We start from the raw sequence: 115,343 nt of genomic DNA on the forward strand, positions 1-115,343 counted from the left end.
CGCCCGATTCCAGGCTGTGCAGGTCAGCCACTTTCAGGGCCTTGTCGGACAGGTCGATGCCCGTCACGTCGGCACCCTTGCGGGCCATCGATTCGGCCAGGATACCGCCGCCGCAGCCGATGTCGATCACGCGCTTGCCGGCCAGCGGCACTTTCGCGTTGATCCATTCCAGGCGCAGGGGGTTAATTTCGTGCAGGGGACGAAACTCGGAAGTGGGGTCCCACCAGCGGTGGGCCAGCTCACTGAATTTTTGGATTTCGAGAGGGTCGGCGTTCATAGGTCGAATAATAGCGGCAATTTTACAATTGGGCAGCCACGGACGAAAAAAAACCCCGCCGTGGCGGGGTTTTTCATGCTGTTCTTGACTTGCGCGATGACTTGCAGCAAGTCCAGGGGTTCAGCTATTACTTGTTGCGGGTACCAACAACTTCGATTTCCACGCGACGGTTTTTCGCACGGCCTTCGGCAGTTTTGTTATCAGCAACAGGTTGTTTCTCGCCTTTGCCTTCGGTGTACACGCGGTTGCTTTCAACGCCTTTGGTGACCAGGTAGGCTTTGACAGCATCAGCACGACGTACCGACAGTTTTTGGTTGTAAGCATCGGTGCCGACGGAGTCGGTGTGACCCACAGCGATGATGACTTCCAGGTTGATGCCGCCCAGTTGTGCGGACAGCTCGTCCAGCTTGGCTTTGCCTTCTGGCTTCAGCGTAGCTTTGTCGAAATCGAAGAATGCATCAGCAGCGAAGCTGACTTTTTCCGAGGTAGGAGCAACTACGACTGGTACTGGTACGACAACGACTGGTGCCGGTGCTGGTACGACTGGTGCTGGAGGAGCCACGCATTTGCCGTCTTGCAGGGTTTCTGGCTCTACGCACAGTGGCACGTCGCAACCTGGCACTGCGTCAGCAGGTGTCCAGTAGCCGGTACGCCAGCACAGGCCGAATGGGTCACGCACGATCACGCCGCGGGCATCTTGCACGTAAGCGCTTTTTGGGCTTGGTGCTTTGATGTCAGTGGTAACTGGCGCGAATGGTGGGGAGGTTGGGGTTTGGGCCGAAGCCGAGCCAGCAATCACTGCGGATGCAGCGAAAAACAGCGTTACAAATTTATTCATTCTTTTTTCCTTTCGGGGGGTGATATCCGCAGAACAACACTGCGCTACTGGTGCTACGTGCCAAGATTTTATCATGTAGACCATATGCGCTCGTTTCAGATTGCGAAACTAGCAATTAACTTCCCAGTCATTTTGCCACACGCATCAGGGGCGCACGACCGTGGTTAAATCAAAGCTTGCCCGATTTTAGACCGCGCGTTGTTTTTGCGCAACGAAAATGCCCATTTGTAACGCGTCTGTAACAATTGATCGCTTTTTTTGCCTCTTTTAAGGGCAGGTATCTTGAACTGGTATTGCCATTGTGCATTATCGAGAGGTCAGGCTGCACGGCTCCGGTGCAAACTGCCAATCTTGTTGGTATGGCCAATTTGTACAGGTAGCTGGGCGCGCATGCTAAAATCGTGCGCTTGACTGTTAAGAGTGTCGGGCAAATGCCCACGGCGGCACTGCATGGCCAGCTCGTACCACTGCGGTACACGTACTGGCCGTGCCGCCAGCCCGCCGATTTGTTCCGGCACTCTGCGACATGGAAGCCGGGCCGCGCCAGCAGCGCGCGGCGCGGCGTCCACGACGACAGCCACCCAGGATATGCAGTATTGCGTCATACATTGCGTAACAGATAAGTTAACCACAGCCTGAGATCAGTCGAACCGCCAATGGATCAATTCGCAAAAGAAACAATTCCTATTTCCCTCGAAGAAGAGATGCGCAAGAGCTACCTCGATTACGCCATGAGCGTGATCGTCGGTCGCGCCTTGCCCGATGCGCGCGATGGCTTGAAGCCAGTGCACCGCCGCGTCTTGTTCGCGATGCATGAAATGAACAACGTGTGGAACCGCCCTTACGTCAAGTGCGCCCGCGTGGTCGGCGAAACCATGGGTAAATACCATCCCCACGGCGATGCCTCGATCTACGACACGCTGGTGCGCATGGCGCAGGATTTCTCGCTGCGCTACATGCTCGTCGATGGCCAGGGCAACTTCGGTTCTGTCGACGGCGACGGCGCCGCGGCGATGCGTTACACCGAGTGCCGCCTGGACAAGATCGCCAGCGAACTGCTGGCCGATATCGACAAGGACACCGTCGACTTCCAGCCCAACTACGATGGCAAGGAAAAGGAACCGACGGTCTTGCCGACGCGTATCCCGAACCTGCTGATCAATGGCTCGTCCGGTATCGCGGTCGGCATGGCGACGAACATTCCGCCACACAACATTACCGAAGTCATCGACGGCGCGCTGCACGTGCTGCGCAACCCCGAGTGCACGATCGATGAATTGATCGAGCTGATTCCGGCGCCGGACTTCCCGACGGCCGGCATCATCTATGGCGTGTCCGGCGTGCGCGACGGCTACCGCACGGGCCGCGGCCGTGTCGTTATGCGCGCCAAGACCCACTTCGAAGAATACGGCAAGGATGGCGGCCGCATCGCCATCATCGTCGATGAGCTGCCATTCCAGGTCAACAAGAAATCCTTGCTGGAACGCATCGCTGAAAACGTGCGCGACAAGAAGCTCGACGGCATTTCCGACATCCGCGACGAATCCGACAAGTCGGGCATGCGCGTGGTGATCGAGCTGAAACGGGGCGAAGTGCCGGAAGTGGTGCTGAACAACCTGTACAAGCAGACCCAGTTGCAAGACACCTTCGGCATGAACATGGTGGCCCTGGTCGATGGCCAGCCGAAGCTGCTGAACCTCAAGCAGATGCTGCAATGCTTCCTGTCGCACCGCCGCGAAGTGGTGACGCGCCGCACCGTGTTCGAACTGCGCAAGGCGCGCGAACGCGGTCACGTATTGGAAGGCCTGGCTGTCGCGCTGGCCAACATCGATGACTTCATCGCCATCATCAAGGCCGCGCCGACGCCGCCGATCGCCAAGGTCGAACTGATGGCCAAGGCCTGGGATTCGTCCGTCGTGCGCGAAATGCTGGCCCGCACGGGCGACGGCTCGACGCCAGGCGGCATCGACGCCTACCGTCCGGAAAACCTGCCGAAGCACTATGGCATGCAGGGCGATGGCCTGTACAAGCTGTCGGACGACCAGGCGCAGGAAATTCTGCAAATGCGCCTGCAGCGCCTGACCGGCCTGGAACAGGACAAGATCGTCAACGAGTACAAGGACGTGATGGAACACATCGCCGACTTGCTCGACATCCTGGCCAAGCCGGAACGCGTCACCGTCATCATCACCGACGAAATGACGGCGGCGAAGAACGAATACGGCGCCGGCAACAAGGACGTGCGCCGCTCGCAGATCGAGTTGAATGCGACCGACCTGGAAACGGAAGATTTGATCACCCCGCAGGACATGGTCGTGACCCTGTCGCACACGGGCTACATGAAGGCCCAGCCGATCACCGAATACCGCGCGCAGAAGCGCGGCGGCCGCGGCAAGCAGGCCATGGCGACGAAAGAGGAAGACTGGATCGACCAGCTGTTCATCGCCAACACGCACGACTACATCCTGTGCTTCTCGGATCGTGGCCGCATGTACTGGCTGAAGGTGTGGGAAGTGCCGCAAGGCTCGCGCAATTCGCGCGGCAAGCCGATCGTCAACATGTTCCCGCTGCAGGACAACGAAAAGATCACCGTGATCCTGCCGCTGTCGGGCGAGAACCGCACGTTCCCGGAAGACCATTACGTGTTCATGTCGACCAGCCTCGGTACCGTCAAGAAGACGCCGCTGAAGGACTTCAGCAATCCACGCAAGGCCGGCATCATCGCGGTCGACCTGGACGACGGCGACTTCCTGATCGGCGCGGCGCTGACCGACGGCCAGCACGACGTGATGCTGTTCTCCGATTCGGGCAAGGCAGTGCGCTTCGACGAAAACGACGTGCGTCCGATGGGCCGTACGGCGCGCGGCGTGCGCGGCATGAACCTGGAAGAAGGCCAGCACGTGATCGCCCTGCTGGTGGCCGAGAACGAGCAGCAGTCGGTGCTGACGGCCACGGAAAACGGCTACGGCAAGCGTACGCCGATCACCGAGTACACGCGCCATGGCCGTGGCACGAAAGGCATGATCGCCATCCAGACCAGCGAGCGCAACGGTAAAGTGGTTGCCGCGACCCTGGTCGATACCAGCGATGAAATCATGCTGATCACCACCGGTGGCGTATTGATCCGCACCCGCGTGTCGGAAATCCGCGAGATGGGCCGCGCGACGCAGGGCGTGACCCTGATCGCCGTGGAAGACGGCACCAAGCTGTCCGGCCTGCAGCGCGTGGTGGAGACGGATATCGACGAAGTCGAGCTGACGACGGAGGCGGGCCAGGAGGCTGCGGCCGCGCCGGCAGCGGCTGAACCGGCCGATCCTGTCGACCCGGCGCAGCCGGAGTAAGATGATTGGGGCTCTTTCGGGAGCCCCAATTGCTGTTGGCGTGCCAGTTGCGGCGCCAGCCTGCGTACCCCCAGATAGTTCCCCGCTTTTGTAAAGTCCCGCATGCCATGAGAAAAATCGTCGCCACCTTCTTCGCCGCGTTTTCGCTGGCCTTCCTTGCGACCCTGCCGGCCCTGGCCCAGAGCACGCAAGCCACGCCCGCCCGCCAGGCGGCGCCCAGCCCCGCCATGAAGGTGGCCGTGCGGCGCATGCTCGACGCGATGCAGTTTCCGCAACTGACGCGCAACATCTTCGACCAGATGCTGCAATCGGTGCCGGCCATGATCCGCCAGTCGGCGCAGCAGCAAATCAGCAGCAACCCGAACCTGGACGAGCAGCGCAAGGCGCGCGCGCTGGCCAGCGCCGAGGAAGAAATCCCCCTGGCCATCGCCACCCTGACACAGGTGCTGGCCGATCCGACCCTGATCGACGAGCTGGCCGCCGAAATGGTTCCCCTGTACGCGCGCTTCTACACGGTGCCCGAAGTCGAGCAGCTGACGACCTTCTACAAGACGCCGCTGGGCCGCAAGATGCTGGCCACCATGCCGCAACTGTCTGCCGAATCGATGGCCATCAGCCAGCGCGTGCTGATCCCGCGCGTGAATGCGGTGCTGGACCAGGTCATGCGGGCGGCCACGCAGTCGCCCCAATAAGATTTCCATTTTGCCAAGGACCGTATCGTGACCCATATCTACAATTTTTCCGCCGGCCCCGCCGTCCTGCCCAAGGAAGTGCTGGCGCAAGCAGCTGCCGAGATGCAGGACTGGCATGGTAGTGGCATGTCGGTGATGGAAATGAGCCACCGTGGTCCCGAATTCATTTCCATCTACCAGCAGGCAGTGGCCGACCTGCGCGAGCTGCTGGCCGTGCCCGAGAACTACAAGATCCTGTTCCTGCAGGGCGGTGGCCTGGGCGAGAACGCCATCATTCCCATGAACCTGGTGGGCCTGGCCGCGCAGCAGCCGGCCACCGTGGACTTCGTGCACACGGGCTCGTGGTCCGGCAAGTCGATCCAGGAAGCGGCCAAGTACGCCAACGTCAACGTGGCCGCGTCGTCCAAGGCCGCCCGTTTCACGGGCGTGCCGCCGGTCGCCGAATGGCAGTTGACGCCAGGCGCCGCCTACCTGCACATCTGCACCAATGAAACCATCGACGGCGTGGAATTCCAGCAGGCGCCGAACGTGCCGTCCGGGACCACCATCGTGGCCGACATGTCGTCGCACATTTTGTCGCGTGTTATTGATGTATCGCAATATGGCGTCATCTTTGGCGGCGCGCAGAAAAATATCGGCCCGGCCGGCCTGACCCTGGTCATCGTGCGCGAAGACTTGCTGGGCAAGGCGCTGCCGATCTGCCCGTCGGCCTTCGACTGGAGCATCGTGGCCGAACATGAGTCGATGTACAACACGCCGCCTACCTACGGCATCTATATCGCCGGCCTGGTTTTCCAGTGGCTCAAACGCCAGGGTGGCGTTGCAGCCATGGAACAGCGTAATATTGAGAAAGCGGCGCTGCTGTACGCGGCGCTCGATGCGGACGACTTTTACCAGAACCGGGTCGCCCCAGAATATCGCTCGCGCATGACCATCCCGTTCTATCTGCGCGATGAAAGTCTGAACGACGCATTCCTGGCCGGCGCGAAACAGCGCGGCCTGCTGCAACTGAAGGGCCACAAGTCCGTCGGCGGCATGCGTGCATCGATTTATAACGCGATGCCGATCGAGGGCGTGCAAGCCCTGGTCAACTATTTGAACGAGTTTGCCGGACGCTGAGTCGCCTAGACGACCGCGCCGGCCCGCCGCCGGCGCAGGCCGCGCGGCCATGATTGAAGTACAGCTGACGAAACAAACCAACCATGACCGATAAATTGAAACCGCTGCGCGAACAGATCGATGCGATCGACGCGCAAATCCTCGAACTGCTGAACCGCCGCGCGCAAATCGCCCAGCAAGTGGGCCACGTGAAGGCTGAAACGCAGGCGCCCGTGTTCCGCCCCGAGCGCGAGGCGCAGGTGCTGCGCGGCGTGGCCGAACGCAATCCCGGCCCCATGGGCGACCGCGAAGTGCAGACCATCTTCCGCGAAATCATGTCGTCCTGCCGCTCGCTGGAAAAGCGGGTCACCGTGGCGTACCTTGGTCCGGCCGGCACTTTCAGCGAACAGGCCGTGTACCAGCAGTTCGGCAGCGCCGTGGAAGGCTTGCCATGCGCGTCCATCGACGAAGTATTCCGCTCCGCCGAGGCGGGAACGGCGGATTTCGGCGTGGTGCCGATTGAAAATTCCTCGGAAGGCGCCGTCAACCGCACCCTGGACATGATGCTGCAGACGAGTCTCATCATCAGCGGCGAGGTGGCGATCGCCGTGCACCACAGCCTGATGACGAAGAGCGGCAACATGGATGGCGTCACCGCCATCTGCGCCCATTCGCAGGCGCTGGCGCAGTGCCAGGTGTGGCTGAACCAGAATTACCCGCACATCGCGCGTCATGCCGTGGCCTCGAACGCCGAGGCGGCCCGCATGGCCGGCGAAGACGGCACGGTGGCGGCCATCGCCAGCGAATTGGCGGGCGCGCAGTACAAGCTGGGCGTGGTCAAGGGCCATATCCAGGACGACCCGCACAACCGCACGCGCTTTGCCGTCGTTGGCACCTTGCAGACGGCGCCGTCGGGCAAGGACCAGACGTCGCTGGTGCTGGCCGTGCCGAACAAGGCGGGCGCCGTGTACCAGTTGCTGGCGCCCCTGGCGAAACACGGCGTGTCGATGACGCGCTTCGAGTCGCGCCCGGCGCGCATGGGCAGCTGGGAGTATTATTTCTATGTCGACGTGGAGGGCCACGTGCACGACGCAGCCGTCGCCCAGGCGCTGGCCGAGCTGCAAAGCAATGCGGCGTTTTTCAAGGTGCTGGGGTCATATCCTGTCAGCCTGTGAAGCTGTAGCTATTCTTACAATCACCCACTTTTTTAAAGAACACCATGTCTAAAAATATCGGTCCAGAATACGTCCGCGCCATCGCCCCTTACCAGAGCGGCAAACCGATCGCGGAAGTCGCGCGCGAGTTCGGCCTCGACGAGGCAGCCATCGTCAAGCTGGCGTCGAATGAAAACCCGTACGGCATGCCGGAATCGGCCAAGCAGGCGATGATCGCCGCCATCGATGACCTGGGCCGCTACCCGGACGCCAACGGCTTCGACTTGAAAGCCGTGCTGTCGAAGCGCTATGACGTGCCGGCCGACTGGATCACCCTGGGCAACGGCAGCAACGACATCCTGGAAATCGCCGCGCACGCGTTTGTGCAGCATGGCGAATCCGTCGTGTACTCGCAGTATTCGTTCGCCGTGTACGCGCTGGCCACGCAAGGCCTGGGCGCGCGCCACATCGTCGTCCCGGCGCAAGCCTATGGCCATGACCTGGACGCCATGGCGGCGGCGATTGCCGACGACACGCGTCTGATTTTCATCGCCAACCCGAACAACCCGACCGGCACCTTCCTGACGGCGGCGCAGCTCGAAGCCTTCCTGCAGAAAGTGCCGGCGCATGTCGTCGTCGTGCTGGACGAGGCCTACAACGAATTCCTGTCGGCCGACGACCAGTACGAATCGACGGCGTGGGTGCGCCAGTATCCGAACCTTGTGGTCTCGCGCACTCTGTCGAAGGCGTATGGCCTGGCCGGCCTGCGCATCGGCTTCGCCATCGCCCAGCCGGTGCTGACGGACCTGATGAACCGCATCCGCCAGCCATTCAACGTCAATTCGCTGGCGCAAGCGGCCGCGATTGCCGCCCTGAACGACAAGGCCTTCCTCGAGCAAAGCGCGCGCAACAACGCGGCCGGCTACCAGCAGTTTACGGAAGCGTTTGCGCAACTGGGCCTGGAATACGTGCCGTCGCACGGCAATTTCGTGCTGGTGAAGGTGGGCGACGATGATGAAGCGGGCGCGCGCGTGAACCTGGCGCTGCTGAAACAGGGCGTGATCGTGCGCCCCGTGGGCAGCTATGGCTTGCCGCAATGGCTGCGCATTTCCATCGGCCTGCCGCAGGAAAACGCCATCTTCATCGCCGCGCTGACGAAAGCGCTGGCCTGACGCCATGACGACGCCTGCACTGAAGAAGGTCGTCATTTTTGGCATAGGCCTGATCGGCGGCTCGTTCGCGCGCGCCTTGAAACACGCGGGCGCGGTTCAAACCGTAGTCGGCATGGGCCGCTCGCCCGCCTCGATGGTGCGCGCGCTCGAACTGGGTATCATCGATGAAATCGGCGGCGACATGGCGCAAGCCTTGCATGGCGCCGACCTGGTGCTGCTGGCTGCGCCCGTGGCGCAGACGGGTCCCATCCTGGCATCCATCGCGCCGCACCTGCAGCCCGGCACCATCGTCACCGATGGGGGCAGCACGAAGAGCGACGTGGTGGCGGCCGCGCGCGCGGCGCTTGGCGGCAAGGTGGGCCAGTTCGTGCCCGGCCACCCGATCGCGGGGCGCGAGACGAATGGTCCCGACGCCGCCATCATTGATCTGTATCAAGGCAAGAAAGTGGTGCTCACGCCGCTGGCGGAAAACGCCGCGGACGACGTCGAGCGCGTGGCGGCCGCCTGGCGTGCCTGCGGCGCCATCCTGCACACGTTGACGCCCGAAGAACATGACAAGGTGTTTGCCGCCGTCAGCCATCTGCCGCATTTGCTGGCCTTTGCGCTGGTCGACGACATCGCCAACAAACCGCACGCGGGCCTGCTGTTTCAATACGCGGCCAGCGGCTTTCGCGACTTTACGCGCATCGCCGGCTCATCGCCGGAAATGTGGCGCGACATCAGCCTGGCCAACCAGCCGGCGCTGCTGCACGAACTGGACGCCTACCTGGCGCAGTTGACGACCTTGCGCGCCCACCTGGCCGCGCACGACGGCGCCGCCATCGAGGGCGTGTACGCGAACGCCCAGCACGCGCGGCAGCAATGGATCGAGGCGATCGAGACGGCGGAAACTCCCCCGCCCGCACAATAAATATCAAGGATTCCAGCATGACCCAGACCAAGCACTACCCCCACCATATCGACTTGAAACCGGTGATGCACGCCGAGGGCACGGTGCGCTTGCCCGGCTCGAAAAGCATTTCCAACCGCGTGCTGCTGCTGGCCGCGCTGGCCAAGGGCACGACGAAGATCGTCGACCTGCTCGCCTCCGACGACACCTTCGTCATGCTGACGGCCCTGACGTCGCTGGGCGTCAAATGGACGCAGGACGAGTTGCAGGGCGACCCGGCCACCGCGCACCAGATCCACCACGTGGAAGGCTGCGGCGGCGTGTTCCCGCACCACGAGGCTGACCTCTTCATGGGCAATGCGGGCACGGCGATCCGCCCGCTGACGGCGGCGCTGGCCGTCATCGGCGGCGACTACACCTTGCACGGCGTGTCGCGCATGCACGAGCGCCCGATCGGCGACCTGGTCGACGCGCTGAACGCCGTCGGCACGCAGATCGAATACACGGGCGAGCAGGGCTTCCCGCCGCTGCGCATCCGCCGCGGCCACATCCACGCGCAGCGCATCGCCGTGCGCGGCAACGTGTCGAGCCAGTTCCTGACGGCCCTCTTGATGGTGGCGCCGTTGATGGCGCGCGACCATGCCGTCACCATCGATGTCACGGGCGAGCTGATTTCGAAGCCGTACATCGAGATCACCCTGAACCTGATGCGCCGTTTCGGCGTGACGGTCGAACATGACGGCTGGCAGTCGTTCACCGTGCAGCCGGGCCAGCAATACCAAAGCCCGGGCACCATCCACGTGGAAGGCGACGCTTCGTCGGCCTCGTATTTCCTGGCGGCCGGCGCCATCGGCGGCGGTCCCGTGCGCGTGGAAGGCGTGGGGCGCGACAGCATCCAGGGCGACGTGCGCTTCGTCGAAGCCTTGCAGCAGATGGGCGCGACCATCACCATGGGCGAGAACTGGATCGAAGCCCGTTCCAACGGCGTCCTGAAAGCCGTCGACATGGACTTTAACCATATCCCCGACGCGGCCATGACGATCGCCGTGGCCGCCCTGTACGCGGATGGCACGTCCACCTTGCGCAATATCGCCAGCTGGCGCGTAAAAGAGACGGACCGCCTGGCCGCCATGGCAACGGAGTTGCGCAAGCTGGGCGCGGAAGTGGAAGAGGGCGCCGATTACCTGCGCGTGACGCCGCCGGCGCAGATTCATGCCGCCACCATCGACACGTATGACGACCACCGCATGGCCATGTGCTTTTCGCTGGCCTCGCTGGACGGCGCCGCGCGCCGCGGCAACGAGATGCGCATCAAGGACCCGAAATGCGTGGCCAAGACCTTCCCCGAGTATTTCGCCGCCTTCGCGGGGATTGCCAAAGACACTTTGATTTAATTGATTGCCAACACTATGCCGACCTCCAACATCCCAGTCATCGCCATCGACGGCCCCACCGCTTCCGGCAAGGGCACGGTGGCGCACCGCGTGGCAGACAAGCTGGGCTTTCATTACCTGGACTCGGGCGCGCTGTACCGCCTGACGGCCTTGAGCGCGCTGCGCCGCGGCACGGACTTGCGCGACGAGCACGCGCTGGCCAAGCTGGCCGAACACTTGCCCTGTCATTTTGCGGGCGGCGAGATCCTGCTGGCGCATGAAAATGTCACCGAGCAGATCCGCGCCGAAGAAGTGGGGAATACGGCGTCGAAAATTGCCGTATTGCCAACGGTTCGCCATGCCTTGGTCGGTTTGCAGCTGGGCTTTCGCAAGACGCCGGGCCTGGTGGCCGACGGACGCGACATGGGCACGGTGATCTTCCCGCATGCCCCATTGAAGGTGTTCCTGACCGCCAGCGTCGAGGCGCGCGCGCAACGGCGCTACAAGCAATTGATAGACAAGGGTTTTTCTGCTAATATGGAAGACCTTCTGATGGATTTGCAGGCGCGGGACGAACGTGATACTCACCGTGCGATTGCGCCGCTGGTCCCCGCGGAAGGGGCGCATGTCCTCGATACCTCGGCCATGACGGCAGATGATGCTGTTGAAACCGTGTTGAAATGGTATGCCGCAGTTGCAAAATAAGCAGCAAAATAGCGTGTATTGATGTGTAGTGCGTGCTATGTGGTGCCCGTTGACGGCTCCTGGCCTGTCCGGGTGTGTCAAAAACCTAACCCAGTTTAAGTCGCATCGTGCGATCTCTGCTGGATAACCTGTGTGAACCCTATGTCTACTGTTACAACTAACGAATCTACCGGTATGGAAAGTTTTGCTGCGCTCTTCGAGGAATCGTTGTCGCGTCAAGATATGCGCTCCGGCGAAGTTATTTCCGCTGAAGTCGTGCGCCTCGACCACAATTTCGTGATCGTGAACGCTGGCCTCAAATCCGAAGCATTCATCCCTGTCGAAGAATTCAAGAACGACCACGGCGAACTGGAAGTCAAAGTTGGTGACTTCGTTTCCGTGGCGATCGAATCGCTGGAAAACGGTTTCGGCGATACCATCCTGTCGCGCGACAAAGCCAAGCGTCTGGCTTCGTGGCTGGCTCTGGAAAAAGCGATGGAATCGGGCGAAATCGTCGTCGGTACCGTCAATGGTAAAGTCAAAGGCGGTCTGACCGTGTTGACCAACGGCATCCGCGCATTCCTGCCGGGCTCGCTGGTTGATACCCGTCCTGTCAAAGACACCACCCCATTCGAAGGCAAAACCCTCGAATTCAAAGTGATCAAGCTGGATCGCAAGCGTAACAACGTGGTTCTGTCCCGCCGCGCCGTCATCGAAGCTTCGATGGGCGAAGAGCGTCAGAAACTGATGGAAACGCTGAAAGAAGGCACGGTCGTGACCGGCGTCGTCAAAAATATCACCGACTACGGCGCGTTCGTGGATCTGGGCGGTATCGATGGCCTGCTGCACATCACCGACCTGGCATGGCGCCGTGTACGTCACCCGTCGGAAGTTCTGACGGTTGGCCAGGAAATCACCGCCAAAGTCCTGAAATACGATCAAGAGAAAAACCGTGTTTCGCTGGGCGTGAAACAACTGGGCGACGATCCTTGGACCGGTCTGTCCCGTCGTTACCCACAAAGCACCCGTCTGTTCGGTAAAGTAACGAACCTGACCGACTACGGCGCGTTCGTTGAAGTGGAGCAGGGTATCGAAGGTCTGGTACACGTTTCCGAAATGGACTGGACGAACAAAAACGTTGCTCCTAACAAAGTTGTCCAACTGGGCGACGAAGTAGAAGTGATGGTTCTGGAAATCGACGAAGAGCGTCGTCGTATTTCGCTGGGCATGAAACAGTGCAAAGCCAATCCATGGGACGACTTCGGTGTTACCCATAAGAAAGGTGACAAAGTCCGCGGCGCGATCAAATCGATCACCGACTTCGGCGTGTTCATCGGCCTGGCCGGCAACATCGACGGTCTGGTGCACCTGTCCGACCTGTCCTGGACCGAAACCGGCGAAGAAGCCGTGCGTCGCTTCAAGAAAGGTGACGAACTGGAAGCCATCGTTCTGGCCATCGACGTTGAGCGCGAGCGCGTTTCCCTGGGCGTCAAGCAACTGGAAGGTGACCCATTCAACAACTTCGCAGCCATGAACGACAAAGGCTCGCTGGTAACCGGTACCGTTAAATCGGTTGAGCCTAAAGGCGCCGTGATCCAACTGTCCGAAGAAGTTGAAGGCTACCTGCGCGCTTCCGAAATCTCGCGCGACCGCGTTGAAGATGCTGGTACGCACCTGAAAGTCGGCGACACCGTCGAAGCAATGGTTCTGAACATCGACCGTAAAGCCCGTGGTATCCAACTGTCGATCAAAGCGAAAGACAACGTTGAAACCCAGGAAGCCATGCAGAAGATGGCAGCTACCGACAACAACGCAGCTTCGGGCACCACCAGCCTGGGCGCCTTGTTGAAAGCTAAGTTCGATAACAAGAACTAAGACTGCGGATACGGCAGATGACAAAGTCCGAGCTGATCAACCGCCTCGCTGAGCGTTATTCTCAGCTGGTGGCGAAAGATGCGGAGTATGCCGTCAAGACCATTCTCGATGCGATGACCAACGCCCTGGCGACTGGTCAGCGTATCGAGATCCGCGGTTTTGGCAGTTTTGCCCTGAACAGCAGGCCCCCGCGCATCGGCCGCAACCCGAAATCCGGCGACAAGGTGATGGTTCCCGAAAAACGGGTACCCCACTTCAAGCCGGGCAAACAGTTGCGCGAGCGGGTGGACGCGATGGTCGGACAACCGATCATCGAGGATTAATCGTCTGCTGGAAGGCGACACAAAGAGCGGCGTCCTTGGATGCCGCTTTTTTTTGTTAATATGTTCTAAGTTTATGCCCTGTCGGCATTCACACCACCTTGTGTAGCTTTCTTTGGACCTATCGATGAAAATCATCTCCACCATCGTTGGCTGTGTTCTCTTCGTCCTGTTCTTCAGTTTTGCGCTGAAGAATGCGCAGGTTGTCGACCTGCATGTTTTCCTCAATTATGAAATTCGCGGCCCCCTGGTCCTGATGCTGCTGGGCTTTTTTGTCGCCGGCGCCAGCCTGGGCGTACTGGCCCTGACGCCGACCGTGTTCCGTCACCGCCGCGAAGCGAGCAAGCAAAAAACCACCATTGCCGCGCTGCAAACCGTTGGCGTGGCCAGCAATGTCCAGCCGCAACCGGACAGCGTGAGCGCGCAGTAAGCGGCGCCATCGCTCCTATCTCTCTTACTCGAATAAAAACAATCGCATGGATTTTGAACTCTGGTGGCTCTTGGGTATCCCCGTGTTTTTCGCGCTGGGCTGGATTGCCGCGCGTGTTGACATTCATCAACTGGTGTCCGAATCGCGCAGCCTGCCGCGCAATTACTTCAAGGGCTTGAATTTCCTGCTCAATGAACAGCACGACAAGGCCATCGACGCCTTCATCGAAGTCGTCAAGCTGGACCCGGAATCGGCCGATATGCACTTTGCCCTGGGTAACCTGTTCCGCCGCCGCGGCGAGACGGAGCGCGCCATCCGCGTGCACCAGAACTTGCTGGCACGCCCGGACTTGCCGCTGGAGCAGCAGGGCCATGCTGCCTATGAGCTGGGCATGGATTACCTGAAGGCGGGTCTGCTGGACCGAGCCGAAGAAACCTTCAACAGCCTGGTCGACACGCAATATGCGGCCCAGGCGCGCCGCGCGCTGCTGGAAATCTACCAGCGCGAAAAGGAATGGCCACGCGCCATCGAAGCGGCCGTGGGCTTGCAGGAATCGGGCGCCGGCGCGCGCCAGAAGGAAATCGCCCAGTTCTATTGCGAACTGGCGCATGACGCGCTGGTGCACATGAAGCCGGACGAAGCCATGCCGCTGCTGGAAAAAGCCTTGCAGACGGACCGCAAGAGCGTGCGCGCCACCATCCTGACGGGCGACGTGCTGCTGGCGCGCGGCGACGTGGAAGGCGCGCTGACCACCTGGCGCCGCGTGGAGCAGCAAAGCGTGCCGCACGTGGCACTGGTGGCGCAGCGCCTGATGGATGGTTATACCAAGCTGGGCCGTCCACAGGAAGGCGTCAACCTGCTGCGCTCCTACCTGGAAGAGGCGTCGTCGATCGACTTGATCGAAGTCGTCTTCAAGGCCGTCATCGAGCTCGACGGCGTGGAAGCGGCGAAACAGCTGGTCAGCGCCGAGCTGCGCCGCACGCCGACCCTGCTGGGCCTGGATAAACTGCTGGAAGCGCGCATGATGGATGCGCCGGCCGCCATCTGGTCGGAGCTGTCGATGGTGAAAAACCTCGTGCACGGCTATACGCAGAAGCTGGCCCGCTACCAATGCAGCCACTGCGGGTTCAAGGCGCGCCAGTTCTATTGGCATTGCCCGGGCTGCAACAAGTGGGAAACCTATCCGCCGCGCCGCACGGAAGAGCTCAACGTCATGAATTAGTCGTGCGCAGCACAGGGCCCATGGCTGCGTTGCAGCGCCTCGCCGTACTATTCGTACTGTCTTCGGCGCCGCGCCTTGCCCTGAACCCTGTGCTGTGCACTTGCAGGTCAGATACCCATATTACAAATACGGCACAACCATGAAAATCACCATTATCGGCACGGGCTATGTGGGCCTCGTGACGGGCGCCTGCCTGGCGGAGCTGGGCAATGACGTCTTTTGCCTCGACCTCGACGTACAGAAGGTCGCCTTGCTCAACAGCGGCGGCATCCCCATCCATGAACCGGGCCTGGAAGAAGTCGTGGCGCGCAACCGCGCCGCCGGGCGCATGACCTTTTCCACCGACGTCGAGGCTGCCGCCGCGCACGGCGTGATGCAATTCATCGCCGTCGGCACGCCGCCCGATGAAGACGGCTCGGCCGACCTGCAATACGTGCTGGCCGCCGCGCGCGGCATCGGCAAGTACATGACGGACTTCAAGGTCATCGTCGACAAGTCCACCGTGCCCGTCGGCACGGCCGAAAAAGTGCGCGCCGCCATCCAGGGCGAACTCGATGCGCGCGGCGTGGCGGCCACGTTCTCGGTGGCGTCGAATCCGGAATTCCTCAAGGAAGGCGCGGCTGTCGAAGACTTCATGCGCCCGGACCGCATCGTCATCGGCGTCGACGCCACGCCGGACGGCGAACGCGCGCGCGAATTGCTGAAAAGCCTGTACGCGCCGTTCAACCGCAACCACGAGCGCACCTACTGGATGGACGTGCGCTCGGCCGAATTCACGAAATATGCGGCCAACGCCATGCTGGCCACGCGCATCTCGTTCATGAATGAGCTTGCGAACCTGGCCGACAAGGTGGGCGTCGATATCGAAGCCGTGCGCCACGGCATCGGTTCCGACCCGCGCATCGGCCACAGCTTCCTGTACGCCGGTTGCGGCTACGGCGGTTCCTGCTTCCCGAAAGACGTGCAGGCGCTCGAGCGCACGGCGCGCGGCCATGGCCAGGAATTGCTGATCCTGCGCGCCGTTGAAGCCGTCAACGACCAGCAAAAGCAGGTGCTGGGACGCAAAGTGGTCGCTCGCTTCGGCGAAGACTTGACGGGCCGGCATTTTGCCGTCTGGGGCCTGGCCTTCAAGCCGAATACGGACGACATGCGCGAAGCGTCGGCCCGCGTGCTGCTGGCCGACTTGCTGGGGCGCGGCGCCACCGTGGCCGTGTACGACCCCGTCGCCATGGCCGAGGCGCGCCGCGTGCTGCAACTGGACTTGACGCCGGAGCAACTGGCCAAGGTGCGCTTTGCCGACAGTCCGAAGGATGCGCTGCAGGACGCCGATGCGCTGGTCATCGTGACGGAATGGAAAGCCTTCCGCAGCCCCGACTTCGAGCAGGTCAAGGCGCGCCTGAAGCAGGCCGTCGTCTTTGATGGGCGCAACCTGTTCGAGCCGGCCGTCATGGCCGAGAATGGCATCGAATACCACGGGATCGGCCGCTCGATCCTGACGCGCGCATGAGCGCCCACGAGGTGGTCGCCTTGACGGCGCCGGCCGCGTTGGCCCAGGTACGCCTGCTGGTGGTGGGCGATGTGATGCTGGACCGCTACTGGTTCGGCGACGTCAGCCGCATCTCGCCGGAAGCGCCCGTGCCCATCGTGCGCATCGAAAAGCGCGAGGAACGCCTGGGCGGCGCGGCCAACGTGGCGCGCAACGCGGCCGCGCTGGGCGCGAAGACGAGCTTGCTCGGCGTGGTGGGCGACGACGAGGCCGGCAGCCAGGTCGAGCGCCTGCTCGAAGGCGGCGGCATCCACAGCTATCTGCAGCGCGATGCAGCCATTTCCACCATCATCAAGCTGCGCGTGATCGGCCGCCAGCAGCAGATGCTGCGCATCGACTTCGAGGATGCGCCCAGCGATACGGTGCTGCGCGACAAACTGGCGCAGTTCAACGCGCTGCTGCCCCATTATGACGTGGTGATCCTGTCCGACTACGCCAAGGGCAGCCTGGTGAACGTGGCCGAGATGATCAAGGCGGCCCGGGCCGCCGGCAAGATCGTCATGGTCGACCCGAAAGGCGATGATTTCAGCCGCTATTCAGGTGCGTCAGTGCTCACTCCGAACAAGTCCGAGCTGCGCCGCGTGATCGGCAGCTGGAATACGGAGGAGCAACTCACGGAGCGCGCGCAGCAGATGCGCGCGCAATTGGGCCTGGACGCCTTGCTGCTGACCCGTTCCGAAGAAGGCATGAGCTTGTACACGGCCGATGAGGTGCTGCACATGCCGACCGATGCGCGCGAAGTGTTCGACGTCTCGGGCGCCGGCGACACGGTGATCGCCACCATGGCAGCCATGCTGGGGGCCGGCATGGCCCTGGGCGACGCCGTGCGCACGGCCAACCGCGCCGGCGGCATCGTCGTCGGCAAGCTGGGCACTGCCACCGTCACCCGCGACGAGCTGTTTTCGCAGTAATATGTTGTATCGCCTGCGCCGGACCGTTTGATCTGGCGCAGGTTTTCCCGCAGTTCCGCAGTCCCATCTTGTCAACCGTATCACGCTACAGCCGTTAAGCCGTTAAGGCGCTGTTCCTCCCTTGCGTTCGAGTCATCTTGAAACCACATCACGGAGAGATACCCATGTTTAAAAAAATACTGCTGGCCATCGCCACCCTGATCGCGACGATGGGCTTTGCCTTTGCCCAGGTCGATGTCAACAAGGCGGACCAGGCGGCACTCGACAGCGTCAAGGGCATCGGCCCCGTCACGTCGAAAGCCATCGTCGATGAGCGCGCCAAGGGCGGTGCCTTCAAGGATTGGGCCGATTTCGAAAGCCGCGTAAAAGGTATCGGCCCGAAAAGTTCCGTGAAACTGTCGGAAGCGGGCTTGCAAGTGAATGGCCAGGCCAAGTCCGGCGCGCCAGCGGCACCCGCTCCGGCGGCGAAAGCTGCCCCGGCAAAAAAGGATGCTGCAGTGAAGGAAGTTGCAGCGAAAGAAGCCGCACCGAAGCCAGCTGCTGCGACCGACACCGCTGCGGCACCAGCCAAGTCGGCCGCTGAAGCGAAGAAGGAAGCTGCTGCCGCCAAGAAAGAAGCCAAGGCCGCTGCCGTTGCCGCCAAGAAAGAAGCCGCCGCCAAGGCAGTGCCTGCTGCTGCGCCGGCTCCCGCTGCTGCCGCGGCCGATGCCGCCCCTGTGAAAACGGCTGCCGAAATGAAGAAGGAAGCTGCTGCTGCGAAGAAAGCGGCAACGGCCGCCAAGAAAGAAGCCAAGGCTGCGGAAGCGGCTGCGAAGAAGGAAGCCAAACTGGCTGCTGCCGACGCGAAGAAGGCAGAAGCCGAGAAAAAGTAAGCGTGTTGCTGTAAAGCGTGTTGCGTGGTGGTGCCGCGCAGCACGAGAAGAAAACCCCGCGTGGTACCGGCCGCGCGGGGTTTTTTTTATTCCGCGGCCGGAACTTCCCGCTTGCCGGTGGGCCGGAATGGCGCCGCCAGTTGCCCTGGCAGCGTCTTCGGCATGTGCGCCTCGATGCCGCAGGCATCGGGCCATGTGCGCGGCAAGTGATGGGTGCCGAACACCCGGTCCAGCACGGGCAGGGTCGACGCATAGTTGCGGTTGATGTGTTCGAACTTGCTGTGGTGCCAGTGGTGGAAGGCGGGCGTGGCCACCAGCCATTCCAGCGGGCCGAAGCGCCAGCGCAGGTTGGCGTGGATGAAGAAACCCCAGACGGTGCCGATCAGCAGCAAGAGCACGGGTGCCGCGCTGCCTGCCGCGCCGGGGCCGGCCAGGCCCAGCAGATACAGCGGTGTCAGGCCGAACAGGCGCGTGATGACCATGTCGACGGGATGGGTGCGCGTATTGGCGAGGAAATACAGCTGTTCCGTGCTGTGGTGCACGGCATGGTAGCGCCACAGCCATGGAATTTCATGGCTGAGCCTATGCCCCCAGTAAGTGCCGACTTCGCCGATCAGCAAGCCCAGCAGAAGCTTGCCCCACAGGGGCAGGGTAGACAAGGTGGCGGGGATGGCGTCCGGCAACAGGTGCTGGCCGGCGACGGCGAGCAGGGCCAGCGGCGCGGCCAGCACGGCGGCCGGCAGCAGGCTGCTGATGAAATAAAAGCCCAGGTCGCTGAACAGTTCCGTGCGGGAGCGCCCCGCCTGGCGTTCGCCAAAGAAGCGCTCGAGCGGCACGAAGATCACGGCCAGCAGCACCAGCCACAGGCTCAGGCGCAGCACATCGACGGCGATGCCGGGCAGGTGGGTTTGCAGGGTGTGCAGCAGGCTCATTTCATTCCATCAGGTAAGAACCAAAAAATCCGGACAAAGCTGGGCTGGTCCGGATTCTGTCACGCGCGCTGGCGGCTCAGATTGCTACAGCAGCCTTGCGGCGGCGCGCCATGAACCCCAGAAGGCCCAGGCCGCCGATCAGCATGCCCCAGGTCGACGGTTCCGGCACGGCCGACACCAGCGAGACACCGTCGAGCAGCATGAATGGCGGCGCGCCGGACGGGCTGCCCTTGGCCATGAACGACAGCAATTCGCTGCTGTTTGCGGCCGTGAAGGTCATGCTGGCCTGGTGCCAGCCCGTGAAACCCTGGCTGACGTTGGCCAGGGATGCGGTCTGCTGTTTGCTGTTGCCCAGCGACACATCCCAGTAATTGACCAGGTTATCGCCACGGAAGCCCACCTGCTGGGCTGCGCCGTAGGAAAAGCTCAGGGTGTAGGCCTGGCCGGGGATCAGGCCGCTGACTTGCTGCGTGACGGGGCCGGGAAAGTAATCCCAGTCGGCCGCCAGTACATTGCCGCCCGTCGGGCTGGCGCCCAGGCCGTTTTGCGGGCCGTGGCCGCTGTATGAATTCGGACCCCACAAGGCCAGCGCCGTCGCGGCGTTGGTGTCGTCGATGTTGTTACCGTTCAAGACGAAGTTATAGCCTTTGCTGGACCAGTCGCTCAGGTAGGTGCGGTCCGCGCGGGCGTACGTGCCTTCGTTCAGCTGTTTCGAGGTACCGTTGCTGGTCAGTTCGAAATCGCCATTCTTGACCAGGTTGGTCGTGGCAGCCTGGGCGGCGGTGACGCACAGGGAAGCGACAGCCAGCACCAGCAAGGTAGATGTTTTACGCATGATAAAGCTCCAAAAGTGACAGGGTAGTGTTGCAGTCTGTCGGCGAGCTTTTGGCCAACGTTTATTCAATCGCGGAAGGGGCGAGAAAGGTACTTCAGGGACAGCGGTGGTGTCCCGTCGAAGCGATTATAGCAGCGTTTGGCAAAACGGCATCTAACATGTCTCGAAAACAACAAATATTTTTAGATGGTAATCTTGCCAGGATTAAAGTTTTTACATGCCGCGCACGCCTACAGCTGCGATTCGATCGGCAGCCAGCGCATCACGGACACCAGCATGCGGCGCCAGAAGCCTGCTTCGGGATCGTGCGTCCAAACCTTGGCGGGCTCTTCGGTAGCATCGGACCAGCGCAGGGCGCCGTTGTCGAGGAACACGCGGTAGCTGGTGTCGCTGGCCGTCGAATGCTGGAACAGCGCGCGCATGTCGGCCGCCAGTGCGGCATCGTCGAACAGCACGCCCATTTCCGTATTCAGCTGGGCCGAGCGCGGATCGAGGTTGAAGGAGCCGACGAAACCCCGCTGGCTATCCACCACGACGGCCTTGGTATGCAGGCTGGCGCGGCTCGACCCCATCAGGCTGATGCGCTTGCGGTGCAGGGTCTTCAATTCATACAGCTCGATGCCGCCGCCCAGCAGCGCCTGGCGGTAGCGTGCATAGCCTGCATGCACGAGGGCAACGTCGGTGGCGGCCAGCGAGTTGGTCAGCACCTGGACCTGGACGCCGGCGGCAACCTTTTTACCCAGGGTATGAGTCAGTTCCGCGCCGGGCACGAAGTATGGCGAGGTCAGCAGTGCTTCCTGGCGCGCGTCCGTCAGCAGCGGCAGCAAGCTGTGCATGAGCCAGTGCTCGCTACGCTGCAAACTGGCCACGGGCGCGGCTTTTTCCGGCGGGTCCGACAATACTTGCACGTGCGTGCTCCAGTGCAGGCGCAGCCGGCCATCGAGGTGGGCTTGCAGCTGGCCCGCATCGGTCAGCTGGCGCAGGTAGGGCGAGGCGCCCAGTTCACCGGTCAGCGCGTCGAGGCGGGTGCGCACGGCCTGTAGCTCCGATGCGCCCGTGTTCTTGCCAGCGTGCAAGGCGCTGATGGGAATGACGGCGCGGCTGTTCCAGAAGCGGTCGAAGATGTCGCTCGTCTGCTGCACGGCGGGTCCCACCAGCAGCAAGTCGGCATCCTGGAAATTGACTTGTTCTGCGGCATCGAAGTATTCGTCGCCGATATTGCGCCCGCCGACGAGGGCGACCCTGCCGTCGACGATCCAGGCCTTGTTGTGCATGCGCCGGTTCAGGCTGACGGCGCGCAAGGCCATTTCCATGGCGCGCAACCAGATGCCGTCGCGGTTGCGGCCCGGATTGAAGATGCGCACGTCGATCAGCGGGTGGCTGTCGAGCGCCAGGATGGCGGCGTCCTGGCCCCGCGCGTTGATATCGTCGAGCAACACGCGCACGCGCACGCCACGGTCGGCCGCGCGCAGCAGTTCGCGCACGAGCAGGCGTCCCGTGACGTCGTTATGCCAGATGTAGTATTGCAGGTCGATGCTGCGGCCCGCTTCGCGCGCGCTCAGGGCGCGCAGGGCGAACGCTTCCAGGTTGTCGTCGATCAACGCCGTTCCGCTGTGGCCCGGGCGTTGCGCCAGTTGCGGCGCCAGCACGCGGTCGAGCAGGGTGGCGTCCGCCGCCACGGGCAAGGCCATCCCTGGCGCACCCAGCGACCGCTCGGCGAAACGTCCGTAGCTGTACAGGGCGGCGATGCTGAGCACGACAAACAAGGTGGCCAGCAGCAACAGTTTGATGAGCATGCGGCGCACCGTCAGCGGACCGCGGGCATGTTGCGGCGCGAGGAAAGCTTGGCGGTGTGGGGCATGCGGACTCTTTCAGCTGGATGGCAACAGCCGATTGTAGCAGTTTCTACAATGCACGATTTTCAGGCGGAGCCAGCCGGCAACCGCGCCAGAAAGCCATGAATCTGCGACACCACGGCCGCCCCTTCACCGACGGCGGCGGCCACGCGCTTGGTGGAACCGGCCCGCACGTCGCCGATGGCGAACACGCCCGGCACGCTCGTTTCCAGGGCGGCCCGCTCCGGCAAGTCCGGCGGCGGGTAGGCTAAATGCGCAGCATGGCCGTGCGCGCGGCATTCGGCGCGCGTGACGTCGAAGCCCGTGCGGATGAAGCCCTGTTCATCGACGGCCACGGCGCAGTCGTGCAGCCAGTCCGTGTTCGGATCGGCGCCGACGAAGAGAAACACGCGGCGCACGGCGCAAGCGGCTTCCTCGCCCGTGCGGTTGTTGCGCCAGCGCACCTCCGTCAATCCATCGTCGTCGCCTTCGAGGGCGATGATTTCCGTGTGCGTGTGCAAGGTGATGTTGGGCGTGGCGGCGATGCGCTCGATCAAATAGCTCGACATGCTGGCCGCCAGCCCTTCGCCGCGGATCACCATGTGGACCTTGGAGGCGTGGCCGGAGAGAAATACGGCCGCCTGGCCGGCTGAATTGCCGCCACCGACCAGGATGATCTCTTCCTGCCGGCACAGCTTGGCTTCGATGGGCGAAGCCCAGTAATACACGCCCCGTCCCTCATACGTTTTCAGGTTCGCCAGCGAGGGGCGGCGATAGCGCGCGCCGCACGACAGCACCACCGTGCGGGCCCGCACCTGCGTGCCGTCGCACAGGTTGACGCGCAGGGGCCAGGTGTCGCACAGCAAGTTGGCCGCGCTGGCCGGCGTGGCGATTTCGACGCCGAATTTTTGCGCCTGCACATAGGCGCGCCCCGCCAGGGCGCGGCCAGAGATGCCGGTGGGAAAGCCCAAATAATTTTCGATGCGCGCGCTGGCGCCTGCCTGGCCGCCGTACGCGCGCTGCTCCAGCGCCAGCACGGTGAGACCTTCGGAAGCCGCATACACGGCCGTGGCCAGGCCGGCAGGGCCGGCGCCCACCACCAGCACGTCAAAAATCTTGTCGCCGGACAAATCGGGCAGCATGCCCAGGCAGCGCCCCAGTTCCGCATTGCCGGGATTCTTCATGATCTTGCCGTCCGGACAGACCACCAGCGGCCACTCCTGCGACGTGGGCTGGTAGCGCCCGGCCAGCGCGGCGGCGGCCGCATCCGTGGCCGGATCGAGCACCGTGTGCGGATGGCCATTGCTAGACAGAAAACTTTGCAGGTGGAACAGATTGCCATTGCCGCGCGGCCCCACCAGCACGGGGCCGCCCGAGTTGGATTCGATCAGCGCCACGCGGCGCAGGATCAGTGCGCGCACGATGCGTTCGCCCATCTCTGCCTCGGCCACGATCAGCGCGCGCAAGGATTCCGAGCTGATGTCGAGCAATTCCACGGCGCCCACGGCGCTGCCGTTGACGAGGGTGGGGCGGCCGGACAATTGCGCCACTTCGGCAATGAAGTGGCCGACGCCCACTTCGCGCAGCTGCGACGCCTGCCCCAGCACTTCGTGACGCTTGATGCTGACCCGCCCGGACAATATCACCAGCATGCCGAAGCTGCTGCTGCCCGCCTCGAACAGCGTATCGCCATCGGCAAAACGCCGCCGCGTGCCATAGCGCTGCAAGCGCTGCAGTTCGAGCGCGGTGAAGACGGGCGAGATCTGGTGGCTGCGGCCCTGCAAGTCGAGCGTGGCAAACTGGACGGGATCGTCCTGCGTCGTTTCGGGAATGAATTCGGGTGTGTTGCTGGCCATGGCGAGTCCGTTCGGAGGCTGAATAAGCAAATAACAAAAATAACTAACAGTGGCGAGTCTAGCGCATGCGGCGCGCGCCTGCCGCAATCACCCTTGTACACGCCCGGAAACGGCAGCGCGGCAGGCGCCGTGCGGGATGCGGCGGCGCAGCCGGACGCGCACGCAGGCCCGGATGCAGGCGCCGATGAGCGATACGCCACCCAGCATCTCATATTAGAATGGGTCTTTGTTGAATCTACTCAAACAGACACGATGGCTTACAAGACACTTGAAGATACGATAGGCAATACCCCGCTGGTGCAGCTGATGCGCTTGCCGGGTGCCGATGCGCTTGCGCGCAACAACGTCATCCTTGGCAAGCTGGAGGGCAATAATCCGGCCGGCTCCGTGAAGGATCGCGCCGCCATGTCCATGCTCAAGCGCGCTGAAGAGCGCGGCGTCATCAAGCCGGGCGATACCCTGATCGAGGCGACCAGCGGCAATACGGGCATCGCGCTGGCCATGGCCGCCGCCTTGCGCGGCTACAAGATGCTGCTCCTGATGCCGGATAATCTCAGCGTGGAGCGCCGCCAGAGCATGGCCGCCTACGGCGCCGACATCCTGTTGACGCCGAAGACGGGCGGCATGGAATATGCGCGCGACCTGGCCGAGCAGATGCAGAAGGATGGCCGTGGCGTGATCCTCGACCAGTTCGCCAACGAAGACAATTCGCGTGCCCACTATGAAAGCACGGGGCCGGAAATCTGGCGCGATACCAATGGCCAGGTCACGCATTTCGTCAGCGCCATGGGCACGACGGGCACCATCATGGGCGTGTCGCGCTATTTGAAGGAGCAGAATCCCGCCATCCAGATCATCGGCGCCCAGCCCGAGGAAGGTTCGCAGATTCCCGGCATCCGCAAGTGGCCGGAAGCGTACTTGCCGAAAATCTATGACAAGTCGCGCGTGGACCAGGTGGAATACGTGAGCCAGGGTGTGGCCGAACGCATGGCGCGCAGCCTGGCGGCGGAAGAGGGCTTGTTCTGCGGCATCTCGGCTGCCGGCGCGTGCGAGATCGCGCTGCGTATCTCGCAAACGGTGGAAAACGCGACGATCGTGTTCGTCGTCTGCGACCGTGGCGACCGCTATCTGTCGACCGGCGTGTTTCCTGCTTGATAGTTGATACGGGAAAATAATATCGGCCAGAACGGCCTGAGAACTGCTGGAAATACCCCCTCCCCATGGCGGGGAGGGAAAACCTGCGCAACTGGCAGGATCAGCCTTGTGGCGTTTCGCCTTCTTTTGGCTTGAATTGCTTGTCGCTGATGCGGAATTTGTTGCGGCGGTCACCCATCAGGTAACGCAGGTCGCGGATGCTCAGGTCGCTAACTTCGTGCATGCGAATCAGCAGCGATGCGCCGACCGGCAGGCGGTGGTGGCGGATTTTGCTGATGACTGGTGGCGCTACTTCCAGCGCGCGGGACAGGGCTGCGTCGTTTTTCAGGCGCAGGTTTTCGATCAGGGTATCGAGCAATCTGTTTGGGTTGTATTGAAGCAGATCGTCGGAGTCCGAATCGCTGTTCATATCAATGCCGACTTGGTTTGTCATGATGTTATTGTTCCTTCTGTAGTTGCACTGCAAAGTAAAAAACACTCGGAGCTCGCTCTTGCTGCGTTCATGTTCATTCTTTACTAAAAGGAACGAATTCACACACGGTACGATCCGGGATACAGTTTTTCGTAATATATACACAATTGTACAACAGGATTCAATTTCAGGCCGGAAAGCCCAGTAATCTTGCTTTGTACAAAATAGGTGTTGTCTTGTTGCAACACCTATTTATTCTTTATTATGCTCTATGATAGAACAAAAATTGTACTTTGACAAAAGTTAAGTATAAAACCATTTCCGTATTCCGTGCCGCACAAAGGCTGGCGAGCAAGGCTGGCACATGTTATCGGCCCTACCATAGACTTGTTTTCTGGTCGCTTCAACATCCCTTACGCTTTCTTACAAGTAATATTATAACTTTACACCGACTTTCAGTTAGCGTGCGCGCACTTGACTGATGGCCTTGCCCAAGTCGATCACTGACATGGCATAAAAATAACTTCTGTTGTACTGAGTTATAGCAAAGAAGTTATTGGTTGCCAAGTGATACTCAGTTGCTTCTGAACCATTTTGCAGATCGATCAGGCCGAACAACATGTTCTGCGGCGTGGACGGGGCGGCGCTCACGCCGGCCTCCTGCAATTCCGCCAGCCGGTACTTGGCTTGCAAGCCCTGGCCGATGAACTTTTCCCAGGCGCGGCTGGCCGAAACGGTGACGGGATAGGTGCTGATGGCCGGATCGTCGCGCCGCCAGCCGTGCTCGACGAGGAAATGCGCGACGCTGCCGATGGCATCGGACGTGGAATTGCGCAGGTCGATGTGACTATCGCCATCGAAGTCCACCGCATATTTCATGATGCTGCTAGGCATGAACTGGGGCAAGCCAATGGCGCCCGCATACGAGCCGAGCAGGGTCAAGGGATCGATGCCATCCTTGCGCGCGTACAGCAGCGCGTTTTCCAGTTCTCCCTTGAAAAACTCCATGCGCGCGGCGCGGGTCGGGCTTTCCGGATAGGAAAACGCCAGGGTGGTCAGCGCGTCGAGCACGCGGAAGCGGCCCGTGTTGCGTCCGTACACCGTTTCCACGCCGATGATGCCGACGATGATTTCGGCCGGCACGCCATACTCGCGTTCGGCGCGCGCCAGCGCTTCCGCATTTTCTTCCCAGAATTTCACGCCCGCATTGATGCGCACCGGTTCGATGAAGCGGGCGCTGTACGCTTGCCAGTTCTTCGGCTTGCCCGGCGGGGCCGGCTTCATCAGTTGCACGGTCGATTCGACATAGCGCACCTTGCCGATCAGGGTATCGAGTTCGGCGCGGTTAAAGCCATGCTTGGCGGACATGTCGTCGAGGAAGGCGCGTACTTCTTTCCAGTTGGCATAGTCGACAAATTCGCCCTCGAAGTCGAATTTCGCCGGTGCTTTCGTCGCCGCCGGCTTGCTGGCGACCTTCTTGACGGGCTGGGCCTTGGCCGCGCGCACGGCACGGGCGCGGTCGGCGTCGGAAATATTGCTGTTTTCGCCAGCGTGCGCGGTGGACAGGCACAGGGGAAGGGAGAGGAGCAGGGACAGGGCGGAGGTTTTGATCGGTAACAAGGAGCGTCTCATCGGCATTGGGTTAACAGGCGGCGCAAGCTGCGCCGCGCGCGGAGTTGTTCGTCTGGGTTGGCATTACCATACTTCATCGCGGCATAGATTGCCAGAAACTGTGCGATGGCGGCGTGCGCTTCGGGCGTGGCCTTGCCTGCGGCCAACCGGGCAGCATAACCGTGCGGGCCTTCATGCGGCGCACGGCTGTAGCCGCGCCGCGCCTGCCGCTGGCAAAACTGCGCGTACAGGGCGTCGAGCGGATCGCCTTGCCGCGCCTGCCGCCACCAGACCAGTGCGCCGGCCAGGGCGGACAGCAGGGCCAGCACGGCGCAAGCGGCTGCCAGTTTCTTTGCCGGCACGTTTTTCAAGCCATCGAGCATGGCGCGCCGGCGTTGCGGCGTGGTGTCGAGCACCCAGCGGCTCCAGGCTTGCTCGGCTTGCTGCCATTGCTGGCGCCACGCGGCAAGCGCTGCGTGCGCGCCGCCGTCGAGGCCGGCCAAGGCGCGCCATGCCGTCAGCGGCGACGGGGCCGGCGGCAGGGCGGCATCGAGGTTGCGCTCCGTGCGCAGGGGCGCGACGGCGCTGGTGGGATCGACGCGCACCCAGCCCTGGCCCGCCAGCCACACTTCGCTCCAAGCATGGGCGTCGGACTGGCGCACGCTCAGGCTGTTGTCTGTCGCGCCATGCAATCCGCCCTGGTAACCGGTGACGACGCGCGCGGGAATGCCCATGGCGCGCATCAGCACGACAAAGCTGCCCGCGTAATGTTCGCAAAAGCCCGCTTGCGTGGCAAACAGGAAGTCGTCGACGCCATGCTTGCCCAGCAGCGGCGGCTGCAGGGTGTAGCGGAAGGGCGCGCGGCGGAAGTGCTCGAGCACGGCGGCGATGGCGTCGGCGGGCGCCAGCGCCTGCGCGCCATGGCCGCGCAATGCGCGGGCCCAGGCCACGCTGCGCGGATTGCTGCCGGCAGGCAAGGCCAGCCAGGGCTGCTGTTGGGCAACAGTCAGGCTGGTCTGCAAGCGGTAGCGGGGCTGGGAACTGACGCGGTAACGGACGGTCGAAGTAATGGGCTGTATGGTCAGCACTTCCAGCGCGGACGACACGACATACGGATTGCCGGGCAAGCGTTCGATGCTGCGCGGCACGTCGAGCGCGAAGATGCGCCGCTGGCCGCTCGCTTGCAACGTCACTTCGTATTGGCTGGGCTGGCCTTCTAGGGCGATGTCTATGCGGCTGTCGCTGGCAGGCATGCGCTGGCCAGCGCCCCTGCGCGTCCAGCTGGCGCCGTCGAAGTCGCCCAGCACCACGCCGCGCCAATACAGCTGGTCTTGCGGCGGGAGCGGGGTGCTGAAACGGGCTGTGAAGACGGGTTCGTTTGACAGGGCCAGCGAGGCGATGGCGCCCGGCTGCATGCTGTCAGACAAGCCCGTGCGCGCCTGCGTGCCTTCTGGTGCCGCGCCCCACAGGGGGCCGTCGACGCGTGGCACGGCAAGAAACATCACGGCCGACAGGGGAAGGGCCAGCGCCAGCATGCGCCCCAGCAAGCCCAGCCTGTGCGCCAGGCGCGGTTGCACGGCGCCATACTGGGACGACAGCAGGCCGGCCAGCAGGACGATGACGGTGGCCAGCATCCAGGCGGCGCTGACGATGCCTTGCGCATGAAAGAAGTTCGCCAACAGGAGGAAAAAACTGAGGAAGACAAACACGAAGATGTCGCGCCGGCCATGCATTTCCAGCGATTTCAAGGCCAGCAGCAAGGCCAGCATGGCCACGCCCGCATCGCGTCCCAGTACGGTGCCGTAGCTGGCATAGACGGCGGCGATGCCGAGCAAGGCCAGCGGCGCGAGCACGGCCAGCTGCGGCTGGCGCCGGCCCCGCACGGTGATGAAGGCGCGCCACAGCAGGGGCGCGGCGGCGGCGGCCGACAGCCATGGGGGCAGGTGCAGCGCGTGCGGCGCCAGCACCATGGCGGCGGCCAGCAACAGCAGCAGGATGTCGGCCTTGTCGCGCGGCAAGTTGGCTAGCCATTGCCTCATGCCAGGGCCTCATCCTGTGGCAAATCGTGCAGGGCCAGCGCGCGCAGGCAGGCGTCGCGCTGGCGGGCGCCCAGGGCCGGCGCCACGGTCAGCGCGCCCAGGCGCAAGCCGTATGGCAGGCCCGTGCGTTCCGCCTGCAGCACCCAGGCGGCCAGGCGCGACAATCGCGCTTCCGGCGCCAGCGCGTGCAGGGCGGCGTGCTCGAGCGCGATGCTGTCAGGGGCGTCTCCCGTTGGCGCGTCGGCGGCTGGCTGGAATTGCTTGCTGAATAAATGCTCGCCGTCATGGCGGGCGATCTGGCGCCAGGCCAGGCGCCGCAGCGGGTCGCCCGCTTGGTAGGCGCGCACGCCCGCCAGTTCCACTGCCAGTTCCAGGGCGCCATCGGACGTGCGTGGCCGTGCTTTCTGCCGTGTCTGCTGTACTGTGCCGGCCGGCAAGGGCAGCGGCGGCGCGTTGTGCTCGGGCTGCGGATACACGAGCACGCGCGCCTCGGGCTGCCAATGGCACCAGGCGATAAACAGGCCCAGCGGGAAACTGCCGGACAGGCGCAGCGGCGGGGCAATCACCCATCCACGTTGCCGCGCCGCAACGACGATGGTGACGGCCGTTTCCCCGTGGGCGACGATGTCGACCGGGCCGGGTGCCGCCGCCGAATCGCGCATGGCCAGGTGGATCGCATGGCGCGGGCGCGTGCTGCGGTTGATCAGGCGCAAGGTGAACGTGGCCTGGCTGCCCGCGAACACGGGATTGCCCGGGGTGGCGGCCAACGCCAGGCCCGCCAGGTTACGGCTGGCAAACAACATGTCGGCGATGGCGCAGGCGGCCGCGAAACAGGTCAGCGCGTAGCCCAGGCCCAGGCGGTAGTTGACGGCGGCGATCCACAGCGCCAGCAGCAGCGCGGCAAACGCCAGCCCCGCGCGCGAGGGACGGATGTGCACGCGCTGCGCGCCCAGCCAGGGGCGCGCCGGCAGCCAGCGGATGGTGCGCAGGCGCACGGCTGTCAGACGGGTGTCGCCAGCAGCAATTGCTGCAGCAGCATGCGGCTGTCCGTGACCCCTTGCGCGGCGTGCAGGCGGTGGGCGCAGACGGGAATGAGTACGGCTTGCACATCGTCGGGCGTGACGTGGTCGCGTCCGGCCAGGGCGGCCCAGGCGCGCGCCGCCTGCAGCAAGGCCAGCGCGGCGCGCGGGCTCAGGCCATCGGCAAACACGCCCGGCACGCGGGTGGCATGCACGAGGGACAGCACGTAGTCGACGACGGCAGGTGAGGCGTGGATGGCGCGCAAGCCCGCTTGCGCCTGCAGCAACTCTTCCGCGTTCATGACGGCCGGCAAGGTTTGCAGCATGGCGCGGCGGTCGGCGCCCAGCAGCAGTTCCCGTTCGGCGGCCGCATCGGGGTAGCCCAGGGTGACGCACATGAGAAAACGGTCCAGCTGCGATTCGGGCAGGGGGAAGGTGCCCAGCTGGTGCGCGCAGTTTTGCGTGGCGATGACGAAAAACGGCTGCGGCAGCGCGCGCGTGACGCCATCGAGCGTCACTTGCCGCTCTTCCATCGCTTCCAGCAAGCCCGATTGCGTCTTTGGCGTGGCGCGGTTGATCTCGTCGGCCAGCAGCACCTGGGTAAACAGGGGGCCTGGATGAAAGATGAAACTGCCACTGCCCCGGTCATACACGCTCATGCCGGCCACGTCGGCGGGCAGCAGGTCGCTGGTAAATTGCTGGCGCTTCCATTGCAGGCCCAGCGAGATGGCCAGCGCATGCGCCAGGGTCGTCTTGCCCACGCCGGGCACGTCCTCGATCAGCAGGTGGCCGCCGGCCAGCACGCAGGCGAGGGTCTGGCGGATCTGTAACTGTTTGCCGACGAGAACTTCGCCGATCTGCTGTGCGGCCTGGTGTATTTTCGAAAACATGCTATTTCTATCACAGTAAGACGGATTATTTAATTTACAATCGCTTTGGCCAGGTCAAACCGCGCCGCCCGTCGCCTGCGCGCTCGTGGTAGATTAGCGTGACAGCAAAGGCGGCAAGGGCGGCACAGACCAGCCAGTGATTTTATGCGAGAACGGGCCAGGCAGGCAGGAATGCTCTGCAGTGATTCCGGCATGCGTTCCCGGTATGGATAGAGAGCAGAGACAGAGGTAACCAGTACAGCGCATGAGCACAGCCATTTATACCCATCCCGATTGCCAGCGCCACGAAATGGGCGACTGGCATCCCGAATCGCCGGCCCGCTTGCAGGCCATCAACGATCAATTGATCCTGGCGCACATCAGCGACCTGGTCGAGCACCGCGACGGCGTGCGCGCGCAATTGTCCGATATCGAGCGCAACCACAGCGCCACGGCCATCGGCCTCGTGCGCGACAACGTGCCCCCCGCAGGCGACTATTACCCGCTCGACGGCGACACCCTGCTCAACGCGCACAGCTACGACGCGGCGCTGGCCGCCGCTGGCTCGGCCGTGGCAGCCACGGACGCCGTCATCGACGGCGAGATCAGCAACGCCTTTTGCGCGATCCGCCCGCCCGGCCACCATGCGCGGCCCAGCGAGCCCATGGGTTTTTGCCTGTTCAATAACGTCGCCATCGCCGCCAAGCATGCGCTCGACGTGCGCGGGCTCGAACGGGTCGCCATCGTCGACTTTGACGTACATCATGGCAATGGCACGGCCGAATCCGTGGCGCACGATCCGCGCATCCTGATGGTCAGCTTTTTCCAGCACCCCTTCTATCCGTACAGCGACGTGGAATCGTACACGGACACGCGCGTCAACGTGCCCGTGCCGGCCCGCTCGAAAGGCGACGCCGTGCGCCAGCTGGTGCTCGATCACTGGCTGCCCGCGCTGCACCGGCAGCAGCCGCAGATGATTTTCATTTCCGCCGGTTTCGACGCCCACCGCGAAGACGACGTGGGCGGCATGGGCCTGGTGGAGGCCGACTACACGTGGATGACGCAGCAAATGATGGCCGTGGCCAATCAGTATGGCAAGGGCCGCATCGTCAGTTGCCTCGAAGGGGGCTACAACCTGTCGTCGCTGGGCCGCAGCGTGGCTGCGCACGTGAAGGCGCTGGCGGAGCTGTAAGGGGGAGCTTGAACTACAGCAGGCTGGGGCGGCTGCGGGAATTCGTGTGGCGGTGCGTCTGGTAGTCGAGCGCGTCGCCAGCCATGAAGCGGCGCCAGGCTTGCGTGTAGACGAGCGATGATTTATCCGCGTCAAAACTGTCGAGCTGCAACATGTCGCGGTGGTGCTTGATTTCATTGACCAATTGGTCATACAGCACTTGCAAGCCATAGCTGTCGGCGCTCTGGCGCTTCAGGCGCTCTTCCAGCTGCGCCACTTGCCCCTGCAATTGCCGGCATTCCTTCTTCCACTGCAACAGGCTGCCATTGCGCGGCACGCGCTTGGCCGCCGCCTTGGCCGGGCGCGCGCTGCCACGTTCGCATTCCACGTGTGCCGCTGGCGCCTTGCCAGTGTGTTCCATCACCATATCGAGCCATCCCTATCGCCTATCTCCCTGCACCCGGCGCTAGCCAGCCTGGAAAATAATTGCTTTTCATTTAAGAGGCGATATTAGAACATACTTCTTTATTTCTTTCAGTAAATATAAGAATCCATGTGGAAATATTTGACCTGGCTGCGCGGGCGGCGCCTTACTGGCGCTGCGCTGCCTGCGAGGGCGCTGCCGGGGCGGCTCCCGCCATTTTTCCGTCGTCGGCGTAGGTCAGGGTCAGCAGGGTATTGTCGTCCCAGTTCAGGTCATGCAGCGGCGGCACGAAGCGCTGCCGGTCTTGCGTGACGCGGATGTCCAGCGTGCGCTCGCCCGAGCGCGCCTGCACGGCAAGCAGCTTGCGCACCACGGGAAACGGCACGTGGATCAGCGACGAGTGGCACGGCCCGCCTGCCAGGCGGAACAGGTTGCGCCGGACAAAGGACAACTCATCCTGCTCGACGGCCCAGCGGATTTCGCATTCCAGGCGCAGGTCGCCCAGGCGGCGCACGTTCTGGGGCAGGCCCGGCGTATGGATGTCGGCGCGCCAGCGCAAGGTGTCGCGCTTCTTGTTGCTGACCAGGTCGGCATTCGCATCGTAGGCGGTCTTGTCGCGCGACAAGGTGAAGCTGCCGTCCGCCGCCAGCGGCACGGGGATGGACAGGTTGTCGGCCGACAAGTGCAAGGTCACGCCGTCGAGCCTGGCCTGCGGCGTGGCGGGAATCAGCATGAAGCGCAGCGGCGCGCCCGGCGCCAGGCGCTGGTGGTCGGCATACGCATCGAGTCCCTTGAGCATGGTGCGGTAGGGGCGCAGGTCGGGATCGCGCGTGCTTTGCACGTCGACAATCTGCTGCATTTCCTGGCTTGCCGCGTCGCCCCGCGCCGTCGCTTGTTCCTGGGCCATGGCGGGCAGCAGGCTGGCATAAAGGGAGGCGAGGAGGCAAAAGCGGGGAAAGTGCATGGATTGCGTGCCAGGTTAAGCTTGCGATGGGAAACCGTCCAGGCTGGACGGACTGCGAATCTTATCATTCATGTAACTGCCAAATTATCACCAATTGTCTCGTTCGTGTCGCACGGCTGGCGTTGGCGGCGGAAAATGGGACGTCGTGGCGGCAACCACGTAAAATAGCGGATTGACCGAACGATTTTGAAAGCAAGAGCATGGCGATACAATGGTACCCAGGACACATGAACGCGGCCCGCAAGAAAGCGGCCGAGACCATGGAAAACACCGATCTGGTGATTGAAGTGGTGGACGCGCGCCTGCCGGCAGCCAGCTGCAATCCCATGGTGGACGAGCTGCGCCTGTTCCGCCAGCGCCCTTGCCTGAAAATCCTCAACAAGACCGACCTGGCCGATCCTGCCGCCACCGCCGCCTGGGTGGCCTATTTCAACGCCCAGGAAGGCGTGACCGCGTATGCGATGACGACCAAGAAGCCGGGCGACGTGGCGCGCATCCCGGAACTGGCGAAATCGCTGGCGCCGCACCGCGGCGTGCCGACGAAACCGCTGCGCATCATGATCATGGGCATTCCCAACGTGGGCAAGTCGACTCTGATGAACGCGCTGCTGAAAAAGCGCGTGGCCAAGGTGGGCGACGAGCCGGCCGTCACCAAGATGCAGCAAAAGTTGTATCTGGACAAGAACACCATCCTCGTCGATACGCCCGGCATGCTGTGGCCGAAGATCGCCATCCCCAGCGACGGCCTGATGCTGGCGGCCAGCCACGCCATCGGCTCGAACGCGCTGATCGAAGAAGAAGTGGCCGTGTTCCTGGCCGAGGAATTGCTCAAGCGCTACCCGGACTTGCTGGCGGCCCGCTACGGCACCAAGGTCGATGAAGTCGACGCCATCGGCGTGGTCGAGGGCATCGCCGCCAAGCGCGGCTTCCGCATCAAGGGCGGCGACTACGATTTCGAGAAAGCCTCGCATACCCTGCTGCTCGACTACCGCAGCGGCATCCTGGGACGCATTTCGCTGGAAACGCCGGACACGCGCGCGGCCCTGCTGGCCCAGCACGCGGCCGAGATGGCGGAAAAAGCGGCCAAGGCGGCGGAAATCGCCGCCGAGAAGGCCAGGAATGCGGCGCGCGGCAAGCGCGGCACGTAAGTTACCGCTTCACCATGCAAAAAGCGCCGCGACAGCAATGTCGCGGCGCTTTTTTCATGCGCTGGCCGATTAGCCGAATTTGAAGCTGGTGACGGCCAGCGCGCCAAAGAAATCCTCCTCGTGGTACACCACGTGCGCCGCTTCCTGCTCGGCCGCGCCCAGCGCCACCATCAGCGGCAGCAGATGGTCTTCCTGCGGATGAGCCTGGCGCGCGCCCGGCGCCTGGTCCCAGGCCAGCAACTGCTCCAGCCTTTGTTCTGGCGGTAGGGCCATGGCTTGGCGCAGCCAGGCGTCGAACTGGTGCGAGGCGACGGCGCCCGCCTGGCCGAACTGGCGCAGGTTGTGATAACTGAGGCCGCTGCCGAGTATCAGCACGCCCTGGCGGCGCAGGCTGGCCAGCGCGCGGCCCACTTCGACGTGCGTGAGCGGGTCGTAGCCGTGTTTCAGCGACAGTTGCACTAGCGGCATGTCCGCCTGCGGGTAGATGGGGAACAGGGCGCTGAAGGTGCCGTGGTCGAAACCCCGCTCGTGGTCCAGGCGCGCCGGATGGCCAGCCGCGTCGAGCAACTGTTTCACCTGCGCCGCCAGTTCCGGCGCGCCCGGTGCCGGGTACTGGATCTGGTACGTATGCGGCGGAAAGCCCGAATAATCGTAGATCATGCCCGGACGGGGGCTGGCCGAAACGAGAAATTGCGGCCCTTCCCAGTGCGCCGTGACGACCAGCACGGCCTTGGGACGCGCGCCGACCTGGCGCGGGATAGCCTGCAACGACGCTTCCAGCACGTCGTAGCGGCCGCCGAACTGGTCTTTCATGAACGGCCACGGGCCGCCGCCGTGCGACAGGAAGTAGGTGGGGAAGGTGTGCTCTTGCATGGCGGCTCCTGGTGGGAATGGCTAACGATGGAACCATGATAGTCATGCGCAGTCAGTTGATCAAGATCGCTATTATTGATATATCATTTCCATTTTGTTGATGATTGGGTCGTCATGGATACCTTGCGCAGCATGCGCGTGTTTCGCGCCGTGGTGGAGCTGGACAGTTTTGTGCGCGCCAGCGAGCGCCTGGACCTGTCGCCGGCCATGGTCAGCAAGCATGTGATGCACCTGGAGCGCCACCTGGGGGCGCGCCTGCTGAACCGCAGCAGCCGCCACCTGAGCCTGACGGAAATCGGCAAGGTGTATTTCGAACAGTGCCGCGACATGCTCGACAATCTCGACGAGGTGGAAGCGACCGTCGGCCGCACGACGGTGGTGCCGCGCGGCATGCTGCGCCTGAGCGCGCCCGTCTGGTTCGCCAACGCCATCTTTACGCGCACCCTGGCCGCCTACCGCGAGCGCTTTCCGGAAGTGACCTTCGACATCGACCTCAGCGGCCGCGTGGTGAACCTGGTGGAAGAGGGCTTCGACCTGGCCCTGCGCGTGAGCCAGGCGCCATCGCCGACCCTGATCGCGCGGCCCATCGGCAGCATCGAATTCCACCTGGTGGCCGCGCCCTCCTATCTGGCGCGCGCGGGCCACCCGCACCTGCCGCAGGACCTGGCGCAGCACGCCATGATCAGCTATTCCTTGTTGGCAAACGGCAATGAACTGGCCTTCGACGGGGTACAGGGGCGCGAGACGGTGAAGTTTTCGCCCGTCCTGCAATGCAATAACGAAAGCCTGCTGCACGCGGCCGCGCTCGACGGCATGGGCATCGCGCTGTTGCCGTCGTGGCAGACGGATGCGGACCTGGCGGCGGGGCGGCTGGTGCGCCTCTTCGACGATTTCAAGCTGGCGGGCGGCAAGGTGTACGCCGTGTACACGAGCCGCCGCTACCTGTCGTCGAAAGTGCGCACCTTCATCGACTTCCTGGCCGATGAAGGGCGCCTGAGGGCGTGATTACGCGAGCGAGCGCTTGACGTCGATCAAGGCGAACAGGCGCGCGCTGCGCATCCACGCCAGCACCAGCGCCGCCAGCTGCGTCACCAGCAAGCCGGCCACGATGGCCAGCGGGCCGGGCGCGGCCAGGTTCAGGCGCGCCACGCCCAGCAGCGCATACAGCGCCAGTCCCAGCAAGGTGATGACGAGGTAGATGGCCAGGCTGGCCAGCGGACGCCGGCGCAGCATGCCCAGTCCCCGCCACCAGGCCTTGACGGCCGACGTGCGGCGGCGGTCGACGGCCAGCGCCGCGCGGCCCGCGTCGAGCGTGGCGCAGGCCAGCAGGAACAGCAAGCCAGTGAGCAGCAAGGCCAGGTGGCGGGCCAGGTCGGCATCGGCTTCCAGGATGGCCTTTGCCGCGTGCTTGTCGGCCAGTTTCAGCGCGCCGGCGCCGATCGCCAGCGCCACGCCCAGCGGCACGATGCTCCACAGCAGCATGCGCAGCATGCGGCCGTATTCGCTGAAGGCACCCGTCAGCAGGGGGCCGAAGCCGGGTGGCGCAGGCGCGCGCGCGGCCGTCACCACCAGGCCGCTCAGCAGCGGCGACAGCAGCAGGGCCAGCACGACGCCGGTGATGGCGGCCTGGCTGATGGCGGCGCCGTTGCGTCCCGTATTGGCCACCAGGTCGGCCAGGGTCATCAGGTCGAGCTTGTGCGCCAGGGCCGCTGCATGCACGGCGTTATCGAGGCTGGCGCTCAAGGTGCGCCAGAGGGGTATGACGGCAAGGATGGCGGGGATCAGCAACAGGCCCGCCCACAGCAGCAGCAAGCGCCATTGCAGGGCGGCGCGGCTGGCGCGCGTGGTCAGGGTCAGGCCGCTGGCCCGTGTCGTGGAAGTGGCGCTCATACGGTGGCAATCAGGGAAAGGAGGTATTGGAAGACGGCGGCAAGGTCGAAGCTCCAGCGCCGCGCGGCCGAGGTGTCGGCTTTCAGGGTGCGGCTGTCATCGAGCTTGTTGACGTCGAGGTAGTGCACGCGGTCGGGATCGAGTTCGGCCGAGACGGCCTTCACGGGCTTGCTCCAGGTGTAGCGCTGCCACAGCTGCTCGTTATCCCACACCACGCGTTCGGAGCTGCCGTCGGCGAATTTCACCAGCAGCACCTGCGGCACGGGCGCGCCGCGGCGGCGCAAGACCACGCTGGTGAGATAAGGATACGGTCCCGTGCCGGGCTTGGCGTCCGGATGCGCCTTGTCCCACGCCTCGCGCACCTTTTTCTCCTCTTTTTCCAGCGCTTCGGCCGTATGTTCCACGCGCTTGCCGTTCACCACCGCCATGCCGGCCAGCGGCGTCTGTTCTTCGCTGGTGAAGGTGCCGATGCGGTCGTCGATATTCGCGCTGGCATAGACTTGCTGCGCGAAGACCTGTTCCACGATGCGGCGCTGGCCCGTCGCCTCGGCCAGCGTTTCGCGCAGGTCGGCCACGCTCGGGTGGCGGAATTTCCACTGTTCGTAATAGGCCTTGAAGCCCCGTTCCATGGCTTCGCTGCCGATGCGCGCTTCCAGGTCGCGCATGGTGATGGCCGTGCGGCTGTAGACGGGGCCCACGCCCTGCAGGCGGTTCCACGCGTTCTGGCCCAGCGGGTCGGCCGCATCCTGGCGCGGCGCGGCCATGCGCTCGAATTCGAAGACCTTGAAGACGGGATCGAAGCCCAGGCGCTTGAGCAGGGGCGTGGTGGCGTGGATGTCCTGGCCGCGCGCGCGCAGCATGCGCTGGTCCCAGTACTCGTTCAAGCCTTCGTCGAGGAGGGGTTCCTCGAACTCGTTCGACGCCAGGATGCCATAGAAATAGCCATGACCGAATTCATGGATGGTGACGAAATCGAGGCCGAATTCGGGGATGGTCTTCGGCTGCAGGTTGGCGTAGCTCGAGGCCGTGATGAAGGTCGGATATTCCATGCCGCCCGCTTCGGCCGCGTTAAACGGCGGAATCACCACCGTCAGGGTCTTGTATGGATACGGGCCCAGGGTGCGCGAGAAATACGTGAGCGAATCCTTGGCCGCCTGCAGCGCGGGCGCCGCGTTCGACGCGTATTCGGGCGGGTACAGCACCTTGATGGCCACCGGCGGGCTGCCCGGACCGCTCCAGCTGCCCGTCAACGGTTGCGCGCTGCGCTTGTCTGCCGTCCAGGCGAAATCGTGCACGTCGCCCTGCACATAGTGATGCGTGAGCATGCCGTTCTTTTCCTGCGGCGCGCCCTGCAGTTCGCCCGTGGCGCCCACCGTGTACTCCTTGGGCACGGTCAGCTTCACGTCGTAGTTGCCGAAATCGGCGTAGAACTCCGAATTGAGGTGGAATTCATGCGCGTTCCAGCGCGGCGCGGTGGCGCCCCGTTCGCCGGGCAGTTCCAGCACGGCGATCTTGGGGAACCACTGGCCCACCAGGTGGAAGCTGCCGAAATAGCCGGTGCGCGCGATGACGCGCGGCAGCTGGTCGAAGAAGCGGATGTCGAGCGTCGTCTCGGCGCCCGGCGCGACGGCCTGCGGCAAGTCGACGCGCACGACCGTGCGGTCGGTGGCCGGGCCGTTGTCCGGCTGGACGAAATGCCAGGGTGCCTTGGCGCCGTTTTGCGTCATGCTGCGCAGTTCGATGTAGCCCCACTCGCCGTCGCGCGTGTCGACGCCCGAGCGGAAGCCCGTGTCGAGCTTGCGTTTTTCGGTGAAGAAGGTCGAATGTTCGCCTTCGAAGGCATTCAGGTACAGGTGCAGGTACACGCTGCTGACGGCTTGCGCGCTGCGGTTGCGCCAGCGCAGTTTCTGCTGGCCGTCGATCGTGTGCTTGACGGGATCGAGCGTCGCTTCGATCTGGTAATCGACGACGCGGTCCGACAGGGTCGCTTGCGCGCCCGTGCGCGCACCGCCCCAGGCATTGCTGGCGCTGGGCGTGCTGACGGCCGACGCATGCGGCGACGCCAGGGCGATGCCGTCGGCGGACGGCGCCAGCGGCGCGGGCGCGCCGGCCGGCTTGCCTTGGCCCGGCTGGGCGAACAGGTCGGCCTGCAAAGCAAGGCCGGCCAGCAGCATGACGGTGATGGAAAGGGCTTTGAGCTTGCCCGAGATGGGGAAAAAACCAATGCTGCGGCGCGTGCCGCGGGGACTTGGCGGCCCGCGGCGCGTTGTGCTACGACTTTCCATGCGTGACTCCCACAGTGACTTCTTATTGTTGATTTTTAAATGCAGTCGGCTGCGCCCAGGATCGCCGGGCGCACCTTAATATACCTACAAAAATGCCAAATAACCAATAAAATATTGGCATAAGGAAAGTACCGCCGGGCTGGCGCTTGCGGCGCCGTGCGCCGTGCGTATAATGATTCGCTTTTGCCATCCCTCCGTTCCACCAGCGCGCGTCCGCGCCGCGGTGACGCCTCAAGCCTGCCGCCATGATGCCTGCCCCTCCCATCCTGACCATCGCCACGCGCGCCTTGCTGCTGTGCGCCCTGGCCATGCCGGCGTGCGCGCAGGAAGGCGTGGATGCCGGCGCGGCCGGCGTCACGCATGGCGACGTGTCCGCCGAGCTGGCGCAGGGCGGCCAGCACAGCGTGCGCGGCGCCCTGTCGCGCGAACAGGACGGCATGACGCTCGATGTGGCCATGGATGGGCTGCGCAACGGCAATTACCGCGATGGCAGCGTGTTTCACCAGCGCGGCTTCAACGGCGGCGCGGAATGGAAGGCGCGCCAGGGCCGCTTCGGCTTCAGCGCCGACCAGCTGAAGCAGGACACCCGCTATCCCGCACCCGAGGCGCCGTTCCTGGCCTTGCTGTCGGCCCGTCCGGAAGACCTGTACTGCTATGAGGTGCGGCGCGCCAGCGCCTTCGTGCAGCGCTATGTGGGCAGTTTCGAGCTGGGCGTGGAACTGTCGCAGCGGGAAAAGCGCGCCACGGCCCACTATGCGGGCGAGGACGGCAGCAGCGAATCGAGGTACAGCAGCCGCCGCCGGCAACTGGCACCCCGCCTGCGCCATTACGGCAAGGTGGGCGGCGTGGGAACGGATACGGAAGTGGGTCTGGACCTGATGCAGTGGCAGCGGCGCTCGGACCGCGATGGCGACGGGCAGCGCCGCCAGTATTCGCGCGCGCTGCTGCTGCGCGAAGAGCTGGCCTTCGGCGGCCCGTATGCGCCGCGCCTGCTGCTGGGCCTGCGGCATGAGCAGTTCCAGCTCGATCCGGCCGACCTGCCCGCCGGCGGCAGCGACTGGGAAAACCAGAATGCCTGGGACTTGCAGGGCAGCCTGCAATTGCGCCCGCAACTGAGCGTCTACGCCAAGGCCGCGCGCAGCTACCGCATCGACGACGATGGCTATACCCGCGCCGGCTACCGCCCCCTGGCGGGTCAGTTGCGGCGCGAAATGGAAGTGGGCGCCACCTTTGGCGACGCGGCGCGCAGCGCTTCCGTGCGCGTATTCAGCGAGCGCCTGAGCAACCAGATCGTTTTCGACCAAAGCCTGGGCCAGCTGGGCTTTGCGGGAAACCTCGACCCCTCGCGCCGCGACGGCATCGCCATCGAGGCCAGCATGGCGCTGGCGCGCGACTGGCGCCTCGACGGGCAACTGCGGCAAGTGCATGCGCGCTACGACGATTACGCCTATGACGGCCCGGATATCGCCCTCGTGCCGAAAACCCTTGCCAGCCTGCGCCTGTACTGGACGGGGCAGGGCGGCGCCAGTGCCGACGTGGGCGTGCAATGGCTGCGCGCGCTGCGCTATGGCCCCGATTTCGCGGGCAGCTGCCTGGCGCAGGTGCCCGCGTTTGCCACCGTGGACGGGCGCTACGCGCACAAGCTGGGCGCCTGGGAGCTGGAACTGGCCGGCAGCAACCTGGCCAACCGCCGCCATTACGGCGATGCGCCCGGCTGCCGTTCCAGCATTTACCTCAAGGATGCGCGCCAGCTGCGCGTGTCGGCGCGCTACCATTTTTGAGGCGCGGGTGCAGCGGGGCTTAAATACGGCTTAAGCTGGCGCAAACCGGGGCGATAAACACGGCTTTTTTCCGCCCGGGCCTCATCGCCCGGCGCAAAAAGTGGTAATCTCGCCCCGTTCACGACCACTTTATGATGAAGGATTATTATGCGTTTTCTGCGTTTCTTGCGTCCCCTGCTTGCCGCCGTCACCCTGGTGGCGGCCACCGGCGGCGCCATGGCGGCCGATACCGGCTTTACCACGCTCCCGACGCCAGTGCGCACGGACACGGGCAAGAAGGTGGAAGTGGTGGAGTACTTCATGTATTCCTGCCCGCATTGCTATGCACTCGATCCGCTGATGCACGACTGGGTCAAGAAGCAGGGCGACAAGATCGCCTTCCGCCGCATCCACCTGGCCTTCAATGGCCCGAAAGATGCGCAGGCGCACGCCTACGCCACCCTGGAAGCGATGGGCCAGCTGGACCAGTTCCACGACAAGATCTTCCGCGCCATCCACGTCGAGCGCAACCGCCTGAACCGCGATGACGCCATCCTCGACCTGCTGGTCAAGAACGGCATCGACAAGGCGAAATACCTGGACATGTTCAATTCCTTCGGCGTGCAGACCAAGCTGAAACGCAATGAACAGCTGATCACCGCCAGCAAGATCGACAGCGCGCCGACCATCGTCATCGATGGCCGCTTCGTGACGTCGCCGGCGCAGCTGTCGCGTCCGGGGCAGTCCGAGCCGCAAACCCAGACAGCGACCCTGCGCGTGATGGATGAACTGGTGGCGCGCGTGCTGAAAGAGCGCGCCCCGGCGCCTGCGAAGAAGTAAACCGGAGAACGTCATGAAACAGCTGCCCTGGACCTTGTGCGCGCTGGCTCTTGCCCTCGTGGCCTGGCTGGCGATTGCCGTCGTCAATGTGGAAAACCAGCGCAATGCGCTGGCCACCAAGGCCTGCGTGGACCCCGCGTTCAAGAACGAGGTCGACGCGAAATGCCTGGCGTCCGTGCAGTCGCGCGAGCACTGGTGGCAGCATCTGACGTACGCCATGACGCATTTCAGGTCATAGAACACCGGATAAAATCTACTGCGCGTCGCGCTTTGCGGCCGGCGATGCTCACCGGCTCGGCGCCCCCGTACAGAGTACGGTTGCGCTTCTCGGCCACAAATCACTGCCGCTCGCTACGATTTTCTCCGGCGTTGTGACGATAAGGAACAGACAGACAAACTGCCCGCCTTGCGCGGGCTTTTTTACGCCCGCAGCTTACGGGTATCATGAGGCCACAACCATCCAGGAGGGGCGATGAAGGAAGTGATCTTGATTACTGGCAGCAGCCGCGGCATCGGTGCGGCGACGGCGCAGCTGGCGGCGCGCCAGGGCTATGCCGTTTGCGTCAACTATGTGCGCGATGCGCAGGCGGCCGAGGCGCTGTGCGCGCGCATCGTCGCCGGCGGAGGCGAGGCCATCGCCGTGCAGGCTGACGTCAGCGATGAAGCGGACGTGCAGCGCTTGTTTGCGGAAGTCGACGCGCGCCTGGGGACCTTGACGGCGCTGGTCAACAATGTGGGCGTGCTGGAGCAGAAATGCCGGCTGGCCGACATTTCCGTGCAGCGCCTCGAACGCGTGCTGCGCACCAACGTGATCAGTTATTTCCTCTGCTGCCAGCAAGCCGTGCGGCGCATGTCGACGGCTAACGGCGGGCAGGGCGGGCGCATCGTGAACGTCTCGTCGGCGGCTGCGCGCCTCGGCTCCCCGGGCGAATACATCGATTACGCGGCCTCGAAAGGCGCCGTCGATACCTTGACCCTGGGCCTGGCGAAGGAAGTGGCGGCCGAGGGCATCCGCGTCAACGGCGTGCGCCCCGGCATCATCTACACGGACATCCACGCGTCGGGCGGCGAACCGGGACGGGTGGCGCGCCTGGCGTCCGGCGTGCCCATGCAGCGGGGCGGCCAGCCGGAAGAAATCGCCGACGCCATCCTGTACCTGCTGGGACCGGGCGCCACGTATGTGACGGGCAGCATCCTCGACGTGGCCGGCGGCCGCTGATTTTCAACTAATGCAAGCAAGTGATTCAATCGCGGGGCCAATTATCAAATAAGGCAAGCGAGTCCAGAATGGCGGGGTGCCCTATGCAGCAGGCACGCCGATCAACCCACCTGGATTCCTTATGCCCGCACCTGTTCTTGCCCCCGTCATCCTGGCCCTTTCTCTGCTGGCCGCCGCGCCCGCCCAATCCGCCACGCACCTGCCCATGCCGGCCCACCTGTCCGGCGCCGCCGCCACCGACAAGGTGGCGCTGGCCGCGCGCCGCTACGCCGCGTTCTGGCAGAGCGGCGACCCGGCCCTGGCGCGCCAGGCGCTGGCCGACGATTTCACCGACCGCAGCTTGCCTGCCGGGCGTGCGCAGGGATTGGCCGGTCCGCTGCAGGCATCTGACGTGTTTCATGCGGCCGTGCCGGATTTGCAGGTGGCCATCGAAGACATGCTGGTGGCGGGCGACCGTGTCACCTTGCGTCTGCATTTCACGGGCCGCTTCACGGGCGTCTTCCCCACGCCGCAGGGCCCCTTGCAGGGGCAGGGCCAGGCCATCGACTTTTACGCGTTCGATCTGTACCGGGTGAATGCGCAGGGGCGCATCAGCGACAACTGGCACCTGGAAGATAATCTGACCCTGCTGCGCCAGCTGGGCGTGCTGGCGCCCTGACCGTGGCCCGCTAGCGCTGCGCCGGCAGGGTGGCGAATTGTTGCCGCAGGAATTCGGCCAGCAGGGCCACGCGCGGCGGCTGGAAGCGGCTGCGCCGGTACAGCAGGTTCAGGGGGACGCTGTCGGCAAAGTAATCGTCGAGCACCGTGTGCAGGCGTCCTGCGCGCAGGTCGTCGCCGATGTCGAGCAGGGATTTGTAGGCATAGCCATGGCCGGCCACGGCCCAGCGGCGGATGATTTCGCCATCGTTGCTGTGCCAGGCGCCTTGCGGGCGCAGGCTGTGGCGCTTGCCGTCTTCGCGGTAGCGCCACTCCTGCGGCGCGCCGTCGCCCGCCGTGAGCACGAGCGTCGGCAGCAGCGCCAGGTCGCGCGGCGTGGCCGGCACGCCCACCTTGGCGGCCAGCGCGGGCGCCACGCACACGACGCGCCGGCCCGGGTGCAACAGGCGCGCCACCATGTCGCTGTCGGGCAGCTCGCCGTAGCGGATGGCCAGGTCGATATCGTCCTGCACCAGCCTGGCCGTGGCGTCCGTCAGGGTCAGCGCATGGCGCACCTGCGGGTGCAGCGCGGCAAAGCGGTCGAGCATGGGCAGCAGCAGCTGGCGGCCGATGTCGGACGGCGCCGAGATGCGCACCACGCCGCGCACGGCGGCGCCGCCTGCAGGCAAGCCGTCTTCCGCCTGCGCCAGCAAGTCCAGCGCCTGCTCGCTGTAGTGGCGGTAGTGCACACCCTCTTCCGTCAGGCGCAGCTGGCGCGTGGTGCGCTCGAACAGGGTGACGCCCAGCGCCGTTTCCAGGCGCGCGATGGCGGCGCTGGCGGCGGCCGGCGACAGGCCGTGCTTGCGGCCGGCCGCGGAAAAGCTGCCCAGCGCCGCGGCGTCGAGGAACAGGGCGATTTCCGCCAGGCGCCCGGCGCCGCCGCTGCGGATCATGCCGGGTGCGCGGCCGCTGGCTTCGGCGCCGGTGCGGAATGCGCCGAGTGGGGCGTGATCACCACGGTGCAAGTGGTGCCGGCTACCAGCAATTGCCCCTTCGGCTGCTCGTCGATGTGGATGCGCACGGGCACGCGCTGCGCCAGGCGCACCCAGTTGAAGGTGGGATTGACGTCGGCCAGCAATTCGCGGCCCGTGGCGGCGTCGCGGTCGGTGATGCCGCGCGCGATGCTCTCGATATGGCCATGCAGGGTGCCGCCGCTCATCAGATTCATTTCCGCCTTGTCGTCCTGCGCCAGCATGCCCAGTTTGGTCTCTTCGAAGTAGCCGACGACGTAGTACGAGGCGCTGTCGATGACGGCCAGCTTGGCCGCGCCGACGGCGGCGAAATCGCCCTTGTGCACGTTCAGGTTGGTCACGTAGCCGCTGACGGGGGCGCGCACGGTGGTGCGCTCCAGGTTCAATTGCGCCAGCGCGCGGGCGGCCACGGCGGCCTGCACTTGCGACGAGGCCGAGCTGGCGGCAAAGGCCGCGCTTTCGCGGCTTTCCGTCGAGATGATGCTGGCGTCGAGGCCGGCGCGGCGCTGGGCTTCCTTGCCGCGGCGGCCTTGCTCCGTCCTCTGCGCGGCCAGCACGGCGTCGGCCTGCGCCAGCGCGCTCGCATAGCGTTCCTTGTCGACGACGAACAGCACGTCGCCTTTTTGCACCACCTGGTTGTCGCGCACCAGCACGTCCGTGACGGTACCGGCCACGTCGGCGCTGATGTTGACGATGTCGGCCTTGATGCGGCCGTCGCGCGTCCACGGCGACTCCATGTAGCGGTCCCAGACGGTCTTGCCTATCCACAGGGCTGCGGCCAATAGCAGCAGGGTGATTGCATAGCGGGTCAGTTTGCTTACCATGTCGGCAGCCTTTCCTTGATTGGATTGAACAGTTTTTTTTATTTGTAAAGCGATAAGGCCAGCGCGCCGAAGATGGCGATGAAGATGCACAGTCGCGCCAGCGACGGGTGCCACACCATGCGGTACACGCCCAGCCAGCCCAGCACGCGGTCGAGCAGGGTTTGCAGGCCGATGCTGAGGATGAACAGGGGCAGCAGGGTAGGAATCAGAATTCCGAACAGGGCGAATTCACGCGGCATGGTGGTCTCCGGCGCCAGGCGCCATGTGGTCGAGTAATGAGGTGTAGATCGAATGCAGGTCGGCCAGCGCCGTCTGCAGGCGCGCGCTGCGCTCGGGTGTGACGCCGGCTTCGTTCTGCGCCGCGCGCACCACGGCGCCCGCCTGCAGGGTGGCCGCCAGGGCCGCCTGCAGTGCCGTGTCGCCGCGCGTGCGCAGCCAGCCGGCGATGTGGTCGACGCACTGCTGCAGCGTGTGGCGCGTGGCGCCCGGCCGGGCGGTCGCGATCAGTTCGCGCAATTCGATCACCGAGTGGCCGATTTCCAGCAGCGTTAATGCCTGGCGCACGACGGCGCGCGTGGCCTCGCCAGGCGCCGGCCCGGCCGCCGCGTTGAGCTGGCTGAGCAGGTCGCGCACGCGGTTGTCGAAACGGTGTTTCACGCGTCGCGCCGGCGCCGTGCACGCATGCAGCGCTTCGCGCCACAGGGCGCGGCCGATATGGTCCTTGTGGCCCATCGTGTGCTCGGGCAGCAGCACGGCAAACACGAGGGCGGCCAGCATCAGGCCGACGATCAGCGCCATGCCCGTGTTGAGAAAAGCAGCGCCGTCGACATGCATCAGATTTGTCGGCGCCATCTGCGTGATGAAGGTCGACACGCCCAGGCCCACGCCCAGCTTGGCCGGATTCGTCATCAGATACAGGCCCACGGCGAGGAAGGGCGCAAAACTGAGCACCAGCATGGGGAAGCCGTCGCCGTGCACCAGCACGAAGTACACGCAGACGAGCGACAGCGGCATGGCGATCAAGAAGCCCGCCAGCACTTGCCGGACCATCATGATGGGGCGCGGCGAGGACGAGGCCAGCGCGCAGAACACGGCCGCCATCAGCATCGCCGTGCTGGCATAGGGCCAGGCGAGGAAGTAGGCGCCCAGCGCCAGCAGGGCCAGGCTGATGGCCGCGCGCGCGCCGCTGGCGATCACCAGCGCGGGCGGCGTCTTCGGCGCATACGCCTGCGGTGTGCTGATTTCCAGCGGCGTATCGTGCGCCAGGCTGAAATACACTTCGTGAAAGCGGCTCATGTCGCGCGCGAAGCGCTCGAGCAGCTCGCACACGGTGTCGAAATCGATGCGCTGCGCATGCGCGATGGGGGCGCCGTCGATGTCCGCGCGGGCCTGCCCCAGCGCCGTTTGCAGGTGCTGCTGCATGGTGTCGAGCGAGTCTTGCGACGGCGTCGTTTGCAGCGCTTCGGCGACGATGGCGTACAGGGGCGCGCAAGCCTGCATGACTTGCGTCTCGTCGTCGCGCTGCAGGCGGTCGAACAGGCGGTGGAAGGTATAGAAAGTGGTCAGCGCCGTCATGAAGGTGGCGTTGAAGGCGTGCAGCTTGCGGTTTTGCGCGCGCACGTGGCTCACTTTGCTGGTGACTTCGAACAGGGCGGCCGAGCGGCCCAGCTCCAGCGCCGCCACGTCGGCGGCAAACTGCAGATGCGTCAGTTCCACCTGCGCCGGCGTGAGTTTTTGCTGCAGCACGTCCTGGCAAAAGGTGAGGAATTTGCCGTAGCGCGCCTGCACCGTGCGCATCACCTGCGTGCCCTGGTGGCGCGGCAGCAGCACGCTGGACACGGCCGCCGAGCAGATGATGCCCAGGCTTACTTCGGCCACGCGCGTGACGGCCAGCGCGAACACCTGCATCGGCTGCTCGATGGCGGGCAGCACGATCATGCAAGCCGTGTAGCCGGCCAGCACGTACACATACGATTGGGCGTTGCGGTGCAGGGCCGAGCCGCTCGTGCACAGTCCCACCCACAGGGCCAGGCCGGCGAACAGCAGCACGGGTTGCTGCGGGAACAGGCCGATCAGGGTCAGCGCGGCCGTGCATCCGAGCAGGGTGCCGCACAGGCGGTAAAAGCTTTTTTCCAGCACCATGCCGCTGCTGGGCAGGGCCAGGATGATGGTGGTGGTCATCGCCGTGCTGGGCGAATCGAGGCCCAGGCGGTAGGCCAGCCACAGCGCGCAGAACGAGGCGATGAGGGTCTTGCCGACGTAGATCCAGCGTTCGCCTTCCGTCGAGCGCCAGTCCTGCAGCGCCAGCGCCAGCCAGTGGGCCGCCCGGGGCAGGGGACCGTATATAGGTTTTGTTGCTGTGGCTGGCGTCATCGATAGGCTATCAGTTCTGGTTGTTGAGATTGTTGAGGTTGCGCAACTGGCGCATGTACAGCTTGTCGAGCACTTGCAGCTCTTCGTCCGTGAAGCCTTCGTACAGGGCCGAGGTTTCCTGGTACACGTCGGGCAGCGCCGTCTCGATCAGGGCGCGGCCCTTGTCGGTCAGCGAGATCATCACGGAGCGGCGGTCGCCGGGGCGCGTGCCGCGGTGGATCAGGCCGCGCGTTTCCAGGTCGTTGCACACGCGCGTCAGGTTGGCCGGCTTTTCATGGCACGCCATGCCCAGGGTGCAGGCGTTCGAGGTTTCGTCGTCCGTGCCGTACAGCACGGCCAGCACCATGTAGCTGGCATCGACCAGGTCGTGCTTTTTCAGCGCGGCATTGGTCAGATCCTTCATGCCTTTTTGAATGTGGTACGTCATGCGCAACAGGCGCATCAGTTCCATGGGGAAGCCTGGCATGCGCGTGCGGATGTTTTGCAGCCGCTTGGAGGTGGCGTCAAAAGCGGTCATGTCATATTCCTTCATGTGTGAATAAAGTTCCGATTGTATCTTGTTGGGCTAGGGCAATGCCAGGATTGCAAGCTCAGATGCCGCCTCCCAGTGCATTCATCAAGGAAACGTACAGATCGAGCTCGCGCGCCCCATTTTGCGCCTGCTGCTGTTCTTCCGCCAGCAGCGCCACTTGCGTGTTGAGCATGTTGATCGCGTCGCTCATGCCCGCCTTGTAGGCCTTCTCCGCCAGGTCGCGCGCGCGCTGCGCCGTGGCCAGCGCCTGCACGGTCAGCTGGTGCTGTTTGGCCAGCGACTGGGCGCGGGTGACGGCGTTGGCCACGTCCGACATGGCGTTGATGACGGTGGCGTTGTATTGCTCCACGGCACCGTCGTACACGGCTGTCTGGCTGCCCAGCTGGGCGCGCAGGCGGGCGCCGGCGAAGATCGGCAGGCTCAGCGCGGGCGAGACGCCGCGGATGTCCGAGTTGGCATCGAGAAAATGGCTGAAGCCGAAGGCCTGGAAGCCGGCAAAGGCCACCAGGTTGACGTTCGGGTAGAACTCGGCCTTGGCGGCGTCGATGCGCTGCGCCGCCGCTTCCACGCGCCAGCGCTGGGCGGCGATGTCGGGGCGGCGGCCGATCAGGTCGGCCGGCAGGGCGGCGGGAATGGCCAGCGGCTGGTCCAGGCGCAGCACGGGCCGCGTGAGCGCCGCACCGGCTGCGGGGCCCTTGCCCGACAGGGCCGCCAGCTGGTTGCGCAGCAGGGCCAGCGACTCGGCCGACTGTTCCAGCTGGCGCCGGCCGGCGGGCAAGGTGGTTTCTATTTGCGCTACATCAATATCGGTGCCGATGCCGGCTTGCTTGCGCTGGCGCGTGATGTCGAGGATGCGGGCGCGCTGCGCCAGGCTGCGTTCGATCACGTCCTGCAGCTGGAATTCATACGACAGCTGGATGTAGGTGCGCACCAGCGCCGTTTCCAGCGCCAGGCGGGCCATCTGCGATTCGGCCGAGGCCATCTGCACGTCGCCCAGGGCGGCAGACAGGGCGGCGCGGTTGCGGCCCCACAGGTCCAGGTCGTACGAAGCCGTGACGGTGGCCTGGTTGCGCCAGGCGTAATTGCCGGCCAGGGGCGCCGGCGTGCTGCCATGCTGCGAATACAGTTCGCGGTTGATGGAGACGGCTGCGTCGGCTTGCGGGCGGGTCTTGTCTTCCGCCGCGCCGGCCAGCGCCTCGGCCTGGCGCACGCGCGCCTGGGCCCCGCGCAGGGTGGGGCTGTCGGCCAGCGCCTGCTCCATCAGGCGGTTCAATTGGGGGTCGTGCAAGTCTTGCCACCATTGCGTGCGCGGCCATTGTATGGCGGCGCTGGCGGCGGCATCCATGGCCTGGCTCGCCTGCAGCTTGTTGGCGTCGAGCATGGCCGATTGCGGCGCGATATGGCCCATGTCGGCACAGGCGCTCAAGGCAAGGATCAGGCTGGCGGCAAGCAAACGGCGGTGCAGGGACATGCAGGGACTCCGGGAAAGATCGTGTTGGGGGTGCTGCTGACAGCTCGCCGCGGTGAGCTTCGGGAGTGGCCCGAGTGCTGCGCCGCAACTGAGGTGTGTTACTGACTGAAACCGGCTGACTGGTTTCTTATTTCACGACGTGCTTGGTCGTTTGCGCGACGTCAAAGTCTGCTTCCGTTTGCGGGATCAGGCCAGCCTTGCGGGCGGCGTAGAACTCGGCCATGACTTCTTCGCGCGTCACTTTGCTGGCGGCGGTGGCCGGCGTTTTCGGGTAGTCGACTTCGCTGGTGGCGATTTCGCCGGCGTTGCGGGCACGGATGTATTCGGCCGTGACGTCAGCGCGCGTGAGTTGCTGGCTGGCAGCGGCAGGCGCGGCGCTCTGGGCGAAAGCCGACGTGGCGGCGGTGATGGCAAACAATGCTGCGATGAGTGATTTGGCTTGCATGATAAGACTCCAATATGTGCATGATGGCTGGGTGGATGGGCCGGCTCGCCACGTACCGGTCGGTTCGGCGGCATGACGCTGGTGGGCGCCGTGCCGCCGATGAAGCAGTTTCTGGATGAGAAGATGCTTACTTGAATTAACTATAGCAATGAATAGTACATTTGTGAAGTAATTTCTGAAAATAGTTGTGCGCCGCCGCATTTCTCCTGGGAAAATGCCGTGCAGGCGTGCGCCGCTGGCCAGGCCAGCGGAGTAAGCTGGTTTTTTATGAACGGGAGGCCGCCATGAGCAGCAGCACACTCGATCCGGACAATTTGCCCGTCACACCTGACCGCGTTCTGGGCAGCGGCCATGGCAAGGGGGCGCTCGGTCCCAGCGACAGTTCCGACAGCGGCAGCGACATGCAGGGCGTGCCGGGCCAGGATGCGGAAGCGCTGGACAACGACAGCGATGCGGCCGGCACGGGCGAGCGGGCCGGCGTGGAGCCGCGCAATATGGTGCCCGACGGCGGCGACATCGACGTCGATCATGTGGAAAGCGTGGCGCCCGTGCAGCCGGCGCAGGGTGGTGATGGCGAATTGCCCCCATGAATTACCGCCTCTCCTGCGCCATCGGCGTAAAATGCAGGCAAGGCGGCGTGCGCGCCGCCATGGCCAGCCGGCCGGCACAGGATAGGATGTCAGAGGATGCAAACGCAGATGTCGGAAGAGAAAGAAAAAGACTTGATGTCGATGTACCGCGAGACGCGGCCGCGCGAGTTTTTTGGCGAAAAAAGTAACACCAATCACATGGCCTGGAGTTCGCTGGTGGTCTTGCTGGCGCTGGCATTCTGGCTCGTCGTGGCCCTGGCGGCGGCGGAGAATCAGCGTTACGCGCTGGAAACGAAGGTGTGCCAGGATCGTGTCTTCCCCGCGGAAATCGACACGTCTTGCCTGAAACAGATCAAGTCGCGCGATCACTGGTGGCAGCACGTGGGCCATGCGCTGGTGCGGATGGGCGCCTGAGCGGCGCAAGCATATCCTGAAGGACGCGCCGCTGCAGCGATGACGCCGGCGCCCTTCCTGTTGCGGGAGGCGAGATGCCACGCGATACTGCACGGGAACAGCCGCAATGGCTGTTTACGCGCCACAGTGCCTTGACGGTGCGCCAGTTGCTGCGCGCCTATGGTGTACTGTGCCTGTTTTCCACCGCCATCGCCGCCGCCTTTGCGCTGCGCGGCTACTGGTACATCCCCGTCTTTTCATTTGCTGAACTGGTCTTGGTGGCCATTTCCCTGCTGTATTACCTGCGCCATGCCCGCGACTACGAGCATCTGGCCCTGCGCGACGGCGTGCTGGTCGTCGAGCAGGTGAGCGCCGGCCGGCGCCAGCGCAGCAGCTTTCGTCCCTGGTGCACGCATATCGTCGTGCCGGAGGGGCCGCGCCAGCTGATATGCATCAGCTGCGGCAGCACGCATGTGGAGGTGGGCGCCTTTGCCACGCCGGAACGGCGGCGGCAGGTGGCGCAGGAGTTGCTGGCCTGGCTGCCGCCGCCCTTGTAGCCGTCGTGATTGCGTTACACGGCCCGCGACGGACCTTCCCACAGATTGATATGGCCTTCGCGCGCCTGCACGTCGATGGCGGCCAGCTCGTCGGCCGTGAAAGACAATTGCTGCAGTGCGGCCACGTTTTCTCGGATTTGCGCGCTGCTGCTGGCGCCGATCAGGGTCGAGGTGACGCGCGGATCGCGCAGCACCCAGGCCAGCGCCATCTGCGCCAGGGTTTGTCCCCGCTGCGCGGCGATCTGGTTCAGCGCGCGCACGCGGGCCAGGTTTTCCGCGCTCAGGTGTTTTTGCAGCAGCGAGCCGCCGCCGGGGCGGTTGACGCGGGCATCCTGCGGCACGCCGTCCAGGTATTTGTCACTGAGCAAGCCCTGCGCCAGCGCCGTGAACGTGATGCAGCCCATGCCTTCTTGCTGCAGGGTATCGAGCAAGCCGTCTTCCTCGATCCAGCGGTTGAGCATATTGTAGGCAGGCTGGTGGATCAGACACGGTACTTTCCACTCTTTCAGCAGTTTGGCCGCCTCGGCTGTCTTTTGCGGCGAATACGACGACAGGCCCACGTACAGCGCCTTGCCCTGCTGCACGGCGGTGGCCAGCGCGCCCATGGTTTCTTCCAGCGGCGTGTCGGCGTCGTAGCGATGCGAGTAAAAGATGTCGACGTAGTCGAGGCCCAGGCGCTGCAAGCTCTGGTCCAGGCTGGCCAGCACGTATTTGCGCGAGCCGCCGCCCTGGCCGTACGGACCCGGCCACATGTCCCAGCCTGCCTTGGTGGAAATGATCAGTTCATCGCGGTACGGTAAGAAATCGTCGCGCAGCAGCTTGCCGAAATTGCTTTCCGCGCTGCCATACGGCGGGCCGTAGTTGTTTGCCAGGTCGAAATGCGTGATGCCCAGGTCGAAGGCCGTGCGCAGCATGTCGCGCTGCGAGGCCAGGCTGTTGCTGTCGCCAAAATTGTGCCACAGTCCCAGGGACAACAGCGGCAGTTTCAGCCCGCTGCGCCCGCACGTGCGGTATTGCATGGCGTCGTAGCGGTTTTCGGCGGCGTGGTAGGTCATGGCATCTCCTGGTTGAATGAAGCGCCTATTTTCGCGCAAAATCAAGGTCGGTGCGCGTGCTCCTTGTATGTGGCTGGACGCGCCTTACAATGGGCGTTCAGGAGTCTCGCAAGGAGCGGTCATGGAAATCGAATTGAAATTGTTGCTGGCGCAGCAAGATGTAGCGCGCCTGCGCGCGCACCCGTTGCTGGCGCAGCAGGCACAAGGAGAGGTGCAGCTGCTGCAGATGCACGATATCTATGTCGACACGCCCGATTTGCAGCTGTGCCGCCACCAGGCGGGCTTGCGCGTGCGCCAGGTGGACGGGCGCTGGGTGCAAACCCTGAAGGCCGGTGGCACCGTCAACAGCGGCTTGCACAGCCGCCACGAATGGGAAGGCGAAGTTTCCGGGCCGCAACCGGATCTCGCCGCGCTGGATTCGGCCATCGGCCGCAAGCAGCCCATCCGCGCGTTGCTGCGCCAGGACGCCGTCCGCGACGCCTTGCAGCCCGTGTTTACCACGCGCATGGAGCGCACCGTATGGCAGCTGCGCACGCCGCAGGGCGACGAGATCGAATGCGTGCTGGACCAGGGTGTCATCGAAAGCGGCACGGATGGGGCGAATGGCGCCGTCCGCAGCGTGCCCGTCAGCGAGATCGAACTGGAATTGAAGCAGGGGCAAGCGGCCAGCCTGTTCGACGTGGCGCTGGCCCTGCTGCAGGATGTGCCGCTGCAGCTGGGCCACATGAGCAAGGCGGAACGCGGTTACCGCCTCGCGGCATCGCAGCCTCTGCAGGCGGTCAAGGCGCAACCCCTGGCGCTGGACGCGGCGATGTCGGTGGAGCAAGTGTTCCTGGCCATCGCCGGCAATTGCCTGGAGCAAGTCAGCGGCAACCAGGATGGCGTGGCGGCGGGCGAGGATGTGGAAAGCGTGCACCAGATGCGCGTGGGCCTGCGCCGTCTGCGCTCGGCGCTGGGCATGTTCAAGTCCCTGCTGGCGCTGCCCGAGGCCTTGAAGGCCGAACTCGACTGGCTGGGCGGCGCGCTGGGCGAGGCGCGCGACTGGGATGTGTTGGCTGGCAATACCCTGGCGCAGCTCGATGGCGGGGCACAGGCGGATGCGGCGGCGCTGGCGGATGCGGCGCACGCGCAGGCGCGCCTCAAGCATGCGCAAGCGGCCCAGGCCGTCACGTCGGCGCGCTACACGGCTTGCATGCTGGGCTTGCAGCGCTGGCTGCAGGCGCGCGCCTGGCGCGACAGCTGTTCCGCGCGCCAGGTGCGGCGCCTGGATGCGCACGTCTCGCCGTTTGCCCGCGCCACCTTGCGCAAGGACCAGCGGCGCCTGGTGAAGCGCGGCAAGCGCCTGCTGCATGCCACGCCGCTGCAGCGCCACCGGGTGCGCATCGCGGCCAAGAAGACGCGCTATGCGACGGAATTTTTTGCCTCGCTGTTTGCCGCGCGCGCCGTGCAACCGTATGTGGGGCGGCTTTCGGTGCTGCAGGATGAACTGGGCTGGCTCAACGATGTGCAGGTGGCCGACCGGCTGCTGCAGCAATTGCCCGATGTTCAGACTGGCCAGGCTGACCAGTCCGCCCAGGACGGGCTGCGGCAGCACGCGGCCTTCGTGCGCGGCTACCTGGCGGCGCGCGCGCAGGCGCAGGGCAGCGATGGCCGCATGCACAAGGCATGGCGGCGCTTCAAGGCGGCCCGTTTGCCGGCCTGAGCGGGTTTGCCTGAGCCTGGCTTTGCCGGGGCGTAGTGCCTGGCCAGGCTAGGCCAGCGGTCGTTGCAACTGGCGCTCGAGGATGGCCAGCGGCGACTTGTCGGGGGCGGCCATGGCGCGCACGGGCAGCAGCCAGGTTTGCTCCAGCGCATGTTGTCCTCGCAGGGCCGCGTGCGATACGGCGTCGCTGAAGATTATCCACGTCTGGCCCGGCGCGAAGGCATGCGTGTGCTGTTCCACCTGCGCCTGGTAGGCCAGGTCGGCCTTCATGGCGTCGTGCAGCTGCAGCATGTAATGATCGTAGGCCGTGCGCCGCGACTTGGTGATGCGCAGCCATTGCAGCAGGGTCGCCAGCACGGGTTGCGGACGCTGCGCGACGGGTAAAAAATGCTGCGCCACCTGCTCGAAGGGCGGGCCCAGTTTCCACACGCGGGGCGCGTCACGCGGATGGATGTTGGTGAAGACGCGCAGGATGCGCCGGCCCTGCGTGGGCGAGGAGGGGAAACTGTCGATATGCAGGCGCGTATCGTCCTTGCGCCAGGACGTTACCCTGCCGGCGATTTCCACGGGGCGAAAGCTGCCCTTGCCTTGCTGCAGATGCGCCTGGTAGCTGGGCAGCAAGCCGGCCAGCAAGCTGCGCGTCTGGCGTGCGTAGCGCTGCATCAGCGCCGCCAGCAGGGCCGCATCGCAGGCGTCGCCCTGGCCGCGTACGCCGCGCGCGGGATCCCAGCTGATGTTCTTGGCGCCGCTGGCGCTACCCGCCGCGCCGTTCAGCAGCCCATGTTCTTCCGGGTATAGGACGAAACCCAGGCGGGGCAGCAGCAGTACGTGCCCATCTTCGAGGGCTTGCAGCGCCGCCGCCTGCTGCGCGGGGCTGCCGCTGGCGTCCCATTGATCCAGGGAAATATCGATGAGTTTGCTCATGGCATAAACGGAAAGACCTCCGAGTGGCCAGTATGGGTGATTACCGCCCGCTCGTGTTTGCGCTGGCGCAGCTTCAGCTCACAGTTTGCTGTTCTGGCAGCCGGCGCTCACGCATTCGCGCACGCGGTCCTGCAAAAATTGCGCGCGTTCGATGGTGGTCTGGGTGGCGCAATCGAGGTTCACATAGAAGCCCGAGGATTCGCGTTTCGAGCAGTTCTGGTTGCGTGCGCTGATCCACGCCAGCTGGCCCGCTTTCAGCTTTTGCTTGCCGCCGGCGTCGAGCTGGGAGCTCAGTTTCTTGTAGTTGGCGTTGAGTTCCTTGTCCGCTTCCTGGTACACCTTGTTGAGGCAATACAGGCCGTCGAAGTCGTTGCGCGGCGTGTCGCAGGCCGAGTTGGCGAAGGCGGAACCGGAGGCGCAGAGCAGCAGGGCGAGCATGAATCTTTTCATTTTTTTCTTTCAGCAAGGAAACGGGGACAGGGCACATGGAGGAGTGCAGCTCTTGCGCATCTTATAACATTCCCGTTGCCATACCGGTTCGCTTGACAGCGCGTGGCGGGTACGCGTGTTCTGCAGGGGCAAAAAAAAAGAAGCCCGGCTCGCAAGCACAGGCTTCTTTTCAAGACGGGTCACTGCGGCACATGCCGCGGGCGCGTCCGTTTTACGTTGTCAGGAACGCGCTTACGCGAAGTTCTTGGCAACGAAGTCCCAGTTGACCAGGCCCCAGAACGTTTCCACGTACTTGGCGCGCAGGTTGCGGTAGTCGATGTAGTAAGCGTGTTCCCACACGTCGCAGGTCAGCAGCGGCTTGTCGCCGGTGGTCAGCGGGCAGCCTGCGTTCGAGGTGTTGACGATGTCGACGGAGCCGTCGGCTTTTTGCACCAGCCAGGTCCAGCCCGAACCGAAGTTGCCCACGCACGACTTGGTGAATTCTTCCTTGAACTTGTCGAACGACGACCATTTGGCGTTGATCGCGTCAGCCACGGCACCCGCAGGCGCGCCGCCGCCGGCCGGCTTCATGCCGTTCCAGTAGAAGGTGTGGTTCCATACTTGCGCTGCATTGTTGAAGATGCCGCCCGACGATTTCTTGATGATCTCTTCCAGCGACAGGTTCTCGAACTCGGTACCCTTGATCAGGTTGTTCAAGTTGGTGACATACGCCTGGTGATGCTTGGCATAGTGGTATTCCAGGGTTTCTTTCGAAATATGCGGCGCCAGAGCGTCCATTTCATACGGCAGTGGTGGCAGAGTATGTTCCATGTGATGTCCCTTTGTGGTGAATGTTCGGAGTCTTCCAGCCTGCGGCCGGAGGGTTGAGCCAAGCTTGCTTGAAGCAGGCATTCTTGCTGAACGAGCCACTATTGTAAAGCGGATGCGCCATTGCTGCAGATTCCGGCACGCGTTGCGAATGCCGTTTGCGTAGTGATTCTCGTTCAGCCTAAATCGGGCGGAAAAGTTCCCAGCCGCAAGCCTCAGCGGATGCGTCGGGTGGTTTCCCTGACGATCAGTTCCAAAGGCGGAATGGCCGCCTGCACGGCTTCGCCATTGATCAGCCCCAGCAGCGCTTCGGTGGCGATGCGGCCGATGTCGTACAGGGGCTGGTGGATGGTGGTCAGCGGTGGCGTCGTGTAGGACGAGCCGGGCAAGTCATCGAAGCCGACGAGCGAGATATCGTCGGGCACGCGGATCCCCTTGCGGTACAGGCACAGGCGCACGCCATAGGCGGACAGGTCGTTGGCGGCGAAGACGGCGCTGAACTGCTGCTGCGTATCGAACAGGTGGTTCATGGCCAGCATTCCGCTTGCCTCGTGGAAATCACCTTCCACCATCAGCTTCGGGTCGATGGGTATGTCCGCTTCGCGCAGCGCGCGCTGGTAGCCCGTCAGGCGCTCGGCCGCATCCGTGTTGTTGGCGGGCCCGGCCACGAAGGCGATGCGCCGGTGGCCCAGTTCCACCAGGTGGCGCACGGCCAGGTAGGCGCCGTATTCGTTGTCGAGCTTGAAGCCGATGGCGCTTTTCGTGGCCAGCAGGCGGCCCGTCGAGACGATGGGCCGCTGCTGCGAGAAATCGAGCACGCTCTCGTCCGAAATGCGTCCCGACAGCAGGATGATGCCGTCGACCTTCCTTGCCAGCAGCAAACGGATGCGGTCGGCCTCTTCCTGCGCATTCCAGTGCCCGCTGACGATGACGGACGCATAGCCCGTGTCTTTCAAGCCGTCGTCCACGCCGCGCAGGCTTTCGTCGAAGAAGGGGCTGGAAATATCCTGCACCACGATGCCGATGGTCATCGAGCGGCCCTTTTTCAGCCCCTGCGCCATCTGGTTCGGCGCGAATTTCATCTGGGCGATCGCGGCCAGCACGGCGTCGCGCTTGTCGTCGGAGACCCTGGCCGTGCCATTCAGGATGCGCGAGACGGTGCTGGGCGACACACCGGCCTGGCGGGCCACGTCGAGCAGGGTGGAAGGGGGAGCAGCGTGGGCGCTATCGTTCAAGGTGATTCCTGGGTATCAAGATGGCTGGTTGTCAGTGCTCTGAAAACCTTTTCATCGAAAGATTACCATAAATGGCCATAGCTGATAGCGCAGCAGGTCGGGCGCGGGGCGGCTTGGCCCGCAGGGCGCAAGCAGACAGATTGTGGGCCGTGCACGGGGGATGATGCCGGCGCACCTGGGCGGGCCTGCTTATCGACTCAGCCTTGAAAACGTTTTCACAAAAAACAACAGCGCTAACGGCAGCCCGTATTTTCGCCTCTGTCATAGGGGAACACGTGCCGCGGCATGCCGCTTGCCACGCTTCCCTCAATAAAAATGACAACTTTTTCGGTTGACTTGATTTTCTTTGCGGTGTTAAATGGACACATGTTGTGAAAACGTTTTCAAGATAGAAGACGCTCAATAATCGGAGATGAAATAATGAAGTCAAGCATCCTTGGCGCCGCCCCGCTGGCAGCGCTGACCCTGGCCTGTGGCGTGGCCGCCGCGCCCGCAGTCGTCCCGCCGGCGCCGCCGTTGCCCGCGCTGGCCCCCGCCACGATTACCGTCGCCTCGTTCCCCGACCTGGATCGCGCCGTCAAGACGGCCTTGCCCCTGTGGGAAAAACTGTACCCGCAAGTGAAGGTCAAGCTGGTCAGCCTGCAGATCGACGACCACCATAACTCGATGACGACGGCGCTGGCGGCCGGCGCGCGCCTGCCCGACGTGATGGCCATCGACTTCCGCTATGTCGGCAGCTTCGCCGAATCGAAGGGCATGGAAGACCTCTTGCAGGCGCCGTACGGGGCAGGGCAGTACCGCGCCCAGTTCGTGCCGTTCACCTTCGTGCAGGCGACCAGCTCGCGCGGCACCCTGGGCGCCATGCCGGCCGACCTGGGGCCGGGCACCCTGTTCTACCGCAAGGACTTGATGGACAAGGCGGGCATCAAGGAAGCCGAGTTGACGCAATCGTGGGAGTCGTACATCGCCGCCGGCAAGAAGCTCAAGGCCGCCACGGGCACCTATCTGCTGGCCGGCGCCAGCGACCTGGCCGACATCGTCATTCGCGCCAATTTGAAAGATGGCGAAGGCATTTACTTTGGCGACAAGGGCCAGGTGCTGGTCGATTCGCCCCGCTTCGTCAAGGCGTTCGAGCTGGCCAAGGCGGCGCGGGTGGCCGGCATCGATGCGCGCACCGTGGCCTGGACGGGCGAGTGGGCCGAAGGCTTCAAACGTGACAAGGTGGCCAGCCAGATGATGGGTTCATGGCTCAGCGGCCACCTGGCCAAGTGGCTGGCGCCCGATTCGAAAGGCCAGTGGCGCGCGGCGAACCTGCCGGCCGGCGCGCTGGCGTCGTACGGCGGCTCCTTCTACGGCATCCCGAAAAAGGCGGCGAATAAAGCCCAGGCCTGGGAATTCATCAAGTTCATGACCGTCAACAAGGATATCCAGCTGCACTCGCTGAAGGAAATCGGCGCGTTTCCCGCCCTGAAGGCTGCCTATGCGGATCCCATGATGGACGAGCCGCAGCCGTACTTCGGCGGCCAGAAGACGCGCTTGCTGGCGCGCGACACGGCGGCGAAGATTCCCGTCATCCGCGTCGACAAGTTCGACGCCGTGGCGCGCGACATCGTCAACATGGAGCTGGAAAGCGTGCTGGCGCAAAACAAGGATATCAAGACGGCGCTGGCCGACGCCAAGGCCCTGATCACCCACCGCGCGCGGCGCTAGGAACAGCATGACTACCTCCATGCCTTGTACAGAGGGCGCGCCCGCTGCCGCTGCGGCGCGGCCCGCCAGGAAACGCTTCAACATGAAGAAATGGGCGCCGTACATTTTCATCAGCCCCTTCTTCATCCTGTTTGCCGTCTTCAGCCTGTTCCCGCTGCTGTTTTCCATCTATTTGTCGTTCAACCAGTGGGAAGCGGCCAGCGGCGTGGAAGCCATGCAGTGGGTGGGCCTGGATAACTACAAGTACGCCTTGAGCGACCCGTGGTTCTTGCGCTCGCTGGGCAATACGGTCTGGCTGGCGCTGGCTTCGGGCGTGCCGCAGCACCTGGTGGCCATTCCGCTGGCGGCCTTCATCCACAACAGCTTCAAGCGCTCGCGCAACCTGGTGATCGGCATTTACTTTTTACCGTTCATCACCTCCAGCGTGGCCATCGCCATGGTGTTCAACACCCTGTTTTCGCGCGACTATGGGCAGATCAATGTATTGATCGAATGGTGCGCCAGCCTGCCGCTGGTCGGTGGCTTGTTCCCTGCGGAGTCGATCGACTGGCTGGGCAGCTCGCTGTTCATCAAGCCGGCCGTCGCCTTCGTCATTTTCTGGCGCTACCTGGGCTGGAACCTGGTGCTGTACCTGTCCGCGCTGCAGGTGATTCCGAAGGATTTGTATGAAGCGGCCACCATCGATGGCGCCTCGAAACGCCAGCAATTCTGGTACATCACCCTACCGCAGCTGCGCCCCATGATCTACCTGGCCGTCACCTTGACCATCATGGGCAATCTGCAGCTGTTCGAGGAGCCGTTCGTGCTGGTGGCCGAATCGAGCGGCGTGAGCCAGTCCGTGATGACGACCGCCATCTTCGTCTACAAGACGGCGTTTTCCTCGGGCGACTTCGGCACGGCGTCGGCCATTTCCTGGCTGCTGTTCCTCATCATCGCCAGCACCACGTGGGTGAATAACCGCATCTTCAGCCGCAATGAACGCAAGGAGGTCCGATGAAAACCACCCGCTGGACGGCCTACGCCATGGTGGCCATCGGCGCCCTGATCATGGTCGCGCCGTTCTACTTCATGTTCGTCTTCGCCACGCACACGAGCGCCGAGATCTACAGCCTGCCGCCGCCGCGCTGGTTCGGCACGGCCCTGCTCAACAACATCGAACTGCTGCAGGAGCGCCTGCCATTCTGGCGCAATATCGGCATCAGCCTGTACGTGGCCCTGATGACGACGGCATTGACCCTGTTCTTTTGCTCGCTGGGCGGCTATGCCTTCGCCATGTACGAATTCCGCTTCAAGCGGCCCCTGTTTACGCTGGTGATGGCGTCGATGATCATCCCGTCCTTCATGAACATGATCCCCACCTTCATGCTGATGGATTTCCTCGGATGGCTGGACCAGCCGCGCGCCCTGTACGTGCCGGGAGCGGCAGGCGCGCTGGGGATATTCCTCATGCGCCAGTACATCGGCACGGCCATTCCGAAGGACCTGATCGAGGCGGCGCGCATCGACGGCTGCGGCGAGTTCGCCATCTACTGGCGGGTCGTGCTGCCGCTGATCGGCCCCGCCATGGGCACCCTGGGCCTGATCACCTTCATCAACTCGTGGAACAATTTCATCACGCCGCTGGTCGTCATGCGCTCGGTCGAGAACTACACGATCCCGCTGGCATTGCGCAGCATGCAGGCGCCGAACAACACGGAGTGGGGCGCGCTGATGACGGGCGCCGCCATCGCCGTGCTGCCGCTGCTGCTGATGTTTTTTGTCGCCTCCAAGCGCCTGATCGAAGGCCTTACGCAAGGCGCCGTCAAAGGCTAGCACTCTCTTTAATCCACTCACACTGACATGACCACCATGCATAACGACGACATTGACAGCAACTTCCCCGCCACCTTCACCTGGGGCGTGGCCACCAGCGCCTACCAGATCGAGGGCGCCGCCGCCATCGACGGCCGCGGCCCGTCCATCTGGGATACCTTCAGCCACACGGACGGCAAGATCATCGATGGCAGCAACGGCGACGTCGCCTGCGATCATTACCACCGCTACCTTGATGACGTGGAGCTGATCGCCGCCCTGGGCGTAAACGCCTACCGCTTTTCCATGTCCTGGTCGCGCGTGCAGCCGGCCGGTTCCGGCGCCTGGAACGAGGCCGGCTTCGACTTCTATGCGCGCCTGCTTGACGCCCTGGCTGCCAAGGGACTCGACGCCCATTTGACCCTGTATCACTGGGACTTGCCGCAAGCCTTGCAGGACGAGGGCGGCTGGCTCAATCGCGCCACCTGCTATCACTTCGCCGCCTATGCGGCCGAGGTGGCGCGCCGGTTCGGCCACAAGGTCGTCAGCATCGCCACGCATAACGAACCGTGGTGCACGGCCGTGCTGGGCCACGGCACGGGCCAGTTCGCTCCGGGCATGGCCGATCCGGCCGCCGCCGTGCAAGTGTCGCACCACTTGCTGCTGTCGCACGGCCTGGCCATGCAAGCCATGCGCACGGTGAATGCGCCGGCGAAGCTGGGCATCGTGCTCAATCAATGGACGGCAACGCCGGCCACCGACAGCGCCCAGGACCGCGAGCTGGCCGAACTCGAATATGCGCGCTCGGTGCAGTGGTATATGGACGCCATCTTCAAGGGCCGCTACCCGGCCCTGGCCCTGAAACACGCCGACGCTTCCGCTTTATCCATCTTTGAAAACGATTTCATAGATATCAAGCAGCCCATCGATTTCCTTGGCGTGAACTACTACACGCGCGCCTTCATGAGCGCCGAGACGCCGCCGCGCAAGCCCGAATGCACGCTTGGCGTCAACGACATGGGCTGGGAAACCTATCCGCAAGGCTTGACGGAGCTGCTGGTGGGGCTGCACCGCGAATACCGTCTGCCGCCCGTCTACATCACGGAAAACGGCATGGCCGTCGCCGATAAGCCCGTCGGCGGCAAGATCCACGACGAGGCGCGCATCGAATACGTGCAGCTGCACCTGGACGCCTTGCGCGCCGTGATCGCGCAGGGCATCGACGTGCGCGGTTATTTCTACTGGAGCCTGATGGACAACTTCGAGTGGAATTCGGGCTACGCCAAGCGCTTCGGCATGCTGTACGTCGATTACGCCACGCAGCAGCGCAGCTTCAAGGACAGCGCCCTGTGGTACCGCGATTTCATCGCCGCCCAGCGCGCCGCGCATGCCGACGCACCGGCCCTGGCAGGGGAGCACTGACATGGCCGCCATCTCCCTGCGCGGCATCCGCAAGACCTACGGCGACGGCCCGGAAATCGTCAAGGGCCTGGACCTCGATATCCACGACGGCGAATTCATGGTCTTCGTCGGGCCATCGGGTTGCGGCAAGTCGACCCTGCTGCGCATGATCGCGGGTTTGGAAGACATCAGCGCCGGCCAGCTGCGCATCGGCGACTTGCTGGCCAACGACGTGGCACCGGCAGAACGGGGCATCGCCATGGTCTTCCAGAGCTACGCCTTGTATCCGCACATGACGGCGCGCGACAACATGGGTTTTGCCCTGAAACTGGCGGGCAGGCCGGAAGCGGAGGTGCGCGCGGCAGTCGGCAAGGTGGCCGAGATTTTGCAGATCACGCACTTGCTCGACCGCAAACCCAAGGCCTTGTCGGGCGGCGAGCGCCAGCGCGTGGCCATCGGCCGCTCCATCGTGCGCCAGCCCAAGGTGTTCCTGTTCGACGAGCCGCTGTCGAACCTCGATGCCTCGCTGCGCGTGCAGACGCGCATCGAGCTGGCCAAGCTGCACCAGGAACTGGGCACCACCATGATCTATGTCACGCATGACCAGGTCGAAGCCATGACACTCGGCGACAGGGTCGCCGTCTTCCACGGCGGCCACCTGGAGCAGGTGGGCGCGCCCCTGGAGCTGTACCGCCACCCGGCCAGCCAGTTCGTGGCCGGCTTCATCGGCGCGCTGCGCATGAATTTTTTGCCGTGCGCCGCCGTTCCCGCGCTGGCCAGCCAGCTCGGTGGCGAGGCGGGCATGCTGGTCGGCATACGCCCCGAACACCTGCGGCTGGTGCCGCGCAATGAAGGCTACGGCGCCACGGTCACCCTGATCGAGCAGCTGGGCGATGCGCAAATTATCCACGCCACGCTGGACGCCAGCCCCCATGCGGTGGCCATCAAGCTGCATGGCGAGGCGCGCCACGCGCTGACGCAGGGCAGCGCTATCGGCTTCGCGCCGGAAGAAGGCCATGCCTTTCTATTCGACACGGCCGGGCGCGCCGTGGCTACCCATTGACCCCGCACGGAGGCGACATGACTTCAGATTGACACCCAAAAAATGTGCAGCAGTAGCCAAAGAGCTATGTGATTATCATTCAACCAGCGGTACAGGAGACAACAACAATGCAACAGCTCAAACGCAATACCATCGCCCTCAGCCTGGCGCATGCGACCTTCGCCCAGTTCATTTTGCTGGGCAGCGGCGCCGCCATGGCCCAGGAAGCGGCCAGCACCGCGGCAGCCACCGACGCGGCAAAACCGGCCGCCGAGCAGATGGACCGCATCGTCGTCACGGCCACGCGCCGCAATACCTTCGTGCAGGAGACGCCGCTGGCCGTCACCGCCTTCAACCAGGACACCCTGCAAAACAATCAAGTCAAGGACCTGGCGTCGCTGGCCACCATGGTGCCCAGTCTCGTCGTCGAGCAGCATGGCGATTCCGGCGGCGTGCACGTCTACATGCGCGGCGTCGGCTCGGCCAACCACACGGAGCTGGGCGACCCGGCCGTCGCCTTCTATGTCGACGGCGTGTATTCGCCGCGTCCGCAGGGCGCCACGGCGCTGATGTATGACTTGAGCCACGTGGAGGTGGCGCGCGGACCGCAGGGCACCCTGAACGGCCGCAATTCGACGGCCGGCGCCGTCAATCTCGTGTCGGCCGCGCCGAGCACGGCCAAGTTCATGGGCTCGGCCGGCATCACCGTGGGCGACAAGCGCCATCTGCAGACGCAGGGCATGATCAATATCCCGTTTTCCGACGACGTGGCGCTGCGCATCGCCGCCATCAAGGATAGCCATGACGGCACGGTGGACTTCCGCCGCGGCTCGAACGTCATGCCGGGCACGGCCAAGTATGGCGCCGGCGACCAGATGGGCGTGCGCGCCTCCCTGCTGTGGAAGTTCACGCCGCAGTTGCGCGGCACGTTCATCGCCGACTACTTCCTCGACCAGGGCGCCGGCAACGTCTACCTGGCGGCCGAGCCGAAAGCGGGAGAGAAGCTGCGTTCGGCCCTGATCGACACGCCGGGCACCCTGGACCAGTCGATCCTGACCTACAAGGGCAAGCTCAATTACAAGCCGACCGATGCGCTGGACTTCACTTACCTGGGCAGCTGGAGCCGCTACAAGCGCCAGAACAGCAACGATTCCGATGCGGGCCTGTTCCCCGGCTTCAAGTCGGAAAACCGTACCGACTGGGCGCAGTTCGATAGCTATTCGCACGAGCTGCAGGCGCGCTCGGACGACGATGCGCCGTTCCAGTGGGTGGCGGGCCTGTTCCTGTTCAATGAAAAGAACAAGGTGCGCTTCGATATCGACCGCAGCCAGATTTCGCAGGCGGCCGTGCAGCAGGATATCGCCAACGGCGCCGTGATCTTCGTGCAGCCCACCGTGGGCCAGTATGCCTCGGCCATGTCCTTCATCCAGGGCGACCGCCAGTTGAAGTCAAAAGCCGTGTTCGGCCAGGTCAGCCAGCAAGTGACGGACCAGATCAAGCTGACGGCCGGCGCGCGCTATACGAAAGACCATAAATTCGATATCGGCGGCAAGAACTGGGCTTGCCCGAACTGGCCCGCGAATACGCCGCTGGGCACCACCGTGCTCACTGCCGACCAGCTGCGCCAGCTGGTCACGCCCGGCACGGGCCTGGCCAACACGCACAATATCGGCCCCGGCGGCGCCATCACGGCCGCCAGCTGCGGCAATACGCCGGGCGACAACACGGCGGACCTGAAGTATGGCCAGGCCACCTGGCTGGGCCGCATCGAGTACAAGCTGCGCCCGGACATTTTGCTGTTCGGCTCCGTGACGACGGGCTTCCACTCGCCGGCCATCGGCGACGGCGGCGCCACCACCAAGCCGGAAAAGCTGACCAGCTATGAAATCGGCTTCAAGTCGGACTTGCTGAACCGCGAACTGACCCTGAACCTCGATGCCTTCCTGATGAAGTACAAGGACAAGCTCGAGTCGCAGGTGGTCAACAGCGTGCTGGCCAACTTCAATGCGGCCGGCGCCACCGTCAAGGGCCTGGAAGCGGAATGGGTCTGGCGGCCAACAAAGGTCGACCGCCTGACGGGCAACGCCACCTGGCTGAAGGCCGTGTATGACGACTTCATGTCGTGCGACGTCGATGCGGCGCGCGCGAATGGCCAGTCCTGCGGTTCGACGGCGCCATTGGTGAGCGTGGGCGGCAGCACCATGAAGCATGCGCCGAAGTTTTCCACGACCGTCCAGTACGAGCATGATTTCAATGTCGCCGGCGGCCAGCTCACGCCGCGCGCCTCGGTGCACTACGAAACCATGTCGTATGTCGGTGCGGGCGCGTTCAACGGCGACGTGCCGGGCCATGCCGGCGTCAAGCGCCAGGAAGCGTATACGACGCTGGATCTGAGTCTGCGCTTCCAGCCGGCGAACAAGGCCTATACGGTGGAAGCGTTCGTGCAGAATGCCACCGACAAGGCCGTCAAGCTGGACGTCAATGAAATCTGCACGGACGTGGGCATGCCATGCCAGCCCACGCAGCAGATCTACGGCGCTTTCTACAACGCGCCGCGCACCTTTGGCGCGCGCGTGTCGATGAAGTTCTGATGGCGTAGGGGGAAAGAGCAGTCGCAGTAGCAGTCCACTCAGTAGGGAAGGTGTTGGGCCGGGGTTCTTCCCCGGCCTTTTTTGACTTTGAATTGAAATTCGCGGAATTTAGAGGTGAAATTAATGAAGAAAGTAATATGGATTATTTTAAATCAATCCTCCTTTTTTTGTCCATTAATTAATTTTGCAATCATATCTATCTTGTCTGAAATTTGAGGTTCAAATCCAGACGGATTTGCTTTTGAAAATGCGCTCTCACTTGTAATATTCCAATTCTCAAATATGTCAATTAGTTCCTTCCGATCTACTGAATTTCCATATATTTCTAAATGTAGTTTTCCAAAATTAATTGCGTGGGCTCGGTCAGAACGTTTTATGGATTCATGCATATATGCGTTGCTAACTGTAAATGCATGTTTTGCCCATAATCCCAGAACACTTAAAATTATTAATCCCTTGAATGTTACAAACAGAAGAGTCTGCCAAGGTAGGTTGTCAAGTGATGTGCCAAAACCTGCGCCGTAGAGGGATATAAATATTGCAGAAATAATCGCCGTAAATAATACTAGTATTCCCTGCGTGCTCCAGTGAAAAGCTTTTTTTTGATAAAGTATTTCTCTGTCGTCCAGTACTTTTAAAGCCGCAGCGACATATTCAGGAACTTTTAGTTCTATTCTCTCTTGAACTTGCTTTTTTGTTGTTTCTTCGAATTCAAAAACTCTTTCGGCAAGTTCTTTTTCCTGTTGTTCAATGTTGTATTTTTTTTCGTCAATTTCTTTTAATTTTGTTTTTAACTTTAACTCTTCATCTTCTGCTAATCTTGCATAATGTAGCAGTTTGTTTTTTGATTCCAGTTCTAGATTTTCGAGCATACTTTCTCTCGTTCTGATAGCGCTCTCTAGGTCAGTAAGAAGTCTTTTTCTATCTTCAAATAAAGATGTGGATGCGTCATCTGCCCTGCTGCGTGTTTCATTAAAGTCTGCCTCCATAGCGCGAACATGATCAATCCAAAATTTCCTTCTTTCAACTGGCAATGATTTTGCTATTCCTATCCTGTATTTGTAAGATGGAGCTGAGTCTATGATTTTTAATGTTAATTCGTTGTTTGACTTTTCAAGAATCTTTGCTATTTGGGGTGGTTGAACGAGTTCTAGAAATTTTGATATTGCATTTGAATTGCAGATTTTTAATATTTTAATTATTTGAGTGGCACTTAGTAGTGATAGCATTTTTGATGCTAAATTATGATTCAGTGACTCTAATATTTTATTTACGTTATCTGATTTGTTTTTTATAAGTGCTGTTGTGAATTCGTAGTCAGACAGGCTTTCTAATGCTACTTGTAAATCTGAATTTCTTAAAATGCTTAACTCATCATTTTCCATCGTGAATCTCTCTTTTTTTTAAATTGAAATTATTATTTTTCATTTTTGCTATCGCGTATTTAGGGGGATTTTTTGACCTATTCTAGTGTAGCTTGCACGCTGGCGATGCCGATCTGCGCGCTGCCTTCGGCCAGGCGCACGTTGACGTTCTGGCGCGCCTGCAGCTGCGCCGGCGAGCGCACGATCGCGCCTTTTTCATCGCGCAGGATGGCGTAGCCCCGTTCCAGGGTGCGCTGGGGATTGAGCAGTTCCAGCTGCGCCGCCAGGCCGTCGAGGCGGTGGCGGCGCTGCGTCAGTTGCTGCGCCATGGCCGCGCCGCCGCGCCGCTGCATTTCCACCAGGCGCGCGCGCGGCGCCGCGACGTCGGGCCGCAAGGCCGCCCAGCGCGCACGCAGGCGTTCCAGTGCGTACTGCGACTGATTCACGGGCGCGCGCGCCGCATGCGTCATGGCCGTCGACAGGGCCAGCAGCTGCAAACGCTGTTGCTGCAGTTGCGCCTTCGGGTTGAGCAGGCGGCGGCTGTGGCGGTCCAGGGTCTGCGCCACATCGTCGAGGCTGCGGCGCATGGCGCGGCGCAGGTCCGCCGCATCGGCGCGCAGGGACGCCATCCAGTCGGCGCGCGGCGTGGCCGCCAGTTCGGCCGCCGCCGTCGGCGTGGCCGCACGCAGGTCGGCCGCGAAGTCGGCGATGGTGAAATCCGTTTCGTGGCCCACGCCGCTGATCACGGGCATGGAGCAATCGGCGATTGCGTATGCCACGGCTTCATCGTTGAACGACCACAGATCCTCGATGCTGCCGCCGCCGCGGCATACCAGCAGCACGTCGCACTCGGCCCTGGTTGATGCCGTGCGGATGGCGTGCGCGATCTTTTCCGGCGCCTGCTGGCCCTGCACTGGCGTGGGGTAGAGGATGATGTTGACGTGCGGCGCGCGGCGCTTGAGCGCGATCAAGACGTCGCGCAGGGCGGCCGCCTGCGGGCTGGTGACGATGCCGATGCTGCGCGCGAACATGGGAATGGCGCGCTTGCGCTCCTGGTCGAACAGCCCTTGCGCGGCCAGCTTTTCCTTCAGGCGCTGGAACGCTTCATACAGGGCGCCCACGCCGGCGCGGCGGATGGCTTCCACGTTGATCTGGTAATCGCCGCGCGCGCCGTACAGGGTGACGAGGGCGCGCACTTCGACCTTGTCGCCTTCGCGCGGCGTGAAGCCGGCAAACTGGGCGCGGCCGCGGAACATCACGGCGCGCACCTGGGCGCCATCGTCCTTCAGGGTGAAATACCAGTGGCCGGAAGCGGCGCGCGTGAAGTTGGAAATCTCGCCGGCGATCCAGGTCAGGGGAAACGAGCGCTCGAGCAGGCGCGCGACGGCCTGGTTCAGGGCGCTGACGGTCAGCACGGGCGGGGCGGCAAAGCCGCTGTCAGTCGGGGTGTCGGTCATCATCAAGCTGGGGGAGGTGAGGGAACTGTCCACATATTATCGGCGAGGTCATGCTTATGTCATATATCGTGCAAAACAACAAGTTCTATTTCTAAGTATTTGATTTCATGATGAATTCCCATATGCCTGATTTGCGTGCACAGGGAAAAAAACCTTTAATATCAAGCACATCAGTATAGCCCCCGCCACTTACGCACAAAGTTATCCACAGAAAGTGTGCGGAACTTTTTGCCTTGGACAAACATGGCCCGGCAAGCCGGCATTGACCGATAAAAATGCCTTGCTACATTTTTGCGCACGGAAATAAAGAGCATAGGAATCAAGCGCTTAGTATGCCATGCATGGCCTTGCGCACAATCTTATCCACAAAAAATGTGCAGAACTCTGGCGCGGCGCCGGATTTATCCACTGGAATGCCCATGGCATGGCTTGCCTGAATTTTGCGCAGCATAAAAATAGCCATATAAATCAATGGCATAGCATCACATCATGGGCCTTGCTCACAATCTTATCCACAGAATATGTGCAAAACTGCATAAATCATTTCGCTTTTTCGCTTGCTTTTCCACCGCGCGGCCAGGCCATTGCGCTGCCTCATTTTTCAGCATTGAAAAAAACTCCTTTAAAATCAATGCTCTTTCATGGAGTCAATCCGCTTGCTCACAATCTTATCCACACTTTATGTGCGAAACTGCCTTTGCGGTGGAAAACTGCCGTTTCGAAGCGCAATCGGACCGATAAAAGCCAGCTTTTCAGCGCTTGCCACATTTTTATGCATGGCAATAAAAACGATATAAATCAAAGTACTTAGCGCGTATCCTTGCGCTTGCACACAATCTTGTCCACAGATTGTGTGCAGAACTTTGAGGGTCCCTCTGGCATCGATTTCGCACCCGCTGCCACTTTTTTACTCATCGATTTAATTTCCTTTAAAATCAATGGCTTAATTGAATTCCTCGGCTTTGCACACAATCTTGTCCACAGTAAATGTGCAGAACTCTTGAATTCTTGATTTTATGGCATTGACTCCTGTCGATAAGCTGCTATGCCTGTATTTTGCGCAGTACAATAATTCGCTTGTAAATCAAGGGCTTGCATGCTGGACTTCATGCTTGCTCACAATCTTATCCACACAAAGTGTGCAAAACCGGGTGCGCTTGACGCGCGGCCGCCGGGCCGTGTGGACAAGTGCCATGCGGGCGCCACTTGCCGCCGGCGCGGCAACGCGCTACATTGCGCCATTCCCGCGCGGACGTACAATCGGTCTTCGGCGCTCGGTACAATACAGGCTGTTCGGGCGGTCCATCGCCTTCCCTCTATCAGGAGTTTCTTTTGCTCGCTATATTTCAAGCCGCTGGCTGGCCCATCTGGCTGTTGTTGATCGCTTCCATCGTCGCCCTGGCCCTGATCATCGAGCGCCTGCTGTATTTGCGCCGCGTCAAGATACTGCCCCGCAAGCTGTTTGATGAAGTGGTGCAGGTGTATCGCAGCGGCAAGATCACGCCGGACACGGTGGCCAAGCTGGAGGACAACTCGCCGCTGGGCGTGGTGCTGGCCGCCGCCCTGCGCAACGTCGACGCGCCGCGCGAAGTGATGAAGGAATCGATCGAAGAGGCGGGCAGCGGCGTGGCCCACACGCTGGAACGTTTCTTGACGACCCTGGGCACCATCGCCACCCTGGCGCCGCTGATGGGGCTGTTCGGCACGGTGATCGGCATGATCGAGATTTTTGCCTCGCCCGGCGCCACCGCGTCGAACGCGGCGCTGTCGCACGGTATTTCCGTCGCCTTGTATAACACGGCGTTTGGCCTGGCCATCGCCATGCCGGCCCTGATTTTCTACCGCCACTTCCGCGCCCTCGTCGACAGCTTTGTCATTGACATGGAGCAACAAGCGGTCAAGTTCGTCGACATCGTCCACAGTGGCCGCAAATGAACTTCCGCAAAGGCAAGGGGCGTGAAGACCCCGAAATCAACCTGATCCCGTTCATCGACGTGTTGCTGGTGATCCTGATCTTCCTCATGGTCAGCACCACCTACAGCAAGTTCACGGAGCTGCAGATCACCTTGCCGACGGCCGATGCCGAGCAAGCGAAGGACAAGCCGCAGCAGGTCGACGTCACCATCGATGCCAAGGGTAACTACACGGTCAACCGCGAACCCGTCTCGTTCCGCGACGTGGCCGGCCTGGCTGACGCCTTGCAGGATGCGGCCAAGGCGGCCAATGGCGGCAAGGCGCCCGCGCAGACGCCCGTCGTGGTGGTCAACGCCGACCAGTTCGCCATGCACCAGATGGTCATCCACGTCATGGAAGCGGCGCGCCTGGCCGGCTATGAAAAGCTGACGTTTGCGGCGCAGGCGGGCGGCAAGTAAGTTCCGACCGTTACCGGCAACAAAATTGGGGACTGACCCGTCGGGTCGGACCCCAGCCCTTTACCCTTCACCGCATGCCCACTTCCTCACCCCTCAAGCTTGAATCCACTCTCCCCCGCGTCTGGCTGACGCGCGGGCCGCTGGCGTGCGCGCTATGGCCCGTGTCGCTGCTGTTCGGCGCCTTGAGCAGCGTCAGGCGCGGCCTGTACCGGGCCAACATCCTGACATCGGCGCGCCTGCCCGTGCCCGTCGTCGTCGTCGGCAATATTTTCATCGGCGGCACGGGCAAGACGCCGCTGACGATCTGGCTGGTGCAAGCCTTGCGCGACGCGGGCATGCGCCCGGGCGTCATTTCGCGCGGCCATGGCAGCGCCGACCGCTTGCCGCGCGCCGTCAGCGCCGCCTCCACGCCGCAACAGGTGGGCGACGAGCCGCTGCTGATCTTCCAGCGCGGCGGCTGCCCCGTGGTGGTGGGGCGCGACCGCGCGCAAGCGGGCAGGGCGCTGCTGGCCGCGCATCCGGACGTCGACGTGCTGGTGACGGACGACGGCTTGCAGCATTACGCCTTGCAGCGCGACGTGGAAATCGTGCTGTTCGACGGCCGCGGCGCCGGCAATGGCTGGCTGCTGCCGGCTGGACCGCTGCGCGAATCGCCGCGCCGCCAGCGCGACGTGACGGTGATTAATGCGCCCGAGCTGGCGCCGGCACTGGTGGACCAGGTCGCGCCGCAAGGCGGGCTGGTGGTGCAGATGCGGCTGGCCGGCGGCGTGGCCGAGCGCCTGCTGAACCGTGGCGAAAGCATGGCCCTTGCCGACCTGGCGGCCAGCGGCCAGCGCATCGTGGCGGCGGCCGGCATCGGCAATCCCGGGCGCTTCTTTGCCATGCTGCGCGGGGCCGGACTGGACTTCACGGAACTGCCCCTGCCCGACCATCACGACTTCCTCGACCAGCCATTTGCCGCCCTCGACACGGATGTGATCTTGATCACCGAGAAGGATGCAGTAAAATGTGCGCAAATTGAACATCTCAAAGATGACCCGAGACTGTGGGTCGTCCCCGTCAGTGCGCGCATCGATAGCGCGCTGGCCCAACAAATTGTGGAGAAATGTCGTGGACGCTCGACTGCTTGATATCCTGGTCTGCCCTGTTTGCAAGGGTCCGCTTGAACACGATAAGAAGGCGCAGGAACTGATTTGCCGCGCCGACCGTCTGGCCTATCCTATCCGCGATGGCATCCCCATCATGTGGGCGGACGAAGCGCGCACCCTGCAAGACGCAGTGGAATAACGATGGCGTTCATCGTCATCATCCCGGCCCGCCTGGCCTCGACGCGCCTGCCGGGCAAGCCGCTGGCCGACCTGGGCGGCAAACCCATGGTGGTGCGCGTGGCCGAGCAGGCGCTGCTCTCGGGCGCCGCGCGCGTCATCGTCGCCACCGACCATGACAGCATCCGCGCAGCCTGCGCCGTGCATGGCGTGGAAGTGTGCATGACGCGCAGCGACCATCCGTCGGGCACTGACCGCATCGCCGAAGTGGCGCGCACGCTCGGGCTGCCGCCGGACGCTGTCGTCGTCAACCTGCAGGGCGACGAACCGTTGATCGATCCGGCCCTGCTGGCCGCCTGCGCGGCGCAGATCAGCGCCGCCGTCCCCATGGCTACCTGCGCCCATCCGCTGCATGATGTGGCCGACGCGTTCAATCCGAACGTGGTGAAGGTTGTGCTGGACAAGAACGGCCGCGCCTTGTATTTCTCGCGCGCCACCATCCCTTGGCACCGCGACGGCTTCGCGCAGTCGAAAGACAGCTTGCCGGCAGGCTACGTGCCCCTGCGGCATATCGGCCTGTATGCGTACAGCAATGCGTTTTTGCAAGAATATCCGCAATTGTCCGCCTCGCCGCTGGAAGCCATCGAGGCGCTGGAGCAGTTGCGCGTGCTGTGGCACGGTGTTGCCATCGCCGTCCACGTGACCGATAGCGCCCCGGCCGCCGGTGTCGATACGCCGGAAGATCTTGCCAGGGTGCAAGCCCACTACGGCGCCCTGTAAGCGCTACCCGCAAAACGGCAGGCGTGCAAATATAATTTTGTGCGCCTGCAGTAAAAACCACATTTTGAAACGTGCGCCGCGCGAATTGCTGGCTTTGATCAATCAGGGCATAGCAATTCGATAGCAAACTGGCGTTCCGGGGATTTTTTGTGGTAAGTTTCGTAGGGAAAGATAGCCTTAGCAACACCATCTAAAAAAAATTACACATACCACCATCCAAAATCTGTTTTTTAGGAACTTTTCAATGCGTCTGATACTTTTAGGAGCACCCGGTGCCGGCAAGGGCACCCAAGCTAATTTCATCAAAGAAAAATACAACATTCCACAAATCTCCACGGGCGACATGCTGCGCGCGGCGATCAAGGAAGGCTCCGAACTGGGCCTGGCCGCGAAAAAAGTCATGGATGCGGGCGGCCTCGTGTCGGACGACATCATGATCGGCCTGGTCAAGAATCGCCTGCAGGAAGCCGATTGCGCCAATGGCTACCTGTTTGACGGCTTCCCGCGCACCATCGCGCAAGCGGACGCCATGAAAGACGCCGGCATCAATGTCGACTACGTGCTGGAAATCGACGTGCCTGACGCTTCGATCATCGAGCGCATGGACGGCCGCCGCAGCCACCCGGGTTCGGGCCGCGTGTATCACGTCAAATTCAACCCGCCCAAGGTCGACGGCGTCGATGACATCACCGGCGAACCGCTGATCCAGCGCGACGACGACAAGGCGGAAACGGTCAAGAAGCGCCTGGACGTGTACCACAACCAGACCAAGGTCTTGTTGGGCTACTACAATGACTGGGCCAAGTCCGGCCTGCCAGGCGCACCGAAATACCGCCGCATCGCCGGCGTCGGTCCGGTCGAGCAAATCCGCGACAGCGCATTTGCCGCCCTGGCGGAATAAGCAGTTTATGAAAAGCGGACCTGAGTGTCCGCTTTTTTTGTGCCCGCTTTTCAACAGCGGTGCCACATCGTTTTCGTGGTTCAGGTTTTTTGCAGGTCGTGTTTTCCTGGCTGCGCGTGCCTACCCGGTGCGGTCTGCAGCTGTTGGCAATGACGTCGGATAAAAACAGAAGGGGACGATATGGCAGCAAGCTTGTGGTTTGCGGTAGCCTGCGGCGTGGTCGCAGTCATTTACGGTTTGGTATCGCGCAGCTGGATCCTGAGGCAGGATCCCGGCAACGCGCGCATGCAGGAAATCGCCCTGGCCATCCAGCAGGGCGCGGCCGCCTACCTGGCGCGCCAGTACCGCACCATCGCCATCGTCGGCGTGGTGTTATTGATCGCCATCTATGCGCTGCTTGGCCTGCACACGGCGCTGGGCTTCTTGATCGGCGCCGTGCTGTCGGGCGCCTGCGGCTTCATCGGCATGAATGTCTCCGTGCGGGCCAATGTGCGCACGGCGCAGGCGGCCACCCTGGGTATTAACCAGGCGCTGAACGTGGCCTTCAAGGGCGGGGCGATCACCGGCATGCTGGTGGTGGGACTGGGCCTGCTGGGCGTGACCCTGTTCTACTGGCTGCTGGCGACGACGGGCGCGCCCGGCCTCACGCAGCATGACCTGATCAAGCCCCTGATCGGCCTGGCCTTCGGCGCCTCGCTCATTTCCATCTTCGCGCGGCTCGGCGGCGGCATCTTTACCAAGGGCGCCGACGTGGGCGCGGACCTGGTGGGCAAGGTGGAGGCGGGCATCCCCGAGGACGATCCGCGCAACCCCGCCGTCATCGCCGACAACGTGGGCGACAACGTGGGCGACTGCGCCGGCATGGCGGCCGACCTGTTCGAAACCTATGTCGTGACCCTGATCGCCACCATGCTGCTGGGCGCACTGCTGATGGCAGAGGCCAGCAGCACGGCCATCATCTACCCGCTGCTGCTGGGCGCCGTCTCCATCCTCGCTTCCATCGTCGGCTGCTCGATGGTGAAGACGGCCCCCGGCAAGAAGATCATGTCGGCCCTGTACACGGGATTGTGGTGGGCGGCCGGCCTGTCGCTGGTCGGTTTTGCCGTGGTGACGTGGCTGCTGTGGCCCGACGACGCCATGCGCTACAAGATGCTGGGCGCCACCGTCGTCGGCATCGTCCTCACGGGCCTGATGGTGTACATCACCGAGTACTACACGGGCACGGATTTCAAGCCCGTGCGCCACATCGCCGAAGCGTCGACGACGGGCCACGGCACGAATATCATCGCCGGCCTGGGCGTGTCGATGAAGTCCACGGCGTATCCGGTGCTGGCCGTCTGCGTCGCCATCCTCGTTTCGTATCAATTGGCGGGCCTGTACGGCATCGCCATCGCGGCGACATCCATGCTGTCGATGGCGGGCATCATCGTCGCCCTTGACGCGTATGGCCCCATCACGGATAACGCGGGCGGCATCGCGGAAATGTCGGGCTTGCCCGACTCCGTGCGCGCCATCACCGATCCTTTGGATGCCGTCGGCAACACGACCAAGGCCGTCACCAAGGGCTACGCCATCGGCTCGGCCGGGCTGGCCGCGCTGGTGCTGTTCGCCGACTACACGCATGCACTCGAATCCGTGGGCCAGCACATCACCTTCGATTTGTCGAACCCCATGGTCATCGTCGGCCTGTTCATCGGCGGCTTGATACCGTATCTGTTCGGCGCCATGGCGATGGAAGCCGTGGGCCGCGCGGCCGGCGCCGTGGTGGTGGAGGTGCGGCGCCAGTTCCGCGACATCAAGGGCATCATGGAAGGCACGGCGCGGCCTGAATACGACAAGGCCGTGGACATGCTGACGGCGTCGGCCATCCGCGAAATGATCGTGCCGTCCCTGCTGCCCGTGGTGGTGCCCATCGTCGTGGGCATGTTGCTGGGGCCTGCGGCGCTCGGTGGCTTGCTGATGGGGACGATCGTCACGGGCCTGTTCGTGGCCATTTCCATGACCACGGGCGGCGGCGCCTGGGACAATGCGAAGAAATACATCGAGGATGGCCATTTCGGCGGCAAGGGTTCGGACGCGCACAAGGCAGCCGTCACGGGCGACACGGTGGGCGACCCGTACAAGGATACGGCCGGTCCAGCAGTGAACCCCTTGATCAAGATCATCAATATCGTGGCCCTGCTGCTGGTGCCGCTGCTGCCGGCCACGGGCTGGCTGGCCGTCAAGGCGCCGGCGCCCATCCACGCGCCCGCGCCGCCCATCCTGGCGCCGGCGACACCCGTGCAAAGCCTGCCCGCGCAATAAACTGCGCCATCCCGGCAGCCCCGTGGCCAGCGCCGCGGGGCTGTTTGTATTTTGCGCAAATGAAACTTTCCTGCCGTCCATATCCTCGGCGTATCAAAGGTGAGCAATTGTTACGGCGCCTTTGCTTGTGCTGGCTCTCTGTCAATAATGGAATGAGCGTCACAGTTGGGCATGAAGGCGGGAGGATGTCATGGACAGCATCAGCAGGAAGGGCGGCGCGCTGGCGGCGCTCTTGGTATTGGCGGTCACGGCGGGAGTGGCCCAGGCGGCGCCGGGCCGGCATGGCGGCTTTCACGGCGGCCACGGCCACTTCCATGGTCGTTCGCACGTGGGCGTCTGGGTGGGATCGCCCTGGTGGTATGGCTACGGGCCGGGCTGGTATGGCGACCCGTGGTATGGCTATCCCTATCCATATGGGCGCACCCTGATCGTGCAGCCGCCGCCCGTATACATCGAGCAGGGCGGCGAGCCGACGGTGCAGATGTGGTACTACTGCGCGAGACCGCAGGGCTATTATCCCTATGTGAAAAATTGCAGTACGGCATGGCGTGCCGTGCTGCCGACCAGCGTGCGCTGACGGGGAGGCGAAGATGAACACGAAAGCGTTGATGGGGCGTGCCGGCCTGCTGGCGCCCCTGCTGCTGGCCGCCTGCACGGTGATGCCGGAAGGGCCGTCGGCCACGGCCTTGCCCGGCACGGGCAAGAGCCCCGAGCAATTCCGCGTCGATGACGGCAGTTGCCGTGGCTACGCGCAGGCGCAGCTGGCCGGCACGGGCGCGGCCGACAGTTCCTCGCATGGCATGCAGCGCAGCTACGATGATTATTATCAGAAATGCATGTATGCGAGCGGCCACAAGGTGCCCGCGGCCGGGCGGATGCTGGGCAGCGTGCCGGCGAATGCCGCCACGCCGCCGCCCGATACGCCGCCGCCCCGGTACTAGGTTGCTACAACGCCTGGCACAAGCGTAGCGAGCGGAAGGGGGATGCGGTTGAGACGCGCAACTGTACGGAGGTACAGTGAGCATCGCAGACCGCAACCCGCGACGCGCAGCAGGTTTTGACAGGCGTGTTTAGAAGCGCGACGTCAGGCCGACAAACATGCGCCGTCCCGGCACGTAATAGTCGACCAGTCCATCGGCCATCGGACCCTTCTTGAACAGGTTTTGCACGCCGCCACGCACGGTCCATTGCGGCGTGACCTTGTACGACACGACGGTGTCGACGATGGTGTAGGCCTTGTCGGCCAGCTTGCCGGCGTCGAGTTCCTTGCCCGTGTACTGGGCCGAGACTTCGCCGAACAGCTGGTCGTTGACTTGCCAGCCCAGCGCCGAGTACCACGACAGCTTCGGCGTCGACAGCAGGTTGGCGCCCGTGGTCAGGTTTTTCGCTTCCGCCATGTAGGTGACGTTGTTACGCCAGTTCAGGTTTTTCGTCAGCGGGATGGTGGCCGTCGCTTCCAGGCCGCTGGTGCGCGCTTTCTGGATATTCGTCATCTTGGTCCACCAGCGCTGCTGGTAAAAGCCCAGCGGCGCATAGTCGATCTTGTTCTTGAAATCCGTGTGGAAGTAGGTCAAGCCCACATCCCAGCCATTCTGTTCCCACGCCACGCCGATCTCGCCGGCCGTGCTCGTTTCCGGCTTCAAGTCCGCATTGCCGGCCATGTAGCAGTCGCCCTTGATGTAGCCCAGCGGCTTGAGGCTGCCGCAACCGCGTCCGGCCGAGTTGGTCGCTGCCGCCGGCGAGTTTTCCTTCAGGCTGGGGGCGCGGAAGCCTTGCGAGATGCCGCCCTTGATGGTCCAGGCGGGGGCAGGGTGGTACACCAGGTACAGGCGCGGGCTGTAGTGGTTGCCGAACTTGCTGTGGTGATCGAGGCGCAAGCCGGCCGTGGCCGTCAAGTCCTCGCGCAGGAACAATTGATCTTCCGCAAACAGGGCCGAGGTGGTGCCGGACAGGGTCGCGCCGCTCACGGTATTGCCCAGGTAATCGGTGGGCACGGTGCCGATGGTGTTCGTGTTCGTCAGTTCCTGGTGCTTCCACTGGCCGCCCATCACCAGCATTTGCTCGATGCCGCCCCAGCCGACCCGTTTTTCCAGGCTGGCATCGAGCGTGCTGTCCTTGGATTTGGCCACCGTGCCGACGAATTGGTTGTCGAAATCGTTGTGATACAGGTTGACCGTGGTCTTGCCGAAGTCCCAGCGGCCTTCGTAGCCGAGGCTGACGCTCTTGCGTATCAGCTTGTTGGCGCCCCAGCTGGGAACCAGCGACTCGCCGTCCGCATCGCGTGTGCTCGAACCGCTGGCTTCCTGCCTGCCATAGCTGGCGTCCAGCGACAGGTTCTGTTTCTTGCCCAGCGCCCAGGTCAGCTGGCCCGAGACAGTCTGGTTGCGTTCGCCGCCGATGCCGCCCGCTTTGTCGAATTTTTCATCGGGATTCTGGCGCGTCTGGCTCACGCCCAGGCGCATGCCCACCGTGTCCGACAGGGGGCCGGCCAGGTTGACGCCCAGCTGGTGCGCCGTGCCGCGGTCGCTTTCCTGCGGTTGCGTGTAGTTGGCCGTGGCCGAACCGTTCCACTTGCCCGGCACCTTGCGCGTGATGATGTTGATCACTCCGCCCATGGCGTCCGAACCGTACAGCGACGACATGGGTCCGCGCACCACTTCGATGCGCTCAATCATGTCGGGCGAGATCCAGTTCAAGTCCTGGCGGCCCAGGTCGGGACGGTAAGCCGTGTCGCTCGAGCTGCCCACGCGCTTGCCGTCGACCAGGATCAGGGTGTATTTGTCGGGCAAACCGCGCAGCTTGATCTTCGACGCTTCGCCTTCGGGGCCGGTGCCGCCCGTCACGCCGGGGATACGGCGCAGCAAGGTATTCAAGTCATACACGGGCTGGCGCTCGATTTCCTCGCGCGTGATGACGCTGATGCTGGCCGGCGCATCCTTGATGTCGATGGCCGTGCCGGACGCCGTGACGACTACCGTGTTCATGGTGGGATCGGCGGCCGCATTGCCTTCGGCCCAGGCGTTGCTGACGGCCAGCGAGAGCAGGCAGGGCAGGAGCAGGGCGGCGGAATGCATGGAGCGGGCGGGAGTGGAAACGGGGGCTGCGAAGGCGGGACTACGCTTGGTCATGGTGAACTTTCCGGATGTTGTTATTTCCTGGCTGCCTTCCGGGTGGCTCGGGTATGAATGAATGAAAAGAGTAAAAAATGCGCTCCCATCCTGCGAATGAGAATAAGAATCGTTCTTATTGTAATGCCATACTGGCAAGAAGGAAAGTGCTGAAAGGAAATAAAACACCGTTACGCTGTGCGCATGGCAGGTACAAGCGTGACAAATTGTTACCCGCGCTGGCATCTGGCGCGGCGTGTGCCAATAATGAAAGTTGCGATGGATGCTTGGGAGGCGGCATGAAGAGGCTGGCAAAAATGATATCGGCACTGGCGTGCTCCATGCTGCTCGCTGGCGGCCATGCCCGGGCGCAGGAGCAGGCGGCGCCTGCTGAGTCCTTGACTGAGCCTTTGCCCGTGTGCCAGCTCGACCCGCGCGACAGCGGCAAGCTGGCGGTGGAGCCGTGCCGCCCGGCGCCGCCCGTGCAGCCGCGCCGTTCCGTGGCACAGGTGATCGGCCGCATGCCGGCGCAGCCTGCGTCACCGGTCGTGCCCATCGCGCCCCTGCCGCCCAGCCCCGCCGTGTCGATGCCGCGCGCGCCGCAGCCCATCGGCTCATGCGATTCAGGCGGTTGCCGCGATGCGGCAGGCGCGCGCTACAACGGCGCGGGCAACGCCACGCTCGATGCCAACGGGCGCATCTGTCACCGCAATGGCGCTTTCATGCAGTGTTTTTAACTTTCTCATTCGCCAGCGCTGCAAGTTTTCGCTCGGTGACCATAAAAATGGCTACAATTGTCGCCGACATTACGTTTACGTAAACGTAATGATGGCATCATGTATCAACCATCAGGCGCCGGGAACACGGCCCTTATCACTCAGGAGATTTCATGCAGATTCAGGACAATGTATTCATCATCACGGGCGGCGCATCGGGCTTGGGCGCCGCCACGGCGCGCATGCTGACGGCGGCCGGCGGCAAGGTCGTGCTGGCCGACGTGCAGACGGAAGCGGGCCAGGCGCTGGCCGCTGAACTCGGTGGCGTGTTCGTCCAGTGCGACGTGACGTCGGAAGAGGACGGCCTGGCCGTGGTGGCGGCAGCCACGAAGCTTGGCACCTTGCGCGGCCTGGTCAACTGCGCCGGCGTGGCGCCTGCCGTGAAAACCGTGGGCAAGGATGGCCCGCATCCGCTGGCCCTGTTCCAGAAGGTCGTCAACATCAACCTGGTGGGCACCTTCAATATGTGCCGCCTGGCGGCCGACGCCATGGCGAAACAGGATGCGACGGCCGAAGGCGAGCGCGGCATCATCATCAACACGGCGTCCGTGGCGGCCTACGATGGCCAGATCGGCCAGGCCGCGTATGCGTCGTCGAAGGCGGCCGTGGTGGGCCTGACCCTGCCGATGGCGCGCGACCTGTCGCGCAACGGCATTCGCGTCATGACGGTGGCGCCCGGCATTTTCGAAACGCCGATGTTGCTGGGCATGCCGGCCGAAGTGCAGGACGCGCTGGGCAAGATGGTGCCGTTCCCTTCGCGCCTGGGCAAGCCTGGCGAATACGCGCAACTGGTGAAAGCCATCGTGGAAAACGTTATGCTCAATGGCGAGACCATCCGCCTGGACGGCGCCATCCGCATGCAGCCCAAGTAAGGGGCAGTGCCTTGACGGGCATTTGATGTAGGATACCCCCGTATGGGGCGTACAGCCTTGCCTGGCTGTGCGCCCTTTTTTTATCGGAGAATCCATGATCATATTGAAGCCGCTGGCGCTGAGCCTGACCTTGCTGGGAGCCCTCGCTGCCAGTCCCGCATTTGCCGAAGTGCCGCAAAAGGCACCGGAAATCGCCACCGCGTATGCGGAAAAATCGGGTTGGGCGGCACAGAAATTCATGGTTGCCGCCGCCAATCCGCTGGCCGCCGATGCCGGCTACCAGATGCTGAAAAAGGGCGGCAGCGCCATCGACGCGGCCATCGCCACGCAGCTGGTGCTCACGCTGGTCGAGCCGCAATCATCGGGCATCGGCGGCGGCGCCTTTTTGCTGTACTCCACGGCCAAGGGCGTGCAAGCGTTCGACGGGCGCGAAACGGCGCCTGCTAGCGCCGATGAACACCTGTTCCAGAATGCCGACGGCAGTCCCGTCTCGCGCGCCACGGGCGTGGTGGGCGGGCGTTCCGTGGGCGCGCCGGGCGTGCTGCGTATGCTGGAACTGGCGCACAAGGAACACGGCAAGCTGCCGTGGGCGACCCTGTTCGGCCCCGCCATCAAGCTGGCGCACGGCGGCTTTCCCGTCAGCCAGCGCCTCAACGGCCTGCTGAACTGGGACCAGGCCCTGAAGCGCGACCCGGTCGCCGCCGCGTATTTCTATGATCCGGACGGCAAGGCCTGGCCCGTCGGCCACGTGCTGAAAAACCCGCAGCTGGCGCGCACCCTGCGCGAGATCGCCCGTGGCGGCGCCGACGCGTTTTACAACGGCCGCATCGCGCGCGACATCGCCGCCAAGGTGGCGGCGCATCCGACCAATCCGGGCAAGCTGACGGCGCAGGACATCGCCGACTACCGCGCCAAGGTGCGCGAACCCGTCTGCAGCGACTACAAGGCCTGGACCGTGTGCGGCATGCCGCCGCCATCGTCGGGCGGCATCGCCATCGCGCAGATGCTGGGCATGCTGGAAGTGAAGGATATCCGCCCATATGCGCCCGTCGACGGTGTGCTCGATGCGCGGGCGATCCACCTGTTCTCGGAAGCGGGGCGCCTGGCCTACGCGGACCGCAACCGCTACGTGGCCGACACGGACTTCGTGCCGCTGCCGGGCAATGGCGTCGCCTCGATGCTGGATAAAACCTATCTGGCGCAGCGCGCCTCGCTGATCGGCGAGAAATCCATGGGCAAGGCCATGCCTGGCACGCCGCCGGGCATGCAGGTGGCGTGGGGCATGGACAACGCCTTGCAGCGCCCGTCGACCTCGCACCTGGTGGCGGTGGACGCTTTTGGGGGCGGCCTGTCGATGACCACCAGCGTGGAAGACGCGTTCGGTTCGCGCCAGATGGTCGACGGCTTTTTGCTGAATAACCAGCTGACGGATTTCTCGTTCGATTCGCGCGATGCGGACGGCCCCATCGCCAACCGGGTCGAAGCGGGCAAGCGTCCGCGCAGCGCCATGTCGCCCACCCTCGTGTTCGAGAAGGGCACGCACAAGCTGGTGCTGGCGACGGGTTCGCCCGGCGGCTCGTCCATCATCAACTATGTCGCCAAGGTGCTGGTCGGCACCATGGACTGGGGCTTGAACGTGCAGCAAGCGATCAGCCTGCCGAACTTCGGCAGCCGCAATGGCCCGACGGAGCTGGAAAAGGGCCGCGCGCCTGTCGCGCAGGTCGAGGCGCTGCAGGCGATGGGCCACGAGGTGCGCGTGATCGAACAGAATTCCGGCCTGCAGGGCATCATGCGGCTGAATGCGCATGGCAAGGACTTCTGGTTTGGCGGCGCCGATCCGCGTCGTGAAGGCATGGTCAAGGGAGATTGAAACTTTTCCACAAAGTATCAAGACCCTGCTAATCTGCCGGCATGGGAATGCAAAATAAAACAGGCTTGATACTCACGGGAGGAGGCGCCCGTGCCGCCTACCAGGTGGGCGTGCTGCAGGCGATTTCGGCGATTTTGTGGGAAGCGGGCTGGGCGCCGGCGCGCAACCCGTTCGACATCATCTGCGGCACCTCAGCCGGCGCCATCAACGCCACGGCGCTGGCCTGCCGTGCCGACAACTTCGGCGAAGGCGTGCAAAAGCTGCTCGACGTGTGGCAGCACATCGAAGTCGAGCAAGTCTACCGGGCCGATTCGCTGGGCGTGATCCGCTCGGGCGCGCGCTGGCTGTCGTTGCTGTCGTTCGGCTGGCTGCTGCGCCAGTGGCACGCGTCGCCGCCCAGCTCCCTGCTCGACAATACACCGCTGGTCAGCCTGCTGCACCGCATGCTCGACCTGCCGCGCCTGGACGCAGCCCTGGCCGACGGCCTGCTGCATGCGCTGGCCGTGACGGCATCGTCGTATTCGGGCAGCCGCCACATGACGTTTTACCAGACGGCCGAGGATATCGCGCCCTGGGTGCGCACGCAGCGCCTGGCCCTGCCGGACCAGATCGGCGTGGAACACTTGCTCGCCTCGGCCGCCATCCCCTTCATCTTTCCCGCCGTGCCCCTGTACGTGGGCGGCCAGCGCGAGTATTGCGGTGACGGTTCCATGCGCCAGCTGGCGCCGATCTCGCCGGCGATCCACCTGGGCGCGAACAAGGTGCTGGTGGTGGGGGCGGGGCGCATGACGGAACCGGCGCCCGCCGCGTCCGAAGCGGCACGCTACCCGAGCCTGGCGCAGATTGCCGGCCACGCGCTGTCGTCGATCTTCCTCGACGGCCTGGCCGTCGACATCGAGCGCCTGAACCGCATCAACCTGACCCTGTCGATGCTGCCGCCCGAATTGCTGGGCAAGACGGCCTTGCGGCCCGTGGAATTGCTGGTCATCGCGCCGTCCGAGCGGCTCGACGCCATCGCCAGCCGGCATATCGGCAGTTTGCCCCGTCCCATCCGCACCATGTTGTCGGGTATCGGCGCGGCCGAAGCGCGCGGCGCGGCGCTGGCATCGTATTTATTGTTCGAATCGACGTATACTAACGAGCTGATCCGTCTTGGACAGCGCGATACGCAAGCCCGCAAGGATGATGTCCTGGCGTTCTTTGGTTCCTGAGACGGCCCCTGGAGCGGTGTGCGGGTTTTTTTCGCGTTTTTTTTGACAGGACGATTGTGCTGGTATTTCGACGTGTTTGCGATGTTGCTTTACTGTTAATTTTGCTGCTGGGCGTCCCGGCCGCGGCGGCGCCTGCGCCCACCCTGCGTTTCGACCAGCTCAGCGTCGACCAGGGCCTGGCGCAGGAGTCGGTGCTGGCCATCGCCCAGGACCGGCAGGGCTATATGTGGTTCGGCAGCCAGTCTGGCCTGAGCCGCTACGATGGCTACCGCATGGTCGTCTACAAGAATATCGAGGGCGACAAGACCAGCCTGGCCGACAATTGGGTGGGCGAGCTGCATGTCGATAGCCAGGGCCAGCTGTGGGTCGGCACCGACAATGGCCTGGACCGCTTCGACGCCGCCAGCCAGACCTTCATCCATTATGTCCCGGCTGAAAAGAGCAAGCGCGGCAACGGCAACCGGCATATCCACGCCATCCTCGACGATGGCGCGCGCGGCTTCTGGATCGCCACCTCGGACGGCTTGCAGCATTTCGACCCGGCCACGGGCACCTTCCGCACCTGGCACCATGAAGAGGGCAACCCGCACAGCCTGGGCGATAATGAAATCAAGGCGCTGGCGCTGGACGCGCAACAGCGCCTGTGGATCGGCACGGTAACGGGCCTGGACATGCTGGCGCCGGGCAGCGAGCGCTTCGAGCATTTTGCCGTCGATACGGAGCCTGGCTCGAAATACAACGTGATCCAGTCGCTGCTGATCGACCGCCAGCAGAACCTGTGGATCGGCACCATGGCGGGCGCCGAGCGCTGGCGCCTGGGCGGCGCCGGCCAGCCACCGCAGGCGCGCGTGCGCTTCGGCGAGAAGCATGGCTTTTCCGCCATCCGCGTAGCCAGCCTGTACCAGGATGTCGACGCCACCGTCTGGCTGGGCAGCAATGCCGATGGCCTGTTCCGCTGGCTGCCCGCGAGCGACACCTTCCTGCAATACCGGCACCAGACGGGCGACAAATTCAGCGTCGCCGACAACCAGCTGTCGTCCTTGTACCGCGACCGCGCCGGTACCTTCTGGGTCGGCTCCTGGTACAGCGGCGTGAGCCGGGTCGACCTGGGCAGTGGCGGCTTTTCGCGCATGGCGCGCGCGCCCGGCGACGTGGGCGCGCTGGCGGACAAGAAGGTGCGCGCCGTGGCCGATGCCGGCGATGGCAAGCTGTGGCTGGCTACCAAGGGCGGCCTGAAACTGTACGACACGCGCGACGGTAGCTCGCGGCTGTTCGACCTGCGCAGCTCGCCTGGCATGTCGCGCGACGAGCAGGTCACCACCCTGTACAAGGCGCCGGACGGAGTGCTGTGGGTGGGCGGCTCGACGGGCTTGCACCGCTTCGATCCGGCCCTCGGGCGTTTTTTTACCATGCGCTTTGCCGCCGGCGACCCGAACAGCGACACGATCCGCAATATCGTGAGCGACCGCAGCGGCATGCTGTGGGTCTCCACGCGGGGCGGCGTGCACCGTTTCGACCCCGTCAGCCGCCGCTTTACCACCTACCGCCACGACCCGGCCAACCCGAACAGCCTGTCCGACAACATGGTGCGGCCCGTGCTGGAAGACGGCAAGGGGCGCTTGTGGATAGGTTCCTTCCACGGCCTGGACTTGCTGGACCGCGCCAGCGGCCACTTCCGCCATTTCCGCCACGATCCGCAAAACCCGCATAGCCTGAGCCACGATGAAGTGCATTTCCTGCACGAAGACAAGCGCGGCGTGCTGTGGGTGGGCACGGCCAATGGCTTGAACCGCATGGACGTCGACGCCAAGGGCGAGATCCGCTTCCGCCGCTTCGTGCGCAAGGATGGCATGGCCGACGACGCCGTCGCCAGCATCCTCGGCGACGACAACGAGCAGCTGTGGCTGAGCACGAACAGCGGCATCACGCGGCTCGACATGCGCAGCGGCCTGTTCCGCAATTACGACAGCGCCGATGGTACGGTGGAAGGCTCGTACTTCGATGGCGCGGCCCTGCGCGCGGCCGATGGCACCATGTATTTCGGCGGCTTCAACGGCATGACGGCGTTTGTGCCGGAGGATATCCACGACAACCGCGTGCCGCCGCTGGTGGCCATCACGGAGCTGCAGATATTCAACAAGCCGGTGGCCATCGGCCGCGGCGAGTTCGCGCACGTGCTCAAGGCGGCGATCGACCACACGCGCAACCTGGTGCTGACCAGCCGCGAAAGCGTCTTTTCGCTGGAATTCGCGGCCCTGCATTTCGCCGCGCCCCAGCGCAATATGTTCGCCTACCGGCTCGAAGGCTTCGATCAGGACTGGGTCATGACGGATGCGGGGCGGCGCTTTGCCACCTATACCAACCTCGATGCCGGCAACTACGTGTTTCGCGTCAAGGCGGCCAACAAGGATGGCGTGTGGAACGAGAGCGGCGCCACCCTGGCCATCACGATCCTGCCGCCGTTCTGGAAAACCTGGTGGTTCCGCACCCTGATGGCGGCGCTGCTGCTGGGCGCCATCTATGGCGCGTACCGCCAGCGCGTGCGCGCGCTGCGGCATCAGCAGAATGAACTGGAAAAGCAGGTCAGCGAACGCACGGCCGAGTTGCAGAGCAAGGAAATCGAAGTGCTGGCGCAGTCGGAAAAGCTGGCGCAAGTCAACAGCAGCCTGACGAAAAACGAGGAAAGTCTGCGCCAGGCCAAGCGCAAGGCCGAGGACGCGACGCGCCAGAAGTCGGAATTCCTGGCCAACATGAGCCACGAGATGCGCACGCCCCTGGCTGGCGTGATCGGCATGCTGGGCTTTGCCCTGCGCGACGAGCAGCTGCACGACGCCACGCGGGAGCAGATCCTGCGCGGCCAGGCCAACGCCCAGTCGCTGCTGGTGATCATCAATGACTTGCTCGATTTTTCCAAGATCGAGGCGGGCAAGCTGAGTATCGAAAACATCGACTTCGCGCTTGGCGCGGCGATCGAGACGGTCGTCACCCTGTTCGAGGAGCAGGCGGCCGCGCGCAGCATCGGTTTCGCCATCGATTTTGCGCCCGACCTGCCGCCCTTCGTGGTGGGCGACCCGACCCGCTTGCGCCAGGTGCTGGTCAACCTGGTCGGCAATGCGTTCAAGTTCACCCAGCGCGGCGGCGTCAGCGTGAGCGTCGAGCGGGCCGGCGTGGCCAGCGGCAGCGGCGGACGCAAGGTCAACCTGATCCGCTTTACCGTCAGCGACAGCGGCATCGGCATCGATGCCGATGCCATGGCGCGCCTGTTCCAGAAATTCGAGCAGGCCGACGCCAGCACCACGCGGCGCTACGGCGGCACGGGACTGGGCCTGGCGATCTGCCGCCAGCTGGTCGAACTGATGGATGGCCAGATCGAGGTGGCCAGCACGCCGGGGCAGGGCAGTACCTTTGCCTTCACCTTGCCGCTGGCCGATGGCGTGGCGCCGCCGCTGGTGCCGCAGGTGGCGCTGGCGCCGCACAGCCACCAGTTGCGCGTGCTGTGCGCGGAAGACTTCCCCACCAACCAGATCATCATCCGCGTCATGCTCGAAGAGCTGGGGCACCGGGTCGACGTGGTCGCCAACGGCGTGCTGGCGGTGGCGGCCTGCGTGCATACGCGCTATGACCTGATCCTGATGGACGGGCGCATGCCGGAGATGGACGGCGCCACGGCGACGCGCCTGATCCGCGTGGGCGGCTGGCCGGACCAGCCCGTGCGCGACCAGGAATTGATGATCGTGGCCCTGACGGCGAACGCCAGCGAAGAAGACCGCAGCCGCTATCTTGGCGTCGGCATGGATGATTTCCTCAGCAAACCCGTCGACGAGGCGGTGCTGCATGGCTTGCTGGCGCGCGCCATCGAGCGCCAGCTGCAGCGCGGTTTCATGTTGCCGCGCATGCCGTCGAACGCGCCGCGCGGCGCGGCGCGGGGACAGGCCGAACTCGACGCCCTGTTCGGCATCGCGCCGGCAGTTCCCGTCGCGGCGCCTTCCCAGTCCATTCGCAGCGGCGAACTGCAACGGCGCATCCGCGTCGCCTTCGTCGCCGACCTGGAAGGGCGTTTGCGTGAACTCGACGACGCCCTGGCGGCGCAGGACAAGGATAACGCCGGGCGCCTGCTGCACGGTTTGAAGGGCAGCGCCGCCTACCTCGATGAAACGCAGCTGCACATGCTGTGCACGGAAATGGAAGAAGCGGCGGACGGCGGGCGCTGGACGCAGGTGGCCCTGCATTTGCCGCAATTGCGCGCACTGTTGGCGCAAATAGCCGTTTCGGGCAAGGAAATGTAAAATAGGCAATGCCGGCCATGGAGCGCGCGGCGAAACTGGGTAGAATACGGCCAGGCACCGAGACGCTGCCGCCAATGGAGAAAGCAATGAAAGTACTGGTGGTTGACGATGATGTCGTGTCGCGCATGGTATTGATGCATTTGATCGACAGCTGTGGCGTGCACGATATCGTGGAAGCCGAAGATGGCGCGGCGGCGTGGGAACAGCTCGAAGGCGGCTTGCGCCCGTCGCTGTGCTTCTGCGACTTGCGCATGCCGCGCCTGTCCGGCATGGAGCTGCTGCAGAAAATCCGCTCCGACAGCGCGCTTGATGCCATGCCGCTGGTGCTCGTGTCCTCGGCCAATGACCAGGATACGGTGCGCGACGCCGTGCAGGCCGGCGCCGCCGGCTACATCGTCAAGCCTTTCCAGCCGGAGCAGGTGCGCCAGCATATCGACGCCTGCTTCGACGTCTCGGCCTTGCCGGCCGAGGCGCCGCGCGACACCTTGCAGCGGCTGGGCATCGACAGCGAACGCCTGCTGGCGTATCTGACGGGCTTCCAGGGACAGATAGTCGCCGCCAGCGAACAGGTCGACGCCTTGCTGGCGCGCGGCGAACCGGCCCAGGCGCGCCAGCAGCTCGAACGGCTGCACCTCGGTTGCCGCACCCTGGGGTTGCATGGCGCGGAAGCCGGGATGATGACCCTGCTGCAGGCCTCGGTGCTCGATGGCGACCAGATGCAGACGGCGCTGGCCGCGCTGGCGCGCAGCGTGGCGCAGCAGGCGCGCCTGCTGCGGCAACAGGACGGGATCGACTGAATCTGCTGTTTTTTGCTTGCCGGGAAAATACTTTAGGTTTAAAGTATCTGCTTCCGGGCCTTGTGCACGCGCCCGCTACCAGCCAGGATGAGCATGAGCAGCGACCCTTCGCCTACCACCGCATCTCCCCAGGACGACTTTGCGCGCACGCATTTGCCGCCGCGCGCACTCTGGCCGCAGCTGTGCCTGGACTTGCCCGAACTGCAGTATCCGGCGCGCCTCAATTGCGTCGCCGCGCTGCTCGATGCCGCCGTGGCCAATGGCGGCGGCGGGCGCACCGCTATCCTTGCCGACGGCCAGCGCTGGACGTACGCGCAGCTGGCGCGGCAGGTCGACCGCATCGCCCACGTGCTGCGCAGCGACCTGCGCCTGATCCCCGGCAACCGCGTGCTGCTGCGCGGCGCGAATACGCCCATGATGGCCGCCTGCCTGCTGGCCGTGCTGAAAGCCGGCTGCATCGCCGTGCCCACCATGCCGCTGCTGCGCGCGCGTGAACTGTCCACCATCCTGGCCAAGGCGGAAGTGAACGCCGTGCTGTGCGCACAAGGCTTGCGCGCGGAACTTGACGCGCTAGCGTCCCTGCCGCCCATGCTGTGCTTTGGCGCCGACGGCGCCGAACTGGAACAGCGCATGGCGGCCCACGATGCGCCCATTGCCGCATGCGATACGGCGGCCGACGACGTCTGCCTGATCAGCTTTACCTCGGGCACGACGGGCGTCCCCAAAGGCACCATGCACATGCACCGCGACCTGCTGGCCATCTGCGACTGCTTTCCCCGCTCCATGCTGCAGGTGCGCGCTGAGGATATCTTCATCGGCACGCCGCCGCTGGCGTTCACCTTCGGCCTCGGTGGCTTGCTGCTGTTCCCCCTGCGCTTTGGCGCATGCGCCGTGCTGCTGGAAAAACTCACGCCCGACGCCTTGCTGCGCGCCATCGAGGCGTACGGTGCCACCATCTGCTTCACGGCGCCCACTTTTTACCGCCAGATGGCGCTCCTGGCGGCCAGCCACGACTTGCGCAGCCTGCGCCTGTCCGTCTCGGCCGGCGAAGCGCTGCCGCTGGCCACGCGCGACGCCTGGCAGGCGGCGACGGGCCTGGCCATGACGGACGGCATCGGCGCCACCGAGATGCTGCACATCTTCATTTCCGCCACGGGCGAGGGCATCCGCCGCGGCGCCATCGGCAAGGCCATTCCCGGCTACCAGGCATGCATCGTCGATGACGCAGGGGTGCCGCAGCCGCCCGGCGTGACGGGCCGCCTGGCCGTGAAAGGCCCCACCGGCTGCCGCTACCTGTCCGACCCGCGCCAGCGCGAGTATGTGCAAAATGGCTGGAACCTGACGGGCGACACCTTCGAGATGGATGCCGACGGCTATTTCTATTACCGCTCGCGCAGCGACGACATGATCGTCTCGGCCGGCTACAACATCGCCGGCCCGGAAGTGGAAGAGGCGCTGCTGCGGCACCCGGCCGTGGCCGAATGCGGCGTGGTCGGGCGCGCCGATGCCGAGCGTGGCCAGATCGTCGAGGCGCACGTGGTGCTCAAGGAGGGCTGCCAGGCCAGCGACCTGCTTGCGGCCGAACTGCAGGACTTCGTGCGCCAGCAGATCGCCCCGTATAAATACCCGCGCGCCATCCATTTCCTGCCTTCCCTGCCGCGCACGGAAACGGGCAAGCTGCAGCGCTTCAAACTTCGCACGGATACCCCATGAATATTGTCTGCATCGGCGGCGGCCCCGCCGGCCTGTATTTCAGCCTGCTCATGAAAAAGCAGGACCCCGCGCACCGCATCACTGTCATCGAGCGCAACCGCCCGTATGACACGTTTGGCTGGGGCGTCGTGTTTTCCGACCAGACCCTGGGCAACCTGGCCAACGCGGACGAGCCGACGGCGCGCGCCATCCTGCAGGCGTTCAACCACTGGGACGATATCGAAATCCACTTCAAGGGCGAGACCGTGCGCTCTGGCGGCCATGGCTTTTGCGGCATCGGCCGCAAGCGCCTGCTCAACATCCTGCAGGCGCGCTGCGAGGAACTCGGCGTGCAGCTGGTGTTCGAGACGGAAGTGCAGGACGACCAGGCCATCGCGCGCCAGTACGGCGCCGACCTGGTGATCGCCAGCGACGGCTTGAACAGCCGCATCCGCACGCGCTATGCGGCCAGCTACCAGCCCGAGATCGACCAGCGCCATTGCCGCTTCGTCTGGCTGGGCACGCGCAAGAAATTCGAGGCGTTCACGTTTGCCTTCCGCCAGACGCCGCACGGCTGGTTCCAGGCGCATATCTACCAGTATGACGGCGACACCTCGACCTTCATCATCGAAACGCCCGAACACGTGTGGCGCGCGGCGGGCCTCGATGCCATGAGCCAGGAAGAGGGCATCGCCTTTTGCGAAGCCCTGTTCGCCGAGGAACTCGATGGCCACGGCTTACTGAGCAACTCGCCGCACCTGCGCGGCTCGGCGCAGTGGATCACCTTCCCCCGCATCGTCTGCCGCCAATGGGTGCACCGCCAGGATGGCGTGCCCGTCGTGCTGATGGGCGACGCGGCCCACACGGCGCATTACTCCATCGGCTCGGGCACCAAGCTGGCGCTGGAAGACGCGATCGAACTGGCGCGCTGTTTCGGCCAGCATGCCGACGCCGCTGCCGGTACGGATGCTTCGCTGGCCGCCTACCAGCAGCTGCGCGCCATCGAGGTGCTGAAAATCCAGAGCGCGGCGCGCAATTCCATGGAGTGGTTTGAAAACGTTGAACGCTACAGCGCCATGGAAGCGCCGCAGTTCGCCTATTCCATGCTCACGCGCAGCCAGCGCATCTCGCATGAAAACCTGCGCCTGCGCGACCCTGCCTACGTGGCCGATTACGAGCGATGGCTGGCGCGGCGCGCGGGCGAGCAGGCCGGCGTGGCGATGCGGGACGAGGCCTTGCCGCCCATGCTCACGCCCTTCCGCTTGCGCAGCGTGCTGCTGAAAAACCGCATCGCCGTCTCGCCGATGGCGCAATACAGCGCCGTCGATGGCGTGGCGGGCGACTACCATCTGATGCACCTGGGCGCGCGCGCCATGGGCGGCGCGGGGCTCGTGTTTGCCGAGATGACGTGCGTGTCGGCCGATGCGCGCATTACGCCCGCCTGCCCGGGCATGTACAGCGAAGCGCACACGCACGCCTGGCGCCGCATCGTCGATGTCGTGCATGCCAACAGCGATGCGAAGATCGCCCTGCAGCTGGGCCACGCGGGGGCGAAAGGCTCGACGCGGCCCATGTGGGATGGCATCGACCTGCCCTTGAAAGAGGGTAACTGGCCGCTGATCTCGGCCTCGGAGCAGCAATACCTGGCTGGCGTGTCGCAGGTGGCGCGTGCGGCCACGGAAAGCGACCTGGCGCGCATCGAGCAGGATTTCGTGCGCGCCACCCTGGCGGCGGCCGTCGCCGGTTTCGACTGGCTGGAGCTGCATTGCGCGCACGGCTATCTGCTGTCGAGTTTTATCTCGCCGCTGACCAACCGCCGCACGGACGACTATGGCGGCAGCCTGGAAAACCGCTGCCGCTATCCGCTGCGCGTATTTCGCGCCATGCGCGCAGCCTGGCCGCAGGATAAGCCCATGAGCGTGCGCATCTCGGCCCACGACTGGGTCGAAGGCGGCATCACGCCCGACGACGCCGTCGTCATCGCGCACCTGTTCAAGCAGGCGGGCGCCGACCTGATCGACTGCTCCTCGGGTCAGGTCAGCAAGCTCGAACAGCCCGTGTACGGGCGCATGTTCCAGGCACCATTCGCCGACCGCGTGCGCAACGAGGCGGGCATCGCCAGCATGGCTGTCGGCTCGATTTTTGAAGCCGACCACGCCAACAGCATCATCGCCGCCGGGCGCGCCGACCTGTGCGCCGTGGGCCGGCCGCACCTGGCCAACCCCGCCTGGACCCTGATGGAGACGGCGCGCATCGGCTACAGCGGCGCCGGAGCTGTCTGGCCGAAACAGTACCGGCCGGGCCAGCAGCAGCTGGAACGCAATCTGCAGCGCGAGCGCCAACTGGCGGCCGCCAATCCGGGTCTCACCCCGCAACAGGTAGCCGCGCGGCTGCTGGAAGGATGACATGAAGACGCAAGCGATAATCGACAGGCACGCGCTGGTGACCGGCGCCGGCAGCGGCATCGGCCTGGCCTGCGCGGGCGCCTTGCTGGACGCGGGCGCCCGCGTCACCCTGGCCGGGCGCGACGGCGCGCGGTTGGCGCGGGCGCGCATGCAGCTGGAAGAAGAGGGCCATGCGGGCAGGGTGGCCATCTGCGTGCTCGATGTGGCCGTGGAAGCGTCCGTGCAGGCGGGCTTCGCGCAGGCCGCCGCGCATTTCGGCCGCATCGATATATTGATCAACAACGCGGGCCAGGCGCATGCGGCGCCCTTCGGCAAGACGGACGCCGCCATCTGGCAGCAGATGCTGGCCGTGAACCTGACGGGCGTGTTCCACTGCTGCCAGGCGGCCATGCCGGCCATGCTGGAAGCGGGCTGGGGGCGCATCGTCAACGTGGCGTCGACGGCGGGCTTGAAAGGCTACCGCTACGTCAGCGCCTATGTCGCCGCCAAGCATGGCGTGATCGGCCTGACGCGCGCGCTGGCGCTGGAAGTGGCGCCGCGCGGCGTCACCGTCAACGCCGTCTGCCCCGGCTACACGGAAACGGACATGATGGCCCAGGCCGTACAGAACATCGTGCGCAAGACGGGGCGCGGCGAAGATGCGGCGCGCGCGGAACTGGCGGCCAGCAATCCGCAGCAGCGGCTGGTGCAGCCGCGCGAAGTGGCCGATGCGGTGGCGTGGCTATGCCTGCCCGCGTCGGCCGCCATGAATGGACAATCGATCGCCGTCGCCGGCGGTGAAGTCATGTAACGGAATGAAGACCATGGATAAAGAACCCGACAATGTGCAGGACGAACCCGTGCTGGATCTGGCCAGCCGGTTGACGCAGGACCACCACCAGTCACTCAAGCTGTGGCTGCGCATGCTCTCGTGCACGGTCAAGATCGAAAACGAGGTGCGCACGCGCCTGCGCGCTACCTTCGGCATCACCTTGCCCCGCTTCGACTTGATGGCGCAGCTGGAACGCTTTCCCGAAGGTTTACGCATGGGCGAACTGTCCAAGCGCATGATGGTCACGGGCGGCAATATCACGGGCATCACCGACCAGCTGGAGCAGGAAAAACTGGTGGCGCGCGTGGTTGACCCGAAGGACCGCCGCTCGTACAGCGTCAAGCTGACGCCGGCGGGCCGGCGCGCGTTCGACGAAATGGCGCGCGTGCACGAAGGCTGGATCGCCGAACTGCTGCACGGCGTGACGCCGGATGACAAAACCCGATTGATCGACCTGCTGTCGCACATGAAGCAGCAGTTGAATAACACCCCCCTAAAGGACTGAGCATGCGCCATCTACCCGGCCAGCCGCAAGACCTGCCAGGCAACCGTGCCAGCCTGGCCGGCTACGTCGCGCGGCATTTCCTGTTTTCCGTCGACGCAGGCGTCGCCACATTGACCTTGCACCGGCCCGAGCGCAAGAATCCGCTCACCTTCGATTCGTATGCGGAGCTGCGCGAGCTGTTCCGCGCGCTGGCGCATGCGGACGATGTGAAGGCCGTGGTCATCACGGGCAGCGGCGACAATTTCTGTTCGGGCGGCGACGTGCACGACATCATCGGCCCCCTGACGCAGCTCGACATGCCCGGCCTGCTGGCGTTTACCCGCATGACGGGCGACGTGGTGAAAGCCATGCGCGCCTGTCCGCAACCCATCGTCGCCGCCATCGACGGCATTTGCGCGGGCGCCGGTGCCATGCTGGCGCTGGCTTCCGATATCCGCATCGGCACGGCGCGCAGCAAGACGGCCTTTTTGTTTACCCGCGTGGGCCTGGCCGGCTGCGACATGGGCGCCTGCGCCTTGCTGCCGCGCGTGATCGGCCAGGGCCGCGCCGCAGAATTGCTGTACACGGGGCGCTCCTTGCCTGGAAGCGAGGCCGAGCGCTGGGGCTGGCTCAATCGCCTGGTCGAACCCGGGGAGCTGGCCGAGGCGGCGCAGCTGTTCGCCGCCGGCCTGGCCGGCGGTCCCACCTTCGCGCACGGCATGACGAAAAAAATGCTGCAGCAGGAGTGGAACATGGGCGTCGATGAAGCCATCGAAGCGGAAGCGCAGGCGCAGGCCATTTGCATGGCCACCAACGATTTCCACCGCGCCTATCACGCCTTCGTGGCGAAAGAAAAACCGCAATTCGAGGGCGACTGACATGAGTAGCACGCGTGATACGACTTACCTGGACTGGCCGTTTTTCGAAGCGCGGCATGCAGAGCTTGAGTCTGAACTCAATGCCTGGGCTGCGCGGCACCTGCAGGAAGCCCATGGCGCCGACGTCGATGCCGCCTGCCGCGCGCTGGTGGCGCAACTGGGGCAGGGCGGCTGGCTGGCATACGCCACGGGCACCGATGGCAAGATCGACACGCGCGCCATTTGCCTGATGCGCGAAACCCTGGCGCGCCACGACGGCCTGGCCGATTTCGCCTTCGCCATGCAGGGACTCGGTTCCGGCGCCATCGGCCTGTTCGGCAGCGCCGACAACAAGGCGCGCTATTTGCCGGACGTGGCCAGCGGCAAGCGCATCGCCGCCTTTGCCCTGTCCGAGCCGCAGGCTGGCTCCGATGTGGCGGCGATGGCGTGCGCGGCGCGCCGCGATGGCGACGATTACGTGCTCGATGGCGAAAAGACGTGGATCTCGAACGGCGGCATCGCCGATTTTTACGTGGTGTTCGCCCGCACGGGCGAGGCGCCGGGCGCGCGCGGCATCAGCGCCTTCATCGTCGACGCGGATAATCCCGGCCTGGAAATCGCCGAGCGCATCGCGGTGATCGCGCCGCACCCGCTGGCGCGCCTGCGTTTCAATGCTTGCCGCGTGCCCGCCACGCAGCGCCTGGGCGAGGCGGGGCAGGGCTTCAAGGTGGCGATGGCCACGCTGGACGTGTTCCGCACGTCGGTGGCCGCCGCCGCGCTGGGCTTTGCGCGGCGCGCGTTTGACGAGGCGCTGCGCCACGCCATGGCGCGCCAGATGTTCGGCCAGACCCTGGCGGACTTCCAGCTGACGCAGGCAAAATTAGCGCAGATGGCCACCGGCATCGAGGCGGCTGCCTTGCTGACCTACCGCGCCGCCTGGCAGCGCGACCAGGGCCGCAAGGTGACGAAGGAAGCGGCCATGGCCAAGCTGACGGCCACGGAAACGGCGCAGCAGGTGATCGACGCGGCCGTGCAGCTGTTCGGCGGCATGGGCGTGGTCAGCGACCACCCGGTCGAGCGCCTGTACCGTGAAATCCGCGCCTTGCGCATCTACGAGGGCGCCAGCGAAGTACAGCAATTGATCATCGCGCGCGAATTGCTGCGCGAGGCGGGACATGTATGAATAACCAGGAGAACGCAATGCAAGTGCTGCAACCACCGGGATGGGCCAGGCCGCGCGGCTATGCGAACGGCGTGGCCGCCAGCGGACGCACGGTGTACGTCAGCGGCATGATAGGCTGGGATGCGCAGGGCCGGTTCCATACGGACGATTTTGCGGGGCAGGTGCGCCAGGCCTTGCAGAATATCGTCGCCGTGCTGGCGGAGGCGGGCGCCTTGCCCGAGCATATCGTGCGCATGAACTGGTATGTGCTCGACAAGAAGGAGTATGTGGCGGCGTATCCGCAAATCGGCGTGGCGTACCGCGAGCTGATCGGCAAGCATTTTCCAGCCATGACGGCCGTGCAGGTGGCCGGCCTGATCGAGGATCGCGCCAGGGTGGAAATCGAGGTGACGGCCGTGCTGCCGCCATGATGGCTGCAATAAACTATTGCCTTAACTGCATTTCAATTGAAATAAATTAATGCAATTAATATATCACTCTGTGCTATATTGATATGCCGAAAATTCGCGGCATATATACAGGGGGAGCGATGCAACAACAAATCATGCTGAAAATCAAGGCGGTGCGGCCCGTCACCTTGCTCGCCGGTGCCTTGCTGTGCATCGGCAGCGTTCCTGTCGCCTCGGCGCAATCCTTGCTCAACGGCGCGCAGGAAGCACAGCTGTCCGCCTGGCTGGGCGAAGGGCCGCTGGCGCTGACGGCCATCTATACGAAGTCGGCGGGCGACACTTCGCGCGACTTCCACCTGGCCGCCGACGGCAAGGGACGCACGTTTTCCGTGATGCAGGCGAGCAACGCCGCCGGCCAGACCTGGCTGGTGGGCGGCTACAACCCGCAAAGCTGGAATTCGTCGGGTACCTACAACATGACGCCGGAAGACCGCGACCGCACGGCCTTCATCTTCAACCTGACGTCGGGCCAGTATTTCCGGCAGACGCCGAAAACCTATGCGCTGGACTCGGTGGGGGCGTATCAAACCTTCAATGATATCGATGCCGGCCCCACGTTCGGCATCGGCGCCGACCTGGGCATGTCGGCGGACCTGAGCACCAATGGCATTTCTTCGCGCTATTCGTACATCGACCCGGTCAATGGCATCTTTGGCGCAAGCTTGCTCGATGGCGCGCCGTATGGCTCCTATCCGAACGTCACGTTTGGCGCCATGCAAGTATTTAGCGTCAGCGCCGTGCCCGAGCCCGCGATGTTGCAACTCATGCTGGCCGGCTTGTTGCTTGTTGGTGTAGGCGTCGCGCGGCGCAGGAAATTCAGCGTGGCGCCGTTTGCCACCATGGGTCTCAAATAAGGCAGGACGCTGGTACGGGTTCGGCAGCGTGGCGGGAAATGGTACACAGGAATGGCTGACGGCGACGGCGCGCCTGGCCGTGACTGTCCGGCGCATGCCCGCACGTTGTGCGGGCAAGAGTTCGTCTCGTCACCATGTTCAGAATAATAATAAACAAATATCAGCGTTAAAAGCATAAACTTGCCATTGCTGGCTGCCAACGCGTTACGTATAAGCAACTTTATGGAATTGCACCGTGTTATTTAATTCATTTCCGTTCTTTCTGGTGTTCTTGCCGTTGGCGTTGCTGGGATACTTTCTCCTGTCAAAATACTCGCTGCGGCTATCCATAATTTTCCTGTTGCTGGCATCGCTTGCATTCTATAGCTACTGGGATGTCGCCTACCTGCCGCTGCTGCTGCTGTCAATCTGCTGCAACTTCAGCATTGGCCGAGTCGTCTCGAAACGTCAAGAGACGGGCCGCAAGCGCGAGGCAAAGCACTGGCTGTGGCTCGGACTCGCCTTCAATTTGTCGCTGCTGGTGTTCTTCAAGTATTTTGATTTTTTTATCAGCAATATTGCCACCCTGACGGGGGCGACATTCCAGCCGCTGGGGATTACCCTGCCGATCGGCATCTCGTTTTTCACCTTTACGCAAATCGCCTACCTGGTCGATTGCCACGCGGGCAAGGTCAAGGATTACCAGCCAGAAAGCTATGGTTTGTTCGTCACCTACTTTCCGCACCTGATCGCCGGTCCGATTTTGCATCACAAGGAGATGATGCCGCAGTTCGTGCAGGCCGAATCGCATGTCTTCAGCCGCGGGCGCCTGATCGTCGGCCTAGCATTCTTCACGATTGGCCTGTTCAAGAAAGTCATCTTGGCCGATGGCATCGCGCGCTACGTCGCACCCGTCTTCGACCTCCATCACGCCCATTTGAGCATGCTGGAGGCATGGGCCGGTGCGCTGGCCTATACGTTCCAGCTGTATTTCGACTTTTCGGCCTACTGCGACATGGCGTATGGCTTGTCCTATATGTTCGGCATTATCTTGCCGATTAACTTTCTCTCGCCATACAAGGCGACCTCCATCATCGATTTCTGGCGCCGCTGGCACATCACGCTGTCCAATTTCCTGCGCGATTATCTGTATATTCCCCTGGGCGGGAACCGCAAGGGCGGATTCTTGCGTTACCGCAACCTCCTGATCACGATGCTGCTGGGCGGACTGTGGCACGGCGCCAACTGGACCTTTGTGGTCTGGGGCTGCTTGCACGGCGGTTATTTGATCGTCAACCATGCCTTGCGTCATCTGCTAGGCCAGCGCAGCAACCTGGCGATACGGGCCGGCGGCGCACTGGCGACTTTTTTTGCCGTGGTGCTGGCCTGGGTGTTTTTTCGCGCCAGTTCCCTCGAGGTGGCGCTGGACGTGCTGCAAGCCATGGGCGGCGGCACGCTGACGCCCGCCATGCAGGAAAGCATGCTGGGCGTGAACCGCATCATGCAGCTGAGTTCCTGCCTGTGGTGGCTGGGCGTCTGTGCCGCCATCGTTTTCTTCCTGCCGAATGTGTATGAGCTGCTGGGGCGAGGCTTGCGCCTGTCGACGGAGCAGCGCCTGGACAGTGGCCGGGGCAGCGTCTTGCTGGGGGCCATGTTGATGCTTTGCCTGGTCTTGCTGGCAATTAGCGAGACGCGTGGTGTTTCTGAGTTCTTGTACTTTAATTTCTGACAAATCATATGCGCTCCATATTTGCGATAGGCCTGGGTGTGCTGGTCACGGCACTGGCGTTGGAAGCGTTCCTGCAATGCATGCCGGTGGTGTCCGGATTGCGCATGGAGCAGAGCAGCGAGCAGCGCCCGTATGCCCGTTATCTGCCGCAGCAGGACTACGTGTATTCGCACGGCTGGGCCATGGCGAATGCCCGGCATGGCCGGACGAATCGGCAGGGCTTTACCAACTCCCCCGATTTCAAGGATGGTGCGGCCGTGCTTGTCATCGGCGACAGCTTTATCGAAAGCCTGATGCTGGAATACCCGGAAACCCTGCAAGGCCGGCTGAGTCAAGCCCTGGGCGGCGGCGTGTATGCCGCCTCTGCCTCGGGCAACGGCTTTGCCGACGCGCTGGAAGTGTTCCGTCATACGCGTGCGCAATTGCATCCGCGCACGGTGGTGATGTTTGTCGAGCCGATGGACATGCAGGACATCCTGGCGCCGGCGCAGCGGGGCCATAGCATGTTTGTCAGCGAAGGGAACGATATCAGGATGGTGCATGTTCCCTATGTCGAGTCCAAGGCCAAGCGGCTGGTCGCCTATTCGGCCCTGGCCCGTTATATCTATTACAACTTGAAATTTCCTGACTGGTTGATGAGCCAGTTGCGCCGCAGTCCTCCTGCCGCGGCGCAGGAGCCGGCCGCCAGCGCACCTGATGCACGCCGCGCCGCCGCGCTCGAGTACTACATGGCGCAATTGCGCGCGCTGGGCGGCGCTGGCGATACGCGCTTTATCTTCCTGGTCGACGCGGACCGGAACATGCTGTACGCGCCGCAAAAGGCGGTACCCAACTGGAAAGCGGGCGATCGCGCATTTTTCATCCAGACGGCCCTGCGACACGGCCATCAGGTGGTGGACATGCAGCCGGTATTCGCGCGCCATTGGGCGCAACAGCGCGAGCGCATGGATTTCCTGCCGATGGACGGCCACTGGAACCCGGTGGCGCACGATCTGGCGGCGCAGCAAATCCTGCCCTTGTTGCCTTCGGCATCGCCTGCGTTGCCGGCGCCATTGCGCCAGGTGGCAGGGCACTGAGGCGCCGGCCCCACGCACGCGCTGCCGGACTGTCAATGGCAGGAACTAGCCTGTATAATGCCGCTGCGCGTGTCGCCATCGTACAATGGATAGTACAAGGTCCTCCTAAGACTTAAATGCAGGTTCGATTCCTGCTGGCGACACCACGTTTCCACGCAACGCGCGTCGGCAGCCTGTGATCATCCAGGCGGTAATTACTGGTCGATGGCGATTGAAGTCCGAGTTATCGGTACAATGCGTGCTTCATTCATCCAATCGGCGGCTGTTTTGCACACCACGCGGTGTGCGCGAGACGGCGCCCGAGCACTCTTACTCATTATGGCTGTCATTTCTCTTTCATCGGCGCAACTTGCGTTCGGTCACGTCGCGCTGCTCGATCACGCGGAATTTTCACTGGAAACCTCGGAGCGGGTCGGCTTGATCGGCCGCAACGGCACGGGTAAATCGTCGCTGTTGAAGGTTATTTCGGGCAAGTTCAAGCTCGATGACGGCTTGTTGGTAATGCAACAAGGCATCAAGATCGCGTATGTGGAGCAGGAACCGCAATTCGACCCGGAAATGTCCGTGTTCGACGCCGTCGCGTCCGGCATGGGCGAATCGCAGGCGTGGCTGAAGGAATACGATGCGTTGACGGGCCAGTTTGGCCAGGGCAATGACGACGAACTGATGGAACGCATGCACGACATCCAGGTCAAACTCGATGCGGCCGATGCATGGAGCTTGCCGAACAAGGTGGAAACCGTGCTTGACCGTCTGAACCTGACGGGCGACATGGCCATGAAAACCCTGTCCGGCGGGATGCAGAAGCGCGTGGCGCTGGCGCGCGCGCTGGTGTCGGCGCCCGACGTGCTGCTGCTCGATGAGCCCACCAACCATCTGGACTTCAGCTCCATCCTGTGGCTGGAAGGCTTGTTGCGCGACTTCAAGGGCAGCGTGCTGTTCATTACCCATGACCGCTCCTTCCTCGACAACGTTGCCACGCGCATCATCGAGCTCGACCGCGGCCGCTTGCTGTCGTATCCGGGCAACTTCACGGCGTATCAAGTGCGCAAGGCGGAGCAGCTGGAAATCGAAGAAGTGGAAAACGCCAAGTTCGACAAGTTCCTGGCGCAGGAAGAAGTGTGGATACGCAAGGGCGTCAAGGCCCGCCGCGTGCGCGACGAAGGCCGCGTGCGCCGCCTGGAAGCGCTGCGCCTGACGCGCAATGCGCGCCGCGAACAGCAGGGACAAGTCAAGCTGGACGTCTCGGCCGGCGAACGCTCGGGCAAGATCGTGGCGGACCTGGAAAACGTCTCCAAGATTTACGGCGACAAGGTCATTGTCAAGGATTTCAGCGCCACCATCTTGCGCGGCGACAAGGTCGGCCTGATCGGCGCCAACGGCGCCGGCAAGACCACCCTGCTGAAGATGATCCTCGGCGAAGAGCAGTCGGACACGGGCACCATCCGCCTGGGTACCAAGCTGCAAGTGGCGTATTTCGACCAGATGCGCACGCAGCTGAACGAAGAGGCGAACCTGATGGAAACCATCGCGCCGGGCAGCGACTGGGTCGAGATCAACGGCCAGCGCCGCCACGTGATGACGTACCTGAACGACTTCCTGTTCGCGCCGGAACGCGCCCGTTCGCCCGTCAAGTCGCTGTCCGGTGGCGAGCGCAACCGTTTGCTGCTGGCGCGTCTGTTCGCCAAGCCGGCCAACGTGCTGGTGCTCGATGAACCGACCAATGACCTGGATATCGATACCCTGGAATTGCTGGAAGAGTTGCTGGAAGAATACACGGGCACCGTCTTCCTCGTCAGCCATGACCGCACCTTCCTCGACAATGTGGTCACACAGGTGATCGTCGCCGAAGGCGAGGGCAAGTGGCGCGAATTCGTCGGCGGCTACACGGACTGGGAGCGCGTGCGCACCTTGCCGATCGCCACGGCGCCAGCCAGCAAGCCGGCCGTGAAGGTCGAGGCTGCCGCTCCGGCCGCCAAGCAGAAAAAGCTCAGCTACAAGGAACAGCGCGAGCTGGAAGAGTTGCCGAAACTGATCGCCAAGCTGGAAGACGAGCAATCGGTGCTGGCCGCCGAACTGTCGCATCCGGACTTCTACAAGAAGACGCCAGCCGAAGGCAAGCGCCTGAATGCGCGCGTGGCCGAGATCGAAGGCGAACTGCTGGAAGCGCTGGAAAAGTGGGAGCAGATCGAGGCGCGCGCGAATAGCTGATGCTTTTTTGCATACCCTGTTGTAATTAAGTCAGGATTATTTGCCACGGCAACGGTTCTGCTTGATATAATTATATAATTATATTTATTACATCGGGGGATGCATGTTTGTCATGAAAAACATGCGCTCCGGACCACCGCGTCCGGCGCGCAGCTCCTCCTCCGATGCGTGGCAGCATGTTTGACCGCGCCGCCTTGCCCCGGGTAGCGCCATTCCTGGCCTATCTCTCCTTCATTGCCATTGCCGACATACTCGGCCGCCTGGGCGTTGCCGCGCAGGACTTGCGCTGGCTGTATGTCGTCAAGATCGGCGTCGTGCTGGGCTTGTTGTTGTACTGGCGCCGCAGTTACACGGAATTGCGGTGGACGCCGTTGGGCGCGCGTGCCATTCTCGGGGCGCTGGCAGGCGGTGTTGTTGTTTTTTTGCTGTGGATCAATCTCGACGCCAGCTGGATGAGCATCGGCAAGCCGGACGGTTTCGACCCCCGCACCGATGGCCGCATCGAGTGGAGCCTGGTGGTGCTGCGCATCGCCGGCGCGGCGCTGGTGGTGCCCGTGATGGAAGAGCTGTTCTGGCGCTCCTTCCTGCTGCGCTGGATCGACAAGCCGGACTTTTTGCGGGCCGATCCGCGCCTGGCCAGCGCCAAGGCCTTCGCCATCAGCGTGTTGCTGTTTGGCTTTGAGCATAATTTATGGCTGGCCGGCATGGTGGCCGGTGCGGTCTATAGTTTGTTGTACATGCGTAGCCAGTCCCTGTGGTCGCCCATCCTCGCGCACGGCGTGACGAACGGCGTGCTGGGCCTCTGGATTATTTCTGGTGGGCACTGGATTTACTGGTAGTATTGCCTATCAACTGTGTGATCTTTCAAAGACAAAATCCATGTTGAATTCCTTGCGTAAAAAAGCCGTTGCCGCCGCCTTCACGGCCAGCCCACGTTTGCCGGTTGCGCTGTTACTCTTGGGCACCCTGGCCAGCGGCGCCGCCGTGGCCGATATCAGCGACACCATCAAACCTTTCGTTGCCACGTCCTATTCGTACGACGACAACCTGATGCGCCTGCCGGACGATGTGCGGGGTTTTTCCGGCCCCCGTTCGGATACGTCGAGGATGCTGCAGGCGGGCTTCCTGTTCAACCGTCCCATCGGCCGCCAGATACTGACGGGCCAGGCCAAGTGGTCGAAGGTGAGCTTCAACCGCTTCAGCCAGTTCGACTACGACGGCAAGGATTACCTGGCCGACCTGGAATGGCACATCGCCAACCACCTGGAAGGCCATGTGGGCGCCAGTTATTCGCAGACCCTGACGCCGTTCAGCGACTTCCAGAGCTCGGTGCGCAATCTGCGCACGCAGCGCCGCGAGTACGTGAATGGCGCGTGGCGCTTCCACCCCAGCTGGCGCGTGCGCGGCGGCCTGTCGCGCGACCGTTACTCGTATGACCTGCCGTCGCAGGCGTTTTCCAACTGGGTGGAAGACGCGACGGAATTTGGCGTCGACTACCTGGCGCGCAGCAATAGCCGCGTCGGCGTGCAGCTGCGCCACCTGAATGGCAAGTATCCGAACCGCGGCGCGTTCGACGCCAGTGTATACGGCAACGGCTATAGCCAGGACGAGATCAAGGCCAATGTCCTCTGGGATTTCAGCGATATCACGCAGATGGAATTCCTCGGTGGCTGGGTGCGCCACCGCAACAACTTGCTGTCCGGGCGCGATACCAGCGGCACGAATGGCCGGCTGAGCGTGTACTGGAAGCCGTTGGGCAAGGTCAATTTCACGGGCATCGTCTGGCGCGAATTCGGTTCCGTCGACAATTCGCTGGTGACGAGCAGCCTGAACACGGGCGCCAGCCTGGGCGCGACCTGGACGGCCACGTCGAAGGTGCGCGTGGATGCGCAGCTGCGCCAGGAACGGCGCGATTTCGAGGCCGTCAGCGGCCTGGTGCTGCCCGGCGACGGGCGCGACACCACGCGCACGGCTTCGCTGGGCGCGACGTATGCGCCGCACCGGAAAATCCAGCTTGGCGTGCGCGTGTTCCACGAGCGGCGCGAAGGCGTCGCCATCATCGATAGCGGCAGCTACCGGGCCAAGGGCATTTCCTTCAATGGCAGCGTACAGTTTTAAAGATCAACATGACTGTCAATGATATACCCCTGATTTCGTTTTTCCAGCGCGTTCTCGACCCGATCATCATCATGGGCTTGCTGTACCTGATGACGGTGTTGTCGGGTTCGACCTTCACCGGCTATACGCTGGTGCTGATGATACTGGCCGTCTTCATTTCATCGACGGTCTACCAGCATGTCGACCCCTACCGTACCTGGCGCAGCGGCCGCATGCTGGCGTATGCGCGCGATATCCTCGTCGGCTGGACGATCGTCGCGCTGATCCTCACCTTCCTGGGCTCGGCCACGGGCCTGGCCTATCATTTCGATACCGAAGTGGTGCTGGCCTGGTTTGTCCTCACACCCTTCGTGCTGCTGGCCGGGCACCTGGCCGGGCGCAGGTTCAGCCTGCGCCCCGACGGCGAAAGCGAAGTGCGCTCGGTGGTCATCATCGGCGCCAACGACGCCAGCCTGAAGTTTGCCGCCACCGTCGAGCGCAATGCCAACCTGTTCATGCACGTGCACGGCTTTTTCGATGACCGCACGGACGACCGCTGGCCGGAAAAGATGCGCGAACCCATGCTGGGGCGCATGGATGATATCGCCTCCTATGTGCGCGAACACAACATCAAGATGATCTTCATCAGCCAGCCGATTTCGGCCCAGCCGCGCATCCGCAAGATGCTCGACGAGCTCGAAGATACGACGGCTTCCGTGTATTTCCTGCCGGATATTTATATCTTCGACCTGATGCAGGCGCGTTTCGACAACGTGGGCGGCATGCCCGTCATCGCCATCCGCGAATCGCCGTTCACGGGCTTTAACAGCATGGTCAAGCGGGGCAGCGATATCGTGCTGGGGCTGATGATCCAGATCCTGCTGCTGCCGGTGATGCTGGTCATCGCCATCGCCGTCAAGACCACTTCGAAAGGCCCCGTGATTTTCCGCCAGCGCCGCTATGGCCTGTATGGCGAGGAAATCGTCGTCTACAAGTTCCGCTCCATGACGGTGGGCGAAGATGGCGACACGGTGGTGCAGGCCACCAAGAACGACCAGCGCGTGACGCGCGTCGGCGCCTTCCTGCGCCGCAGCTCGCTCGACGAACTGCCGCAATTTCTCAACGTCTTGCAGGGTCGCATGAGCATCGTCGGGCCGCGCCCCCATGCCGTCGTGCACAACGAGCAGTACCGCAAGCTGATCAAGGGCTACATGCTGCGCCACAAGGTCAAGCCCGGCATTACGGGCTGGGCCCAGGTCAACGGTTTGCGGGGCGAGACGGAAACGCTCGACAAGATGGAGGCGCGCATCCATTTCGACCTCGATTACCTGCGCAACTGGTCGCTGTGGCTGGATCTGTGGATTATCGCGCGCACGGTCAAAGTGGTGCTGGCGCGCGAGAACGCCCATTGAGCATCAGTATGCTGCCCGCAGGAAAAAATAGCGTTTGAATATACTTTGCACGGAGTCAATACGCGTTAAAATGGAGCATCTATAGAGCACCAGCGCATTACGCGACCACTCCGCGCTCACCTTGCCACGAGTCGTGCCGGCCATGCGCCATTACTTTCCTCTTGGAAAGGGATCACGATGTGAGCAGTATCCGGCCTTGCCCCTGCCGGACGTGCGTCACCCTGACGGGAAGCCGTCCGGGACGGCACGCGCCAACTATCGATTTTAAAGTCGGTCTGAACCACGCAATACATAATTTTTTGCAATCAAGTAGACTGTGGAAATAGTTGTTTTTATATCTCATTAGTAGATTTTTAAGCAAATATTTTGCTTGTCGTCATGCATTATGTGTATTATGTTTACAATATTGTTAATTATTTGACGAATAACTATTTTTCGGGGCATCCGTGCAGTGCAGCCTGGCCATGGCCCGTTATACTGCGCCGGATTTTCCACCTCCGTCATACCTGTCATCCGAAGGAGCACGCTTGAATCATTTTATTCACTCCCGCCCCGCGCCACGTTTGTTGTGCGCCGCCCTGGTCCTGCTGGCCGCTGCTGGCCTGTCCGCTTGCGGCAACAAGGAAAAAAAGGCTGGCCAGGCGCTGGCCAGCGTGAACGGCGAAGAAATCACCGTCTTGCAGTTGAATGAAGAGTTGCAGCGCGCCGGCGTGCAGGCGCCGCAGCAGGCCGCGGCCAGCAAGCAGTTGCTCGAGTCGCTGATCGACCGCCAGTTGCTGCAGAACGAAGCGGCCAAGGAAAAGGTCGACCGCGATCCGAAAGTCATGCAGGCCATCGAGCGTGCGAAGGCGCTGATCGTTGCCCAGGCATACATGCAAAAGCGCATCGGCGCGGCCACCCGCCCGAGCAAGGCCGAAGTGGAAGAGTATTTCGCGAAAAACCCGCTGTTCTTCAGCCAGCGCAAGCAATTCGATCTGCGCGAACTGGTCATCCCGACGGCGGCGTTGAACGATGAGCTCAAAGCCGTCATGGACCGCGCCAAGTCGCTGGAAGATGTGGCGCAATGGCTCGAGGAGCACAAGATCGCGTTCGGCCGCACCCAGGTGTCGCGCACCAGCGCCGACCTGGCGCCCGAACTGAGCAGCAAACTGCAATCGATGCCGAAGGGCCAGCTGTTCATCGTGCGCGAAGGCGAGCGCAGCCTGCTCATCGCCCTGGCCGATATCAAGGACAGCCCGGTGGGCCTGGACGCGGCGGCGCCGCAAATCGAGCAGTTCCTGGCGAACAAGAAGAACAAGGATGCGGCCGAAGCGGAACTGAAGCGTCTGCGCGCCAGCGCCAAGATCGAGTATTTCAACAAGGATGCAGCGGCTGCGGCCTCGGCTACGGCCAGCGCACCTGCGGCAGCGGCGCCGGCGAACAGCGCGCATGAAGCCAACGAGCGCGGCGTGGCAGGCTTGAAGTAAGTGACTTATCGACAAGTAGTTAAACATCAGCAATCTACCAACGGGAATCTGTAATCATGAAACGACTCGCAAACTGGATGATGGCGGCCTTTCTGGCCCTCGCCGCAGGCATGGCCGGTGCAGCCGATGTCCCCCTTGGGGCTGGTGATGTGCTGAAAATCTCCGTCTACGGCAACCCGGACCTGGGCCTGGAGACGCGCGTCAGCGAAGCGGGGGAAATCACCTTCCCGCTGGTGGGCGCGGTGGCCGTCGGCGGCCTGTCCACGTCGGCAGCGGAAAAGAAACTGGGCGGCTTGCTCGAGAGCGGCGGCTTCCTGCGCAAGGCGCAAGTCAACATTATCGTCACCAGCCTGCAAAGCCAGCAGGCGTCCGTGCTGGGCCAGGTCAACCGTCCGGGCCGTTACCCGGTGGAAGGCAAGCGCAGCGTGATGGACATGCTGGCCATGGCCGGCGGCGTCAGTCCTGACGGCGCCGACCAGATCACCGTGATCCGCAAGCGCGGCGGCACTGCCACGCGCGACGTGGCCGACATTCTCGACATCGTGCGCAACGGCGACCTGAAGGGCGACATGGAAGTGGGCGGCAACGACATCATCTACGTGGAACGCGCGCCGCGCTTCTACATCTACGGCGAAGTCCAGCGTCCGGGCGCCTTCCGCCTGGAACGCAACATGACCGTGCTGCAAGCCCTGTCAGTGGGCGGCGGCCTGACCTTGCGCGGCACCGAACGGGGCGTGCGGGTCAAGCGCCGCAATGCGGAAGGCCAGATGGAAGTATTGTCGGTCAAGCATGACGACCTGCTGCGCGTCGACGATGTCGTGTATGTCCAGGAAAGCCTGTTCTAAGAGCAACTGGCTCCCTACCTTTTTGTATTGAAAGTTTCCAAATGAACCTCACCCAACTATTGCTGATCCTTCGGGCACGCAAGAAGATTGTGCTGCTGACCTTGATGATCACCGTGGCGCTGGCGCTGGGCGTCAGCCTGGTGCTGCCGAAGACCTACAAGGCCACCAGCACCCTGCTGCTGAACTACAAGGGCGTCGATCCCCTGACGGGCATGACCATGCCGGGGCAGTTGCTGCCTGGCTACATGGCGACCCAAGTCGATATTATCGGCAGCAAGAACGTGGCCTTGCGCGTCGTCGACCAGCTGGAACTGGCGCGCAGCCCCGCCGTGATCGCCCAGTTCAATGACGCGGCGCAAGGCAAGGGCACGGTGCGCGACTGGCTGGCCGACTTGCTGCTGAAGAAACTCGAAGTGATGCCGTCGCGCGAAAGCAGCGTGGTCGATGTCAGCTTCAAGGGCGCCGACCCGCAATTCGTCGCGGCCGTGTCGAACGCCTTTGCGGAACAGTATCAAAAGGTCAGCATCCAGCTGAAGGTTGACCCGATGCGCAAGGCGACGACGTACTTCGATGACCAGACCAAATTGCTGCGCGACAACGTTGAGCGCGCGCAAAGCCGCCTGTCGAAATACCAGCAGGACAATGGCATCGTCAGCGTCGACAACCGCCTCGATGTGGAATCGAACCGCTTGAACGACCTGTCGGCGCAACTCGTGCTGGCGCAGGGCCAGGCCATGGAAGCCAATTCGCGCCAGCGCATGGCGCAGGGCGGCAACCTGTCCGAATCGCCGGACGTCGCGTCGAATCCGCTGATCCAGAGCCTGAAGCTGGGCCTGGGCAATGCCGAGGGCAAGCTGGCCGAACTGGGCCAGCGCCTGGACCGCAATCACCCGCAATACCAGAGCGCCAAGGCGGAAGTGGACAAGCTGCGCCGCGACCTGGCCGAGCAGACGCGCGCCACCTCGCAAAGCGTAGGCAACAATGCGCAGATCCTGCAGCAGCGCGAAGGCGCGATCCGCGCCGCACTGGCGGCGCAAAAAGCCAAGGTGCTGGAACTGAACCGGACGCGCGATGAAATGGGCGTGCTGAGCAAGGATGTGGAAAGCGCCCAGCGCGCCTTCGACGTGACCTCGCAGCGCCTGTCGCAGACGCGCATCGAAGGCCAGGCGGAGCAGTCCGATATCGCCATGCTCAATCCGGCCACGGCGCCGATCGAGCCGGACAGCCCGAAGATTCTCCGAAACGTGCTGCTGTCGATCTTCCTCGGCCTCATGCTGGGCTGCGGCATCGCGCTGCTGGCCGAATTGCTGGACCGCCGTATCCGTTCCGACCAGGACCTGAGCGAAGTGCTGCAGATTCCCGTGTTCGGCGTGGTCGACTGGAAACCTAAACAGCGTCGCATGCGCGGCATGCTGCCGCGCCGTTTGCGCCTGAACTGAGATGGAACCTATCATGACTTCAAGTCCACACCTCCTCAATACCACTGCGCCGCTGGCGCGCGGCACCGATTCCAGCATTGGCGGCCTGTTGCTCGAATCGGGCAAGATCACGCCGGAAAACGCCGAACGCGTGCTGCGCATGCAAAAGGAACTGGGCATCCGCTTCGGTGAAGCGGCCCTGCGCCTGGGCCTGATCACGGAAGCCGATATCGAGCAAGTGCTGGCACGCCAGTTCGACTATCCGTACCTGCAGCCGGGCGCCGGCAAGTATCCGCAGGAACTGGTGGCCGCCTACCAGCCTTTCAGCCACCAGGTGGAAACCCTGCGCGCCGTGCGCAGCCAGCTGATGCTGCGCTGGTTCGCCCGCGGCAGCAAATCGCTGGTGGTGCTGGGCATGGAGCCGGGCGACGGCGCCAGCCTGTTCGCGGCCAACCTGGCCGTGGTGTTTTCCCAGCTGGGCGAGCACACCTTGCTGGTCGACGCCAACCTGCGCGCGCCGCGCCAGCAGGAAATCTTCGACCTGAAGACACGCCAGGGCCTGTCCGACGTGCTGGCCGGCCGCGCCGAACTCGATATCATCGCCAAGGTGGAATCGTTTGTCGCGCTGTCGGTGCTGTCCGCCGGCACCTTGCCGCCGAATCCGCAGGAACTGCTCAGCCGTACCTCCTTCGTCACGCTCAACAAGCAGCTGGAAAGCCGCTACGACGTGGTGCTGTACGACGTGCCGGCGTATGCTACCGGTTCCGATGCGCTGGCCGTGGCGGCGCGTGCGGGCGGCGTGCTGCTGGTGGCGCGCAAGAACAAGACGCCGATGGCGGAAGTGGCGGCCATGGCCGAGCAAATGACGCATAGCGGCGCCCAGGTGGTCGGTTCCGTGATGGTCGACTTTTGATGGCTGCGCCAGGCCACGCCATGCCGCCGGCGCAGGCCGGCCGCTCCGCCGTGCCGGACTGGCTGCCGCTGGCGCTGGGTTTCCTGGCCATGCTCGCGCCCAGCCTGGTCGGGCTGTTCCGCGGCATCTGGTCGACCGAAGAGCAGGCGCACGGCCCCATCATCCTGGCCCTGTCGCTGTGGTTGATCTACCGCAAATGGCCCGAGATGCTGGCGCAGAGCGCCGGCGCCCGTCCGGCCCGCGCCGGCTGGCCGCTGCTGGCCGTCTCGCTGCTGCTGTATGTGCTGGGCCGTTCGCAGCATATCCTGTCGCTGGAAATCCTCGCCCTGATCGGCACCGGCCTGGCCCTGCTGCTGCTCAAGCGCGGCTGGATTGCCGCGCGCATTCTGTGGTTTCCCTTCTTTTTCATGCTGTTCATGGTGCCGCTGCCGCTGCCGCTGGTGACGACCCTGACCATGCCGATGAAAATGGCGGTTTCGTATGTGACCGAACACCTGCTTTTCCTGGCCGGCTATCCGATCGCCCGCAATGGCGTGATCCTGCAGATTGGCCAGTACCAGTTGCTGGTGGCCGACGCCTGCGCCGGCTTGCAGACCTTGCTGACGCTTGAAGCGCTGGGCCTGTTCTACCTGAACCTGGTGCGGCATACTTCGCCGTTCCGCAACATCGTGCTGGCCCTGTTGATCGTGCCGATTTCCTTTACCGCCAATGTCATCCGCGTGATGGTGCTGACCCTGATCACGTATTACTTCGGCGACGCGGCCGGGCAGGGCTTCCTGCACGGCTTCGCCGGCATGGTGCTGTTCATTTCCGCGCTGCTGCTGATCCTCAGTGTCGACAGCTTGCTGCAGTGGATCGTGCGCAAGCGCCAGGCGGGCCGCGCGCCAACCGTGGGAGCGTCGACATGAACGCTGCATTGCGCATGAATATGCTGCTGGGCGCCTTGCTGCTGGGCGCAGCCGTCCTCAGCCACGGCGTGGCGCCGGGCGTGAAGATGGCCGACCAGCGCCCGAGTTTTTCGCTGGAAGCGGCGATACCGCAAGCGTTCGGCGACTGGCGCGTCGACAGTTCCATCGTGCCGCTGCAGGTGGATCCGGAAACCCAGGAACGCCTGAACAAGATCTACAACCAGACCTTGTCGCGCACCTACATCAATGGGCACGGCGAACGGGTGATGCTGTCGATCGCGTACGGCGGCGACCAGAGCGACAACATGGGCGTGCACAAGCCGGAAGTGTGCTACGCGGCGCAGGGTTTCCAGGTCGAGCGCGACGAATACGGCGAGCTGGCCTCGGCCTACGGCAGCCTGCCCGTGAAGCGCTTGCTGGCCGTGAATGGCAACCGCAGCGAGCCCATCACGTACTGGATCACCATCGGCGACAAGATCAGCAAGGTGGGCATGCAGCAGCGCCTGGAGCAATTGCGCTATGGCTTGACGGGCACCGTGGCCGACGCCATGCTGTTCCGCGTGTCGAGCATCGATACGGATTTGCCGCGCGCCTACCGCTTGCAGGCCGATTTCGTCAACGGCTTGCTGGCCAGCATGCCGGCAGCGCAGCGCAGCCGCCTGATCGGCGCGCCGCCCGGATGAGGCATGGCTTGAACGATGACAAAGCGCCGGCGGGCGCGGCACGGCGTGGCGGACAGCGAGAATCATGAGCAGCGACATCAACAAGAAAAGCGTCAGCGCCGTCAAGTGGGCGGCGATGGGCACGGTCCTCATGTTTGGCCTGCAGCTGGTCACGCAAGTGGTGCTGGCGCGCCTGCTGGGGCCGGAAAACTACGGCTTGTTTGCGATGGGACTGATTGTGCTGACATTTAGCAACTTTCTGGCCGATTTCGGTTTTTCCTGGGGGCTGGTGCAAAACCGCACGCTCAGCGAGGAAGACGTGCGCTTCACGGTGACGTGGCAGGCGCTGACGGGCCTGGCGGCCATGAGCTTGCTGTTTTTCATGGCGCCGTGGATCGCCGCGTACTTCAAGGAACCGCGCATCGCGCCCGTGATCGCCTGGATGAGCCTGACTTGCCTGCTGAATGCGCTGACGGCGCCGGGCAGCAGCCTGCTGCGGCGCGCCCTCGATTTCCGCTGGCTCAACATCATCCAGGTGATCAGCTATATCGTCGGCTACCTGCTGGTGGGCTTGCCGCTCGCGTATGCGGGCGCCGGCGTGTGGACCCTCGTGTGCGCCTGGCTGGGACAGGCTTCCACGGCGCTGGTGCTGACGTATGCGCGCACGCGTTTCTCGCTCAAGCCGCTGCTGTGGTACGAGGGCGCGCGGCGCTCGACGAATGTGGGCGTGACGGTGTTCGTGACGAATCTGTGCAACTGGTGCCTGAACAATATGGACCGCGTGTTCCTGGGCCGCTTCCTGAATGCCCACGCGGTGGGCGTGTATGCGGTCGGCTACAACCTGGCCAATACGCCCAACTCGCTGTTCCTGAGCGCCTTGCAGCCGGCCTTCCTGGCCACGGGCGCCAAGCTGCAGGACGACTTGCCGCGCCTGCGCGACACGTATCTGTCGGTGCTGGCGACCATCTGGATCATCATCCTGCCGCTGTTCGTGCTGCTGGCGATGACGGCGCCGGACTTGATCGGCGTGTTGTACGGCAAGGTGTGGCAAGAATCGGGCATCGTGCTGAGCATCCTGGCGCTGGCCATGCCCGCGTACATCACGTGGGGCATGTCGACGCCGATCTTGTGGAATACGG

The 115,343-nt window shown here is 63.5% G+C and carries 102 protein-coding genes and 1 tRNA gene (2 of these 103 cut by a window edge); 72 read left to right on the forward strand and 31 right to left on the reverse strand.

Annotated elements, in window-relative coordinates; all coding sequences use genetic code 11:
* Positions 1–277: the 5' end (the start) of a bifunctional 2-polyprenyl-6-hydroxyphenol methylase/3-demethylubiquinol 3-O-methyltransferase UbiG gene (ubiG, locus tag O0879_RS19695; RefSeq protein WP_077400739.1), read on the reverse strand. Its footprint begins 419 nt before the window's first position; the window shows 277 of its 696 coding nt (coding positions 1–277); the start codon lies at positions 275–277; its stop codon lies beyond the left edge, outside the window.
* Positions 278–404: 127 nt separating this feature from the next.
* Positions 405–1,115: an outer membrane protein OmpA gene (gene ompA, locus O0879_RS19700; RefSeq protein WP_034782001.1), complete on the reverse strand. Its 711-nt coding sequence runs from the start codon at positions 1,113–1,115 to the stop codon at positions 405–407.
* Positions 1,116–1,771: 656 nt separating this feature from the next.
* On the opposite strand from ompA, the gene gyrA reads away from it, so the two are divergent.
* The 15 genes from gyrA (at position 1,772) to O0879_RS19775 (ending at position 18,694) form a co-directional block, all read left to right on the forward strand.
* Complete coding sequence (gene gyrA / locus O0879_RS19705) at positions 1,772–4,456, forward strand: DNA gyrase subunit A (protein WP_251349945.1); 2,685 nt, start codon at positions 1,772–1,774, stop codon at positions 4,454–4,456.
* A gap of 107 nt (positions 4,457–4,563) precedes the next feature.
* Entirely contained in the window at positions 4,564–5,148 is a 585-nt protein-coding gene (locus O0879_RS19710) for a DUF2059 domain-containing protein (RefSeq protein ID WP_251349946.1), read from the forward strand.
* A gap of 27 nt (positions 5,149–5,175) precedes the next feature.
* Positions 5,176–6,267 (forward strand): 3-phosphoserine/phosphohydroxythreonine transaminase, encoded by a 1,092-nt coding sequence (gene serC, locus O0879_RS19715; RefSeq protein ID WP_289918306.1) that lies wholly within the window; start codon positions 5,176–5,178, stop codon positions 6,265–6,267.
* A gap of 83 nt (positions 6,268–6,350) precedes the next feature.
* Positions 6,351–7,421: a prephenate dehydratase gene (gene pheA, locus O0879_RS19720; protein WP_077400751.1), complete on the forward strand. Its 1,071-nt coding sequence runs from the start codon at positions 6,351–6,353 to the stop codon at positions 7,419–7,421.
* Between the two features lie 44 nt (positions 7,422–7,465).
* Positions 7,466–8,572, forward strand: coding sequence for a histidinol-phosphate transaminase (gene hisC / locus O0879_RS19725; RefSeq protein WP_251349948.1), 1,107 nt, complete (start codon positions 7,466–7,468; stop codon positions 8,570–8,572).
* A gap of 4 nt (positions 8,573–8,576) precedes the next feature.
* Positions 8,577–9,482, forward strand: a complete 906-nt coding sequence (locus O0879_RS19730; RefSeq protein WP_289918307.1) for a prephenate dehydrogenase/arogenate dehydrogenase family protein — start codon at positions 8,577–8,579, stop codon at positions 9,480–9,482.
* Between the two features lie 17 nt (positions 9,483–9,499).
* Positions 9,500–10,855: a 3-phosphoshikimate 1-carboxyvinyltransferase gene (gene aroA, locus O0879_RS19735; RefSeq protein WP_289918308.1), complete on the forward strand. Its 1,356-nt coding sequence runs from the start codon at positions 9,500–9,502 to the stop codon at positions 10,853–10,855.
* A gap of 15 nt (positions 10,856–10,870) precedes the next feature.
* Positions 10,871–11,539, forward strand: coding sequence for a (d)CMP kinase (cmk, locus tag O0879_RS19740; protein WP_099665145.1), 669 nt, complete (start codon positions 10,871–10,873; stop codon positions 11,537–11,539).
* A 141-nt stretch (positions 11,540–11,680) separates the two neighbouring features.
* Complete coding sequence (gene rpsA, locus O0879_RS19745; RefSeq protein WP_071650172.1) at positions 11,681–13,393, forward strand: 30S ribosomal protein S1; 1,713 nt, start codon at positions 11,681–11,683, stop codon at positions 13,391–13,393.
* Between the two features lie 17 nt (positions 13,394–13,410).
* Positions 13,411–13,716 (forward strand): integration host factor subunit beta, encoded by a 306-nt coding sequence (locus tag O0879_RS19750; protein WP_008446215.1) that lies wholly within the window; start codon positions 13,411–13,413, stop codon positions 13,714–13,716.
* Positions 13,717–13,840: 124 nt separating this feature from the next.
* Complete coding sequence (locus O0879_RS19755) at positions 13,841–14,143, forward strand: LapA family protein (protein ID WP_077400759.1); 303 nt, start codon at positions 13,841–13,843, stop codon at positions 14,141–14,143.
* 46 nt (positions 14,144–14,189) lie between these two features.
* Positions 14,190–15,365 carry a lipopolysaccharide assembly protein LapB gene (gene lapB / locus O0879_RS19760; RefSeq protein WP_077400762.1) on the forward strand — a complete coding sequence of 392 codons (1,176 nt, stop codon included), beginning with the start codon at positions 14,190–14,192 and terminating at the stop codon, positions 15,363–15,365.
* Between the two features lie 139 nt (positions 15,366–15,504).
* Positions 15,505–16,872: a UDP-glucose/GDP-mannose dehydrogenase family protein gene (locus O0879_RS19765; RefSeq protein ID WP_099665144.1), complete on the forward strand. Its 1,368-nt coding sequence runs from the start codon at positions 15,505–15,507 to the stop codon at positions 16,870–16,872.
* Entirely contained in the window at positions 16,869–17,822 is a 954-nt protein-coding gene (gene rfaE1, locus O0879_RS19770) for a D-glycero-beta-D-manno-heptose-7-phosphate kinase (protein ID WP_251349952.1), read from the forward strand. The genes O0879_RS19765 and rfaE1 overlap by 4 nt, the downstream gene beginning before the upstream one ends.
* Positions 17,823–17,986: 164 nt before the next feature.
* Positions 17,987–18,694 carry a helix-hairpin-helix domain-containing protein gene (locus tag O0879_RS19775; RefSeq protein ID WP_289918309.1) on the forward strand — a complete coding sequence of 236 codons (708 nt, stop codon included), beginning with the start codon at positions 17,987–17,989 and terminating at the stop codon, positions 18,692–18,694.
* An 86-nt stretch (positions 18,695–18,780) separates the two neighbouring features.
* Here the strand turns inward: O0879_RS19775 and O0879_RS19780 are convergent, their stop codons facing one another.
* From O0879_RS19780 to O0879_RS19795, 4 genes are all read right to left on the reverse strand, one after another.
* Positions 18,781–19,626 (reverse strand): sterol desaturase family protein, encoded by an 846-nt coding sequence (locus O0879_RS19780; RefSeq protein WP_289918310.1) that lies wholly within the window; start codon positions 19,624–19,626, stop codon positions 18,781–18,783.
* Positions 19,627–19,702: 76 nt separating this feature from the next.
* A complete protein-coding gene (locus tag O0879_RS19785; RefSeq protein ID WP_289918311.1) occupies positions 19,703–20,461 on the reverse strand; it encodes a PEPxxWA-CTERM sorting domain-containing protein in 759 nt (252 codons plus the stop codon).
* Positions 20,462–20,691: 230 nt separating this feature from the next.
* Positions 20,692–22,257, reverse strand: a complete 1,566-nt coding sequence (locus O0879_RS19790; protein WP_289918312.1) for a phospholipase D family protein — start codon at positions 22,255–22,257, stop codon at positions 20,692–20,694.
* Positions 22,258–22,382: 125 nt separating this feature from the next.
* Complete coding sequence (locus O0879_RS19795; RefSeq protein WP_289918313.1) at positions 22,383–24,152, reverse strand: FAD-dependent oxidoreductase; 1,770 nt, start codon at positions 24,150–24,152, stop codon at positions 22,383–22,385.
* Between the two features lie 252 nt (positions 24,153–24,404).
* Between O0879_RS19795 and cysM the strand changes: the two genes are divergently transcribed.
* Positions 24,405–25,307, forward strand: coding sequence for a cysteine synthase CysM (gene cysM, locus O0879_RS19800; protein WP_289918314.1), 903 nt, complete (start codon positions 24,405–24,407; stop codon positions 25,305–25,307).
* A 100-nt stretch (positions 25,308–25,407) separates the two neighbouring features.
* Here cysM and O0879_RS19805 read toward each other — a convergent pair whose 3' ends face one another.
* The 5 genes from O0879_RS19805 to O0879_RS19825 all read right to left on the reverse strand — a co-directional run bounded on the left by O0879_RS19805 (position 25,408) and on the right by O0879_RS19825 (position 31,278).
* Positions 25,408–25,740 carry a hypothetical protein gene (locus O0879_RS19805; RefSeq protein ID WP_034751784.1) on the reverse strand — a complete coding sequence of 111 codons (333 nt, stop codon included), beginning with the start codon at positions 25,738–25,740 and terminating at the stop codon, positions 25,408–25,410.
* 438 nt (positions 25,741–26,178) lie between these two features.
* A complete protein-coding gene (mltB, locus tag O0879_RS19810; RefSeq protein WP_289918315.1) occupies positions 26,179–27,339 on the reverse strand; it encodes a lytic murein transglycosylase B in 1,161 nt (386 codons plus the stop codon).
* A gap of 8 nt (positions 27,340–27,347) precedes the next feature.
* Positions 27,348–29,369: a DUF3488 and transglutaminase-like domain-containing protein gene (locus tag O0879_RS19815; RefSeq protein WP_289918316.1), complete on the reverse strand. Its 2,022-nt coding sequence runs from the start codon at positions 29,367–29,369 to the stop codon at positions 27,348–27,350.
* Positions 29,366–30,364, reverse strand: coding sequence for a DUF58 domain-containing protein (locus tag O0879_RS19820; RefSeq protein ID WP_289918317.1), 999 nt, complete (start codon positions 30,362–30,364; stop codon positions 29,366–29,368). The genes O0879_RS19815 and O0879_RS19820 overlap by 4 nt, the downstream gene beginning before the upstream one ends.
* A gap of 5 nt (positions 30,365–30,369) precedes the next feature.
* Complete coding sequence (locus O0879_RS19825) at positions 30,370–31,278, reverse strand: AAA family ATPase (protein ID WP_251349961.1); 909 nt, start codon at positions 31,276–31,278, stop codon at positions 30,370–30,372.
* 244 nt (positions 31,279–31,522) lie between these two features.
* Here O0879_RS19825 and O0879_RS19830 point away from each other — a divergent pair, with 244 nt between their 5' ends.
* Positions 31,523–32,449 carry a histone deacetylase family protein gene (locus tag O0879_RS19830; protein ID WP_289918318.1) on the forward strand — a complete coding sequence of 309 codons (927 nt, stop codon included), beginning with the start codon at positions 31,523–31,525 and terminating at the stop codon, positions 32,447–32,449.
* A 13-nt stretch (positions 32,450–32,462) separates the two neighbouring features.
* Here O0879_RS19830 and O0879_RS19835 read toward each other — a convergent pair whose 3' ends face one another.
* Positions 32,463–32,849 carry a hypothetical protein gene (locus O0879_RS19835; RefSeq protein ID WP_143451364.1) on the reverse strand — a complete coding sequence of 129 codons (387 nt, stop codon included), beginning with the start codon at positions 32,847–32,849 and terminating at the stop codon, positions 32,463–32,465.
* Positions 32,850–33,018: 169 nt separating this feature from the next.
* Positions 33,019–33,816: a hypothetical protein gene (locus tag O0879_RS19840; protein WP_289918319.1), complete on the reverse strand. Its 798-nt coding sequence runs from the start codon at positions 33,814–33,816 to the stop codon at positions 33,019–33,021.
* Between the two features lie 200 nt (positions 33,817–34,016).
* On the opposite strand from O0879_RS19840, the gene ylqF reads away from it, so the two are divergent.
* Positions 34,017–34,964, forward strand: a complete 948-nt coding sequence (gene ylqF / locus O0879_RS19845; RefSeq protein WP_083411975.1) for a ribosome biogenesis GTPase YlqF — start codon at positions 34,017–34,019, stop codon at positions 34,962–34,964.
* A 69-nt stretch (positions 34,965–35,033) separates the two neighbouring features.
* On the opposite strand, the gene O0879_RS19850 is transcribed toward ylqF, so the two are convergent.
* Positions 35,034–35,837, reverse strand: coding sequence for a class III extradiol ring-cleavage dioxygenase (locus tag O0879_RS19850; protein ID WP_289918321.1), 804 nt, complete (start codon positions 35,835–35,837; stop codon positions 35,034–35,036).
* A gap of 114 nt (positions 35,838–35,951) precedes the next feature.
* Here O0879_RS19850 and O0879_RS19855 point away from each other — a divergent pair, with 114 nt between their 5' ends.
* Positions 35,952–36,842 (forward strand): LysR family transcriptional regulator, encoded by an 891-nt coding sequence (locus O0879_RS19855; protein WP_289918322.1) that lies wholly within the window; start codon positions 35,952–35,954, stop codon positions 36,840–36,842.
* Here O0879_RS19855 and O0879_RS19860 read toward each other — a convergent pair whose 3' ends face one another.
* On the reverse strand, positions 36,843–37,727 hold the full coding sequence (locus tag O0879_RS19860) for a hypothetical protein (protein ID WP_099665129.1): 885 nt from the start codon (positions 37,725–37,727) through the stop codon (positions 36,843–36,845).
* Positions 37,724–40,012 (reverse strand): M1 family metallopeptidase, encoded by a 2,289-nt coding sequence (locus tag O0879_RS19865; RefSeq protein WP_289918323.1) that lies wholly within the window; start codon positions 40,010–40,012, stop codon positions 37,724–37,726. The genes O0879_RS19860 and O0879_RS19865 overlap by 4 nt, the downstream gene beginning before the upstream one ends.
* A gap of 245 nt (positions 40,013–40,257) precedes the next feature.
* On the opposite strand from O0879_RS19865, the gene O0879_RS19870 reads away from it, so the two are divergent.
* The 5 genes from O0879_RS19870 (at position 40,258) to O0879_RS19890 (ending at position 44,489) form a co-directional block, all read left to right on the forward strand.
* The gene (locus O0879_RS19870; protein WP_289918324.1) at positions 40,258–41,793 is read left to right on the forward strand and encodes a TonB-dependent receptor; all 1,536 of its coding nucleotides are present in this window, start codon (positions 40,258–40,260) and stop codon (positions 41,791–41,793) included.
* Between the two features lie 147 nt (positions 41,794–41,940).
* Positions 41,941–42,612, forward strand: coding sequence for a thiol:disulfide interchange protein DsbA/DsbL (locus O0879_RS19875; RefSeq protein WP_099665126.1), 672 nt, complete (start codon positions 41,941–41,943; stop codon positions 42,610–42,612).
* 13 nt (positions 42,613–42,625) lie between these two features.
* Positions 42,626–42,850 (forward strand): hypothetical protein, encoded by a 225-nt coding sequence (locus O0879_RS19880; RefSeq protein ID WP_289918325.1) that lies wholly within the window; start codon positions 42,626–42,628, stop codon positions 42,848–42,850.
* Between the two features lie 234 nt (positions 42,851–43,084).
* Positions 43,085–43,831, forward strand: coding sequence for an SDR family oxidoreductase (locus O0879_RS19885; RefSeq protein ID WP_289918326.1), 747 nt, complete (start codon positions 43,085–43,087; stop codon positions 43,829–43,831).
* Between the two features lie 121 nt (positions 43,832–43,952).
* Positions 43,953–44,489 carry an ester cyclase gene (locus O0879_RS19890; protein WP_289918327.1) on the forward strand — a complete coding sequence of 179 codons (537 nt, stop codon included), beginning with the start codon at positions 43,953–43,955 and terminating at the stop codon, positions 44,487–44,489.
* 10 nt (positions 44,490–44,499) lie between these two features.
* Here O0879_RS19890 and O0879_RS19895 read toward each other — a convergent pair whose 3' ends face one another.
* The 7 genes from O0879_RS19895 to O0879_RS19925 form a co-directional block, all read right to left on the reverse strand.
* Entirely contained in the window at positions 44,500–45,420 is a 921-nt protein-coding gene (locus O0879_RS19895; RefSeq protein ID WP_289918328.1) for a LysR substrate-binding domain-containing protein, read from the reverse strand.
* Complete coding sequence (locus O0879_RS19900; protein ID WP_289918329.1) at positions 45,417–46,322, reverse strand: efflux RND transporter periplasmic adaptor subunit; 906 nt, start codon at positions 46,320–46,322, stop codon at positions 45,417–45,419. Before O0879_RS19900 ends, O0879_RS19895 begins: the two co-directional genes overlap by 4 nt.
* A 38-nt stretch (positions 46,323–46,360) precedes the next feature.
* The gene (locus O0879_RS19905) at positions 46,361–46,561 is read right to left on the reverse strand and encodes a DUF1656 domain-containing protein (RefSeq protein WP_070224633.1); all 201 of its coding nucleotides are present in this window, start codon (positions 46,559–46,561) and stop codon (positions 46,361–46,363) included.
* Positions 46,551–48,695 (reverse strand): FUSC family protein, encoded by a 2,145-nt coding sequence (locus tag O0879_RS19910; protein ID WP_289918330.1) that lies wholly within the window; start codon positions 48,693–48,695, stop codon positions 46,551–46,553. The genes O0879_RS19905 and O0879_RS19910 overlap by 11 nt, the downstream gene beginning before the upstream one ends.
* Positions 48,696–48,705: 10 nt before the next feature.
* A complete protein-coding gene (locus tag O0879_RS19915; RefSeq protein ID WP_034782299.1) occupies positions 48,706–49,212 on the reverse strand; it encodes a MarR family transcriptional regulator in 507 nt (168 codons plus the stop codon).
* Between the two features lie 73 nt (positions 49,213–49,285).
* Complete coding sequence (locus O0879_RS19920; protein ID WP_289918331.1) at positions 49,286–50,698, reverse strand: efflux transporter outer membrane subunit; 1,413 nt, start codon at positions 50,696–50,698, stop codon at positions 49,286–49,288.
* A 127-nt stretch (positions 50,699–50,825) separates the two neighbouring features.
* Positions 50,826–51,143 carry a DUF4148 domain-containing protein gene (locus tag O0879_RS19925; RefSeq protein ID WP_180278609.1) on the reverse strand — a complete coding sequence of 106 codons (318 nt, stop codon included), beginning with the start codon at positions 51,141–51,143 and terminating at the stop codon, positions 50,826–50,828.
* Between the two features lie 284 nt (positions 51,144–51,427).
* On the opposite strand from O0879_RS19925, the gene O0879_RS19930 reads away from it, so the two are divergent.
* The 3 genes from O0879_RS19930 to O0879_RS19940 all read left to right on the forward strand — a co-directional run bounded on the left by O0879_RS19930 (position 51,428) and on the right by O0879_RS19940 (position 52,683).
* Positions 51,428–51,733 carry a hypothetical protein gene (locus O0879_RS19930; RefSeq protein ID WP_289918332.1) on the forward strand — a complete coding sequence of 102 codons (306 nt, stop codon included), beginning with the start codon at positions 51,428–51,430 and terminating at the stop codon, positions 51,731–51,733.
* 96 nt (positions 51,734–51,829) lie between these two features.
* Positions 51,830–52,147, forward strand: a complete 318-nt coding sequence (locus tag O0879_RS19935) for a hypothetical protein (protein ID WP_289918333.1) — start codon at positions 51,830–51,832, stop codon at positions 52,145–52,147.
* Positions 52,148–52,221: 74 nt separating this feature from the next.
* Positions 52,222–52,683, forward strand: coding sequence for a DUF2244 domain-containing protein (locus tag O0879_RS19940; protein WP_289918334.1), 462 nt, complete (start codon positions 52,222–52,224; stop codon positions 52,681–52,683).
* A 14-nt stretch (positions 52,684–52,697) separates the two neighbouring features.
* On the opposite strand, the gene mgrA is transcribed toward O0879_RS19940, so the two are convergent.
* Positions 52,698–53,738: an L-glyceraldehyde 3-phosphate reductase gene (gene mgrA / locus O0879_RS19945; RefSeq protein WP_289918335.1), complete on the reverse strand. Its 1,041-nt coding sequence runs from the start codon at positions 53,736–53,738 to the stop codon at positions 52,698–52,700.
* 121 nt (positions 53,739–53,859) lie between these two features.
* On the opposite strand from mgrA, the gene O0879_RS19950 reads away from it, so the two are divergent.
* Positions 53,860–55,440, forward strand: a complete 1,581-nt coding sequence (locus O0879_RS19950; RefSeq protein WP_289918336.1) for a CYTH and CHAD domain-containing protein — start codon at positions 53,860–53,862, stop codon at positions 55,438–55,440.
* A gap of 48 nt (positions 55,441–55,488) precedes the next feature.
* Here O0879_RS19950 and O0879_RS19955 read toward each other — a convergent pair whose 3' ends face one another.
* The 4 genes from O0879_RS19955 to O0879_RS19970 form a co-directional block, all read right to left on the reverse strand.
* Complete coding sequence (locus tag O0879_RS19955; RefSeq protein WP_289906186.1) at positions 55,489–56,364, reverse strand: Kdo hydroxylase family protein; 876 nt, start codon at positions 56,362–56,364, stop codon at positions 55,489–55,491.
* A gap of 78 nt (positions 56,365–56,442) precedes the next feature.
* Positions 56,443–56,814 (reverse strand): lysozyme inhibitor LprI family protein, encoded by a 372-nt coding sequence (locus O0879_RS19960; protein WP_289918337.1) that lies wholly within the window; start codon positions 56,812–56,814, stop codon positions 56,443–56,445.
* Positions 56,815–57,045: 231 nt separating this feature from the next.
* Entirely contained in the window at positions 57,046–57,624 is a 579-nt protein-coding gene (locus O0879_RS19965) for a Fe-Mn family superoxide dismutase (protein ID WP_034751750.1), read from the reverse strand.
* Positions 57,625–57,836: 212 nt separating this feature from the next.
* Positions 57,837–58,856, reverse strand: a complete 1,020-nt coding sequence (locus tag O0879_RS19970; protein ID WP_099665108.1) for a substrate-binding domain-containing protein — start codon at positions 58,854–58,856, stop codon at positions 57,837–57,839.
* A gap of 420 nt (positions 58,857–59,276) precedes the next feature.
* On the opposite strand from O0879_RS19970, the gene O0879_RS19975 reads away from it, so the two are divergent.
* From O0879_RS19975 to O0879_RS20000, 6 genes are all read left to right on the forward strand, one after another.
* On the forward strand, positions 59,277–60,566 hold the full coding sequence (locus O0879_RS19975) for an extracellular solute-binding protein (protein ID WP_289918338.1): 1,290 nt from the start codon (positions 59,277–59,279) through the stop codon (positions 60,564–60,566).
* A 7-nt stretch (positions 60,567–60,573) separates the two neighbouring features.
* Positions 60,574–61,563, forward strand: coding sequence for a sugar ABC transporter permease (locus O0879_RS19980; RefSeq protein WP_251349986.1), 990 nt, complete (start codon positions 60,574–60,576; stop codon positions 61,561–61,563).
* Positions 61,560–62,378, forward strand: coding sequence for a carbohydrate ABC transporter permease (locus O0879_RS19985; protein ID WP_070282696.1), 819 nt, complete (start codon positions 61,560–61,562; stop codon positions 62,376–62,378). Before O0879_RS19980 ends, O0879_RS19985 begins: the two co-directional genes overlap by 4 nt.
* Positions 62,379–62,405: 27 nt before the next feature.
* The gene (locus tag O0879_RS19990; RefSeq protein WP_289918339.1) at positions 62,406–63,779 is read left to right on the forward strand and encodes a GH1 family beta-glucosidase; all 1,374 of its coding nucleotides are present in this window, start codon (positions 62,406–62,408) and stop codon (positions 63,777–63,779) included.
* Between the two features lies 1 nt (position 63,780).
* The gene (gene ugpC, locus O0879_RS19995) at positions 63,781–64,821 is read left to right on the forward strand and encodes a sn-glycerol-3-phosphate ABC transporter ATP-binding protein UgpC (RefSeq protein WP_289918340.1); all 1,041 of its coding nucleotides are present in this window, start codon (positions 63,781–63,783) and stop codon (positions 64,819–64,821) included.
* A 107-nt stretch (positions 64,822–64,928) separates the two neighbouring features.
* Positions 64,929–67,391: a TonB-dependent receptor gene (locus O0879_RS20000; RefSeq protein ID WP_251349989.1), complete on the forward strand. Its 2,463-nt coding sequence runs from the start codon at positions 64,929–64,931 to the stop codon at positions 67,389–67,391.
* A 152-nt stretch (positions 67,392–67,543) separates the two neighbouring features.
* Here the strand turns inward: O0879_RS20000 and O0879_RS20005 are convergent, their stop codons facing one another.
* The gene (locus O0879_RS20005) at positions 67,544–68,776 is read right to left on the reverse strand and encodes a hypothetical protein (RefSeq protein ID WP_289918341.1); all 1,233 of its coding nucleotides are present in this window, start codon (positions 68,774–68,776) and stop codon (positions 67,544–67,546) included.
* A gap of 77 nt (positions 68,777–68,853) precedes the next feature.
* Entirely contained in the window at positions 68,854–70,215 is a 1,362-nt protein-coding gene (gene xseA, locus O0879_RS20010) for an exodeoxyribonuclease VII large subunit (protein WP_289918343.1), read from the reverse strand.
* A gap of 334 nt (positions 70,216–70,549) precedes the next feature.
* Here xseA and O0879_RS20015 point away from each other — a divergent pair, with 334 nt between their 5' ends.
* From O0879_RS20015 to O0879_RS20060, 10 genes are all read left to right on the forward strand, one after another.
* Entirely contained in the window at positions 70,550–71,023 is a 474-nt protein-coding gene (locus tag O0879_RS20015; RefSeq protein ID WP_289918345.1) for a hypothetical protein, read from the forward strand.
* A gap of 521 nt (positions 71,024–71,544) precedes the next feature.
* Positions 71,545–72,147 (forward strand): MotA/TolQ/ExbB proton channel family protein, encoded by a 603-nt coding sequence (locus O0879_RS20020; RefSeq protein WP_251349991.1) that lies wholly within the window; start codon positions 71,545–71,547, stop codon positions 72,145–72,147.
* Entirely contained in the window at positions 72,144–72,584 is a 441-nt protein-coding gene (locus tag O0879_RS20025) for a biopolymer transporter ExbD (RefSeq protein WP_289918346.1), read from the forward strand. The genes O0879_RS20020 and O0879_RS20025 overlap by 4 nt, the downstream gene beginning before the upstream one ends.
* Positions 72,585–72,658: 74 nt before the next feature.
* Positions 72,659–73,714 (forward strand): tetraacyldisaccharide 4'-kinase, encoded by a 1,056-nt coding sequence (gene lpxK, locus O0879_RS20030; RefSeq protein ID WP_289918348.1) that lies wholly within the window; start codon positions 72,659–72,661, stop codon positions 73,712–73,714.
* Complete coding sequence (locus O0879_RS20035) at positions 73,695–73,871, forward strand: Trm112 family protein (protein WP_010395789.1); 177 nt, start codon at positions 73,695–73,697, stop codon at positions 73,869–73,871. The genes lpxK and O0879_RS20035 overlap by 20 nt, the downstream gene beginning before the upstream one ends.
* A gap of 2 nt (positions 73,872–73,873) precedes the next feature.
* Positions 73,874–74,629 carry a 3-deoxy-manno-octulosonate cytidylyltransferase gene (gene kdsB, locus O0879_RS20040; RefSeq protein ID WP_289918349.1) on the forward strand — a complete coding sequence of 252 codons (756 nt, stop codon included), beginning with the start codon at positions 73,874–73,876 and terminating at the stop codon, positions 74,627–74,629.
* A gap of 244 nt (positions 74,630–74,873) precedes the next feature.
* Positions 74,874–75,530, forward strand: a complete 657-nt coding sequence (adk, locus tag O0879_RS20045; protein WP_077400901.1) for an adenylate kinase — start codon at positions 74,874–74,876, stop codon at positions 75,528–75,530.
* Positions 75,531–75,710: 180 nt separating this feature from the next.
* A complete protein-coding gene (locus O0879_RS20050; protein ID WP_289918351.1) occupies positions 75,711–77,834 on the forward strand; it encodes a sodium-translocating pyrophosphatase in 2,124 nt (707 codons plus the stop codon).
* Between the two features lie 190 nt (positions 77,835–78,024).
* Positions 78,025–78,411, forward strand: a complete 387-nt coding sequence (locus O0879_RS20055; protein WP_289900019.1) for a hypothetical protein — start codon at positions 78,025–78,027, stop codon at positions 78,409–78,411.
* Positions 78,412–78,424: 13 nt separating this feature from the next.
* Entirely contained in the window at positions 78,425–78,775 is a 351-nt protein-coding gene (locus tag O0879_RS20060) for a glycine zipper family protein (RefSeq protein WP_289918352.1), read from the forward strand.
* 129 nt (positions 78,776–78,904) lie between these two features.
* On the opposite strand, the gene O0879_RS20065 is transcribed toward O0879_RS20060, so the two are convergent.
* Entirely contained in the window at positions 78,905–80,962 is a 2,058-nt protein-coding gene (locus O0879_RS20065; RefSeq protein WP_289918354.1) for a TonB-dependent receptor, read from the reverse strand.
* Positions 80,963–81,282: 320 nt separating this feature from the next.
* On the opposite strand from O0879_RS20065, the gene O0879_RS20070 reads away from it, so the two are divergent.
* From O0879_RS20070 to O0879_RS20205, 28 genes are all read left to right on the forward strand, one after another.
* Positions 81,283–81,678, forward strand: a complete 396-nt coding sequence (locus O0879_RS20070; RefSeq protein WP_289918356.1) for a hypothetical protein — start codon at positions 81,283–81,285, stop codon at positions 81,676–81,678.
* 152 nt (positions 81,679–81,830) lie between these two features.
* Entirely contained in the window at positions 81,831–82,589 is a 759-nt protein-coding gene (locus O0879_RS20075; RefSeq protein ID WP_099665094.1) for a 3-hydroxyacyl-CoA dehydrogenase, read from the forward strand.
* 94 nt (positions 82,590–82,683) lie between these two features.
* Positions 82,684–84,459 carry a gamma-glutamyltransferase gene (gene ggt, locus O0879_RS20080; protein ID WP_289918358.1) on the forward strand — a complete coding sequence of 592 codons (1,776 nt, stop codon included), beginning with the start codon at positions 82,684–82,686 and terminating at the stop codon, positions 84,457–84,459.
* 41 nt (positions 84,460–84,500) lie between these two features.
* The gene (locus O0879_RS20085; RefSeq protein WP_034751717.1) at positions 84,501–85,670 is read left to right on the forward strand and encodes a patatin-like phospholipase family protein; all 1,170 of its coding nucleotides are present in this window, start codon (positions 84,501–84,503) and stop codon (positions 85,668–85,670) included.
* A 101-nt stretch (positions 85,671–85,771) separates the two neighbouring features.
* Positions 85,772–89,956, forward strand: coding sequence for a two-component regulator propeller domain-containing protein (locus O0879_RS20090; protein ID WP_289918359.1), 4,185 nt, complete (start codon positions 85,772–85,774; stop codon positions 89,954–89,956).
* 86 nt (positions 89,957–90,042) lie between these two features.
* On the forward strand, positions 90,043–90,753 hold the full coding sequence (locus O0879_RS20095; RefSeq protein WP_289918361.1) for a response regulator: 711 nt from the start codon (positions 90,043–90,045) through the stop codon (positions 90,751–90,753).
* A 93-nt stretch (positions 90,754–90,846) separates the two neighbouring features.
* Positions 90,847–92,466 (forward strand): AMP-binding protein, encoded by a 1,620-nt coding sequence (locus O0879_RS20100; protein WP_289918363.1) that lies wholly within the window; start codon positions 90,847–90,849, stop codon positions 92,464–92,466.
* The gene (locus O0879_RS20105) at positions 92,463–94,850 is read left to right on the forward strand and encodes a bifunctional salicylyl-CoA 5-hydroxylase/oxidoreductase (protein ID WP_289918364.1); all 2,388 of its coding nucleotides are present in this window, start codon (positions 92,463–92,465) and stop codon (positions 94,848–94,850) included. The genes O0879_RS20100 and O0879_RS20105 overlap by 4 nt, the downstream gene beginning before the upstream one ends.
* A gap of 1 nt (position 94,851) precedes the next feature.
* Positions 94,852–95,640 carry an SDR family NAD(P)-dependent oxidoreductase gene (locus tag O0879_RS20110; protein WP_289918367.1) on the forward strand — a complete coding sequence of 263 codons (789 nt, stop codon included), beginning with the start codon at positions 94,852–94,854 and terminating at the stop codon, positions 95,638–95,640.
* 13 nt (positions 95,641–95,653) lie between these two features.
* Positions 95,654–96,166, forward strand: coding sequence for a MarR family transcriptional regulator (locus O0879_RS20115; RefSeq protein ID WP_289913501.1), 513 nt, complete (start codon positions 95,654–95,656; stop codon positions 96,164–96,166).
* A 2-nt stretch (positions 96,167–96,168) separates the two neighbouring features.
* Positions 96,169–97,023 (forward strand): enoyl-CoA hydratase family protein, encoded by an 855-nt coding sequence (locus O0879_RS20120; protein WP_289918369.1) that lies wholly within the window; start codon positions 96,169–96,171, stop codon positions 97,021–97,023.
* A 1-nt stretch (position 97,024) separates the two neighbouring features.
* On the forward strand, positions 97,025–98,185 hold the full coding sequence (locus tag O0879_RS20125) for an acyl-CoA dehydrogenase family protein (protein ID WP_289918371.1): 1,161 nt from the start codon (positions 97,025–97,027) through the stop codon (positions 98,183–98,185).
* A 17-nt stretch (positions 98,186–98,202) separates the two neighbouring features.
* Positions 98,203–98,595, forward strand: coding sequence for a RidA family protein (locus O0879_RS20130; RefSeq protein WP_099665086.1), 393 nt, complete (start codon positions 98,203–98,205; stop codon positions 98,593–98,595).
* Positions 98,596–98,714: 119 nt separating this feature from the next.
* A complete protein-coding gene (locus O0879_RS20135) occupies positions 98,715–99,488 on the forward strand; it encodes a PEP_CTERM-anchored TLD domain-containing protein (protein ID WP_289918373.1) in 774 nt (257 codons plus the stop codon).
* A 340-nt stretch (positions 99,489–99,828) separates the two neighbouring features.
* Positions 99,829–101,196: an MBOAT family protein gene (locus tag O0879_RS20140; RefSeq protein ID WP_289918375.1), complete on the forward strand. Its 1,368-nt coding sequence runs from the start codon at positions 99,829–99,831 to the stop codon at positions 101,194–101,196.
* 8 nt (positions 101,197–101,204) lie between these two features.
* On the forward strand, positions 101,205–102,272 hold the full coding sequence (locus O0879_RS20145) for a hypothetical protein (RefSeq protein ID WP_289918376.1): 1,068 nt from the start codon (positions 101,205–101,207) through the stop codon (positions 102,270–102,272).
* 71 nt (positions 102,273–102,343) lie between these two features.
* Positions 102,344–102,418 (forward strand) — tRNA-Arg (locus O0879_RS20150).
* Between the two features lie 172 nt (positions 102,419–102,590).
* Entirely contained in the window at positions 102,591–104,483 is a 1,893-nt protein-coding gene (locus O0879_RS20155; RefSeq protein WP_077400945.1) for an ATP-binding cassette domain-containing protein, read from the forward strand.
* Between the two features lie 176 nt (positions 104,484–104,659).
* Positions 104,660–105,322 (forward strand): CAAX prenyl protease-related protein, encoded by a 663-nt coding sequence (locus O0879_RS20160; RefSeq protein ID WP_289906155.1) that lies wholly within the window; start codon positions 104,660–104,662, stop codon positions 105,320–105,322.
* 40 nt (positions 105,323–105,362) lie between these two features.
* Positions 105,363–106,601, forward strand: a complete 1,239-nt coding sequence (epsL, locus tag O0879_RS20165) for an XrtB/PEP-CTERM-associated polysaccharide biosynthesis outer membrane protein EpsL (RefSeq protein WP_289918378.1) — start codon at positions 105,363–105,365, stop codon at positions 106,599–106,601.
* 8 nt (positions 106,602–106,609) lie between these two features.
* Positions 106,610–107,992, forward strand: coding sequence for an undecaprenyl-phosphate glucose phosphotransferase (locus tag O0879_RS20170; RefSeq protein WP_289918380.1), 1,383 nt, complete (start codon positions 106,610–106,612; stop codon positions 107,990–107,992).
* 527 nt (positions 107,993–108,519) lie between these two features.
* Positions 108,520–109,458: an EpsD family peptidyl-prolyl cis-trans isomerase gene (locus O0879_RS20175; RefSeq protein ID WP_257218705.1), complete on the forward strand. Its 939-nt coding sequence runs from the start codon at positions 108,520–108,522 to the stop codon at positions 109,456–109,458.
* A gap of 56 nt (positions 109,459–109,514) precedes the next feature.
* Positions 109,515–110,303: a polysaccharide export protein EpsE gene (gene epsE, locus O0879_RS20180; RefSeq protein WP_077400957.1), complete on the forward strand. Its 789-nt coding sequence runs from the start codon at positions 109,515–109,517 to the stop codon at positions 110,301–110,303.
* Positions 110,304–110,344: 41 nt separating this feature from the next.
* Complete coding sequence (gene epsF, locus O0879_RS20185) at positions 110,345–111,742, forward strand: chain length determinant protein EpsF (protein ID WP_077400960.1); 1,398 nt, start codon at positions 110,345–110,347, stop codon at positions 111,740–111,742.
* Between the two features lie 13 nt (positions 111,743–111,755).
* Positions 111,756–112,634, forward strand: a complete 879-nt coding sequence (gene epsG, locus O0879_RS20190) for a chain length determinant protein tyrosine kinase EpsG (protein ID WP_077409017.1) — start codon at positions 111,756–111,758, stop codon at positions 112,632–112,634.
* Positions 112,634–113,542 carry an exosortase B gene (gene xrtB, locus O0879_RS20195; RefSeq protein WP_289900036.1) on the forward strand — a complete coding sequence of 303 codons (909 nt, stop codon included), beginning with the start codon at positions 112,634–112,636 and terminating at the stop codon, positions 113,540–113,542. Before epsG ends, xrtB begins: the two co-directional genes overlap by 1 nt.
* Complete coding sequence (gene epsI, locus O0879_RS20200) at positions 113,539–114,225, forward strand: exosortase-associated protein EpsI, B-type (RefSeq protein WP_077400965.1); 687 nt, start codon at positions 113,539–113,541, stop codon at positions 114,223–114,225. The genes xrtB and epsI overlap by 4 nt, the downstream gene beginning before the upstream one ends.
* A gap of 64 nt (positions 114,226–114,289) precedes the next feature.
* Positions 114,290–115,343 carry the 5' portion of a lipopolysaccharide biosynthesis protein gene (locus tag O0879_RS20205; RefSeq protein WP_289906151.1) on the forward strand. 485 nt of this gene lie beyond the right edge of the window, so the window shows 1,054 of its 1,539 coding nt (coding positions 1–1,054); its start codon is at positions 114,290–114,292; its stop codon lies beyond the right edge, outside the window.

It is taken from the genome of Janthinobacterium sp. SUN120 (assembly GCF_030397735.1).
Taxonomy (GTDB): Bacteria; Pseudomonadota; Gammaproteobacteria; order Burkholderiales; family Burkholderiaceae_D; genus Janthinobacterium; species Janthinobacterium kumbetense.

Coding starts and splice junctions, on each gene's coding strand:
- mgrA (WP_289918335.1), bottom strand. CDS start 53,738: ATGACCTACCACGCCGCCGAAAACCGCTACGACGCCATGCAATACCGC.
- O0879_RS19930 (WP_289918332.1), top strand. CDS start 51,428: ATGAGCAGCAGCACACTCGATCCGGACAATTTGCCCGTCACACCTGAC.
- xseA (WP_289918343.1), bottom strand. CDS start 70,215: ATGATGACCGACACCCCGACTGACAGCGGCTTTGCCGCCCCGCCCGTG.
- rpsA (WP_071650172.1), top strand. CDS start 11,681: ATGTCTACTGTTACAACTAACGAATCTACCGGTATGGAAAGTTTTGCT.
- O0879_RS19855 (WP_289918322.1), top strand. CDS start 35,952: ATGGATACCTTGCGCAGCATGCGCGTGTTTCGCGCCGTGGTGGAGCTG.
- O0879_RS19750 (WP_008446215.1), top strand. CDS start 13,411: ATGACAAAGTCCGAGCTGATCAACCGCCTCGCTGAGCGTTATTCTCAG.
- O0879_RS19975 (WP_289918338.1), top strand. CDS start 59,277: ATGAAGTCAAGCATCCTTGGCGCCGCCCCGCTGGCAGCGCTGACCCTG.
- O0879_RS20095 (WP_289918361.1), top strand. CDS start 90,043: ATGAAAGTACTGGTGGTTGACGATGATGTCGTGTCGCGCATGGTATTG.
- O0879_RS19870 (WP_289918324.1), top strand. CDS start 40,258: ATGATGCCTGCCCCTCCCATCCTGACCATCGCCACGCGCGCCTTGCTG.
- O0879_RS19835 (WP_143451364.1), bottom strand. CDS start 32,849: ATGGAACACACTGGCAAGGCGCCAGCGGCACACGTGGAATGCGAACGT.
- kdsB (WP_289918349.1), top strand. CDS start 73,874: ATGGCGTTCATCGTCATCATCCCGGCCCGCCTGGCCTCGACGCGCCTG.
- O0879_RS20075 (WP_099665094.1), top strand. CDS start 81,831: ATGCAGATTCAGGACAATGTATTCATCATCACGGGCGGCGCATCGGGC.
- O0879_RS20060 (WP_289918352.1), top strand. CDS start 78,425: ATGAACACGAAAGCGTTGATGGGGCGTGCCGGCCTGCTGGCGCCCCTG.
- O0879_RS20070 (WP_289918356.1), top strand. CDS start 81,283: ATGCTGCTCGCTGGCGGCCATGCCCGGGCGCAGGAGCAGGCGGCGCCT.
- O0879_RS19920 (WP_289918331.1), bottom strand. CDS start 50,698: ATGTCCCTGCACCGCCGTTTGCTTGCCGCCAGCCTGATCCTTGCCTTG.
- O0879_RS19955 (WP_289906186.1), bottom strand. CDS start 56,364: ATGAGCAAACTCATCGATATTTCCCTGGATCAATGGGACGCCAGCGGC.
- lpxK (WP_289918348.1), top strand. CDS start 72,659: ATGCCCACTTCCTCACCCCTCAAGCTTGAATCCACTCTCCCCCGCGTC.
- O0879_RS20110 (WP_289918367.1), top strand. CDS start 94,852: ATGAAGACGCAAGCGATAATCGACAGGCACGCGCTGGTGACCGGCGCC.
- epsG (WP_077409017.1), top strand. CDS start 111,756: ATGACTTCAAGTCCACACCTCCTCAATACCACTGCGCCGCTGGCGCGC.
- cmk (WP_099665145.1), top strand. CDS start 10,871: ATGCCGACCTCCAACATCCCAGTCATCGCCATCGACGGCCCCACCGCT.
- ompA (WP_034782001.1), bottom strand. CDS start 1,115: ATGAATAAATTTGTAACGCTGTTTTTCGCTGCATCCGCAGTGATTGCT.
- O0879_RS20145 (WP_289918376.1), top strand. CDS start 101,205: ATGCGCTCCATATTTGCGATAGGCCTGGGTGTGCTGGTCACGGCACTG.
- O0879_RS19850 (WP_289918321.1), bottom strand. CDS start 35,837: ATGCAAGAGCACACCTTCCCCACCTACTTCCTGTCGCACGGCGGCGGC.
- O0879_RS19980 (WP_251349986.1), top strand. CDS start 60,574: ATGACTACCTCCATGCCTTGTACAGAGGGCGCGCCCGCTGCCGCTGCG.
- O0879_RS20160 (WP_289906155.1), top strand. CDS start 104,660: ATGTTTGACCGCGCCGCCTTGCCCCGGGTAGCGCCATTCCTGGCCTAT.
- O0879_RS20050 (WP_289918351.1), top strand. CDS start 75,711: ATGGCAGCAAGCTTGTGGTTTGCGGTAGCCTGCGGCGTGGTCGCAGTC.
- O0879_RS20015 (WP_289918345.1), top strand. CDS start 70,550: ATGCATGGCCTTGCGCACAATCTTATCCACAAAAAATGTGCAGAACTC.
- O0879_RS20005 (WP_289918341.1), bottom strand. CDS start 68,776: ATGGAAAATGATGAGTTAAGCATTTTAAGAAATTCAGATTTACAAGTA.
- O0879_RS20085 (WP_034751717.1), top strand. CDS start 84,501: ATGGGAATGCAAAATAAAACAGGCTTGATACTCACGGGAGGAGGCGCC.
- O0879_RS19905 (WP_070224633.1), bottom strand. CDS start 46,561: ATGCCGCGTGAATTCGCCCTGTTCGGAATTCTGATTCCTACCCTGCTG.
- O0879_RS19765 (WP_099665144.1), top strand. CDS start 15,505: ATGAAAATCACCATTATCGGCACGGGCTATGTGGGCCTCGTGACGGGC.
- O0879_RS19985 (WP_070282696.1), top strand. CDS start 61,560: ATGAAAACCACCCGCTGGACGGCCTACGCCATGGTGGCCATCGGCGCC.
- O0879_RS19780 (WP_289918310.1), bottom strand. CDS start 19,626: ATGAGCCTGCTGCACACCCTGCAAACCCACCTGCCCGGCATCGCCGTC.
- O0879_RS19790 (WP_289918312.1), bottom strand. CDS start 22,257: ATGCTCATCAAACTGTTGCTGCTGGCCACCTTGTTTGTCGTGCTCAGC.
- O0879_RS20055 (WP_289900019.1), top strand. CDS start 78,025: ATGGACAGCATCAGCAGGAAGGGCGGCGCGCTGGCGGCGCTCTTGGTA.
- O0879_RS19895 (WP_289918328.1), bottom strand. CDS start 45,420: ATGATCCGCAGCGGCGGCGCCGGGCGCCTGGCGGAAATCGCCCTGTTC.
- O0879_RS19940 (WP_289918334.1), top strand. CDS start 52,222: ATGCCACGCGATACTGCACGGGAACAGCCGCAATGGCTGTTTACGCGC.
- O0879_RS19830 (WP_289918318.1), top strand. CDS start 31,523: ATGAGCACAGCCATTTATACCCATCCCGATTGCCAGCGCCACGAAATG.
- O0879_RS19910 (WP_289918330.1), bottom strand. CDS start 48,695: ATGACGCCAGCCACAGCAACAAAACCTATATACGGTCCCCTGCCCCGG.
- O0879_RS19875 (WP_099665126.1), top strand. CDS start 41,941: ATGCGTTTTCTGCGTTTCTTGCGTCCCCTGCTTGCCGCCGTCACCCTG.
- O0879_RS19935 (WP_289918333.1), top strand. CDS start 51,830: ATGCAAACGCAGATGTCGGAAGAGAAAGAAAAAGACTTGATGTCGATG.
- ylqF (WP_083411975.1), top strand. CDS start 34,017: ATGGCGATACAATGGTACCCAGGACACATGAACGCGGCCCGCAAGAAA.
- rfaE1 (WP_251349952.1), top strand. CDS start 16,869: ATGAGCGCCCACGAGGTGGTCGCCTTGACGGCGCCGGCCGCGTTGGCC.
- O0879_RS19755 (WP_077400759.1), top strand. CDS start 13,841: ATGAAAATCATCTCCACCATCGTTGGCTGTGTTCTCTTCGTCCTGTTC.
- O0879_RS19795 (WP_289918313.1), bottom strand. CDS start 24,152: ATGGCCAGCAACACACCCGAATTCATTCCCGAAACGACGCAGGACGAT.
- O0879_RS20155 (WP_077400945.1), top strand. CDS start 102,591: ATGGCTGTCATTTCTCTTTCATCGGCGCAACTTGCGTTCGGTCACGTC.
- O0879_RS20100 (WP_289918363.1), top strand. CDS start 90,847: ATGAGCAGCGACCCTTCGCCTACCACCGCATCTCCCCAGGACGACTTT.
- ugpC (WP_289918340.1), top strand. CDS start 63,781: ATGGCCGCCATCTCCCTGCGCGGCATCCGCAAGACCTACGGCGACGGC.
- O0879_RS19950 (WP_289918336.1), top strand. CDS start 53,860: ATGGAAATCGAATTGAAATTGTTGCTGGCGCAGCAAGATGTAGCGCGC.
- O0879_RS20000 (WP_251349989.1), top strand. CDS start 64,929: ATGCAACAGCTCAAACGCAATACCATCGCCCTCAGCCTGGCGCATGCG.
- epsL (WP_289918378.1), top strand. CDS start 105,363: ATGTTGAATTCCTTGCGTAAAAAAGCCGTTGCCGCCGCCTTCACGGCC.
- O0879_RS20170 (WP_289918380.1), top strand. CDS start 106,610: ATGACTGTCAATGATATACCCCTGATTTCGTTTTTCCAGCGCGTTCTC.
- epsI (WP_077400965.1), top strand. CDS start 113,539: ATGAACGCTGCATTGCGCATGAATATGCTGCTGGGCGCCTTGCTGCTG.
- O0879_RS19885 (WP_289918326.1), top strand. CDS start 43,085: ATGAAGGAAGTGATCTTGATTACTGGCAGCAGCCGCGGCATCGGTGCG.
- O0879_RS19825 (WP_251349961.1), bottom strand. CDS start 31,278: ATGTTTTCGAAAATACACCAGGCCGCACAGCAGATCGGCGAAGTTCTC.
- O0879_RS20065 (WP_289918354.1), bottom strand. CDS start 80,962: ATGACCAAGCGTAGTCCCGCCTTCGCAGCCCCCGTTTCCACTCCCGCC.
- lapB (WP_077400762.1), top strand. CDS start 14,190: ATGGATTTTGAACTCTGGTGGCTCTTGGGTATCCCCGTGTTTTTCGCG.
- O0879_RS19860 (WP_099665129.1), bottom strand. CDS start 37,727: ATGAGCGCCACTTCCACGACACGGGCCAGCGGCCTGACCCTGACCACG.
- O0879_RS20025 (WP_289918346.1), top strand. CDS start 72,144: ATGAACTTCCGCAAAGGCAAGGGGCGTGAAGACCCCGAAATCAACCTG.
- O0879_RS19865 (WP_289918323.1), bottom strand. CDS start 40,012: ATGGAAAGTCGTAGCACAACGCGCCGCGGGCCGCCAAGTCCCCGCGGC.
- O0879_RS20115 (WP_289913501.1), top strand. CDS start 95,654: ATGGATAAAGAACCCGACAATGTGCAGGACGAACCCGTGCTGGATCTG.
- epsE (WP_077400957.1), top strand. CDS start 109,515: ATGAAACGACTCGCAAACTGGATGATGGCGGCCTTTCTGGCCCTCGCC.
- O0879_RS20120 (WP_289918369.1), top strand. CDS start 96,169: ATGCGCCATCTACCCGGCCAGCCGCAAGACCTGCCAGGCAACCGTGCC.
- O0879_RS19785 (WP_289918311.1), bottom strand. CDS start 20,461: ATGCGTAAAACATCTACCTTGCTGGTGCTGGCTGTCGCTTCCCTGTGC.
- O0879_RS19775 (WP_289918309.1), top strand. CDS start 17,987: ATGTTTAAAAAAATACTGCTGGCCATCGCCACCCTGATCGCGACGATG.
- O0879_RS20125 (WP_289918371.1), top strand. CDS start 97,025: ATGAGTAGCACGCGTGATACGACTTACCTGGACTGGCCGTTTTTCGAA.
- O0879_RS19965 (WP_034751750.1), bottom strand. CDS start 57,624: ATGGAACATACTCTGCCACCACTGCCGTATGAAATGGACGCTCTGGCG.
- O0879_RS19730 (WP_289918307.1), top strand. CDS start 8,577: ATGACGACGCCTGCACTGAAGAAGGTCGTCATTTTTGGCATAGGCCTG.
- cysM (WP_289918314.1), top strand. CDS start 24,405: ATGGCTTACAAGACACTTGAAGATACGATAGGCAATACCCCGCTGGTG.
- O0879_RS19960 (WP_289918337.1), bottom strand. CDS start 56,814: ATGAAAAGATTCATGCTCGCCCTGCTGCTCTGCGCCTCCGGTTCCGCC.
- O0879_RS19805 (WP_034751784.1), bottom strand. CDS start 25,740: ATGACAAACCAAGTCGGCATTGATATGAACAGCGATTCGGACTCCGAC.
- O0879_RS19900 (WP_289918329.1), bottom strand. CDS start 46,322: ATGGTAAGCAAACTGACCCGCTATGCAATCACCCTGCTGCTATTGGCC.
- O0879_RS19710 (WP_251349946.1), top strand. CDS start 4,564: ATGAGAAAAATCGTCGCCACCTTCTTCGCCGCGTTTTCGCTGGCCTTC.
- gyrA (WP_251349945.1), top strand. CDS start 1,772: ATGGATCAATTCGCAAAAGAAACAATTCCTATTTCCCTCGAAGAAGAG.
- epsF (WP_077400960.1), top strand. CDS start 110,345: ATGAACCTCACCCAACTATTGCTGATCCTTCGGGCACGCAAGAAGATT.
- ggt (WP_289918358.1), top strand. CDS start 82,684: ATGATCATATTGAAGCCGCTGGCGCTGAGCCTGACCTTGCTGGGAGCC.
- adk (WP_077400901.1), top strand. CDS start 74,874: ATGCGTCTGATACTTTTAGGAGCACCCGGTGCCGGCAAGGGCACCCAA.
- xrtB (WP_289900036.1), top strand. CDS start 112,634: ATGGCTGCGCCAGGCCACGCCATGCCGCCGGCGCAGGCCGGCCGCTCC.
- O0879_RS19840 (WP_289918319.1), bottom strand. CDS start 33,816: ATGCACTTTCCCCGCTTTTGCCTCCTCGCCTCCCTTTATGCCAGCCTG.
- O0879_RS19880 (WP_289918325.1), top strand. CDS start 42,626: ATGAAACAGCTGCCCTGGACCTTGTGCGCGCTGGCTCTTGCCCTCGTG.
- O0879_RS19915 (WP_034782299.1), bottom strand. CDS start 49,212: ATGACCGCTTTTGACGCCACCTCCAAGCGGCTGCAAAACATCCGCACG.
- O0879_RS19890 (WP_289918327.1), top strand. CDS start 43,953: ATGCCCGCACCTGTTCTTGCCCCCGTCATCCTGGCCCTTTCTCTGCTG.
- O0879_RS20130 (WP_099665086.1), top strand. CDS start 98,203: ATGCAAGTGCTGCAACCACCGGGATGGGCCAGGCCGCGCGGCTATGCG.
- aroA (WP_289918308.1), top strand. CDS start 9,500: ATGACCCAGACCAAGCACTACCCCCACCATATCGACTTGAAACCGGTG.
- pheA (WP_077400751.1), top strand. CDS start 6,351: ATGACCGATAAATTGAAACCGCTGCGCGAACAGATCGATGCGATCGAC.
- hisC (WP_251349948.1), top strand. CDS start 7,466: ATGTCTAAAAATATCGGTCCAGAATACGTCCGCGCCATCGCCCCTTAC.
- O0879_RS19815 (WP_289918316.1), bottom strand. CDS start 29,369: ATGAGGCAATGGCTAGCCAACTTGCCGCGCGACAAGGCCGACATCCTG.
- O0879_RS19925 (WP_180278609.1), bottom strand. CDS start 51,143: ATGCAAGCCAAATCACTCATCGCAGCATTGTTTGCCATCACCGCCGCC.
- O0879_RS20105 (WP_289918364.1), top strand. CDS start 92,463: ATGAATATTGTCTGCATCGGCGGCGGCCCCGCCGGCCTGTATTTCAGC.
- O0879_RS19990 (WP_289918339.1), top strand. CDS start 62,406: ATGACCACCATGCATAACGACGACATTGACAGCAACTTCCCCGCCACC.
- O0879_RS20135 (WP_289918373.1), top strand. CDS start 98,715: ATGCAACAACAAATCATGCTGAAAATCAAGGCGGTGCGGCCCGTCACC.